This window comes from Marinagarivorans cellulosilyticus (genome assembly GCF_021655555.1).
GTDB lineage: Bacteria > Pseudomonadota > Gammaproteobacteria > Pseudomonadales > Cellvibrionaceae > Marinagarivorans > Marinagarivorans cellulosilyticus.
In genome coordinates this window covers 2,183,187-2,298,529 of sequence record NZ_AP023086.1, presented here as the reverse complement: position 1 = coordinate 2,298,529, position 115,343 = coordinate 2,183,187, and the positions used below count along the sequence as shown (strand labels likewise).

Annotated in this window: 92 protein-coding genes (2 of these 92 cut by a window edge); 37 read left to right on the top strand and 55 right to left on the bottom strand. The window is 46.1% G+C overall.

The window, feature by feature from the left end; genetic code table 11:
• From MARGE09_RS09005 to MARGE09_RS08980, 6 genes are all read right to left on the bottom strand, one after another.
• A protein-coding gene (locus MARGE09_RS09005; protein WP_236987001.1) for a glycosyltransferase family 2 protein crosses the window boundary here: on the bottom strand, nucleotides 1-370 show its 5' end (the start). The gene continues 692 nt to the left of window position 1, outside the view; only the first 370 of its 1,062 coding nucleotides appear in the window; the start codon lies at nucleotides 368-370; its stop codon lies beyond the left edge, outside the window.
• A 17-nt stretch (nucleotides 371-387) separates the two neighbouring features.
• A complete protein-coding gene (locus MARGE09_RS09000) occupies nucleotides 388-1,116 on the bottom strand; it encodes a DUF4197 domain-containing protein (RefSeq protein WP_236987000.1) in 729 nt (242 codons plus the stop codon).
• A 32-nt stretch (nucleotides 1,117-1,148) separates the two neighbouring features.
• The gene (locus MARGE09_RS08995; RefSeq protein ID WP_236986999.1) at nucleotides 1,149-2,312 is read right to left on the bottom strand and encodes a TRAP transporter substrate-binding protein; all 1,164 of its coding nucleotides are present in this window, start codon (nucleotides 2,310-2,312) and stop codon (nucleotides 1,149-1,151) included.
• A 97-nt stretch (nucleotides 2,313-2,409) separates the two neighbouring features.
• The gene (gene uvrD, locus MARGE09_RS08990; protein WP_236986998.1) at nucleotides 2,410-4,608 is read right to left on the bottom strand and encodes a DNA helicase II; all 2,199 of its coding nucleotides are present in this window, start codon (nucleotides 4,606-4,608) and stop codon (nucleotides 2,410-2,412) included.
• A gap of 192 nt (nucleotides 4,609-4,800) precedes the next feature.
• On the bottom strand, nucleotides 4,801-5,337 hold the full coding sequence (locus MARGE09_RS08985) for a hypothetical protein (protein ID WP_236986997.1): 537 nt from the start codon (nucleotides 5,335-5,337) through the stop codon (nucleotides 4,801-4,803).
• Nucleotides 5,338-5,347: 10 nt separating this feature from the next.
• The gene (locus MARGE09_RS08980) at nucleotides 5,348-7,075 is read right to left on the bottom strand and encodes a hypothetical protein (RefSeq protein ID WP_236986996.1); all 1,728 of its coding nucleotides are present in this window, start codon (nucleotides 7,073-7,075) and stop codon (nucleotides 5,348-5,350) included.
• A 675-nt stretch (nucleotides 7,076-7,750) separates the two neighbouring features.
• On the opposite strand from MARGE09_RS08980, the gene MARGE09_RS08975 reads away from it, so the two are divergent.
• Nucleotides 7,751-12,688: a thrombospondin type 3 repeat-containing protein gene (locus MARGE09_RS08975; RefSeq protein WP_236986995.1), complete on the top strand. Its 4,938-nt coding sequence runs from the start codon at nucleotides 7,751-7,753 to the stop codon at nucleotides 12,686-12,688.
• 144 nt (nucleotides 12,689-12,832) lie between these two features.
• Here the strand turns inward: MARGE09_RS08975 and MARGE09_RS08970 are convergent, their stop codons facing one another.
• On the bottom strand, nucleotides 12,833-13,720 hold the full coding sequence (locus MARGE09_RS08970; RefSeq protein ID WP_236986994.1) for a LysR family transcriptional regulator: 888 nt from the start codon (nucleotides 13,718-13,720) through the stop codon (nucleotides 12,833-12,835).
• Between the two features lie 130 nt (nucleotides 13,721-13,850).
• On the opposite strand from MARGE09_RS08970, the gene atpE reads away from it, so the two are divergent.
• Nucleotides 13,851-14,102 carry a F0F1 ATP synthase subunit C gene (atpE, locus tag MARGE09_RS08965; RefSeq protein WP_236986993.1) on the top strand — a complete coding sequence of 84 codons (252 nt, stop codon included), beginning with the start codon at nucleotides 13,851-13,853 and terminating at the stop codon, nucleotides 14,100-14,102.
• 327 nt (nucleotides 14,103-14,429) lie between these two features.
• Here atpE and MARGE09_RS08960 read toward each other — a convergent pair whose 3' ends face one another.
• The 3 genes from MARGE09_RS08960 to mpl all read right to left on the bottom strand — a co-directional run bounded on the left by MARGE09_RS08960 (nucleotide 14,430) and on the right by mpl (nucleotide 17,050).
• The gene (locus MARGE09_RS08960; protein WP_236986992.1) at nucleotides 14,430-14,831 is read right to left on the bottom strand and encodes a hypothetical protein; all 402 of its coding nucleotides are present in this window, start codon (nucleotides 14,829-14,831) and stop codon (nucleotides 14,430-14,432) included.
• Between the two features lie 215 nt (nucleotides 14,832-15,046).
• Nucleotides 15,047-15,664: a flavin prenyltransferase UbiX gene (locus MARGE09_RS08955; protein ID WP_236986991.1), complete on the bottom strand. Its 618-nt coding sequence runs from the start codon at nucleotides 15,662-15,664 to the stop codon at nucleotides 15,047-15,049.
• A 30-nt stretch (nucleotides 15,665-15,694) separates the two neighbouring features.
• The gene (mpl, locus tag MARGE09_RS08950) at nucleotides 15,695-17,050 is read right to left on the bottom strand and encodes a UDP-N-acetylmuramate:L-alanyl-gamma-D-glutamyl-meso-diaminopimelate ligase (protein WP_236986990.1); all 1,356 of its coding nucleotides are present in this window, start codon (nucleotides 17,048-17,050) and stop codon (nucleotides 15,695-15,697) included.
• Between the two features lie 163 nt (nucleotides 17,051-17,213).
• Here mpl and map point away from each other — a divergent pair, with 163 nt between their 5' ends.
• From map to MARGE09_RS08920, 6 genes are all read left to right on the top strand, one after another.
• Nucleotides 17,214-17,984, top strand: coding sequence for a type I methionyl aminopeptidase (map, locus tag MARGE09_RS08945; RefSeq protein ID WP_236986989.1), 771 nt, complete (start codon nucleotides 17,214-17,216; stop codon nucleotides 17,982-17,984).
• 1 nt (nucleotide 17,985) lies between these two features.
• Complete coding sequence (locus MARGE09_RS08940; protein ID WP_236986988.1) at nucleotides 17,986-20,679, top strand: [protein-PII] uridylyltransferase; 2,694 nt, start codon at nucleotides 17,986-17,988, stop codon at nucleotides 20,677-20,679.
• A 61-nt stretch (nucleotides 20,680-20,740) separates the two neighbouring features.
• Nucleotides 20,741-21,940 (top strand): succinyldiaminopimelate transaminase, encoded by a 1,200-nt coding sequence (dapC, locus tag MARGE09_RS08935; RefSeq protein ID WP_236986987.1) that lies wholly within the window; start codon nucleotides 20,741-20,743, stop codon nucleotides 21,938-21,940.
• 315 nt (nucleotides 21,941-22,255) lie between these two features.
• A complete protein-coding gene (nth, locus tag MARGE09_RS08930) occupies nucleotides 22,256-22,942 on the top strand; it encodes an endonuclease III (protein ID WP_236986986.1) in 687 nt (228 codons plus the stop codon).
• Between the two features lie 372 nt (nucleotides 22,943-23,314).
• Nucleotides 23,315-24,523 carry an RtcB family protein gene (locus MARGE09_RS08925; RefSeq protein ID WP_236986985.1) on the top strand — a complete coding sequence of 403 codons (1,209 nt, stop codon included), beginning with the start codon at nucleotides 23,315-23,317 and terminating at the stop codon, nucleotides 24,521-24,523.
• Nucleotides 24,524-24,525: 2 nt separating this feature from the next.
• A complete protein-coding gene (locus MARGE09_RS08920; protein ID WP_236986984.1) occupies nucleotides 24,526-24,723 on the top strand; it encodes a hypothetical protein in 198 nt (65 codons plus the stop codon).
• Between the two features lie 96 nt (nucleotides 24,724-24,819).
• Here the strand turns inward: MARGE09_RS08920 and MARGE09_RS08915 are convergent, their stop codons facing one another.
• The 4 genes from MARGE09_RS08915 to MARGE09_RS08900 form a co-directional block, all read right to left on the bottom strand.
• Nucleotides 24,820-25,524: an energy transducer TonB gene (locus tag MARGE09_RS08915; RefSeq protein WP_236986983.1), complete on the bottom strand. Its 705-nt coding sequence runs from the start codon at nucleotides 25,522-25,524 to the stop codon at nucleotides 24,820-24,822.
• Nucleotides 25,525-25,574: 50 nt separating this feature from the next.
• On the bottom strand, nucleotides 25,575-27,161 hold the full coding sequence (locus MARGE09_RS08910) for a M56 family metallopeptidase (protein WP_236986982.1): 1,587 nt from the start codon (nucleotides 27,159-27,161) through the stop codon (nucleotides 25,575-25,577).
• Nucleotides 27,162-27,189: 28 nt separating this feature from the next.
• Complete coding sequence (locus MARGE09_RS08905; protein WP_236986981.1) at nucleotides 27,190-27,582, bottom strand: BlaI/MecI/CopY family transcriptional regulator; 393 nt, start codon at nucleotides 27,580-27,582, stop codon at nucleotides 27,190-27,192.
• A 156-nt stretch (nucleotides 27,583-27,738) separates the two neighbouring features.
• Complete coding sequence (locus tag MARGE09_RS08900) at nucleotides 27,739-28,494, bottom strand: TlyA family RNA methyltransferase (RefSeq protein ID WP_236986980.1); 756 nt, start codon at nucleotides 28,492-28,494, stop codon at nucleotides 27,739-27,741.
• A gap of 104 nt (nucleotides 28,495-28,598) precedes the next feature.
• Here MARGE09_RS08900 and hrpB point away from each other — a divergent pair, with 104 nt between their 5' ends.
• Nucleotides 28,599-31,145, top strand: coding sequence for an ATP-dependent helicase HrpB (gene hrpB / locus MARGE09_RS08895; protein ID WP_236986979.1), 2,547 nt, complete (start codon nucleotides 28,599-28,601; stop codon nucleotides 31,143-31,145).
• On the opposite strand, the gene MARGE09_RS08890 is transcribed toward hrpB, so the two are convergent.
• Nucleotides 31,146-31,964: an ion transporter gene (locus MARGE09_RS08890; RefSeq protein ID WP_236986978.1), complete on the bottom strand. Its 819-nt coding sequence runs from the start codon at nucleotides 31,962-31,964 to the stop codon at nucleotides 31,146-31,148.
• A 107-nt stretch (nucleotides 31,965-32,071) separates the two neighbouring features.
• On the opposite strand from MARGE09_RS08890, the gene yciH reads away from it, so the two are divergent.
• The 3 genes from yciH (at nucleotide 32,072) to MARGE09_RS08875 (ending at nucleotide 33,871) form a co-directional block, all read left to right on the top strand.
• The gene (gene yciH / locus MARGE09_RS08885) at nucleotides 32,072-32,434 is read left to right on the top strand and encodes a stress response translation initiation inhibitor YciH (protein WP_236986977.1); all 363 of its coding nucleotides are present in this window, start codon (nucleotides 32,072-32,074) and stop codon (nucleotides 32,432-32,434) included.
• 56 nt (nucleotides 32,435-32,490) lie between these two features.
• A complete protein-coding gene (locus tag MARGE09_RS08880; RefSeq protein ID WP_236986976.1) occupies nucleotides 32,491-33,234 on the top strand; it encodes a class I SAM-dependent methyltransferase in 744 nt (247 codons plus the stop codon).
• Between the two features lie 106 nt (nucleotides 33,235-33,340).
• Nucleotides 33,341-33,871 (top strand): energy transducer TonB, encoded by a 531-nt coding sequence (locus MARGE09_RS08875; RefSeq protein ID WP_236986975.1) that lies wholly within the window; start codon nucleotides 33,341-33,343, stop codon nucleotides 33,869-33,871.
• Nucleotides 33,872-33,922: 51 nt separating this feature from the next.
• Here MARGE09_RS08875 and MARGE09_RS08870 read toward each other — a convergent pair whose 3' ends face one another.
• From MARGE09_RS08870 to rpsB, 16 genes are all read right to left on the bottom strand, one after another.
• Nucleotides 33,923-34,447 carry a hypothetical protein gene (locus tag MARGE09_RS08870; protein ID WP_236986974.1) on the bottom strand — a complete coding sequence of 175 codons (525 nt, stop codon included), beginning with the start codon at nucleotides 34,445-34,447 and terminating at the stop codon, nucleotides 33,923-33,925.
• Between the two features lie 135 nt (nucleotides 34,448-34,582).
• Nucleotides 34,583-35,158 carry a ribonuclease HII gene (gene rnhB / locus MARGE09_RS08865; protein WP_236986973.1) on the bottom strand — a complete coding sequence of 192 codons (576 nt, stop codon included), beginning with the start codon at nucleotides 35,156-35,158 and terminating at the stop codon, nucleotides 34,583-34,585.
• A gap of 2 nt (nucleotides 35,159-35,160) precedes the next feature.
• Entirely contained in the window at nucleotides 35,161-36,381 is a 1,221-nt protein-coding gene (lpxB, locus tag MARGE09_RS08860; RefSeq protein WP_236986972.1) for a lipid-A-disaccharide synthase, read from the bottom strand.
• Nucleotides 36,382-37,164: an acyl-ACP--UDP-N-acetylglucosamine O-acyltransferase gene (gene lpxA / locus MARGE09_RS08855; RefSeq protein WP_236986971.1), complete on the bottom strand. Its 783-nt coding sequence runs from the start codon at nucleotides 37,162-37,164 to the stop codon at nucleotides 36,382-36,384. It lies immediately after the preceding gene.
• 89 nt (nucleotides 37,165-37,253) lie between these two features.
• Nucleotides 37,254-37,694: a 3-hydroxyacyl-ACP dehydratase FabZ gene (gene fabZ / locus MARGE09_RS08850; protein WP_236986970.1), complete on the bottom strand. Its 441-nt coding sequence runs from the start codon at nucleotides 37,692-37,694 to the stop codon at nucleotides 37,254-37,256.
• Between the two features lie 69 nt (nucleotides 37,695-37,763).
• Nucleotides 37,764-38,783: a UDP-3-O-(3-hydroxymyristoyl)glucosamine N-acyltransferase gene (lpxD, locus tag MARGE09_RS08845; RefSeq protein WP_236986969.1), complete on the bottom strand. Its 1,020-nt coding sequence runs from the start codon at nucleotides 38,781-38,783 to the stop codon at nucleotides 37,764-37,766.
• A gap of 29 nt (nucleotides 38,784-38,812) precedes the next feature.
• Nucleotides 38,813-39,319: an OmpH/Skp family outer membrane protein gene (locus MARGE09_RS08840; RefSeq protein ID WP_236986968.1), complete on the bottom strand. Its 507-nt coding sequence runs from the start codon at nucleotides 39,317-39,319 to the stop codon at nucleotides 38,813-38,815.
• A gap of 63 nt (nucleotides 39,320-39,382) precedes the next feature.
• The gene (bamA, locus tag MARGE09_RS08835; RefSeq protein ID WP_236986967.1) at nucleotides 39,383-42,085 is read right to left on the bottom strand and encodes an outer membrane protein assembly factor BamA; all 2,703 of its coding nucleotides are present in this window, start codon (nucleotides 42,083-42,085) and stop codon (nucleotides 39,383-39,385) included.
• Between the two features lie 108 nt (nucleotides 42,086-42,193).
• The gene (gene rseP / locus MARGE09_RS08830) at nucleotides 42,194-43,552 is read right to left on the bottom strand and encodes an RIP metalloprotease RseP (protein WP_236986966.1); all 1,359 of its coding nucleotides are present in this window, start codon (nucleotides 43,550-43,552) and stop codon (nucleotides 42,194-42,196) included.
• A gap of 20 nt (nucleotides 43,553-43,572) precedes the next feature.
• Nucleotides 43,573-44,763, bottom strand: coding sequence for a 1-deoxy-D-xylulose-5-phosphate reductoisomerase (gene ispC, locus MARGE09_RS08825; protein WP_236986965.1), 1,191 nt, complete (start codon nucleotides 44,761-44,763; stop codon nucleotides 43,573-43,575).
• A complete protein-coding gene (locus MARGE09_RS08820; protein WP_236986964.1) occupies nucleotides 44,760-45,572 on the bottom strand; it encodes a phosphatidate cytidylyltransferase in 813 nt (270 codons plus the stop codon). Before MARGE09_RS08820 ends, ispC begins: the two co-directional genes overlap by 4 nt.
• Nucleotides 45,565-46,299, bottom strand: a complete 735-nt coding sequence (uppS, locus tag MARGE09_RS08815) for a polyprenyl diphosphate synthase (protein ID WP_255711929.1) — start codon at nucleotides 46,297-46,299, stop codon at nucleotides 45,565-45,567. Before uppS ends, MARGE09_RS08820 begins: the two co-directional genes overlap by 8 nt.
• 14 nt (nucleotides 46,300-46,313) lie before the next feature.
• The gene (gene frr, locus MARGE09_RS08810; RefSeq protein WP_236986963.1) at nucleotides 46,314-46,871 is read right to left on the bottom strand and encodes a ribosome recycling factor; all 558 of its coding nucleotides are present in this window, start codon (nucleotides 46,869-46,871) and stop codon (nucleotides 46,314-46,316) included.
• A 61-nt stretch (nucleotides 46,872-46,932) separates the two neighbouring features.
• Nucleotides 46,933-47,667: a UMP kinase gene (pyrH, locus tag MARGE09_RS08805; RefSeq protein WP_236986962.1), complete on the bottom strand. Its 735-nt coding sequence runs from the start codon at nucleotides 47,665-47,667 to the stop codon at nucleotides 46,933-46,935.
• 142 nt (nucleotides 47,668-47,809) lie between these two features.
• Nucleotides 47,810-48,679 carry a translation elongation factor Ts gene (gene tsf, locus MARGE09_RS08800; protein ID WP_236986961.1) on the bottom strand — a complete coding sequence of 290 codons (870 nt, stop codon included), beginning with the start codon at nucleotides 48,677-48,679 and terminating at the stop codon, nucleotides 47,810-47,812.
• A gap of 125 nt (nucleotides 48,680-48,804) precedes the next feature.
• A complete protein-coding gene (gene rpsB / locus MARGE09_RS08795; RefSeq protein ID WP_236986960.1) occupies nucleotides 48,805-49,545 on the bottom strand; it encodes a 30S ribosomal protein S2 in 741 nt (246 codons plus the stop codon).
• Nucleotides 49,546-49,781: 236 nt separating this feature from the next.
• On the opposite strand from rpsB, the gene MARGE09_RS08790 reads away from it, so the two are divergent.
• Entirely contained in the window at nucleotides 49,782-50,456 is a 675-nt protein-coding gene (locus tag MARGE09_RS08790) for an HAD family hydrolase (RefSeq protein ID WP_236986959.1), read from the top strand.
• Nucleotides 50,457-50,527: 71 nt separating this feature from the next.
• The gene (locus tag MARGE09_RS08785; protein WP_236986958.1) at nucleotides 50,528-51,490 is read left to right on the top strand and encodes a UDP-2,3-diacylglucosamine diphosphatase; all 963 of its coding nucleotides are present in this window, start codon (nucleotides 50,528-50,530) and stop codon (nucleotides 51,488-51,490) included.
• Nucleotides 51,491-51,614: 124 nt separating this feature from the next.
• Here the strand turns inward: MARGE09_RS08785 and MARGE09_RS08780 are convergent, their stop codons facing one another.
• The 4 genes from MARGE09_RS08780 to MARGE09_RS08765 form a co-directional block, all read right to left on the bottom strand.
• On the bottom strand, nucleotides 51,615-53,606 hold the full coding sequence (locus MARGE09_RS08780; protein ID WP_236986957.1) for a hypothetical protein: 1,992 nt from the start codon (nucleotides 53,604-53,606) through the stop codon (nucleotides 51,615-51,617).
• 431 nt (nucleotides 53,607-54,037) lie between these two features.
• Nucleotides 54,038-54,988, bottom strand: coding sequence for a CAP domain-containing protein (locus MARGE09_RS08775; RefSeq protein ID WP_236986956.1), 951 nt, complete (start codon nucleotides 54,986-54,988; stop codon nucleotides 54,038-54,040).
• A 411-nt stretch (nucleotides 54,989-55,399) separates the two neighbouring features.
• Nucleotides 55,400-56,080, bottom strand: coding sequence for a Fe2+-dependent dioxygenase (locus tag MARGE09_RS08770; RefSeq protein WP_236986955.1), 681 nt, complete (start codon nucleotides 56,078-56,080; stop codon nucleotides 55,400-55,402).
• Nucleotides 56,081-56,171: 91 nt separating this feature from the next.
• Nucleotides 56,172-58,406 carry a TonB-dependent receptor gene (locus MARGE09_RS08765; protein WP_236986954.1) on the bottom strand — a complete coding sequence of 745 codons (2,235 nt, stop codon included), beginning with the start codon at nucleotides 58,404-58,406 and terminating at the stop codon, nucleotides 56,172-56,174.
• A gap of 168 nt (nucleotides 58,407-58,574) precedes the next feature.
• Here MARGE09_RS08765 and MARGE09_RS08760 point away from each other — a divergent pair, with 168 nt between their 5' ends.
• Genes MARGE09_RS08760 through MARGE09_RS08715 form a run of 10 tightly spaced genes read left to right on the top strand, consistent with a single transcriptional unit; the run spans nucleotide 58,575 to nucleotide 69,363 of the window.
• Nucleotides 58,575-59,351, top strand: a complete 777-nt coding sequence (locus tag MARGE09_RS08760) for a DUF3450 family protein (RefSeq protein WP_236986953.1) — start codon at nucleotides 58,575-58,577, stop codon at nucleotides 59,349-59,351.
• Nucleotides 59,348-60,727 carry a MotA/TolQ/ExbB proton channel family protein gene (locus MARGE09_RS08755; protein ID WP_236986952.1) on the top strand — a complete coding sequence of 460 codons (1,380 nt, stop codon included), beginning with the start codon at nucleotides 59,348-59,350 and terminating at the stop codon, nucleotides 60,725-60,727. The genes MARGE09_RS08760 and MARGE09_RS08755 overlap by 4 nt, the downstream gene beginning before the upstream one ends.
• The gene (locus MARGE09_RS08750) at nucleotides 60,724-61,116 is read left to right on the top strand and encodes a MotA/TolQ/ExbB proton channel family protein (RefSeq protein WP_236986951.1); all 393 of its coding nucleotides are present in this window, start codon (nucleotides 60,724-60,726) and stop codon (nucleotides 61,114-61,116) included. Before MARGE09_RS08755 ends, MARGE09_RS08750 begins: the two co-directional genes overlap by 4 nt.
• The gene (locus tag MARGE09_RS08745) at nucleotides 61,100-61,504 is read left to right on the top strand and encodes an ExbD/TolR family protein (RefSeq protein WP_236986950.1); all 405 of its coding nucleotides are present in this window, start codon (nucleotides 61,100-61,102) and stop codon (nucleotides 61,502-61,504) included. The genes MARGE09_RS08750 and MARGE09_RS08745 overlap by 17 nt, the downstream gene beginning before the upstream one ends.
• A gap of 11 nt (nucleotides 61,505-61,515) precedes the next feature.
• Nucleotides 61,516-62,181 (top strand): energy transducer TonB, encoded by a 666-nt coding sequence (locus tag MARGE09_RS08740; RefSeq protein WP_236986949.1) that lies wholly within the window; start codon nucleotides 61,516-61,518, stop codon nucleotides 62,179-62,181.
• Nucleotides 62,182-62,183: 2 nt separating this feature from the next.
• Nucleotides 62,184-63,560, top strand: a complete 1,377-nt coding sequence (locus MARGE09_RS08735) for a tetratricopeptide repeat protein (RefSeq protein WP_236986948.1) — start codon at nucleotides 62,184-62,186, stop codon at nucleotides 63,558-63,560.
• A 5-nt stretch (nucleotides 63,561-63,565) separates the two neighbouring features.
• Nucleotides 63,566-64,792, top strand: coding sequence for a PepSY-associated TM helix domain-containing protein (locus MARGE09_RS08730; RefSeq protein WP_236986947.1), 1,227 nt, complete (start codon nucleotides 63,566-63,568; stop codon nucleotides 64,790-64,792).
• Nucleotides 64,789-65,961, top strand: a complete 1,173-nt coding sequence (locus tag MARGE09_RS08725) for an efflux RND transporter periplasmic adaptor subunit (RefSeq protein WP_236986946.1) — start codon at nucleotides 64,789-64,791, stop codon at nucleotides 65,959-65,961. Before MARGE09_RS08730 ends, MARGE09_RS08725 begins: the two co-directional genes overlap by 4 nt.
• 1 nt (nucleotide 65,962) lies before the next feature.
• On the top strand, nucleotides 65,963-67,948 hold the full coding sequence (locus MARGE09_RS08720; RefSeq protein ID WP_236986945.1) for a MacB family efflux pump subunit: 1,986 nt from the start codon (nucleotides 65,963-65,965) through the stop codon (nucleotides 67,946-67,948).
• Complete coding sequence (locus tag MARGE09_RS08715) at nucleotides 67,948-69,363, top strand: TolC family protein (protein WP_236986944.1); 1,416 nt, start codon at nucleotides 67,948-67,950, stop codon at nucleotides 69,361-69,363. The genes MARGE09_RS08720 and MARGE09_RS08715 overlap by 1 nt, the downstream gene beginning before the upstream one ends.
• Before the next feature lie 3 nt (nucleotides 69,364-69,366).
• On the opposite strand, the gene MARGE09_RS08710 is transcribed toward MARGE09_RS08715, so the two are convergent.
• Nucleotides 69,367-70,152 (bottom strand): hypothetical protein, encoded by a 786-nt coding sequence (locus MARGE09_RS08710; RefSeq protein ID WP_236986943.1) that lies wholly within the window; start codon nucleotides 70,150-70,152, stop codon nucleotides 69,367-69,369.
• A gap of 326 nt (nucleotides 70,153-70,478) precedes the next feature.
• On the opposite strand from MARGE09_RS08710, the gene MARGE09_RS08705 reads away from it, so the two are divergent.
• The gene (locus MARGE09_RS08705; RefSeq protein ID WP_236986942.1) at nucleotides 70,479-71,474 is read left to right on the top strand and encodes an AraC family transcriptional regulator; all 996 of its coding nucleotides are present in this window, start codon (nucleotides 70,479-70,481) and stop codon (nucleotides 71,472-71,474) included.
• 224 nt (nucleotides 71,475-71,698) lie between these two features.
• On the opposite strand, the gene MARGE09_RS08700 is transcribed toward MARGE09_RS08705, so the two are convergent.
• Nucleotides 71,699-73,627 carry a hypothetical protein gene (locus MARGE09_RS08700; protein ID WP_236986941.1) on the bottom strand — a complete coding sequence of 643 codons (1,929 nt, stop codon included), beginning with the start codon at nucleotides 73,625-73,627 and terminating at the stop codon, nucleotides 71,699-71,701.
• A gap of 464 nt (nucleotides 73,628-74,091) precedes the next feature.
• Here MARGE09_RS08700 and MARGE09_RS08695 point away from each other — a divergent pair, with 464 nt between their 5' ends.
• Nucleotides 74,092-74,574: a molybdenum cofactor biosynthesis protein MoaE gene (locus MARGE09_RS08695; RefSeq protein ID WP_236987345.1), complete on the top strand. Its 483-nt coding sequence runs from the start codon at nucleotides 74,092-74,094 to the stop codon at nucleotides 74,572-74,574.
• Complete coding sequence (locus tag MARGE09_RS08690; protein WP_236986940.1) at nucleotides 74,567-74,863, top strand: hypothetical protein; 297 nt, start codon at nucleotides 74,567-74,569, stop codon at nucleotides 74,861-74,863. The genes MARGE09_RS08695 and MARGE09_RS08690 overlap by 8 nt, the downstream gene beginning before the upstream one ends.
• Nucleotides 74,864-75,022: 159 nt before the next feature.
• Here the strand turns inward: MARGE09_RS08690 and MARGE09_RS08685 are convergent, their stop codons facing one another.
• The 4 genes from MARGE09_RS08685 to MARGE09_RS08670 all read right to left on the bottom strand — a co-directional run bounded on the left by MARGE09_RS08685 (nucleotide 75,023) and on the right by MARGE09_RS08670 (nucleotide 81,595).
• Nucleotides 75,023-76,036, bottom strand: a complete 1,014-nt coding sequence (locus MARGE09_RS08685) for a hypothetical protein (RefSeq protein WP_236986939.1) — start codon at nucleotides 76,034-76,036, stop codon at nucleotides 75,023-75,025.
• Nucleotides 76,029-76,610 carry a (2Fe-2S)-binding protein gene (locus MARGE09_RS08680; RefSeq protein ID WP_236986938.1) on the bottom strand — a complete coding sequence of 194 codons (582 nt, stop codon included), beginning with the start codon at nucleotides 76,608-76,610 and terminating at the stop codon, nucleotides 76,029-76,031. Before MARGE09_RS08680 ends, MARGE09_RS08685 begins: the two co-directional genes overlap by 8 nt.
• The gene (locus MARGE09_RS08675) at nucleotides 76,607-79,312 is read right to left on the bottom strand and encodes a xanthine dehydrogenase family protein molybdopterin-binding subunit (RefSeq protein WP_236986937.1); all 2,706 of its coding nucleotides are present in this window, start codon (nucleotides 79,310-79,312) and stop codon (nucleotides 76,607-76,609) included. The genes MARGE09_RS08680 and MARGE09_RS08675 overlap by 4 nt, the downstream gene beginning before the upstream one ends.
• A 468-nt stretch (nucleotides 79,313-79,780) precedes the next feature.
• A complete protein-coding gene (locus MARGE09_RS08670) occupies nucleotides 79,781-81,595 on the bottom strand; it encodes a glycoside hydrolase family 6 protein (RefSeq protein ID WP_236986936.1) in 1,815 nt (604 codons plus the stop codon).
• A 581-nt stretch (nucleotides 81,596-82,176) separates the two neighbouring features.
• Between MARGE09_RS08670 and MARGE09_RS08665 the strand changes: the two genes are divergently transcribed.
• A complete protein-coding gene (locus MARGE09_RS08665) occupies nucleotides 82,177-84,957 on the top strand; it encodes a methyl-accepting chemotaxis protein (RefSeq protein WP_236986935.1) in 2,781 nt (926 codons plus the stop codon).
• Between the two features lie 3 nt (nucleotides 84,958-84,960).
• On the opposite strand, the gene MARGE09_RS08660 is transcribed toward MARGE09_RS08665, so the two are convergent.
• Together MARGE09_RS08660 and MARGE09_RS08655 are read right to left on the bottom strand one after the other, a co-directional pair.
• A complete protein-coding gene (locus tag MARGE09_RS08660) occupies nucleotides 84,961-86,349 on the bottom strand; it encodes a serine hydrolase domain-containing protein (RefSeq protein WP_236986934.1) in 1,389 nt (462 codons plus the stop codon).
• 38 nt (nucleotides 86,350-86,387) lie between these two features.
• Nucleotides 86,388-86,777 carry a DUF2750 domain-containing protein gene (locus MARGE09_RS08655; RefSeq protein ID WP_236986933.1) on the bottom strand — a complete coding sequence of 130 codons (390 nt, stop codon included), beginning with the start codon at nucleotides 86,775-86,777 and terminating at the stop codon, nucleotides 86,388-86,390.
• A gap of 897 nt (nucleotides 86,778-87,674) precedes the next feature.
• On the opposite strand from MARGE09_RS08655, the gene MARGE09_RS08650 reads away from it, so the two are divergent.
• The 3 genes from MARGE09_RS08650 (at nucleotide 87,675) to MARGE09_RS08640 (ending at nucleotide 89,971) form a co-directional block, all read left to right on the top strand.
• Nucleotides 87,675-87,845: a hypothetical protein gene (locus tag MARGE09_RS08650; protein ID WP_236986932.1), complete on the top strand. Its 171-nt coding sequence runs from the start codon at nucleotides 87,675-87,677 to the stop codon at nucleotides 87,843-87,845.
• A 247-nt stretch (nucleotides 87,846-88,092) separates the two neighbouring features.
• Nucleotides 88,093-89,160, top strand: coding sequence for a type IV toxin-antitoxin system AbiEi family antitoxin (locus tag MARGE09_RS08645; protein WP_236986931.1), 1,068 nt, complete (start codon nucleotides 88,093-88,095; stop codon nucleotides 89,158-89,160).
• Nucleotides 89,123-89,971 (top strand): nucleotidyl transferase AbiEii/AbiGii toxin family protein, encoded by an 849-nt coding sequence (locus MARGE09_RS08640; RefSeq protein WP_236986930.1) that lies wholly within the window; start codon nucleotides 89,123-89,125, stop codon nucleotides 89,969-89,971. Before MARGE09_RS08645 ends, MARGE09_RS08640 begins: the two co-directional genes overlap by 38 nt.
• A 307-nt stretch (nucleotides 89,972-90,278) precedes the next feature.
• Here MARGE09_RS08640 and MARGE09_RS08635 read toward each other — a convergent pair whose 3' ends face one another.
• Complete coding sequence (locus MARGE09_RS08635) at nucleotides 90,279-91,139, bottom strand: YicC/YloC family endoribonuclease (RefSeq protein WP_236986929.1); 861 nt, start codon at nucleotides 91,137-91,139, stop codon at nucleotides 90,279-90,281.
• A gap of 175 nt (nucleotides 91,140-91,314) precedes the next feature.
• Here MARGE09_RS08635 and rph point away from each other — a divergent pair, with 175 nt between their 5' ends.
• The gene (gene rph, locus MARGE09_RS08630; protein ID WP_236987344.1) at nucleotides 91,315-92,034 is read left to right on the top strand and encodes a ribonuclease PH; all 720 of its coding nucleotides are present in this window, start codon (nucleotides 91,315-91,317) and stop codon (nucleotides 92,032-92,034) included.
• A gap of 44 nt (nucleotides 92,035-92,078) precedes the next feature.
• Here rph and MARGE09_RS08625 read toward each other — a convergent pair whose 3' ends face one another.
• The 5 genes from MARGE09_RS08625 to MARGE09_RS08605 all read right to left on the bottom strand — a co-directional run bounded on the left by MARGE09_RS08625 (nucleotide 92,079) and on the right by MARGE09_RS08605 (nucleotide 99,138).
• The gene (locus MARGE09_RS08625; RefSeq protein WP_236986928.1) at nucleotides 92,079-93,179 is read right to left on the bottom strand and encodes an alpha/beta hydrolase; all 1,101 of its coding nucleotides are present in this window, start codon (nucleotides 93,177-93,179) and stop codon (nucleotides 92,079-92,081) included.
• Nucleotides 93,180-93,220: 41 nt separating this feature from the next.
• Complete coding sequence (locus MARGE09_RS08620) at nucleotides 93,221-95,566, bottom strand: fatty acid cis/trans isomerase (RefSeq protein ID WP_236986927.1); 2,346 nt, start codon at nucleotides 95,564-95,566, stop codon at nucleotides 93,221-93,223.
• An 11-nt stretch (nucleotides 95,567-95,577) separates the two neighbouring features.
• On the bottom strand, nucleotides 95,578-96,678 hold the full coding sequence (locus MARGE09_RS08615) for a BamA/TamA family outer membrane protein (protein ID WP_236986926.1): 1,101 nt from the start codon (nucleotides 96,676-96,678) through the stop codon (nucleotides 95,578-95,580).
• 214 nt (nucleotides 96,679-96,892) lie between these two features.
• A complete protein-coding gene (gene ilvN, locus MARGE09_RS08610; RefSeq protein ID WP_236986925.1) occupies nucleotides 96,893-97,384 on the bottom strand; it encodes an acetolactate synthase small subunit in 492 nt (163 codons plus the stop codon).
• Complete coding sequence (locus tag MARGE09_RS08605; RefSeq protein WP_236986924.1) at nucleotides 97,384-99,138, bottom strand: acetolactate synthase 3 large subunit; 1,755 nt, start codon at nucleotides 99,136-99,138, stop codon at nucleotides 97,384-97,386. The genes ilvN and MARGE09_RS08605 overlap by 1 nt, the downstream gene beginning before the upstream one ends.
• A 419-nt stretch (nucleotides 99,139-99,557) precedes the next feature.
• Between MARGE09_RS08605 and MARGE09_RS08600 the strand changes: the two genes are divergently transcribed.
• Nucleotides 99,558-100,532 (top strand): NAD-dependent epimerase/dehydratase family protein, encoded by a 975-nt coding sequence (locus tag MARGE09_RS08600; protein WP_236986923.1) that lies wholly within the window; start codon nucleotides 99,558-99,560, stop codon nucleotides 100,530-100,532.
• A gap of 95 nt (nucleotides 100,533-100,627) precedes the next feature.
• Here the strand turns inward: MARGE09_RS08600 and MARGE09_RS08595 are convergent, their stop codons facing one another.
• Nucleotides 100,628-103,237, bottom strand: a complete 2,610-nt coding sequence (locus tag MARGE09_RS08595; RefSeq protein ID WP_236986922.1) for an AMP-binding protein — start codon at nucleotides 103,235-103,237, stop codon at nucleotides 100,628-100,630.
• Between the two features lie 290 nt (nucleotides 103,238-103,527).
• Between MARGE09_RS08595 and MARGE09_RS08590 the strand changes: the two genes are divergently transcribed.
• Entirely contained in the window at nucleotides 103,528-104,913 is a 1,386-nt protein-coding gene (locus MARGE09_RS08590) for a hypothetical protein (RefSeq protein ID WP_236986921.1), read from the top strand.
• On the opposite strand, the gene cobD is transcribed toward MARGE09_RS08590, so the two are convergent.
• Both cobD and cbiB read right to left on the bottom strand, forming a co-directional pair.
• On the bottom strand, nucleotides 104,910-105,923 hold the full coding sequence (cobD, locus tag MARGE09_RS08585) for a threonine-phosphate decarboxylase CobD (protein ID WP_236986920.1): 1,014 nt from the start codon (nucleotides 105,921-105,923) through the stop codon (nucleotides 104,910-104,912). The two genes, MARGE09_RS08590 and cobD, sit on opposite strands and share 4 nt — an antisense overlap.
• A 1-nt stretch (nucleotide 105,924) precedes the next feature.
• Entirely contained in the window at nucleotides 105,925-106,911 is a 987-nt protein-coding gene (gene cbiB / locus MARGE09_RS08580) for an adenosylcobinamide-phosphate synthase CbiB (RefSeq protein ID WP_236986919.1), read from the bottom strand.
• Nucleotides 106,912-107,081: 170 nt separating this feature from the next.
• Here cbiB and MARGE09_RS08575 point away from each other — a divergent pair, with 170 nt between their 5' ends.
• Nucleotides 107,082-107,954, top strand: coding sequence for a bifunctional transcriptional activator/DNA repair enzyme AdaA (locus MARGE09_RS08575; protein ID WP_236986918.1), 873 nt, complete (start codon nucleotides 107,082-107,084; stop codon nucleotides 107,952-107,954).
• Between the two features lie 818 nt (nucleotides 107,955-108,772).
• Nucleotides 108,773-110,752 carry a cellulase N-terminal Ig-like domain-containing protein gene (locus tag MARGE09_RS08570; RefSeq protein ID WP_236986917.1) on the top strand — a complete coding sequence of 660 codons (1,980 nt, stop codon included), beginning with the start codon at nucleotides 108,773-108,775 and terminating at the stop codon, nucleotides 110,750-110,752.
• Nucleotides 110,753-110,846: 94 nt separating this feature from the next.
• Here MARGE09_RS08570 and MARGE09_RS08565 read toward each other — a convergent pair whose 3' ends face one another.
• Both MARGE09_RS08565 and MARGE09_RS08560 read right to left on the bottom strand, forming a co-directional pair.
• Nucleotides 110,847-111,440, bottom strand: coding sequence for a hypothetical protein (locus tag MARGE09_RS08565; RefSeq protein ID WP_236986916.1), 594 nt, complete (start codon nucleotides 111,438-111,440; stop codon nucleotides 110,847-110,849).
• Between the two features lie 166 nt (nucleotides 111,441-111,606).
• Nucleotides 111,607-112,059 carry a hypothetical protein gene (locus MARGE09_RS08560; RefSeq protein WP_236986915.1) on the bottom strand — a complete coding sequence of 151 codons (453 nt, stop codon included), beginning with the start codon at nucleotides 112,057-112,059 and terminating at the stop codon, nucleotides 111,607-111,609.
• Between the two features lie 377 nt (nucleotides 112,060-112,436).
• Here MARGE09_RS08560 and MARGE09_RS08555 point away from each other — a divergent pair, with 377 nt between their 5' ends.
• Nucleotides 112,437-113,783 carry an alanine/glycine:cation symporter family protein gene (locus MARGE09_RS08555; protein ID WP_236986914.1) on the top strand — a complete coding sequence of 449 codons (1,347 nt, stop codon included), beginning with the start codon at nucleotides 112,437-112,439 and terminating at the stop codon, nucleotides 113,781-113,783.
• A 38-nt stretch (nucleotides 113,784-113,821) separates the two neighbouring features.
• Here the strand turns inward: MARGE09_RS08555 and feoB are convergent, their stop codons facing one another.
• On the bottom strand, nucleotides 113,822-115,343 hold the 3' portion of the coding sequence (gene feoB / locus MARGE09_RS08550; protein WP_236986913.1) for a ferrous iron transport protein B. 530 nt of this gene lie beyond the right edge of the window; only the last 1,522 of its 2,052 coding nucleotides appear in the window; its start codon lies beyond the right edge, outside the window — the gene reads right to left on this strand; the stop codon is at nucleotides 113,822-113,824.

Below are 115,343 nucleotides of genomic sequence, written 5' to 3'. Positions count from 1 at the left end.
AATCAGCATCGCAGTATGCTAATAGCGCATCTTTTTCATGAAGAAATGCAAGGGTTTTAGTTATTTTATCGGTATACCACTCATCATCCTGATCGCATAAAGCGATATATTCACCTCGGCACCGTTTAATTACATGCTCAAAGTTTTTAATATAGCCCAGATTTTTTGCATTTTTATACCACCGAAAATTCTCATGGCATTCGTACTCTACAAGAATAGCTCTAGTATTATCGGTGGAGCAATCATCGGCCACCACAATTTCTAAGCTTGGATAATCTTGCGCTAGCAGACTATCGAGTTGCTGCCTTAAATACCTAGCGCCGTTATACGTCGTAACAGCAATAGAAACCAATGGATATTGATGATTCATGTGACACCTAAAAACAGTTAACGCCCAAACACTGAACCCAGCAAAACACTCCCCTGCTCTACAGGGTTTTCTCGTATTTTTTTCTCTTCTTCCGCGATTTGGGTGAATAATGCGTCCAAGCCCAAATTGATAACGCGAGACTCCAAGTCTAAGTCTGGTTTATTAGGGATAGGAGCCAGTTTGTAAGCGTTTAATAGCTGTTTATAATCACCATAGAAGCCCAATTGCGCAAGCTGCTCTTTCGCGATTTCTTGGTAACGCTTGCGGATACCATCTTCTGTTTGTGATCGAAAAAACTGAGTAGCTGCGCTATCGCCGCCGCGCACAATCCCAATAGCATCGGTGACATCCATGCTTTTAATTGCATCAATTAAAAAAGGCTTAGCTTGTGCGGCTGCTTTTTCAGCGCCACGGTTCATTAAAGCCTCAACATTATCAATATACCCACCAAGACCAAAGCTACGCAGGGTGTTAGCTATATTTTGAATATCTTCCGGCATTACTATTTTAAACTGCGTATTATTAGCGTAACCGCCACTTTCACTTAAAGCGTCAGTTGCGCGCACGGCGCTCAATTCCAACGCCTCTTTTACAGCAGACGATAGCTGTGCAGGGTTATAGCCCAAAGCTTGGGATAATTGCGCGCCAGAATCAGCGACCTGCCCCAAGTTAGCACAGCCTCCTGTTGCAGCCAGCGCAACAATAAACGTCGATTTAACCATGCCTCGTCGTAGTTTCATCACCATTTATAGGCTCCACCAATAGATTTATTAAGTATTTAGTGCTGCAAAGAAAGCGGCAAAGCGGCTTCCCTTGCATCCAAATAAGCTTGCTCACTCAGCATATGATAGCCACGCACTTTATAAAGATAATCACTGTAGTGTTCATAAACCCTTTTAAATAACGGGTCATTGGCGGCATATTCCCCATAAAGCTGCTCGCTCATTTTCGCAAAACTCTTTAGTACATCATCTGGAAATGGTTTTACCGCAACATTATGCTCATTGACCAACTCCACCAAAGCATCATTGTTACGCGCGGTATATTCATCTAGCATATCTTGATTCACTGTTCGCGCAGCGGCTTCTATCATGCTTTGTAAATCACCTGGTAGGCCTTGGTAAGCCTCTTTATTAACGATAATTTCCAATGTTGGGCCAGGTTCATGCCAGCCAGGATAATAGTAGTATTTAGCAATTTGATGAAAACCGAATGCTAGATCGTTATAAGGCCCAACCCACTCTGTAGCATCGATAACACCAGACTGTAAGGCGGTATAAAGCTCACCACCAGGGATATTAACAGCCGTACCGCCAGCGCGAGAGAAAACGTCGCCACCTATTCCTGGTATACGCATTTTTAAGCCCTGAATATCATCAAGACTATTGATTTCTTTGTTAAACCAGCCGCCCATTTGCACACCCGTATTGCCCGCAGCAAAAGGGACTAAATTGTGCTCTGCATAGATTTCACGCCACAGGGCCAAACCGCCACCATAATGAAGCCAACCGTTTAACTCTTGCGCCGTCATGCCGAAGGGGACTGATGTAAAAAACACTGTTGCCGGAATTTTACCGCGCCAATAATACGCCGCGCTGTGCCCCATTTGCGCACTTCCGGATGATACCGCCCCAAACACCCCCATGGCAGGCACTAACTGGTTGGCACCATAAACTTTGACTTTTAGCCTGCCATTACTCATTTTATCCAGCAACTTGGCAAAGTTTTCTGGCGCCGCGCCTAAACCAGGAAAGTTCTTAGGCCAAGTCGTCATCAATGACCACTCATAAACAGTTTGCTCACTAGGGGATGAATGACCGGTCTCGCTATGCTTAGGCAGCTGCTTGCCCTTAAAAACCAAACCACCCGTCAAGCCGACCACCACTAGCATTAAGACAGCAATAATTGAAGGATAAATTAGCGTTTTATTTGTAGATTGCATAAATTATTCTTATTAAGTTTTTATATTGGCACGCACTTAAAAACACTAAAAGCATCGCCAAAATACACAAGCCCGTTTTACTCTGTCGCTATATCGCTTAACGCTCGACGGCTTGAAGCTTTGCGTATTGCATCATCAGCCATTTACTACCAGCGTCGGTAAAAGCCACATTTACCCTAGCGCCAGGCCCGCGCCCTTCAAATTGCAAAATTACCCCCTCGCCAAATTTAGCATGGGCTACACGCTGCCCCAGCTTAAACTCACCATCACCTTCATCACTGTATGCAGCTTTTAATGCGTTATCTTTGCGCACATTAGCGACATTCGCAGGGCGAGTAACGACGGCTTTTAAGCGAACTTCTTGAATACATTTTTCGGGTATTTCACGAATAAATCGCGACAACGGATTATACGTTTCCGAACCGTATAAACGGCGGCTTTCTGCATGCGTTAATACGAGCTTTTTCATTGCGCGTGTAATGCCGACATAACACAACCGACGCTCTTCTTCTAAGCCCTCGGCACTATCGGCCGACATTTTATGTGGAAATAAATTCTCTTCCACACCAGCAATAAATACCAGCGGGAACTCAAGCCCCTTTGCACTGTGCAATGTCATCATTTGCACAGCATCCTGATACTCGTCTGCCTGCTGCTCTCCAGAACCTAAGGCTGCGTTATCAACGAACTCGGCAATGGGAGCTCGATCTGCATCTTCGGCGTTAAACGCACGACACGCGTTTACAAGTTCTTGCAAGTTTTCAATCCTGGCCTGCCCGCGCTCGCCTTTTTCCTTTTGATGGAACTCATATAAACCACTGGCGTTGATTACATACTCAACTTGCTCAGCCAATCCTAAACTATCAATACCACCTTGCAATTCATCAAGCAACGCCAAGAATGCTTTTATGCAGTTAGCCGCACGAGCGGGCAATACATTATTAGCGAGCAAAGCGGCGGCTGCATCAAATAGGCTGCAGCCTTGCTCTCTTGCGGTCAAACGCAAGGCCTCTAGTGATTTTTCACCAATGCCTCGTGTGGGGGTATTAATTACGCGCTCAAATGCGGGGTCGTCATGGCGATTTAATACGAGGCGTACATAAGCTAAGGCATTTTTAATTTCCATGCGCTCATAAAAGCGCTGCCCGCCATAAATCCGGTAAGCGATGCCCTCGCGCAAGAAGGTTTCTTCCAGTACGCGTGATTGAGCATTAGAGCGGTACAAAACCGCAGAAGAAGCTAAAGAGTTACCCTCTTTTTGCCACTGTTCAATACATTCGGCAATATAACGCGCTTCGTCCTGCTCATTAAAAGCGCTATACAAATCTATCGGGTCGCCATCACCATCTTCGGTCCAAAGTTGTTTGCCCAACCGACTATTATTATTTTGAATAACCGCGTTGGCAGCACTTAATATGGTATTGGTCGAACGGTAGTTTTGCTCTAGCTTGGTTACCGCCGTATTGGAAAAATCTTTTTCGAACTGCTGAATGTTTTCGATTTTTGCGCCACGCCAACCATAAATAGACTGATCGTCATCCCCCACACCCGTTACCCAGCAGGCATTACCCGCTAACACCCGCAACCATGCATACTGCACACTGTTGGTATCTTGAAACTCGTCCACCAACAAATGTACAAAACGGTCTTGGTAGTGTTTTAGCAATTCTGGGGACGACAGCCACAACTCGTGTGAGCGCAACAGCAGCTCGGCAAAGTCGACTAAACCACTATTTTGGCAAGCCTCCTCATACGCGCTGTAAATCATTTTCATTGTGGTCGTATAGGGATCGTGACTATCTTGAATGTGCTGCGCCCGCAGGCCTTCATCTTTGCTGCCGTTAATAAAATATTGTGCTTGACGATGCGGCCAGCGCTTTTCATCAATTTGCAAAGCTTGGTAAACGCGCTTAATCACCCGAAGCTGATCATCGCTGTCGAGAATCTGAAAATTTTCTGGTAACTTGGCTTCACGCCAGTGCATCTTTAATAGTCTGTGTGCAATACCGTGAAAAGTGCCCACCCACAAACCACTGAAACGATTTGGGCCACCCACATCTCCTAGCAACTGCTGTAAACGCTCGCGCATTTCACGCGCGGCCTTGTTGGTAAATGTTACCGCCATTATTTGGTTTGGTGCTACGCCTTGCACCTGTATAAGGTATGCAATGCGATGCACTAGAACGCGCGTTTTTCCGCTACCAGCTCCAGCCAAAATCAATTGATGGCATGGGCTAGCGCATACTGCTTCGCGCTGAGGAGTGTTGAGTGAGTCTGTAAGGTGTGTAATATCCATGGCGGCATTCTATAGGCTTTTTGGTTCGCCTACCAAAGCATCACGGCTATTTCATGAATTTAGATAGCTGGCTAGGGTAAAAGCCAGCTCTAGGCCCCTCAAACCGGCTAGATATGACAGGGGAGGATATAAAGACGCCCAGCAAGCAACAACGCTAAAACGGCAAAGTATGCCGCTTGCTCAACATAACAACTAACGAATAACCTCTGTTGCTTGCATCTCCACATAAGGTTTTGCCACCTTTGCCTTGTATTGTAGAGGCAATAGTTTGGGCCGGCTATCAAGGGCAATAGCTAGCGCACGCGTCGTTTTTTGACCACTAACACCGGTATGCTCCACCCAAATATGAACGTAGCCCAGCGCCGCAGCCTCAGCTGTAACTGATAAAGGCATAACAATGCGCGACTTGCCTTGCGAGGAATACTGCGTTTGCCCAGCCAGCAACAAGCCACTTTGTGAGCTTAGCTTCACTACGGTTTCCCCTAACGGCTGCGTACTCAGTTCGACCTCAAGGGGAAGAGCATCGCCCTCTTCTAAGGTGAATTCGGCAGGGCTCATCAAGCGAACCGGCGCACCAGGCTTAACATAAGCAGCCTTAGCTTGTACCTGGGCAGCCACTTTGTGGCCGTTAACCACTTCTGCCGCATGGCTTTGTGCACACATAACGCTAGCAGCAAAAAAACATGCAACCTGCAGTTTAAAGTAGAACCTAGTTGTTATTTTCGACATAACCGGCACCTTAGTTAAGAGTCACATTAAAGCAGACGAGTCCGCCGGTACTATCATCTTCATCGGTATTAAAGGCATCATAAACGTTCAACGCATAAACCCCTTGCTCCAACCGTTTTGTCCAGTTCTCTATATTTGCCGAAGGCCCTTCGCTTGCACCCGCCCAAGTCCCTTCACGGTGCATTTGAAAATCTGGATCGCTGGGCTGAATGCCGCTTTTGCGCTGAGCACTAATGGTATACGTCCCGGTCGATGGCACCTCCAATAAAACGTAGCGTCGCACCTCTAGCCCGTTATATTCCTGTAAATTATTATTGCTACAAGCTTCGATTGTTTCCCCAAGTGCCAAACGCTGATAAATAGGCAAGCTGAACGATACCGTGCCAGTCGCCGTTTCTCCCTCACCATACATACCTGTACCCACTATATTCTGATCCATTAACAGCTCGTTAATTTGGGACTCGTTTTCGGGCACGATGCTTTTTAAAACGCTGGAGAAAGCATAAATCGAGGTATAACCATCAAAGGTAATGTAATCGTCGTGGCGTAAAGCTGCCAGAATGGGCGTAAAACCTAAACTAATGTTATCCCCACTCTCGTTACCGCTATCAAACAAATCGTATAGCAAGCTGTGAATAGCGCCTTCACTGTAATAGCCACCACCAAAACGATTGGTTTCTATGTTAAAACCAAACCCCGATTGCTGCCCAGCACCAGAAGTATCCAGATATAAGGGCTCTCCGCTACTCATCGCGGCAAACGCATTACCAAAGCCCTCACCAAAGGCCACCCGCATATCGACCGGTGCCCCTAAGTAATGTACCCCTCCAATGCTCTCACTGCGCGACAATTTGTCTTCTATATAATGACCAAATTCATGCTGCACAACAGTGTTGTCAAATTCATCGGTGTCGTTATTGGCATGCCCCAAAATATAAATAGCTGAAGCGCCCGTGCTATATAAAGAACTGCCAATATTGCCCTCGCTAAAACTTCCGTTTACCGCCACATTATTAACACTCCAAAAAACATCTAAAGGCGGTAAATTAACCGTCACATCGGCTGCTAGCACCATATTTAGGCTGTCGTACAAAGAATCTAAAATGGCAAAGGGTGCAGACTGGCGCTCAGACGAATAGGCTTGGCTTACAATATTCCACCCCAAATTAGCGTGCAAATTTCGCGTTTGCTCTGCAGCACTACCCGAGCCTGCCAAGCTACCATCAAGCACATATAATGCGTTATTTTGGGTATTATCTTTTACAGCGATAGAATAATTAGAGGCATCCAGCTGTGCTTTTACACGTACTTTTACCGCCCGGTTTGGCGCCACAACAAAAGCGTATTCACCATTATTATCTGTAGACGTAGAGGCAATAGCGTTATTTAAGCTATCCAATAACTCAACAGTAACGCCCCGCGCCGGCGCAATTTGAGCATTAGCATAATCCAAATAAATTTGACCATTATTGTTGGCTGTAGGCTTAACCAAATCGTAAGTCACCATCCCCTGCAAACTCACATTAGCTGCGGCTGTACTGCTCACACTACTAGCGTTAGAGTCGACACTGGAGTTCGAGCTACTGGCGCTTAACGAAGCTGTGCTGCTTGCAATAATAGTAGGCTGAGCAGGGCTGCCACCACCACCGCCACAAGCGGTTAACCCCGCTAGAATAATTGACGACCAAAACGCACCAAGTGGTTTAAATCCATACTGCAAATAATATTTTTTAATCATGAAATAACCACATCGTTAATGAATTCCAGCCAGCCCAAGCAGTAATATTTAAGCCTTCTCTGTAGCGCTATACGCAATAGTTTCAGCAACAGCCGACTTTACCGACTATAAAACCCACTGTTTACTTGCTAAGTAAGTAAATCATGCCTACAGCACCAAACCAAACCCAATGCCACTTAGTGCCAAACACCCCGCATTTTTAGCCCGTTTGTGGCTTTACACCTTTAAGGTTAGCTCAATTTTCGACCAATTAGAGGCGCTCAATAACCACAAGGTATTCAAATTATGATTAGATCTCGAACCATTCAATGAATACTCAAAAAAAAGCTTAGCCACAAAGGCCTGCAATTGGACCAAAGGCTCGCCCTGCAAGGCATTTAAACATCCCTCCCTAAAAGACTTAAAAACAGCACAATTAACAAAGTAGAAGATAAGAATATAAGCTCTCATTTTTATCTTCTATTTGTTATGAGGAAAACTTACCAATGGGGCTAAAGAGTGATTAACGGCTTTTTAGTATTGGCCCTCAAAATCTTTACATGTAAACATTTTCTGTTAACATGACAATACGTGGAAACTCATACTTGCGCATTAACCTAACTACTAATAATTAAGTGCAACATGAGCCCTACGCTGAACAAAAACTTGGACCGCCCTCATAAGAAGGACTCACTTATGAATATTACTCGCCTTATCAAGCCCTTGCTGTCTGCAAGCTTAACCGCCATAACTACCACAGTATTACTCCCGCAAGCATATGCAGGAGAATTACTTTATAGCCTAAAGTCAGATAGGAGCGAAGCGGAGCCCATTGCGACGATGACTTTTAGCAATACCGCGCAGCTCTATATTTTTTTAGACGAACCAAATATTGCAGCTGTCGATAAAATTTTGTTTTATTTGGACGACCCCACCTTTAATGGCAGGCATTACCGTCGAGAAAATTATGCCCCTTATGATTTAAGGGGGGGCGCCCCGTTTAGCACAGCAGGGATAGCGGCAGGCAATCATAACATCGTAACCATTACGTACTTTAAAGACGGCAGTTCAGAAATTAATGAAGCCAGTTTTGTTGTTGACCCAGAACAAGAGAATATCGACCGCGACGGCGATGGCATACTAAACGCCGACGATTTATTCCCAGACGACCCAAATGAAGCTTACGATCTTGACTTAGACGGAATAGGCGATAACAGCGATAAGGACCTCGATGGCGACGGCACTAACAATAATGAAGACAGCTTCCCTCGCGACCCAACACGCAGCGCAGCGCAGGCTATTATTGCATTTAGCCACCTCCCTGATCGTACATTAGGAAATAAACTAAACAATGCAGACTTCTCACCTGAAGATGAGCTGTATATTTTTATAGATGTAACCGGACAAAATAATATCTCTCAAGTGTTATTTTATTTAGACGACCCTAATTTCGAGCAAAGGTACCTACGTAGAGAAGGCTACTACCCTTTCGACTTTCGCGGCGGGAGTCCATATTCACTCGCGCAATTGACACCAGGGCAGCACACTGTTTCCAGTCAAACGACATACAACACCGGTGAGACAGAAATTAGCCACGCGCACTTTTGGATCAATAGCCCACTTATAGACACAGACGGTGATAGCATTGAAGACAACCTAGACCAATGCCCCAACACCCTACCACTGTCCATTACTGATGCCATAGGCTGTAGCTATGAGCAGCTCGACGACGATGGCGATGGTATTTTGAATGGCGCGGACCAATGCTCTAACACGCCAGTAAGTACTCAACCCAACGCAGAAGGCTGCGCTGATAGTCAAATAGATTTTGATGGTGACGGTATTCCCTCAGGTGAAGACGCTTGTCCACAAACACCAGCTAATGAAACCGCCGATATTGCAGGTTGCAGCATTCAGCAACTCGATGACGACAACGACGGCGTTGTTAACCGTATCGATATCTGTGCGAATACTCCGCTAACATCAATAGCCAACCCCAACGGGTGCAGTAATGAGCAAATCGATTTCGACGGTGACGGCATTCCATCTGGTGAAGATTTTTGCCCCGGCACTGCTGAAGGCCGCATAACTAACAACAATGGCTGCGCAGAAGAGCAATTAGACGAAGACCAAGACGGTATTCAAGACTCTCTCGATCTTTGTTCTGGCACGCCTATTAACCGTGTCGTTACTCATTTTGGCTGCGCTATAGGCGAAGACAATGACGGAGACCGAATCCCCAACGACTTTGATCTGTGCCCAAACAGCATGGGCCTAGTAGAGTTAAAAGGCTGTAAACCACAATTTGGCGACTTTGATGCCGACGACATTCCAGACATACAGGACGACTGCCCATACTCTATTCACCCTAATGCAGCTAAACCAGTTGGCGCTGAATTTTACGCTGATGAAGATTTTGTCGTGAATGAATCCGGCTGCTCGACTTACGATGAACAAGCGAGCGGTGACGGAATCGAAAACGGCTCTAGCCTTTGCTCTAGCAGCTTCCCTAACCCAGAATTGTATTGGCAGAATTCAGACGGAATAGGGATGTGGACTCAACATGGGTGTACAGCACTGCAGCTTAAAGACAACGACAAAGACGGCATTATTAACGGTTTAGATGTATGCCCAGAAGAGTTCGGCATTAAGTTATTTAACGGCTGCTTAGACGACAACTTCACTGGTGACTTCTTTGATTACGACGGTGATCACATCCCTAACGAACAAGATCATTGCCCTCTTACTCCACAGGATATCGCAAGCTGGATAAACGACCTTCTGGGGCCAAACGGCTGCCTAACTACCGTTAATGACAAGCCTCACTTTCAATACGAAGACATTGATCAAGATGGCATACCCGGCATGGATGACCAATGCCCCGCCACACCACTCGGCCACGTTATTGATGAGAATGGTTGTACAGCAACACAACAATACAACCAACGCGATGACGACCAAGATGGGGTACTGAACCAATGGGGCCAATGCGACGGCACCTTTTTACACAACGGTTCCGAAAAGGAGTTACTGACAGCTTTTGGTTGTAATGCTGTGGATGAAGATTATCACACGGCACTGTTTGACACTGAGTTCTCAAACGGTCCATTTATCGACGGTATTCCACGCCATCTGGACGCCTGCCCAGAAGAAGCGGGCTTACTGATCCACAACGGCTGCCCCACAAAATTCACAACACGACGAACCGATTCCAACACTCGGTCTTTAGACGGTATATGGGAAGATAAAGATAACGATCAGGTTCACGATTTTGACGACAAATGCGCCTACACCCGCCGCCCTATGGATGGCAACTACGGCATTGAAACTGAAGAACGCGGTTGCTTCATATCTGACCTAAAAGATGACGATAGCGACGGTATCATTAACGGTAAAGATCGCTGCCCCATGAGCAACGGTTCTGCCTTTTTAGATGGCGAAGGCTGTAACGATTGGGATAGGCTCGATAGCGATGGCGACAAAGTGATAAACGGGGAAGACCTTTGCCCGCAAGCCTTTGGCTTTTGGCAATCCAATGGCTGCGCCGATCATGATTTTGATGCGGATATGGATGGCGTGCAGAACGAGCTAGATCGCTGCCCCCATTCAGCGGGTAACAATTTCGGTCCGTTTGCCAATATAGATCACCAAGAGTTTGATGAAAACGGCAAACGTAACTCTAATTTGGGCTGCGCACTTGAAAAAGAAATGCGCGATGATGATGTCGACAACGTCCCAAATATTGATGACCGCTGCCCTAATACACCTTTTGGCGAGTTCGTGTGGCCAGTAAACGGGCCTAACGACGCTGAGTGGGGCTGCAGTGTTTCGCAATTAGACTCTTTTCCCCCTAGCGAACAATGTTTCGAAACACCCGACATGATGAATCCTATTGAGTGCCTTGATCCATGGGGCGACGACGATAGCGACAACGTTCCCAATGAGCACGACCAATGTGCCAATACACCACATGCTGTGCCGATGGAACAAGGGGACCCCGAACGTGAAGGCTGCCCAGTCAGCTCAGCGCAAGTGGTTAACAGTCCTATTCGCTTACGTCACATTGCGGAGCCCTCGCCTGAATTCCCACCCGAGCAACAAGAACACGAAATTGATTTAAGCGCGCTTTTGCCAATCCCTGAAAGCAGCAGCCTATTTCCGCACCAAGAAAGACAAGCTGAAATCGGCGAATTTTCAGATCAAGAGAAGGTTGATATTTTTAATAATTTCAATCGATTAATCATTCACATCCGCCCAGAAGAGCGCCTGCGTACTTTCCGTATTCCTGTACGTATCCACTTCATGGACAGCGATATTTCCAGCAACTGGTTCGAAATAGTAATCAGCCCACAAGGCAGTGCCAGTGCAGTAGGTTTTGACAATGTCATTATCAACGACCCCGCTGTATTAGCCCAAACCGGCATTACCTTACACAGCGCCTTTATGCGCTTAGCCGAAGTTGCACCGCAACCCTTTGCCCCAGATCCAGCGGTGCAATTGTTCCGCCAGCTATGGGATTCGCAACGTTCTAACTCGGTATTTGGCTTACCGTTTTTCTGCACCGGCGAAATTAATGGCTTCCCCATTGTGTGCGACAGGCCAGAAACGGATATCGCTTTTTTCGACGACTTTGCCACCCAAGTCGAAATGGACCGCTACCGCTTAACCGCCATCGTTAATCGCTTCGATTTACGCAAAGAAAACTGGCAAGACTGCGGCGAACACCGCTTAGTATTCGCCCTGCAAGATAATATGGAAACGCGTAAATTTCTAAATTTAGAAGCGCGCGTACCCAACCCAACACCTGGGGATATTCATGGCTGCGCACCGTCGGTTCAATTTTGGCAAGATGTGGCGCAACTGCCGGAACAAGAAAAAGCACATCGCATTGTCGAATTTGTTATGGGTAGCGAATTCGACCCTTACGCTATTTTATCACCGGAGCACTTCTTTGAAGAAAGCGGCCAAATTCGCACCAACCAGTTTGTTGGCGGCGAATGGTTACTAAAAGAACATAAACTGGTAGATACCTGTGCGGCTAATGGTTGTGCAATTTATGCCGAGACCGTAAGCGTTAAAGAAAACCCCTTCGGCGAACTCTTTAACCCTAACCTGCCCTTTAGCGGATCACCTTTGGCTTTTGCCGCTATGGATTTTCAAAATACATTCTGGCAAGCAATTGATGATTTAACCTCCGAAAGCTTTGGCGAGCTAAAGCTCACTACAGCCGAGCAATTTAACCACGGGCAAAGTCATGCCGGTGGGCCAGAACTGCAAGAAAATGACTACCGTATGCACTTCGGTGGTCAATTAGGTTCACCCTTCGGTAACGAGATGATGTTCGCTATAGAAGGCCGCCGAAACGCCGATGGTTCACCACTGGAAGTAGAGCAAGTACTCGCGCGCGCGAGCGGTTTAACCTGTGGCGGCTGCCATAACCCCGAGCAACTCGGTTTAACCGAGCCCGGCAGTATTGGCCGCTTAAAGTTACCTGACGGCTCAATAATCGACAGCTGGCCACGCTCGCACGACTTTGTGCACATTAATGAACTTGGCGAGCTTTCGCCCGGTATGCTTGAAGTGTACTTACCCGTTAGGCAAGCAGGGTTTGAAGAACTAATGATGGAATATTAATAGCCATTTTTTTATGGCTGAATAGTTTCTATATTTTTTATATAAAAAGGGCCTGCAAATGCAGGCCCTTTTTTGTTTCAGGAAATACACGCCACTCAGTCACAACCCTTTCACCGAGCCAAACAAATTAAGCCGGTGCTGCTCTCAACCAAAATAGCCCTTCAGAAATTCGGTAAATAATTTTATTTTGGTCGATACATTTTCTTTGTGCTGGTAAATCGCCACTATGTGCCGAATCAGCGTTGTCCACTCGGGTATTAGTACAACGAGTTGACCAGATTCAACATCATCAACCAAGTAATAGTCTGGCAAATACGCTAGCCCCAAGCCTTGCTTCGCCGCCGCTCGCAAAGCATGGCCACTATTACTTCGCCAGTGGCTTTTAACCCTTAGTGATTCGTCACGTTGATTAGTAGGGTTAATTAATTTCCACGGTTTGCTAAAGCCTCTATCTTCAAACAATAGCGTTTGATGCAAGTGAATATCCTGAGGAGATTTAATTGCGGGCCTATTTTGTAAATAATCAGGGCTAGCCACCACAAAAAAGCGTGTAGCCGCCAATTTTTGATTCACCACATTTACATCATTCCGCACACCTACCTGAATAGCTACATCAAAATCACCGTCGATAAGATCAACCTTACGACTGCTAATTTCCAATCGCACTTCCAACTCGGGGTGTATACGCATAAATTCCGCAATGGCAGGAATCAACAGCACTTCGCCCAACCAATGCGGCGAACATATTTTAAGCTGTCCCTTAACCAACTGCTGCGCTTGACTAACTGAGCGCTCTGCAGCTTCTAGATCTTCCATTACCTGCTGGCATTGGCGATAAAAAATAAGCCCTGTTTCAGTAAGGCTTGTTTTGCGAGTCGTGCGGTGCAATAAGCGGCTACCTAAACGCCCCTCTAACCGACTAACCTGCTGGCTAATATGGCTTTTGGATACACCCAAGGCACGCGCCGCCGCCGAGAAAGTACCGTAATCCACCACCGCCACAAACTCTTCAATCCCTTCCCAACGACTCATAAAACCCACCATTGTTCACATTTAAGAACAGTATTATCAATAATTGGGCAATTATCAAACATTGGAAAACACAATAAGCTAAGCCCTACTTTACTCGCACAGCAATTCACACAACACAGAGGGATAGAATATGAGTCTTGAATTAATCGGTGCCGCTAGCACCTTAGGCGCAGCCATTTTAATCGCCGGCGCCGCTATAGGATCTGGTTTAGGCGTGGGTCAAGTGGGCGCGAAATTTTTAGAAGGCGCCGCAAGGCAGCCACACATAGCGAACGAGCTACAAGTGCGTGCACTATTAATGTCTGGCTTACTGGATGCAGTACCAATGCTAGCGGTAGCAACAGGCATGCTATTACTGTTTGCCAACCCGCTAGCCGGCTAGTTGTTTACCAGTACAATTGTAAATACGCAACATGGCATCAGATTGGTATGCCCAATCGCTGTAAATCGACTGATAACATGACGCGGCTATTATTTAGCCGCGTCGTTTACACTCCGACTAAATAGGCTCTCAAACAGGTGCCTATTCTTTATCGCTAAACAACTATTGATCGTCACTATTTAGCATGAAGCAATATTCTGGCTGTGATTTCGCTAAGGACTCCCAAAAGTTCGGAAGGCAGCAAATACGCCAAGCCATCTAACCCAATTGAGCGAGCGGCAAGCTTATAGGCAACCTCAAACCTGCTCGGTAAATCTATCACACTCACTAAATAGCACTGGGAGCCAAATAGAAGTCCACAACCGTTTGCTCGCCTTCCAATACGCATAAATAATCTGTAGGTTTGGGGGAATTTTCGAGAGTTTGAGCCTCGAAACCTGGAGCCGTTACTGTGATATTGGAAACAAAAGAATGCTCGCCATCCTCGAAACCATATTCACAAGCCCCTTCGTATGACCAAGCTTTATCGCCAAAATATTCCGGCGATCGGTATTCAGTCCAACACACTTTTTCGCCTGTGATTGCATTGTACGCTGTGATTTCGTAATTTGGGACTGGCTCACCATTGAAGTAACAATCTTCAAAGCGATCCTGACCATCACATCCACACAGACCAAAGCTCAATAGCAGCAGTAAAGCACTGTAGTTTAGAAGAACATGGGTATTCATTTATGCACCCGCGCGATATATAACGTTTATATTCACTCACAAAGCGTAATTGAACTGAATATACAATTACAGCCGTAATTAGCCCGTTAATTAAAACACAGCAGCTATTCGGCAATTGAGACCTAGCGCCCACTAAAAGCAGGCGATTCACCAGAAGTCAGCCCCAAAAAAATGCAGCATCGCACGAGCAGGTAATAAACTGTTACGCAATCACCTCAATAAAGCTTTATAACCTCGCCCCACTTAGGCACCAACTTCTGATCTAACCCCAGCTGGTCCAAAATACGCGCTACAACAAAATCAATTAAATCCTCAATGCTTTTAGGTTTTTGATAAAAGCCAGGGCTAGCAGGAATTATCACCGCGCCCATTTGAGTAAGCTTCAGCATGTTTTCTAGATGCACTTGCGAATAAGGGGCCTCGCGGGGGACTAAAATAAGCTGCCTGCGCTCTTTTAAAGCGACGTCGCCAGCGCGTTCAATTAAATTATTACTGGCGCCATTGGCAATCGCCGAGAGCGTGCCGCCGCTAGCGGGGCAAACCACCATTTTACGCGCAGAACTAGAACCGCTGGCAGCAGGGCAAAACCAATCTTCGCGGCTGAATAAGCGTACAACACCATTGGAAAACCCAAAGCGCCGCTTTACCCAAGCCTCTTGCTGTGTAAAGTCCGAGGGAATGTGGTGCTCTGTTTCAGTATTAATCACCACTTCGGCCGCTTTGGATATTAACAAATCCACATCGCAGCCTTGCGCTAATACGCACTCCAATAAGCGTAAACCGTATTGCGCGCCAGAGGCACCAGTAATTGCTAATGTAATTTTATCCGTCATTGTTTTTCCTTTTCCTTTTCCTTAAGTATTTTAATGGTCAAGTTGTTGAATTAAACGTTGGTGTATTCCACCAAAGCCGCCGTTACTCATAATCACGATATGTTCATTCGGCTTAGCCTTTTTAACAAGGTTTTCAAGTAGGGCAGCCATTGAATCAAAGCATGCATGCTGCGGATGCCTATCGTCAATAAGGGCTTGCAGTGACCAACCTTGCTCTGCTGGCTGAAACCAACAAACACGGCTGGCATCATCACAAGCATCAATTAATGTTTGCTGATGAATGCCCTGCTTCATCGTATTAGATCGAGGCTCTATCACCGCAGTAATTGCTGCATCGCCCACTTGCGCGCGCAAGCCTTCCAATGTTGTTTTAATGGCTGTCGGGTGATGAGCAAAGTCATCGTAAACCGTTACACCCTTTACGCAGGCTAAACGCTCCATACGGCGTTTCACACTACTAAAGCTGCACAGCGCTTCGCAGGCAATATTAGGCTCGACCCCGACATGTCGCGCTGCCGCCATTGCAGCCAACGCGTTATTTACATTATGTGCGCCGGTTAAACCCCAGCACACACGGCCAACCATAGCGCCGTCAAAGCAAACATCAAATGCACTGCCATCGGCAGCGACATTGCGCGCCTGCCACAAGCCGCCCTCGCCAGTAGTGTGCTCTGGTGTCCACTGCCCCATGGCTAATACGCGCTTGAGCGCTTCGTCTTTTGCTGGGTAAACCAACAAGCCATGTTGTGGCACGGTACGCACCACATGGTGAAATTGACGTTCAATGGCGGCCAAGTCTGGGAAAATATCCGCGTGATCATATTCTAAGTTGTTCATCACTAGCGTGTGCGGGCGGTAATGTACAAACTTAGAACGCTTATCGAAAAAGGCACTGTCGTACTCGTCGGCTTCTATCACAAAAAAGTCAGAATCACCCAAGCGCGCAGAGACATCAAAATTCAAAGGAACGCCACCAATTAAAAAGCCTGGTGCCATATCAGCATTTTCTAACATACACGCAAGCATACTTGCGGTGGTTGTTTTTCCGTGTGTACCGGCAACCGCCATAACCCAGCGCCCTTGTAACACATGCTCAGCCAGCCATTGCGGGCCAGAAGTATAAGGCAACATTTGATTAAGAATCGCCTCCATTACTGGGTTTCCGCGGCTGATGACATTACCCACCACAACCATATCTGGCGCAGGCTTTAATTGCTCCAAGCCCCAACCTTCAAATATTTCAATACCCGCAGCGCGCAACTGCGTACTCATCGGGGGGTAAACATTCACATCAGAGCCTGTCACACGGTACCCCAATGCTTTAGCCAGTTGCGCAAGGCTACCCATGAAGGTGCCGCAAATACCTAGAATATGTATGTGTTTCATTACGTGATTATGGCCTGTAAAAGTAGGCCGCGAGCTTATCACAAACGACCTAGTCGAGCGAAAAACCCTATAAAGAACAAGGGCTATACCGCCAAACGAAAGGTGCGGTACGCCGCCACATCGTTTAAAATGCAGCCTATTTGCTTGTCAACCAAGGTTCGTCATGACTGTTACCATCAAAACACCTGAAGAAATTCAAAAAATGCGCGTGGCTGGTCGTATGGCCGCTGAGGTCCTCGAGATGATTGGCGACTACGTCAAACCAGGGGTAACAACAGCGGAGCTAGACCGCATTTGCCACGATTACATCACGCAAGAACAAAAAGCGATTCCCGCGCCGCTTAACTACAAAGGGTTTCCCAAATCTATTTGCACGTCGGTTAACCAAGTTGTGTGTCACGGTATTCCATCAGACAAAAAAACGTTAAAAGAAGGCGATATCATTAATATTGATATCACCGTTATTTTTGATGGCTACCACGGCGACACCAGCAAAATGTTTTACGTCGGTAAAGTAGCGCCCCATGCAGACCGTCTGTGCAAAATCACTCAAGAGTGCCTATACAAAGGTATTGAGTTAGTTAAACCGGGCGCACGCTTAGGCGATATCGGCCACGTAATTCAAACGCACGCCGAAAAGAATTTTTACTCAGTCGTACGCGAATACTGCGGCCACGGCATTGGCAAAGTTTTCCACGAAGAACCGCAAGTTGTTCACTACGGAAAACCCAACACAGGCTTTACCGTTAAAGAAGGTATGACCTTCACCATCGAACCTATGATTAACGCAGGCAAAGCCGCTACAAAATTGAAAAAGGATGGCTGGACAGTAGAAACCAAAGACAGTCGCCTATCTGCACAGTGGGAACACACCTTAGCCGTAACAGCCGATGGCGTAGAGGTGTTAACCGCTCGCAAGGAAGAGTCATTCTAAAATGACTGCACACGTGCCCATTTATGCCTGCCAACCCCTGTGTTTTAACCAACAACGTTTTCGTAAAGACTTAGAAACAAAGCCTTCAGTTAAAGTTTTCAAAGACGCCATCGCTGGCGTAAATGAGCATTTTCAAAATCGCTTTTTAGAAAGCGAAGATGTGCGCTACCTTGTTTCCGAGCGCGCAGTGTTTATTGATGTTTTATTGCATTACGCTTGGTATCAAAATAGTTTTGATGATGACATTGCCCTACTCGCTGTTGGCGGTTATGGCCGCGGCGAGCTACACCCCAAATCTGATGTCGACATTTTAATATTATTGGACGAATCTGCCGACGGAAAATACGCCGAAGAACTGCAACAGTTTATTACCCTTTGCTGGGACATGGGGCTGGATATCGGCAGTAGCGTGCGCACAATTTCTCAATGCGTGGAACTTGCGCGCAACGACATCACCGTTGCCACCAACCTGCAAGACTCTCGCCGCATTTGTGGTAACGATTTACTTCGCGATCAATTACAGACATTAACATCCAGCACTCACATGTGGTCTGCCAGCGAGTTCTATCACGCTAAATTCGACGAGCAAATTGAGCGCCACGCAAAACACAACGATAGCGAGTACAACTTAGAGCCCAACATTAAAAACTCCCCTGGTGGTTTGCGCGACATTCAAACTATTCACTGGGTCGCCAAGCGCTACTACGGCGTAAAAACGCTAGGGCAACTACAAAACAAAGGCTTTTTTACAGAATACGAATTTGGCGTATTACACAGCTGCGAAACAACCCTGTGGCGCATTCGCTATGCGTTGCACTGTGTTGCAGGCCGCCCCGACGACCGCTTACTTTTTGAATATCAGCGCGAACTTGCCCAAATTTTTGGCTACGAAGATAACGACAAAGGTTTAGCCGTAGAGCAGTTCATGCGCACTTACTACCGCGCTGTTTTAGCCCTGCGCGAGCTTAACGACGTGTTATTGCAAAACCTCAATGAAAAAATTCATGAGCGTGATCACGAACCAAACATCCAGCAAATTAATGCTAATTTTCAGCTGCATGACAACTACATAGAAGTAACCCACAAGAAAGTCTTTGCTCAAAACCCGTCAGCATTACTTGAGATCTTCGTTATTCTAGGCACTACCCCCAGCATAAGAGGGGTGCGCACAAATACGATTCGCCTAATTAATGAGCACCGTTTTTTAGTTGATGACAACTTTCGTAACGACCCAACCAACAAACAGCTTTTTTTGCAGCTATTTAAGAGCGGGCAAGGCTTAATCACTCAGCTAAAGCGAATGAAGCGCTACAACATTCTTGGGCGCTACCTGCCGGCATTTGGCAAAATCATTGGTCAAATGCAGCACGACTTATTCCACCGCTATACCGTGGACGATCACACATTGCTGGTCATCCAAAAGATGTGTAACTTTAGCGCACCAGATGCCGAGCAAGAATTCCCTATTGCGGCGCATATTCTTAAACGCATGGATAAACCCGAAATACTGTATTTAGCCGGTTTATTTCACGATATTGGCAAAGGCCGCGGGGGCGACCACTCAACGCTTGGTGCGGAAGATGCCATTACCTTCGGTCAAAGTCACGGGTTATCCAGCGGCGATATCAAACTGCTTGCTTGGTTAGTGCAAAGCCATTTATTAATGTCTTACGTTTCGCAAAAGCAAGATATTAGCGACTCCGATGTTATTCATGAATTCGCCTTAAAAGTGGGCAACCAGCGCTACTTAGATTACCTGTACGCACTTACCGTGGCCGATATGAACGGCACCAACCCCGACATTTGGAATAGCTGGCGCGCCAGCCTTATGCGCCAACTTTACGCCGAAACAAAACGCGCGTTACGCCGCGGCTTAGAAAATACCATAGACCAAGCCGACCAAATAGAAGACACCAAGCAACAAGCCCTTAACAAGCTTAAAGATAAGCATGTCTCTACCGATAAAGCCATAGCGCTATGGCAAGATATGGGCGACGAATATTTTCTACGCGAAGGCCACAATGATATCGCTTGGCAAACAGAAGCCATTATCGAACACAATAGCGACACGCCTTTAATCTTAGTAAAAGACGATACAAGCCAACAATGGGGCGGTGCCACGCAAGTTTTTATTCGCGTCCCCGACCAAGGCAATATCTTTTTAGCTGCCGCCACTGTCTTTGCGCAACTTGGCCTAAACATTCACGATGCGCGCATTTACAACACCAATAGCCGCTACACTATCGATACCTTTTACGTGCTCGACGAAAATGATCAACCGGTAGAAGATGGCAGCTCAAAACAGCAAAAAATTATAGATGCCTTAATTCAAGAGCTAAGCTTTGTCACCAAAGGCGAATATTCTGACGTTATTAAAAAGCGCACACCACGCCTGCTAAAACAGTTCCCTATTCCCACCCGCACCAAAATGCAAACACCGGAAGGCGCTAGCTTCACAACACTAGAAGTAATTAGCCCAGACCGGCACAGTTTATTAGCCACCATTGGCCGTATTTTTATGGAGTACGACATTCAACTGTGTAATGCAAAAATTTCTACTTTAGGCGAGCGGGTCGAAGACGTATTTTTTATCACCGATCAAAATGGCGACCCATTAAGTGATGACAAGTTGTGTGAAGACTTACAGCGAGCTATCTGCCAAGAGCTGGATCAGCAAGTTGAACAATCACAATAACGCCTAATTAAATGGCGGTGAACATCACCGCTTTACAATCATTTTTATAGCTCTCATTACTATGAACGACGCATTATCGGCCTTACAGCCCTACCCTTTTGAAAAACTCGCAGCATTAAAAGATGGCATAACGCCACCGGCATCACTAGAGCACATCCCCCTATCCATCGGCGAGCCCAAACATACGCCACCAACATTCGCATTAGAGGCGCTCAGCAACAACCTAAATACACTCACGCAATACCCGCTAACCAAAGGCCTACCCGAACTTAGGCAAGCCATTAGTACTTGGGCCAATACGCGCTTTAAACTCAATAGCGCCCTCGATTTTGAAAGCCAAGCATTACCTGTTGCAGGCACTCGCGAGGCCTTATTTGCTTTTACCCAAGCAATTATCGATAGAACACAAAAGGCGCCTAAAGTCTTAATGCCAAACCCGTTTTATCAAATTTACGAAGGCGCGGCCATTTTAGCCGGCGCAGAGCCTGTATTTTTAAACTGCACCGAAGACAACGGTTTTTTACCCGAGCTTGATAGTGTTAGCGAAAAAACATGGCAAGAATGCCAGCTTTTATTTTTGTGCAGCCCAGGCAACCCCACTGGGGCGGTTATGGATCAAGCGTACTTAATCAAAGCGCTCGAACTTGCCGAAAAATACAACTTTATTATTGCCAGCGATGAATGCTATAGCGAACTCTATTTTGATGAGAGCAAACCGCCAGTAGGATTATTAGAAGCCTGTGTTAACAGCGGCCGCTCCGACTTTAAAAACGCCGTTGTTTTCCATAGCCTTTCAAAGCGTTCCAATTTACCAGGCTTGCGCTCAGGCTTTGTGGCGGGCGACGCGAGCGTGTTACAAGCCTTTTTAAAGTACCGTACTTATCATGGCTGCGCATTACCCGTACCCACTCAACTCGCCAGCATTGCCGCATGGCAAGACGAGACGCACGTAAAAGCAAACCGCGATTTATACCGACAAAAATTCACACAAGTCACCGAAATACTTAACCCTGTATTACCGGTCAATATTCCACAGGCCAGCTTTTACCTGTGGCCAAAAACACCCATTTTGGATACTGACTTTGCCCAAGGGCTTTATGCGCAACAAAATATTACCGTTTTACCGGGGCAATACTTGGCCCGCCATACCCCCAACGGAAACCCAGGCGAAAATTACATTCGCATGGCTTTAGTCGCCCCGGTTGCACAGTGCATTGAAGCAGCACAACGAATCAAAGCCTTTGTGCAGACGCTTGGCTAACCTTTAAATCCTAATGCGCGCAAGGCCTCTGCGGTAAGCTTTCGCGCTACACACCACTCTAGGGCACCGCTAAAAATAGTAATTTTTTTGTGAGAGCAAGGAAGAACCGCTCGGAGAGCCGCAGTTTACTTGGTGTAAATGAGGACTCGAGAACGGAGCTAATGTCCATGGATGGGCTGAATACAGGTTTAGCATCGGTGCAGGAAACACCTTATTAGACATTGCAGGAGCCGAATGTCGAGGAGCAAAAACCTGTAAGCAGCTATCGCGGAAAAAGTGCATTTTTAGAGATGCCCTCTAGCTAATGGCGTTTTCATGAGCGAACAAGCATTACACGATCCAATAAAAAACCTTACCAAAGCCGAGCGTGTTGACTTAGTGTTCAATACGCTCAATGCACACTACCCAGAAACGCCTATCCCGCTAGACCATAAAGGCCCTTACACGCTTTTAGTTGCTGTATTATTGTCAGCACAGTGCACTGATGCTCGCGTCAACTTAATCACCCCACTGTTATGGCAATTAGCCGATAACCCGTTCGATATGCAACATGTTCCAGTAGCCGATATTCAAGCGGTTATTCGCCCATGCGGTCTATCGCCTCGAAAATCTAAAGCGATAAGTGAACTTTCAAAAATATTGGTCGCAAAATATAACGGCGAAGTACCGCAAAGCTTTGAAGCATTAGAGGCACTGCCCGGCGTAGGCCACAAAACCGCTAGCGTTGTTATGGCGCAAGCGTTTGGTGTGCCGGCATTTCCTGTGGATACTCACATCCATCGCCTCGCACAGCGCTGGGGCTTAACAACAGGCAAAAATGTAGAACAAACCGAAAAAGACCTCAAACGCCTATACCCCGCCGAATTTTGGAACAAACTGCATTTACAATTTATTTTTTATGGCCGTGAATTTTGTACAGCAAGGGGCTGTGATGGCACCGTTTGCCCACTGTGCAAAGCATGTTACCCCAAACGCAAAAAACCAAAGATTACACGCAAATAAAAAATAAGTAGCAGTGGCATACACCACCGTTTCGCTGTAAAAGCGTTAATGGAGCCACAACATACAAACCAAACCTTCAAAAATAATTTGATATTTGTTGACATTTTTATTTTAGCCGTTAAAGTGCGCGGCATTCGTTTTACCCAAACCACACCTTACTAGAGGAGCACACACATGACTTTATCGAGAACTAAACCATAGTCTTTTTGTGCTTAGGCCTGAAAGACACCACGCTTTCAGGCCGGACCTTACCGTATTCTTATACGACCAAAATCCCCGGCAATGCTGGGGATTTTTGTATCTAGGGTTTACAAAACCCACCAGCCTGAAAGCACTATTGACTATTATTCGCATAATCGCGAAGGATAAATAATGCCTGTTTTCATAGAATTTAATAAAGCCAATAGCAAAGGCGATGTACCCATTAAGGTATATACCCACGCTATTGACCCTAAAGCAATTACACAACTAAAAAATACCGCGACATTACCCATTGTGGGCCCTCATGTAGCCGCTATGCCCGATGTGCATCTGGGTGTAGGCGCAACGGTGGGTTCGGTTATTCCAACACGCAACGCAATTATTCCGGCTGCCGTTGGCGTGGATATTGGTTGCGGTATGAATGCTATTCAGCTATCGCTACGTAGCACGCAATTGCCAGATAACCTAGCCCTTATGCGCAGCGCTATTGAGCGTGCAATACCTGTAGGCTTATCAGCACATAAACGCATTAGTGCACGCGATGCAGCCTGTAATCCACTCGCCGCATCGCTAGAGAAAATAACCAAAGCGCATCCAGACATCAAAAAACGCCTTAAAAAAGCCGATACGCTATGGGTTACGCAAATGGCAACACTCGGCAGTGGCAACCATTTTATTGAGGTGTGTATTGATGAGGCCGGTTACGTTTGGTTAATGCTACATTCTGGCAGCCGCGGCATGGGTAACGCCATTGGTAGTTATTTTATCGAGCGCGCCCGAAAGCAAATTGAAAATCGAGCGCGTAAACTTATCGATAAAAACCTCGCATGGTTTGATGAGGCGCAAACCGATTTTCACGACTATATGGCTGCCGTTAATTGGGCGCAAGAATATGCGCGCATTAACCGACAAGAAATGATGAAGCTTACACTGCGCGCAATAGAACCTTTTTTGCCTAAGTTCACCATTACGCATGAGGCGATTAACTGCCATCATAATTATGTTGAACAAGAGCAACACTTTGGCGAAACACTCTACATTACTCGCAAAGGCGCTATTAATGCTAAGCGAGGGCAGCTAGGGATTATTCCCGGTAGCATGGGCGATAAATCATTTATTGTGCGCGGCTTAGGCAACGCTGATTCTTTTTGCTCCTGCTCCCACGGGGCAGGCCGCGTAATGAGCCGAAGCGCTGCACGGCAGCGCTTTACCCGCGAGGATTTAGCGACACAAACACGCGGCGTAGAGTGCCGAAAAGACAGCCGTGTGATCGACGAAATTCCAGCGGCTTATAAAAACATTGACGATGTCATGAATAACCAAAGCGACTTGGTAGACATTGTTCATACACTTAAACAAGTAATTTGCATTAAGGGGTAACCATGAGCAAACGAAAAAAGAGTACTAAAAAGGTAAAACCTACGACGGTTAAAGTACTGAAAAAATACCGCAATACCGTGTCGCAAAACCCTTTGCTACGCAAAGGTGGCGTACACGAGAAAAGCCATAAAGCACTGCGTACCAGTGCCAAACGCGAGTTGCGTGCGAAAGCGCGCGACTCACTTCTTCGCTGCGCATAAACGGGCAAAAAATATAAAAAAGGCGCCTTACGACGCCAAGGGTGCAACGGGTATCAGGAGCATCCGCTGAAAATTCGAAAGTATTATTTTTCGTAACTAGTTTTCTAAGCTAAAGACCACACGGCGGCTCATACCGTAAAAGGCTACCACCTCGCCATCGCGCTCATAGGGCGTGAACTTCCAACGCTTAATGGCATTGACAGCCGACTTATTAAATATCTTTTCTGGCTGCGCCGATATTACTTCTATATTGCTGGTAGCACCTGTTTTTGTAACATCAAAGCGAACATCCACAAAACCCTCTATACCTTTGTTCGCCGCTCGCGCTGGGTAATCTGGCGCCACCATCATACGAGCAACGGGAAAACTACTGGGTAAAATGGCTAGTTTATCGCCACCAGTAGGCTTAGGCGGAGCAACTGGGGTATAACCACCTTCATCACCTGTAATTTGCTGAGCCACTAAAGGCGGCAATGCTGGCTCCGGCTCTGCGGCAACAGGCTTGGGGGGTAAAGGCGCAATATTTTGATCTTCAATAATCGGTTCTTTTAACACAATATTCGGCATTGGACGATCTACAATAATAGGTGCCTCCAACTTGGGAGCCACTATCAAAATATGCATAAGCGCTACCAAAGCAATCGTCGTGACACCAGCCGTAACGGCGGCAAAAAACCACTTGCTGATTGAAGACAAAAATAACGTGGCATAAGCACTTTCACTAAACACTTTGTTACTGAATAATTTTTCACTAAACACTTCTTCATTAAACACCTCTTCATTAAACATGGCTTGATTCATAAATTTCTCCGAATACGTAGGTACAAAGCAGCGCATAATTACGCACTACCTTAAGGCGCAGCATGAGTACTTTGCTCGGCTGTCTGTATTGGTGTACCAAACGTGGGGTTAAAGTTTTTTGTTTTTGCACCCTCAGATAATCTAAATGTAAATGTTTGCGTTGCATGCTGGGTTTTTATCGGGCGGCCATTATCGGTCGCCGGTTTGAATATTGACTTTGCCATAGCCTCCAATACAGCATCATCAAAAATGTGTTTAGGGCTTGCCATTGCAATACGAATAGCATCCGCCTTACCGCTAGGCAGTACATCAAACTGTACGATTACCTGCCCTTCAATATTTTTTCGCTGCGCGCGCTTTGGGTACTCTGGAATTACAGCACGTAAAGCAACATAGCCTTGCACAGACACATTTGGCACAACGGGCAAATTATCAGCATCCACAGCGGCAAGGTGGTTCATTGCCGTTTTTGCCTCACTTAACAGCGCCTCTTTTGTTAAGTACGGCTCCCTTTCAATAATCACAACCGACTCTTTATAACTGCGAGGTTGCGTGTGCGGCGTCAATTTTACGGGTACCGCTAAAGCACTATTTGCCCCATCCTTATTAGGCTCAGGAAAGCTATAAAATGTTAGAGTTTTTCCACCAGTATCACCTTCATGCCACAAAGAAACAGCCGCTGCTTCGAGTGTTATTGTCGATAAGCTAAGCCATGCCAAAACCGCAACTAGCCAAACCCAAAATGGCGTTTGCTTGAAGGGTGTATGGCTGCGTAACCTTGAGCCATCCAATATGGCTGCTATGCGCTCGTAACAATACGAACCATCAATTAAAGCCGCTGCACTGCGAGGTGCTCGTGGATATCGGGCAGCAATATTTAACAAATCATCGGCATAATCCGAGCGACCGCTACCACCGGCCAATACAGCATCATCGGCATTAAGCTCGCTTAACCAAGAAAACTGCTTACCTAAACGCCATGCAGAAGGTAAAAACCAAACAAACGCTATTAAACACTGCAATACGTTTTGCCAAAACCAATCCTTACGTACCACATGCGCTAACTCGTGCGTAAGCACACGCATTAAGGTCGAACGGCTCCACTGACTATAATCTTCGGGTAAAACAATGATGGGGCGTAAAACACCGAGTGTGAACGGGCCTTGACTAACAACATTACTCCCACCTACCTTCGATTGCCCAACCTTTAGCGCCACCCTTTCCAAAAGGTTATTCTGCTTTTTAATGCTAACGAATACCTCATCCACGTCTTCTGGAGCAGACTCTAGTTGGCTGGCATAATTTAAAGCCTCCAGCAAATGCCAAAAGCGATAAATCAACACACTAAAAACACCCGCCAAATAAATCCCAATAACAACTTTGAGTATTACCGGTAACGTCAAATACACATTGATATTAAATAGCGCCCAAAAGTTAACAGGGATTACCTCCAGTGCCACAGCTGGCAATATTGCACTACCTAAGGGCAACAAAATCACACCTAAAAAAGCAATGCATACCAACCTGGCCAATCTACCCGAGTGCGTATCACGCGAGCGGTAAAGCCACCAGCGAACACAAGAAAACACTAAAATAATTTTTAAAAGCAAAGCAATAACAACAAAAAGGTTAAACATAAAATCACCTCTTAAACGGCTCTATTTATTATTTAGACTGCTTTTTTAAACGCGCTATTTTCCGCTCCAACTCCTCTATCTCATGGGCATCCATTTCAGCGCCGTCAGCATCGAGCAAGGCTGTTACGGCTTTAATTTTGGAGCCTTTAAAAAACGTTTTTAATAACCTAGATATTGCTGAAGCTTGCACGCTATTTTGTGCCTGCACTGGTCGATACATGTATTTTGTGCCTTCGCGCGAAAACGCTACAACGCCCTTATCGACCATTCGAGTAATTAATGCTCGTACGGCGGAATAACTCGGTGGGTCCGGCATTTTCAACTGAATATCTTTAGCTGATATGGGGTTTTCCTCGTGCAGGACATCCATAATTTGCCGCTCACGCCGGCTAAGAGATGCATAAACTGTATTACTGGACATATGTATTCACCATCATCACAACTGCTAATTTTGTAGCACGTGCTACAAAATTAGCACACCAAAGGCGGGAGTCAACCCCTTTTTTGCGACAATGCTTAAATTGAGATTCAGCCCTCAGGTAAATTGGGGCCGATATAGAAACTAAGAGGGGAATTGCTAAGTCACTAAACGAGCCACCATTAAAAACTCGCGGTTACCGTCACCGCCTTTTATGGGGCTTTCACTGTAGTGTAATACCTCAAAACCCAGCGCCTTAACAAAGCGAGTAAAATCCTGCTCTAAGGTGTACATATCAACATCAGGCTTAACGAGGCCACCTTTACCCAACCCTTGCGGCCCTACCTCGAATTGCGGCTTAATCAAAGTTACCAGTAGGGCTTGCTGCTTGAGCAAAACGGGTAAGCGCGGCAGAATGAGTTTTTGAGAAATAAAAGACACATCCATTACCGCGATATCAAATTTATTTGGGGCGTATTTCAGAATATCGGGATCTAGGTGGCGAGCATTAACCCCTTCCAAACACACTACATCACCATGTACCCGCAGCGGTTCCACCAGCTGATCGTGGCCAACTTCCACGCCAACAACTTTGCTGGCACCGTGTTTTAACAAACAATCGGTAAAGCCACCCGTAGATTGCCCCACATCAAGGGCGACCAACCCTTTTACATCCAACCCGTTATTGCGCAAAGCAGCTTCAAGCTTTAGCCCGGCACGCGACACATAGCGCATATCTGGGTGATCACCGGCACGTAGCTCGCTGTTTTCGGGCAGTTTAATCGATGGCTTTTTTTGTACCAGCCACTGACCCGAAACCTTTGCCTCGACAAGCCCGTCTTCAATTAATTTTTGAGCTTGTGTTCTCGTGGCTGCTAGGCCATGTTCTACCAGTAATTTATCGAGTCGCTGCACCGCTTTACTCTCTTGCGATTAATTCGGATGCACAGCTTACTCAAAAGCCCGCGTCCGGTAAAATGTTGAAACACTTACCCTGACCACACAACTGATCACTGTATATGAGCCTGCCGATACACGAATGCATACCCACACTACTCTATGCACTAAACAATGCCCCGCATTGTGTTCTGCAAGCCCCGCCCGGCGCCGGTAAAACCACACAAGTTCCGCTGAGTTTACTAAATGTACCTTGGCTCAAAGAACAAAAAATAATAATGCTTGAGCCGCGCCGAGTTGCAGCCTTAAATGCGGCCAACCGCATGGCCAATATGCTGGGCGAAAAAGTAGGTGAAACCGTGGGCTATCGTATGCGACAAGCCACCAAAGTCGGCGCGAACACACGCATAGAGGTGATTACTGAAGGCTTATTAACCCGCTGGCTACAAGACGACCCCGAGCTTACTGGTGTAGGGATTGTTATTTTTGATGAATTTCACGAGCGCAGTTTAAATACAGATGTGGGGCTAGCGCTAAGCCTACAAGCCCGCGAATTATTTCGCGAAAGCGACAACCCACTAAAAATATTGGTAATGTCGGCAACCCTCGATAGCGAAAACGTCGCAAGCTTATTAGAGCAAAGCACATCACAGCCTTCACATTGCCCCGTCGTTACAAGCCAAGGCCGCAGCTACCCCGTCGATATACGCTATCAACCTGTGCAAGCCACACGCAAAACCAATACATTTAAAAATGATGATTTTTTGCCGCCATTAGTACGCACTATTGAACAAGCACTAGCGCAAGACAGCGGCAGCATTTTAGTTTTTTTACCCGGTATGCGTGAAATTAATCGCGCACATCAGGCATTAACACCGTTACCTAATCATACTATTTGCCTGCCTCTGCACGGCAGCTTGCCACTTGAGCAACAACAATTAGCCATCGCCCCAACAGATAATAATTATCGCAAAATTGTATTGGCTACCGACATTGCCGAAACCAGCTTAACCATTGAAGGGGTGCGCGTAGTTATCGATAGCGGCCTTACCCGCAACCCAAGCTTCGACCCAAACACCGGCCTTACGCGTTTGCACACCCAAGGGGTTTCGCAAGCGTCGGCCGAACAGCGCGCCGGCCGCGCCGGACGAATGGAGCCAGGCATTTGTTACAGACTCTGGTCGCAAGCACAACACAACCAAAGGTTGCGCCATACCACGCCAGAAATTATTAACGCCGACTTAATGCCCTTGGCAATTACCTTATTACACTGGGGTGTTAGCCACCCTAACGAACTACAATGGCTAAACCCTCCAGCCGAAGCCAACTGGCAACAAGCCCTAGATGCATTAACTAATATCGGCGCATTAACACAAAAAAATACACTTACGCTTTTAGGTCAGCGTTTGGCATTATTCCCCTGCCATCCGCGCTTGGCCGCATTGCTAATACACTCAGAGGAAATTGGCGCAACAGACCTAGGCGGTATGGTTGCTGCACTGCTTAGCGAGCGCCCACCTAAAAACTTAGGCAGTGATATTTATGATCACATCGTAGCAATAGAACAAAGCCGCCAGCCACAACATAAAGCTTGGCAACAACGCGTAAAACAACTCGCTAAAACTCTATGCGCACCATTAAAAAGAAACAACGCATCAGCGCAAGATAAGGGCGAGCTTGCAGGCCTACTCATAGCCAACGCCTTTCCAGAGCGCATCGCCAAACGCAAAGCAAGTAATAACGGTACAGCGGTTTACCAGCTTGCCAACGGGCGCGCTGCCCAACTTGATGAAAGCGATGCATTAGCTCAACAACCTTGGCTAAGCGTTGCCGAGGTTGGCGGGCTAGTTGGACAATCGCAGGACCGCATATTTATAGCTTGCGCGCTTAACGCGCACTTTTTAAAAGATGGACTCACTCACCACATAAAAGAAGTCACCATTGCACAGTGGCAAGACGATAAGGGGCGTTTTATTGCCGAACAAAGACAACTACTGGGCAAAATAGTTATTCAACAAAAAGCACTCAGCAATATCCCTAAAGACATTAAGACCCAAGCTTTAACAGCATTGCTACGCGACAAAGGTCTAGATTATTTAGATTGGGACGACAATAGCCTACAGTTGATTGCTCGCGTTCAATTGCTACGGCAGCACAGTGGTGACGACTGGCCCGATATGAGCCAAAATGCCTTGCTTAGCACACTGGATAACTGGCTAACACCACACCTAGCCAATATTAATACCTTAGCCGACTTCAAGAAAATACCTGTTTTTTCGCTACTAAAAACCTTATTGCCTTGGCCGCAACCACAGCAACTGGACGAATTAGCACCGGCAAAAATAGCGATACCTAGCGGGCGAATGGCCAGTATTGACTACCAACAGTCGCCACCCGTCCTGGCTGTAAAACTTCAAGAAATGTTTGGCTGCCACAGCACGCCTACTGTATTAAATGGACAACAAAAAATTACCGTGCATCTTTTGTCGCCAGCCAAGCAGCCTTTGCAAGTAACACAAGATTTAGCCGCTTTTTGGGCAACAGGCTATACCGAGGTAAAAAAAGAAATGAAAGGCCGCTACCCCCGCCATCCCTGGCCGGATGATCCACTTAGCATGGAGGCAACGGCCAAGACTAAACGCGCACTGGCTAGAGAGGATAAGCAGTAATTAGTGGTGCGGGTTATTTACCGCGCCGCCACAGCGATTACAAAAACTGGCTCGCTTATCGTGACCATGCTTACCGCAATTTGGGCACGAGACTAAATTGCGCTCACGTTGAATTTCCTGTGAAAACTCCGCCGTTAAAATACCCGTGGGCACAACAATTATCGAATAACCTGTGAGCATTGCGGCCGAAGCGACGATTTGTCCTAGCGTCGTTTGCGGCGTGATATCGCCATAGCCTACAGTCGTAATCGTAACAATCGTCCAATACACGCTGCGCGGTATGCTGGTAAAGCCATTTTCAGGCCCTTCAACAATATACATAATCGAGCCAAATATAGTGGCAAATACCAATACCACCATAAAGAACACCAGTATTTTATGCCGGGCCTGCAACATTGAACGCAGCAAAAAATTGCCTTCGTTAATGTAGCGCATTAACTTTAAAACACGAAAAACGCGCAAAACCCTAAATAGCCGCAACATTAATAAATAGTTAGTGCCGGGCACAAACAAGCTAATGTACGCAGGGATAATCGACAGTAAATCAATAATTCCGTAAAAACTGCGAATATACAGCCAGCGGCTTGGAGAGCAGTAAATGCGAACACCGTACTCGATGGTAAATAACAACGTAAAAAACCATTCGAAATAACGAAAGGCTAAACCCCAGCGCTCGTTAACTGAAACCACCGAATCCATCATTAAGGCTACAACGCTTAATACAATCGCGTAGATCAATATCAAATCAAAGCGCTTACCGGCAGGCGATTCCGTGCCAAATATAATGTTATAAAGTCGTTCTCGCAGTGGCGACATCATAGCTAATCATTTCTAGTCAATTAGGGGAGCTGTAACTGTAAAACCCTGTGATACAGATACAGGAATTTATCACACTGTACATTTTAGACCAGCTTCAAGGTTGTATAATGCCAGCTTTTTGGGAGTGGACAATGGCTAAAGGCGCATCATCCAAGAACTCGCGCTTGGTATATTCTACAGAGCAAGGTCGCATCAAAGAGGAAAAGCCCTCTGAGGTGATTGCCCAATCCGACGGTATTGTCCGCCTTCACCGTGAGAGTAAAGGCCGAGGCGGTAAAGGCGTAACACTGGTTAAAGGTATTGCGCTGCCAGAAGCAGAACTAAAGACGCTAGCAAAAGCCCTAAAGCAGGTGTGTGGCACCGGCGGCACGGTAAAAGATGGCGTCATCGAGATTCAAGGTGAGCAGCGCGAAAAACTTAAGGCCACATTAGAGGCCAAAGGCTATACCGTGAAGATTTCTGGTGGCTAATGCATTGTATTGAGAATCATTATCATTTAGAATCATAGCAACGGAGGAGATTCCAGATGCTTAGCCCTCAATTCAGCAGTGACTTAATCAACCCGCTTTCCCTTAGGGCCCGCGGCAACCGTTCGTCCCAGTTTTTTGATCGGGCCGCTTCGCTACTGGCGAGTCAACTTGAGCTTGATACCCTGCAGGCGCTTAATAGTAGCGAAAAAGCCGCTCTGCAGCGCAGCGAATGGATCGACCAAAAAGTTCTGAGCTTCCTCCAAAAACATCCAAACGCTCTGGGCGTAGAGCTTAACGCGGGCGTGAGTACTCGCTTCCATCGTCTATCCAGTACTCTCGATTGGCCGCAGTTCCGCTGGGCCGATATCAACACACCAGAAACGCACGCATTTAGCCAAAGCTTACTGCCAATTACCGACAACTATCGCTCCATTGGTTGCGATATGTATCAGGACGACTGGCTCTTTCGCGCCGGCTGGCAACCAGGCCTACCCTTAATCATCATTACCGAATCACACACGGAATATAGCGACCTAGCCCAACTAATTACCGAACTAAGCCAACGCGCGGCGGCATCAGGCGCCCCCGTGATGGTAGTCACCACCCACCAAGGTAACTTTGCCGGCCTTGTGCAACAACTTACATTTTTTGAATTGGTAGAACAGTGTGAGTTTCAAAGCGTATCTTTACTGGCCTACCTTGCTCGTATTGCCGCCAAAATTGGCCTCAACCTACCGGTTAACCAATGGCACGCGATGCATTTAGAACTCAGCGCTAACGATAAGACAGCGCAAGATTGATACGTTGGTTTGATCCTTGCTCAAGTCTCTGTAATGCCCCCTGTCACCGGCAAAATGCCGTTTTTTTGACAAGGCGACTTTAATGACTTGATGAGGTTAGACCACCATGCCAGCAGATACCTTTTGGCCACTAATTTTAAGCGCGCTACAAATTACGCTTGGCGGTGCCATCGCACTGATTACCGCATGGTGCATCCATCGCTTTAAACACAAAAATGAAAACGCCTCTCCTGGCGAACGCAGGCTGCTAATACTCGAAGAAATTTCACGTGAGGTCGGTTACGTTAACCACTGCTTTGCGCGTTACTCTGCCCTAGTTATAGAATCTACTCGTTTTGGCAAAACTTGGCCCAATGCACGCAAACTTGAGCTTGAGAAAGTAAATGCCGAATTAGTGGAAGAATTTAGAAAACTGGCCGACGCTGAAGCCAAGCTATTAATGCTAGGCGAAAAAACAATGGAAAAAACGCTCCGCTTGTACGCGGCTAAAATAGCGCTGTTTCGCAAACAGGTGTATGTAGGCCGGCAAGATATTAGTGAACAAGAAATTGGAGATCTGAAAGCCACTATTTTGACACTTCGAGAGCAGTTCTACGACCTACTAAGCCGGCGCTATGACCGCCTACTAGCCGCTTAAAACTTAACCAAAGAGTGCTGCTCTTTGGTTTAACACTTTAATCAATTGAATTTAACGCGGAAAATACGCCGCAAAGCGCGCAATCCATTCTGCCGCCGCCTCGTCCTCTGTAAGCTCTCGCCCTGAAGTTTCACTTAATAGTTGCCGGTAGTGCTCAATGTGACAAGCCTGCTCGATCATACGCATCGCGTAATGTTCGTTATCTTCCTCAAACTGAACCCCTACATCGCAGCGTGACTCCCCCACAGAAATGCAATGCGTTATAACACCGTGTAGGTTTAGCGCTGTACCACGGAGGTTTACCGTTAAATGAATTTTTGCACCGATGGGCAACGAACGACGGGTCTCAAACACCATACCCCCATCGTGCACATTTAACATCTGGGCGGTGGCATAAGACGGAGAAGGTTCTATGGAAAAATCTAGAGGTATATCTGAGGGGTGCTTAATAAAGCCTTGAAAGTTACAAACTTCAGCCTCTACATCGTCAACCCAGCGGCAGCTGTAAGCCATCCAAGCCTGAAGCGTTTCTGTCGACTCGTCAACGCTGCCTTTTGGGCTTTTTAGCACCACCATAACGTTATTCCTTAAGCTCTATCGCTAAGAGTATCAGCATTTAACTTAGGTATAGCGCAAATATAGAAGAGCATATAGACGCCATAAAAAGGAGCGCCAAAACAATGCAATTAGCGCCAACAATATCAGCGCGCATTAAAATAAGTCAGGTTGACTACAAAGAGCCCGCACAGGGCCAAAAGAGCGGCGGTGTTCCGGTAGCGGCCCAAGTATATTGAGCTGCTCCATATGAACCTTAGTCGGATAACCTTTATGCTTTGCAAAGCCGTAATCTGGATGCAATGCATCGAGCGCGACCATTTCTTCGTCACGCGTAACCTTTGCCAAAATAGAGGCCGCACTAATGCACGCCTCTTTAGCATCCCCCTTAACAATCGCTTCTGCACTGTAATGCCAAACAGGCAAACGATTGCCATCTACCAAAACGTGCTCAGGCTGAATGGCTAATCCTTCGACAGCCCTCTTCATGGCCAACATACTTGCATGCAAAATATTAAGCTCATCAATTTCTGCTGGCGAAGCAAACGCAATATGGTAAGCCAAAGCATCACGCAGAATAAGCTCATAAAGCGCATTGCGTTTTTTTTCAGATAATTTTTTTGAATCGGCCAAGCCTTCTATGGGTTTTTCGGGGTTAAGAATAACCGCCGCCGCAACAACATTTCCAACCAGCGGCCCACGCCCGGCTTCATCAACGCCAGCAATTAACATAGTTAGCTCTTATTTTGGTGGCCAGCATCGAGCGCGACTTCTGGCAAGGCAATTTGAATAACCGCATCGGCAGCGCGCTTATTAGCACCACGCCTTAACAGTAAATGTAAACGTTCGTACTCTGCCGTCAGCTCAGCTCTCGCTTCGCTACGCAGCAAATTTAGCATTTGCGGTGCTATGTTTTCAGGCGTTGCCTCATTTTGAATAAACTCCTTAGCTAACTGCTTTCCTGCTAACAAATTTGGCAGTCCTATAAAAGGAACCTTAACCATACGGGAAAATATAAAGTAGGAAAACGCAGCAACTTTATAAGCAATAACCATAGGCTTTTTTAAGAGCATTGCTTCAAGGGTTGTAGTACCAGAGGCCATTACAACAGCATCGCTAGCCTGCATCACCTCGTGTGAACGCTTTAAAAATACCTTCACTGGTAAGTCGGGAAAATCAGCCAGAATTTCTTCAATTTGCTTAAGGCGCTTATCATTAGCTGCAGGAATCACAAAGCGCAAGTGCGGCTGCTGCTTTAAACACAAACGCGCAGCGGCTAAAAATACGGGCAGCATTCGCTCAACTTCACCACCACGGCTACCAGGTAACACCGCAAACAATTTTTCAGCTGGCGCAAGCTCTATGGCCAAATCTTGCCGCGCCTTTGCAGTATCTGGCTGCATGGGAATATTATCGGCTAAGGTATGGCCTACACATACAGAGGATATATCGCGTTCGAGGTAAAATGCTTGCTCAAAAGGGAATAGCGTTAAAACACTATCGACTGCACGCGCAATTTTTTTAACGCGCCCTTGCCGCCAAGCCCATACCGAGGGGCTAACGTAATGTACGGTTTTTATCCCCGCTTGTTTTAGAGCTAGCTCTAAGTCCAGATTAAAATCGGGCGAATCGATACCCACAAAAACATCAGGAGGGTTAGCTATAAAGTGCTGCTTAAGGAATTTTCGAATACGTAGAAGCTCAGGCAAGCGTTTAAGCGGCTCAACAAAGCCCATTACAGCTAAGCGGTCTTGGGGGAAAAAAGAATGGGCGCCTTGCTCTAACATCAAAGGCCCAGCAATACCTTCGAACTGGGCATTAGGGTATTGCTGTTTAATCGCTTGAATTAAGCCTGCGCCCAAGATATCGCCAGAGGCCTCGCCAACAACAATACCCACCCGCAATACATTTTCGCTCGAGGCGGATGATTGTTTTAATTCAGCTCGCGCCGACATTTAACGCACAATACCGCGCGATGACGACTCAAGTGAATCTATCAACGTTTGAACATGAGCACTTTCGACCAACAGCTCTTTTAACGCCTCAATAGCTTGCTCAAGTGTAAGCTTACGGCGGTAAATTAGCTTATATGCCTTCATTAAGGCAGAAATATCAGCATCACTAAAACCGCGCCTGCGCAGCCCTTCGGCATTAATAGTACGAGCTTCTGCTGGCGCACCAGCAACCATCATAAAGGCAGGAACATCTTTACCAATCGCGCTGCCCATACCGGTAAAGCAATGCGCCCCAATATGGCAGTATTGATGCACTAAGGTAAACCCGCTCAAAATAGCCCAGTCGCCGACAATCACATGCCCAGCCAGTGCTGCATTATTGACCAATATACAGTGGTTACCAATAACACTATCGTGACCTACATGAACGTAAGCCATTAGCAAGTTATCGTTGCCGATATAGGTATCACCACGATCTTGCACAGTTCCACGGTGCAAGGTTACACCTTCGCGAATAATATTATTATCACCAATGGTTAGCGTCGTTGGTTCGCCCGCATATTTAAGATCTGGTGTGGCTTCACCGATAGAAGAGTATTGGTAAATATGATTATTTTTACCAATCGTCGTGGGGCCTTTAACAATTACGTGTGGCTCTATACGGGTGCCAACACCAATTTCCACATCGGGCCCTACGATACTAAAGGGGCCAATAACGACGTCATCATGAATTACTGCACTGGGGTCTACAATCGCCCTAGCATCAATTTGAGGTGCCGCCATATTAGGCTCCACTACCTTTAGCTTGCTTAAATAAATAAAGCGTTAAAACACTAACGCCTCTACAAGTAACAACAAAGCGCAAACAATCACTAACCAACAGCGCGATCCGCGCACATAATTGTGGCTTCAGCTGCAATTTTACCGTCAACCTTTGCCGCACATTGGAATTTCCAAATACCGCGTTTTTCAGACACTACACTAGCTTCGATATACATTTGATCACCAGGCACAACTTGACGCTTAAAGCGAACTTTGTCCGCACCAGCATATAAGTAAATCGAGCCGTCATCCGGTGTTTTATCCATGGTTTTAAAACCCAACACACCACACGCCTGCGCCATGGCCTCTAAAATAAGTACGCCAGGAAATACGGGGTAATCAGGGAAGTGCCCCTCAAAAATACCTTCATTTATCGTAATATTTTTATAAGCAACAATAGACTCCCCGACATTTAGCTCAGTCACTCGGTCAATTAACAAGAAAGGATAACGGTGCGGCAAATATTTACGGATTTCATTCACGTCCATCATAGACGATACTCCCCAAGAGCAAGCTTTCAAGAAGCTTAGCGAACAGGTGGCGCTAAGCTCATAAGTAATTTACTGCTGATCTTCCAGCTTTTTAATGCGCCCAACCCACTCATCTAGTTGGCTTAAACGCACCATATTACGACGCCAAGAACGAACATCTTGCATCGGCGAACCCGATGCGTAATGCCCCGCTTCTGCGATAGATTTTGTCACGACAGTGCCGCCATTAAAGTGGACATTATCGGCAATTTTTAGGTGGCCATTAATGGCAACAAAGCCGCCCATTGTACAGCCTGCACCAACCTCTGTGCTACCAGCAATGCCTACGCAGCCGGCAATTGCTGTGCGCTTGCCAATAGTCACGTTGTGCGCGATATGTACAAGGTTGTCGATAATAACGCCATCGGCGATTATCGTATCTTTAATGGCTCCGCGATCGATAGCACAGTTAGCACCCACTTCAACATCATCCCCTATCACCACACGCCCAAGCTGATGAATTTTCACCCAGCCCTCGTCACGCGATGGCGCATAACCAAAACCATCAGAGCCAACGGTTGTGCCACTATGCACTTTTACGCGATTACCTAATACGCAGTGGTGCGCAATGGTCGCATTAGCATGCAATAAACAATGCTGGCCCAGCTTTGCATTCGGGCCAACAACCGCGCCAGCGCATAATTCAGTGTGATCACCAACCTCTGCACCCGCCTCAACAACACAACCCGCTGCAATGCGCACACCCTCGCCGAGCTTGGCACTAGGGTCCACAACTGCCGCAGGATGAATAAGGGCTGGTGTTTTAGGACGATTATCAAAAATGAGTGTTAATTTGGCATATGCCAAATAAGGGTCTGCAACAATTAACTGATTAACAACCGCGCAATTATCCAATGGCGCGGCTAACAACACAGCACTGGCAGCCGACGTATCAAGCTGCGGCAGATATTTTTTATTCGAGATAAAAGTAATCTGGCCAGCAGTCGCTGTTGCCGCATCACCAATCCCGGAAATAATACATTCACCATCACCAAGGAGCTGCGCATCGAGTAATGTGGTGAGATCTGTAAGGTTATAGCTCGACGGCATGCAACTCCCCTTTTGCTGGCGGTAAGTATTTATTTCGCTTTATTTAAACGATCAGTGATATCCATAGTGATATCTGCTACGGGCTTGGCGATTACCGCTGCCTGAGCATGTAAAATCAAATCAATATCTTTTTCTTCCATATAGGCCTTCAAAATAGGCTCCAGCTTAGCTTCAGCTTCCTGCATTAATTTCATAACTGCTGCATTTTGCTCGGCTTGAGCCTTCTTTTGCGCAAGCTGGAAGTCTTCGCTTAAATACGTCATTTTCTTTTTATGCTCAGCTTGCTGGTCTGCGCTCCACGTCATGCCATTTTTTTCAGCATCTTTTTGCAAAGACATCATTTCTGCACGCAAGTTTTCAATTTTAGCGACCAGCGCGGCAAAATCTTTATCGGCCTTAAGTTCAGCGTCGCGCGCTTTTGCTGCCTCGGTCCCCAATATGGCGGCCTGAGGGTTAAAAATAACAGTTTTTCCGGCAAACGCTAACGGTGCTGCCAACATCAAAAAAGCAGCGGCTAAAAGAGTTTTAAGCTTCATAAGGACACCCAAGTCATAGTTAAGGCTAGGTGAATCAATTGATTCACAGTGTTTATTATATATTTAGAAACCTGAACCAAAGGAAAACTGGAAAGTTTCTCGCTGTTGATATTCAAAATCATTGTACTGAAATGGCTTAGCAACACTAAAGGTAAGCGGCCCCATTGGCGATATCCAAGTCATACCTAAGCCATAAGACGCCGCTAAACGCTCAAAGCCAAAGCTAAAACAGTTAGCCTGATAACGGCCACACTCAGTATCAAAAACGTTACCCGCATCAATAAATGCCGCCATTTGCATAGAACGCTGATCATCAATAAAAGGAATCGGGAAAATCAGTTCTGATGACATTTCAACAATAAAGTTACCACCAATAGAACGAATGTTATATCCCAAGTCAGGCACGCTCAGACGGAGCTTACCTTCTTCACATTCTCGAGCAATAGGTCGCCCATTTCTAATAAGGTAATCTCGGCGATTTTCATCACAAAGAATAAGCGCTTCACCACGCGGGTCCGAGAAATCGGCAATACCATCGCCATTAGAATCCGTAGCAACATATTCCGTGGGCGTTGTGTCGTACTGAATCACAGGCGTTTGCCGCGGCCCTAAAGAGTTACTCTCAAAACCGCGCACCGACCCAAAGCCACCGCCATAAAAGTTTTCAAAAAACGGTAAGCGATCCATGTCTCCATAACCATCGCCATATCCGATATTGCCCTTCAAGCGTAATGTTAGGTTGCGAGTAACCGGCTGAAAGTACTGACCTTTCAGCTCGAACTTATAATATTCCAAGCCGCTAGCTGGGCTTGTTACCTCTAATGAAACCGACTGGAAATTACCACGCGTCGCCAAAATTCCTCGATTTAGAGTACTGCGTACCCAGCTTAAGTTGCCGCTAGCATAATTAAATTCATTGCCATGCTTATCTACAAAACCAGGCTCAACATAGTCGGTCAACATGGGTTCGGTAACATAATTAATGGGTAATGCAATATCTTCTAGAAGGCCATTGCCATCAGGGTCAAACGATGTCAGCAAATCGTCCTCGTTGACATACAAATAGGGGTAACGCGATAAATCCAACTGATTAAAGCTTGAACTGATTTCTTCCATCACATAATCGCCAGGAATAATTTCCAAGTGATTTAATCCAACACCAAAGTTAACACGCTGAACTTCAGTCATTGGATAGCCAAAACTTAAGTTCAAGCCATAACTGTTAGTAGCGTAAGAGGCCGTATTTTGAAGGCCATCTGTGTCACGCTTTCGGTAATACAAACTAATCCCGCGGCTAACGCCGTCCGGCGTAAAATAGGGGTCGGTATAAGAAAAGTTATAGCTGGTTTGATATTTATTGTAATTAATACCAATGCCTACCTTCTTGCCGGTACCGAGCCAGTTATTAACCTGCAAATTTGCGCCGACAGTAGCACCATAACCTTGCGAATACCCCAAGCTGGCACTGATTGAATCAGAATGCTGCTCCTCGACGCTATACTGCACATCGACTTGGTCTTCAGTGCCTGGCACCGGTATATTCTCGACATTGACTTCTTTAAAAAAGCCTAAGCGCTCAAGCCGAACTTTGCCCTGCTCTATACGCGAATTAGATGCAGAAGCCGCCTCCATTTGACGCATTTCTCGGCGAAGAACTTCATCAGAAGTACGCGAATTCCCTCTAAACATTACACGGCGAACATAAACACGCTTTTGCGGATCAATAAAAAAAGTAACTTTTACGGTTTTATCTTCTATGTTTTTATCGGGTATGCCCTCTACTTTCGCGTTGGTATAACCCGCATTTCCCAACAACGAAGTAATGTATTCGCTGGTGCTTGTCATTAAGTTTTGCGCGAAGGTTTCACCACTTCTTAATAACACTAAGCGTTTAACGGTTTCCTCGGGTAAAACGGGGTCACCTGCAATCTCAATATCGGTAACGGTATAAATTTCGCCTTCAGAAACGTTTAAAGTGATAAAAATGGACTTTTTATCTGGGCTCAAAGACACCTGAGTAGAAACAACATTGAAATCAAGGTAGCCGCGGTCGAGGTAAAAAGATTCAAGCTTTTCAATATCGCCGGTCAATCGTTCTTTGGCATAGCGGTTATCGCTGGTAATCCACGAAAGCCAACCGGCTTTTTTAGATTCAAACAAGCCGATAAGCTCATCATCACTAAATACTTTATTACCCACAATATTAATGTGTTGAATCCCGGCCACATCGCCTTCATCAATATTAATATTGACCTCTACTTGGTTATTGGGCTGGCTTACAATTTCGGGCTCTACAGCTGCAGAATAGCGCCCTTGCGAAACATATTGGCGCTCGAGTTCGCGCACTAAACCATCTAACACTTCGCGCTTTAAAATTTCACCTTGTTTAAGGCCATTATCGTGCATAACAGTTTCAAGCTGTTCGCTCTTAATAGCCTTGTTACCATCGAGGTTAACCGCACTGATCGCTGGTCGCTCGAATACGCGAACAATAAGTACATCGCCTTCATGCAACACTTTAATGTCTGTAAAAAAGCCTGTAGCAAATAATGCACGCATAATGGCCGCTACCGATTCACTATCAGCATAATCGCCAGCCACAACAGGCAATGCAGCAAACACCGGCGCAGGAGACACCCGCTGCAAGCCCTCTATTTGAATATCGCCAATGCGAAAGCCTTGGGCCCAAGTGCTAGAAGCTATAACTAAACTAGCCGTAACCAAAATGACGGGAAGAACCCGCCCAAAACGAAAAGTGTATTTCACCAGCTAATATGCTCTTACTAAATTGTTGTTATTGTCCGCGTTGACTAACAGCCTTTTGCGTAACATAAATGTGTTCTAGTCTAAATATTTAATGCGGCAACACCAAAATTAAAGGCGAAGAATATCGTTATAAAAAGCCATAATCATCAGTACCCCCATAAACATCAAACCTAACTGCAGGCCCGCCATTTTCACGCGCTCGGAAAGTGGAGAACCTTTGATGCCTTCTGCCAAACAAAAAACAATACGGCCGCCATCTAAAATGGGGATGGGCAGTAAATTAAACACGCCCAAATAAACACTTAAAACTGCCATAAAGTGCAAGTAGTACTGCAGGCCCGCCCTTGCTGAATCGCCGGCAACTTTAGCAATGCCTATCGGGCCGCTCAAGTTTTTAATCGATATCTGCCCTAGCAGCAGTTTTTTAATCGAAACCAGCACCATCACTGAATTGGACCAAGTGTCTTCAACCGCTTTATCTAAAGCCGCTGTAATACCTAACTTTCGGGTTACAAGCATATTTTCCGGCCAGGATACGGCTTTAACGCCAACACCCGCTTGGCCAACTTTACCGAACCCTTTAACTTCGACTAATGAAGGGGTCAAAGTCAGCTCTTTTACGCGCCCATTACGCTTAACACTGACCGCTAGCGGCTGATTAGGTCTTTGACGAACATATTCACTCCAGCTCTGCCAACCATCCACCTCAAGCTCATCGACTTTGATCACTTCGTCTCCGGCGAGGAATCCAGCATCCTCAGCCGCACTGCCTTCCAATACACTATCAATTAAGGCAGGAATATGCGGCCGATAAAACTTCACACCAATCCCAGCTAAAGGATCTGGCGCTTCACTACCTTTCATCCAATCGCGAATCACAACCTCCATGTCGTAGGTTAAATCGCTGCTGTCTGGGTATTTCACCGTCACAATAATGCTGCCAGATTCGCCTAAACGGTGGGTTAAACGCTCGTACACATCGCTTCGCCCAGGCGTAACGACGCCATCTATCGCGATAATGTGCTGCCCTTCCTCCAAGCCAGCATAAGCCGCTGGTGTATTAGGCTCGACCTCGCCGATAACGGGGCTTGGCAAGGTGGCCTCTTGCATAGCTAGCCACCAAAATAGCAATACCGCCAAAATAAAATTAGCAATCGGCCCTGCCGCTAAGATGGCAATCTGCTGCCATGTTTTACGGCTTTCAAACGTTTTGTTTTTATCCGCTGGCGCAACGTTTTCGTCTGTTTCGTCCAGCATTTTTACATACCCGCCAAGCGGGATAGGCGCTACCGCGAATTCGGTACCGTACTTGTCATAAAAGCGCCAAAAAGGCTTACCGAAGCCCACCGAAAAACGCAGTACTCTAACACCGCACTTGCGCGCAATAATAAAGTGCCCCCACTCATGGATAGATACCAAGATGAGGAGTACAAACAAAAAAACTGCAACGGTATGAATAAATTCCACAACCAACCCTAATAATTGCGCTATTTCAGCGTAGTGATGTAGCGCTGCGCTAAAGCTCTAGCTTCTTGATCGGCGGATATGACATCAGCTAATCCCGATGGTTCTCCGTGCGACCAGCCATTAGCTACTTGAGCAACAACACTTGGAATATCAAGAAACCCTATTTTACGCGCTAGAAAAGCTGCTACGGCTTCCTCGTTAGCAGCATTAATTGCGGCCGGTGTTGTTCCCCCTTGGTTAATAGCATCTATGGCGATGCGCAAACAGGGGAAGCGTTCAAAGTCAGGCGCGTGGAACTCAAGCTGACTCAGGCGGGTAAAATCTAAGCGCTCCACCCCCGCCTCTATGCGCTCGGGCCAACTTAAACAATTGGCGATGGGCGTTCGCATATCCGGCATGCCCATTTGGCACAGTACAGAGCCATCTGCGTATTCAACCATTGAATGAACAATACTTTGCGGATGAACAACAATTTCAATTTGGTCGCTGCGAGCGTTAAATAACCAACAAGCCTCAATAAACTCCAGCCCTTTATTCATCATGGTCGCAGAATCGACAGATATTTTTTGCCCCATGCTCCAATTCGGGTGCGCGCAAGCTTGCTCTGGCGTAACGTTAAGCAGCTCGGAACGACAGCGATCGCGAAACGGCCCGCCAGACCCCGTTAACAGCACTCTAGAAACACCGGCGTGCTCTAAAGACTCATAAGCCGCAGGCAAGCACTGAAAAATAGCATTGTGCTCGCTATCTACAGGTAATAGCGTTGCTCCACCGTGCTTAACCGCCGCCATAAAAAGGCCGCCTGCCATCACAAGGGATTCTTTATTCGCTAGCAATATTTTCTTGCCCTGTTTAGCTGCCGCGAGTGTCGGCACCAAACCTGCTGCACCCACAATTGCGGCCACTACAGTGTCTACATCCACATGCCCAGCTACATCGGCCAGCGCCTGCTCGCCGTAAAGCACCTGCGTTTTGTTACCTTGAAGCTTTAACATCCGCGTAAGCTGCGCGGCAGCATCGGCGTTAGCGACTACAGCATAACGCGGCGCATAAGCCACACATTGCTCAAATAGCTTATCTATCTGGCTGTATCCAGTAAGGGCAAAAACAGAAAATTTATCGTTATGGCGAGCAATAATATCCAAAGTGCTAACGCCAATAGAGCCGGTGGCACCAAGAATTGTGACTTGTTCAAGCTGGCTTGCAGTCACAGTAACCAACCACTTGCAATGAGCGCCAAGGCAAATATTGGGGCTGCGGCCGTAACGCCGTCTATTCGATCCAACACACCGCCATGACCAGGCAAAATAGTGCCAGAATCTTTTACCCCACGGTGCCGCTTGAGCATGCTTTCAAGTAAATCACCCAATACAGAAACTGCCGCAGCAGGTAACGCTAACACTAAGCCGATATACCAAGCTTGGCCACTTAATACACCGTAAGCCAGTGCAATTGAAGACACAAGAATTAGCCCCCCGATTACACCTTCCCAAGACTTCCCAGGGCTAACATTAGGTGCCAGCTTACGCTTTCCAAACGCTTTACCACTAAAATAGGCGCCAGTATCAGCGGCTGCCACTAACAACAACAAGGCCAACACCAGCCATTGCCCATTGGCAAAACCGTGAATAGTCAAAACGGCTACGCCCGCAGGAATGAGTGTTAATGCACCAATCAACGCACGTGCAACGCGACTTTGCCAAAAAATAGTACTTGCCGGATAACCTTGCACCCAAAGCAGCGCCACAGCCCACCAAACCGCTGCAACAACAAAAAAGGAGCGCAACCCATCCACTACCGGCAAATATAACCACCCAGTAATAACACCAGCAGTCAATGCCAAGGCGTAGCTCGCGCGCGCAAGCAGATGAGAAAGCCCTGCCAAATTAGAGCACTCCCAAGCGGCAACACCAAACATCAGCAAAACAAAAAGTTGAAAGCCAATCGGCGCCATCACAAAGAGCGTTATTAGGAAAACAGCCAGCAATATAACGGCTGTAATCACACGTTGTTTAAGCACTGGAATCTCCCATGCTCGCCTTTATTTGCTCGCTGGTTTTCCCAAAACGACGCTGGCGAGAGTGGAAGTCATCGGCTGCCACGTTCATTGCCTCGGCATTAAAGTCTGGCCACAATAGCGGACTAAAATACAGCTCAGCATAAGCGGCCTGCCACAATAGATAATTACTAATACGGTATTCACCACCAGTGCGAATTAACAAATCAAGAGGCGGCAAACCATCGGTAGACATGTAGGGTTCCATGGTTTGCTCTGTTACCTGCTCAGGTTTGATCTGGCCGGCAGCAACCTGTTCGGCTAATCTTCGCGCAGCATTGGCAATATCCCACTTGCCGCCATAATCTGCCGCAATCACCAGTGTACTCTCAACACCGCAAGCTATGGATTCAGCTTCGGTAATAGCATCCATTAAACGCGGACTAAAGCGATCTCGATTACCGATAACTTTTAAGCGAACGCCGTCGTCAGCGAGCTTCTTGGCTTCCTTTTTCAGATAGTTATAAAAAAGGCCCATTAAGGCCTCCACCTCTTTGGGTGGGCGCTTCCAGTTTTCACTGCTAAATGCAAATAGCGTTAACGCTTCTACATCGCGCTTTCGGCAAGCACCAAGTACATCACGAATGCGTTCCACACCCGCTTTATGACCAAAAATGCCGGACTTGCCCTGCAGCTTAGCCCAGCGGTTGTTGCCATCCATAATGATGGCAACATGACGAAGAGAATTCACTAATCAACCTTGCCTTATATAACCATGAGGTCTTTTTCTTTTGCTGCAAAAGCAGCATCAACTTCGGCAATATACTTGTTGGTTATTTTTTGCACGTCATCCTGCGCGCGACGCTCATCATCTTCACTGATTTCTTTATCTTTAACTAAGTCTTTCAATGCGCCATTGGCATCACGGCGCACATTACGCACCGAAATACGGGCATTTTCAGCTTCATTTTTTGCTTGTTTAATATAGTTTTTGCGGGTTTCTTCTGTAAGCGCAGGCATAGGCACGCGGATAAGCTCACCCATAGACGAAGGATTCAAACCCAAATCAGACTTCATAATCGCTTTTTCGATTTCAGGCACCATAGACTTTTCCCATGCGCTGATCGATAGCGTTCGGGCGTCTAAAACACTGATATTCGCTACCTGCGATAAAGGTGTATCAGAACCGTAATAAGAAACGTGTACGCTGTCCAGAATGCTAGGGTGCGCACGTCCTGTTCTAATTTTATTGAAGTTAGTACCTAAAGCCGTAATCGCTTTTTTCATGCGCTCTTCGGCGTCTTTTTTGATTTCGTTAATCATTTTCATCACCTAATTCTACGAGTACAATTTTTGTTTTAAAACGGTTAAGAACCTTATGGCTTTATTCGCCTTGCGCCTCAATTAAAGTCCCTTCGTTACCACCCACAACAATATTCAGTAATGCGCCAGGCTTATCCATTTGGAATACACGCACCGGCATATCATGCTCTTGGCACAAGCAAATCGCGGTTAAATCCATCACGCCAAGTTTATCGGCCAACACTGTGTCGTAGCTCAAACGCTCATAACGGGTTGCAGTTGGGTCTTTTACCGGGTCTGCGGTATACACGCCATCAACTTTAGTCGCCTTAAGCACAAGCTCGGCATCAACCTCAATACCGCGCAGGCAGGCAGCAGAGTCTGTAGTAAAGAAGGGATTACCTGTACCGGCAGAGAAAATAACCACTTCGCCATCTTCTAGCAAACGAATTGCGCGGCGGCGGTCATAATGTTCTACCACACCGCTCATAGGGATAGCAGACATAACCGAGGATGAAATATTAGATCGTTCCAAGGCATCGCGCATCGCAAGCGCGTTCATGACTGTGGCCAGCATGCCCATGTGATCACCCGTCACGCGATCTAAGCCGGCTTTACTCAGCGCGGCACCACGGAAAAGGTTACCACCACCAATGACTAAACCAACCTGAACACCTATACCGACCAGCTGGCCAATCTCTAACGCCATTTTATCGAGAACTTTCGGGTCGATCCCGAAGCCTTCGTCCCCCATAAGCTGCTCACCACTGAGCTTCAGTAGAATACGCTTATATTTACGATCACGTGTCGTCGGCATAACCATCTCCATAAAAATTTTGGCGGCAGTTTAACAGCAAAAAGGCGGGAGGTGTGACTCCCGCCTTTTCATAGAAAGGTTTTAGAACTCAACACTCTGCGAGCTCTTGGCCAGATAACCGGCCCCGCTTTACAACAGCGGATTAACCTTTTGCTGCTGCAACTTGCGCGGCAACTTCTGCTGCGAAGTCAGCTTCTTCTACTTCGATACCTTCACCCACTTCAAAACGCACAAAGCTAACAACTTCCGCACCGGCTTGTTTAGCCAAAGCACCCACTGTTAACTCAGGGTTTTTAACGAAAGGCTGCTCGATCAAGCTGCCCTCTTTAAGGAACTTGCTGATACGACCCATAACCATTTTTTCAACGATCTCGGCAGGTTTCCCAGCCATATCAGGTTGTGAAGCAATGATTTCTTTTTCTTTCTCAACCAAATCTTGTGGCATTTGATCAGGAGAAACAACTTGCGGATTAACAGCAGCAACATGCATAGCTATGTCACGCGCTAACTCAGCATCGCCACCTTTCAACTCAACCAATACCGCAATGCGGTTGTTTGAGTGCTTATAAGCACCAACAACGCCGTCAGAGCTAATAGCGCTAATGCGACGAACGCTTAGGTTCTCGCCAATTTTTTGAACCAATGCTTCACGCTCTTCACCCAAAGCACCCGTCATTACTGCCGCAACGTCTTCAGACTTTGCTTCGTGCGCAGCTGCCAATACTTTATCAGCAAAAGCCATAAAGCCTTCGTCACGCGCAACAAAGTCGGTTTCGCTGTTAACTTCAATAACAGTACCGTAAGAGCCATCGTCACTTACGATAACGCTAACAACACCGTCAGCAGCGGTACGGCCAGCTTTCTTAGCCGCTTTCAAACCACTTTGCTTACGCAAGTTTTCAATCGCTTGATCGATATCGCCATCAGTTTCCTGAAGCGCTCTTTTACACTCCATCATGCCAAGGCTAGTGCGCTCGCGCAGCTCTTTCACCATAGAAGCAGAAATTGCCATGATAATTATCCTCAAGAATAAAAATTCATTAAAAAAAAGGGGGGTTAGCCCCCCTTTTTAGTATTTATATATTACAGCCGTATAAACCTATACAGCATTACCAGCCTTAGCCGGCAATAACAGAATTAAGCTTCTGCTTGTTGCTCGCCGCCTTCAACTTCAACGAATTCATCTTTGCCATTAGATGCCGCAGCACCTTCTAAGCAAGCATCCGCCATCGCTGTGGTATAAAGCTTAATTGCACGAATAGCATCGTCGTTACCAGGAATTACGTAATCTACGCCTTCTGGGTTAGAGTTAGTATCAACGATTGCAATAACAGGAATGCCCAATTTGTTAGCTTCTTGAACAGCAATGCGCTCGTGCTCAACATCGATAACAAACAATGCATCAGGCAAGCCGCCCATGTCTTTAATACCACCGATAGAACGCTCAAGCTTTTCCATCATACGGGTACGCATAAGCGCTTCTTTTTTGGTCAACTTTTCGAAAGTACCGTCTTGGCTTTGCGCCTCAAGATCACGGTAACGACGAATAGAAGTACGAATAGTTTTGTAGTTGGTCAACATGCCACCCAACCAACGGTGACTTACATATGGCTGACCTGCGCGTGCAGCTTGCTCAATAATAGATTTTTGAGCGGCGCGCTTAGTACCAACAAAAAGAACTTTCTTCTTTTGGGCACCCATTTTACGAACAAGCTCTAATGCTTCGTTAAAAGCAGGAGTCGTTTGCTCAAGGTTGATAATGTGAATTTTGTTACGAGCGCCAAAAATGAACTTGCCCATTTTTGGGTTCCAGTAACGAGTCTGGTGACCAAAGTGAACACCGGCCTGGAGCATATCGCGCATGCTTACTGTAGGCATAAATATAATTCCTAATAATGTATTGGGTTAGGCCTCCATATACCCCGATTACCAACCTCATCAACAGATAAACTGCTTAGAAGCACCCAGGCAAACGTGTCGGTATATGTGTGACAATAGTAGTTATTTATGAACCTCGGCTTTTTGCCAAAGATTCCCCAGCAAAAGCTGGGCGCGCTTTATACCACAAAGGAACCAACGAATAAAGTCAAAGAGCCTCCAAGAGCCCCTTCGCCATGACAAACCCACCAATGCTTACCATCAAAGCCGTCATCTTTGATCACGACGGTACCCTTGTGGACTCAGAGGGCGTGCACTGCGCCTGCTGGAATAGCGTGTTGCACACTTACCAGCAGCAGCTTAGCTACACCAGCTACTGCGCCGACTACAACGGCTTGCCCACCCTAGAAACAGCACAACGCATACAGCAAAAGTTTGCACTCCCGATAAGTGCCAGCGCGCTGTACGAGCTAAAAATAGCAGCCTTGAATCAGCATCTGGCTTCGCAGCCATTCCCCTTACTGCCCGGTGCGCTCGAAGCGCTTATCCACCTTGCGCAGCAAAAGTTTCCACTCGCGATTGCCAGCGGCGCCAATCGCAAAGAAGTTCTTCACTCTGTAGCCGCGCATAAGCTCGCACCGTACTTCACCGCCATTAGCACCAAAAACGATGTGTCCAATAGCAAACCCTCGCCCGATGTGTACCTTCACGCAGCCGCGCAAATTGGAATAGAGCCACAATACTGCCTAGCAATAGAAGATAGCGACACAGGAGAACAATCCGCCATTGCAGCAGGCATGCCATGCATTCGCTTAACATCAACCCCCAACAACAAAGCGCAACCCTACCCACAGTTCAAAACACTAAAAGACGCTTTGCCCTGGCTACAACAACTCAAGCCAGCTAATTAACCCATAGCACCGTCATAAAGCTTTAAAGATTTAGTCATTTATTGTTCACACAGGCTATTGATACTAATCACATGAATAGCCATCTAATGAAACACCTTATCGACGCCGCTCACTCGCCACAACCCTCAAGTGGCGAGACTAACGGGGCATCTCAAAAACGCAGCGCGCCCGAATGGCGCAGCATTTTTATTTCCGACATTCACCTGGGTACCAAAGATTGCAAAGCGTCTGCGCTTAATCAGTTTTTGAAGTATCACTCGTGCGAGCACCTTTATCTCGTAGGCGATGTTTTAGATGGCTGGAAAATGAAAAAAGGGATTTATTGGAAACCCGCTTTCAGCCGAGTGATAAAACGCGTTTTTAAATTATCGAAAAGCGGCGTGAATATTACCTATATCACCGGCAACCACGACGAATTCTTGCGCAAATACGCCAACAATCGTTTTGAAAATATTCAACTGGTGAACAAAACAACCCACGTCACAGCCAACAACCAGCGCTTGCTCGTTATCCACGGGGATCAATACGAAGGGGTAACCCACTGTAGCGGGCTACTTCGTTATATTGGTGACAACGGCTATGAACTTCTCATGTTTTTAAATCGCCAATTCAACCGCCTGCGCGCTAGCTTAGGTCATGGGTATTGGTCTTTTTCTGGTTTTTTAAAAAAGCACATTCAGCGCGCACAACGCTACATTAACGATTACGAGAAAGCCGTAGCCTATGGTGCCAAAAAGCAGGGTTATGACGGTGTAATATGCGGGCACATCCACCACGCAAACCACAGAAAAATCGCCGGTATTGAATACTACAACACCGGCGACTGGGTGGAATCGTGCACGGCATTAATTGAGGATCACGAAGGCAATATTCACCTTATTAACTGGCTCGATGACCCGCGCTACATCGCCCACAAAAAAGCCAAAAAACAGCGCAGAAAATACAACCCAAAAAATGATACCCACCCCATTCCAGTACCTGTACCCGAATACGACTTTGCAGAAGAAAAGCTGCACACAAGCCAAACACAATAAACCCTATGTAATTTATCAATTACCCCCAGAATAGAAAAACCCAGCAAGCTGGGTTTTAAAACATTATTTAACAGTCGCCGCTACAGCTTAGAGAGCGCAATGCTGCTAAGGCATAACTCTCTAACTAGTGCGTAAACTGCAAAGGCAAATTAGCCTGAAGTATTGGCGAGCCCAAGAAAATACCTGCCTTGCAACTTCTTACCGCCAAATCTTGAACAATTTGCCCTCGGCGCTGTAAGTCATCAAATTCGCGCTCTATACCACCGAAAGCCACACCACCAAGTAATGGGTCATCCACAACAACTCCGGTCATAAAACCAGAAAAGTTGCGCGTTACAGGACTAATATGGGTAAAGGTCGTATTGGTTTCCCTTGCATGACAATCATCACAAGTGTTGACCGAAAATTTGTGTCGCGCTTCAGACTGAATTTGCGTGGGCAAAGTCACAAATGGCGATATCGAAGATATACTGCTTGAATGGCAGCTGGGGAAGCTCGCCGGTAAATTCGCCTGATTTACTGGGGGAGCCCAAAAAGAAGTATTTAAGTAATCAAGGCTAGCGGCCAAAAATGGCACAGTCAGCCCCCCAGAGGTGGTAAAGGTATCGGGCACCACATAGGTCTCGCACAATACGTTAGCGGCGTTGCCTTCAATATATTCCGCCGTAATAGGGCTGGCCCTTAAACTCGTAGGTGGCGTTTGTTTAGTCGTTGCAGGCTCAAGCAGACCACTGCCCCCCACATCAACAACAAACTCCCTTAAACTCCATGGTGAAGACAGCGCGCCAATGCCATCAAAAGCAAAATCATTAGTACGCAGTTGGTTAAGTGTTGCAGCCGCCGCAGGAGCTAAAGTCACATTGTCGGTTATCGTTTTTAATTTATTCATGTAAATCGGCGAGCCGACTGCAAAATCGTCCAACTCCAACCACTGCTGCGCCCGAGATTTAACACTACTGCAGCTACTCGCAGGATCAGCATATTCTAAGATGGCCGTCATCTGATCAATGCCCACAGCTGGGCCACAGGTGTTGGGATTTAACAAGCCAAATACAAAGCGCGTTTCACCTTGGCTGCTCACCCCGCTGTACCCCACCTTCGCTAAATCCAATCGATTCATAATCGACAGTAACCGAAATGGTAGATTATCAACATCCAACGTCACCGGGTTAATGCCATTCCATCCAGGGAAATAGTCGGTAATGGCCGGCCGCGCCGGTATGTTTTGGCCGTTTACCGAGGTGCTATTAATCCAGTTGCTCAGCCAATTATGTATAAACTCTTGATCGGTTAAACCTGTACCTTGATTTAAATTAGACATTAAAGTTTTAAACGACCAAGGTGCGTCAGGGTCAACATCATTGCCAGTTCCATCGGTATTACACGGATCATAAGTAAAACCAGGGTTAGCCACTACAGCCACATTATTAATACCTAAAACCTTATTTTCGTCTGCAGTAAAAGGGATGCTCGAAATAGTATTGAATATTGACGGAATACGCACAGCCACAACATTTTTGCCAAACTGGAGCTTTTCCGGTTTGATTGAATCTTTTTGGCGAATAGCATGCTCAACACTAAACTTTGATGTCGATGTAACAGCCCTGCCTGAAAAAACTTTCACGCTATCGACTTTCGATCTTGATAAGCGCTTCAGTAACGCTTGCTCGTCCCTTTCTATTTCATCAAAGTCAACACGACTAAACCCCGTAAAAACGCCGTCACCGGGTTTTATATCAGGGGCAAAGCCTTGGTCATTAAAATTAATAGTTTCTTTGCCATCAATTTTTACAGTAAATTTCCTGTCCTCAAAAATTTTCGACTTTTCTTCTCTTGAAAACTCAAACTGCGTAATGGCATTAAAGTTATCTACAGGCTCGAGCAATTTAAATAGCTTAATATCTTCCACAAACGGCAGAAGCTGCAAAGGTGTAGCGTCGTCACTATTTTTTTCGATCGCTACTTCTTTAGATGTCAAAACCGGTAGGCGTAAAGATTCCCGCTTTACGATAGAGCTTTGCGCCTGAGCGCTTGTTACAAACCCTGAAGATAAATATGCCGATGTAATACATATCAGCAATTGACGCATTTTGTTCTTATAACGGCCGCTATACATAATCATGCTCCACTGGTTACTATTGAGGTATTGAGTCACCCTATACACACGCTTTGCTAGGGCGCCAAGGAGTATAAAATTATTAGCCTGTTAAAAAATATGTACAATTTGGCAGTCACCATGTGATTTATTCACACTTAATTACGACAATACAGACGCTTAAGCGCCACCATAGAAGGGGATTGAAGCGCGGGAGCAAAGGGAGGAGGCTTGCAGGCTTGGTAAAAGTGAAAGACTAAGGCACTTAAGCTTTACAAAACTTAAGGGCATCTCTAAAAATGCACTTTTTCCGCGATAGCGGCATCAGCTCCGTCCTAGAGTCCTCATTTACACCACGTAAACTGCGGCTCTCCGGGCGGTGCTTCTTTGCTCTCACAAAAAAATTACTATTTTTAGAGGTGCCCTTAAGCGCGCATAAAAATCAGTTTATTTTATAACCCTGTTTGGTAATCAGGAGACTCTGTTAGGCCCTGCCTACAAACACTTTTACCATCATCGGCATCGGTGCAAACTTCACTTTCCAGTAAACTACTTTGATAAGGCGACCTGCCAATATAATTTCCAGCAGAAGCATAATTACAGACTAAGTAAGTCGCGGGATAACTCGACACAGTATTCGCCGCACAGAAATTAACTTCGCAGCCAACTTTATAAGTTGTCGCCCAAATTAGCTGGGTAAAATGGCCACATGGCGCTTGCGCGCAGTAGTCATTAACCTGAAAATCCCCGTAGGAATAGTAAGCACCTTCCTCCTCCCAAAGCCGATACCCCCTAGCAGCAAAGGAAAAGCTGGCAGCTGTCGCATTAGAGGACGACAAAAAAGCAAGGTTTTCACCAACCGATTCACGACCACTAATAGCATTGCCGTTAATATCTGTGGGGCTTAAAATATTGTATTCATCAGCACGGTCAGTATTGTGCGCCCACTCACAACGATTAGCCCAAGCCCCTGCCACTTGGGCAAGTTTATCGTCCCACTGCAAACGCTTCATATCTGTTGCAAAATCTAATGGCGTGTTTAGGCCATTAAACATACCTAACGCAACGTTGGAACGTGTTTGGTTGTGTAAACATAGCATGTGCGCTTTACCAGCAGCATTTAGGCGGCCAGCAGTAATACCTTGGGTTAAATCGCCGCAGGCAAGTACTTCGCTAGCATTTGCTGCACTGCTCGAACTACCGGCCTGCGAGCTTTGCATCATTTGGCTCGATGCCACGCTGGATATAGCTCCCATACTCGATATTGAAGAGCTGTTTGGTACGCTTGAGCTTACATCACTACCACTTTCAACAGGGGCATCGCCACCACAACCTTGCACCAGCAAACATACACCCAACATCAAACTCAAAAACTGCAGCGCATTATTCTTGATTATCAGCATCGTTTTATTCACCTTTTTGTAACGCTTATTATGTAACGCTAATTTGTGTAACGCCCCATTGTGCGCATTTATGACAGAATAACCATTACCACTAGCGACAACGGCCTAAAACAGATGCTAACTTTAGGTGACTACAACCGAAATAACACAGACGGCGCTCGCATTTTTAGGTATTGCGCGCTAACAGTCGCATGTCGACAGGCACAGCATTGTAATTCTACCCTAACGTTGCATTAAATATTGAGTTCAGGAGCTTTTAGAGTGGTATTTATAGCGTTGAACGGAGATTTTTTTGGATTGATACTAGTCATTCTAGGTGAGATCCAGAAAAATTGAGTACTACGTTAGAAATACTGCTATAGAAGCAGCGAAGCGATCCTGGGCCAAAAATTAATGCAACGTTCGGGTCTACTAAGTCTGCGCCCATTGCCGTAACAAATTATGGTAAACACCCGTTAGCTGGACAATTTCCGGGCTGTCTTCAACCTTGTTACGCAAAGCTTGAATGGCCATATCCATATCGAACAATAAAGCGCGGCGCTCATCGCTACTCACCATGCTTTGCAACCAAAAAAACGACGCTAAGCGGCGCCCTTTAGTAACGGGCGTTACCCGGTGCAAGCTGGTTGCGGGGTATAACACCATGTGACCGGCAGGCAATTTGATTTTATGCGAACCGTAAGTGTCCTCCATAATCAATTCGCCGCCTTCGTATTCATCGGGATCCGATAAAAACAACGTCATCGACACATCGGTGCGCACTTTTACGGGTAAGCCCGGCACCTGCCGAATGGCATTATCCACATGCACGCCAAACGACTGCCCACCTTGATAACAATTAAAAAGCGGTGGGAATATTTTTAGCGGCAACGCTGCTGACATAAAAATATTACAGTTGGCTAAAGCCGATAAAATTGTATCCCCTAGCTGTTGCGCTACTGGCGATGATTCTGGCAGCTGCAGGTTGTTTTTAGCTTGCGAGGACTGGTAACCGGCAGTGATATTGCCATCAACCCAGTCGGCAGCCTGCAGCAACTCACGCGCTTGCTGCACCTGCTCCGCCGATAAAACATCAGGTATTTTTAATAACATAATTTTTGACCCATAAAAAAGCGCTACACAAGTGTAGCGCTTAATATAAAACATCAATACGGGTTAAAGTACCCAATATTTATGGCAATCGTTAAAAGGAATAGCTTCCACCTAAACGAATGTAGCGCCCTTGGCCTGGAATAAAGTGGCCGCCACCTAGTGAATCCACATATTCTTCGTCGGTTAAATTCGTACCATTTAACTGTAAACGGAATTGATCGGTAAGTTGATAAGCCAGCATTAGCTCTAGGGTTGTATAGCTATCTGCTTTTTCACGGCTGCCCGGTGCACTACTGTTATAACGCTCGTCCATAAACTCTGCACCAACACCCGCGCTCCACTGGGTATTAAAGTCATAGGTTGACCACAAGCTAAAGCTGTTTTTTGGGCTTCGCGCTAAGGCCTCACCTTCTGTCAATGCGTCATCATTCAGCGCCTTGGTGACCTTGCCATCTTGGAAAGTATATGAAGCCATTACCGCCCACTGATCCGACAACTGGCCTGCAGCGCTTAGCTCTAAACCAGAAACCTCCTGCTCCCCTTCTAGCGCATCAATGGATCCATCACCTTCGGCATCGGTACGGGCATTCGTTTTAATTGTTTGAAATAAAGCCGCATTAAGATTTAAGCGATTATTTAATAGCGCCCACTTTGTACCCAATTCGTAACTGGTATTTTCTTCTGGGTCTAAATCCGCCCAGTTATTACGGGTAGATACGGTTAGGCCCTCTGCTGAAGGGTTAAATGAATTGCCCACGCCGAAATAAATGCTGCCGTTAGCAACCGGCTTGTATACCGCCGCTACACTCCAGCTCAACATAGATTGATCCGTAGCGATTGGCTCTGCATCATCAATGCGATAATCAGATTCGAATTTATCAGAGCGTAAACCCGCCGTTAGCTCCCATTGCTCATTTAGAGTAATGGTATCAAAAACATAAATTGCCACATTATCACCGGTAGCATCTTGATAACTATCATCACGCTGATACGTACCAGTATAAGCCGCATAAGGGTCGGGGTTATACTGGCTTACCAATACCGGCGTTGTATCTAAATTATCGCTGCCGTTATCCTCAAGCCCCCAACGCTCAAAACGCTCCTGGGAGAATTCCACACCCGCAACAACATTGTGCGTAACACTACCGGTTTGGTATTCACCGACTAAATCGAATTGAATCACTTTTAAAGAATCATCGGTATCACGCGTTTTTTCGCCCCCTAAAGAAATCTGCGCACCGTCGCCATAAATGCGCACACCATCCACTTCGGTATAGGTAAAGCGCGGCGCATTAATAATTGATTCACGCGCAACCGAACCTATACGGGCTTGGGCACGTAACAACGTAGATGGGCTAACATCGTACTCGTATTTAGCCGTTATCGAATTGGCGTTAATTTCTTCGTAATCACGGTGCACACTGCCATAAAAATTACTGAACGGTACGCTAGGAGCCCCACCTTCATCGGCAGCTAACTCTGGGGCAATAATACGATCTTCACGATCACTGTAATTAGACACCCAAGGCAAGCCATAATCCGGCAAGTTATCTTGGCTATTAATATCGGCATTTAATACAAAACGCGATTTAGTACCCAGCCCAGTAGCCAACGATAGCGCCAAACCATAAGCGCTATTATTCACTTCATCACGGCCAGCTTTATCGGTGTCGTCCAGTAAGGCATTTACTCGCAATGCGGTAGTTTCACCGACTTTAAAATTGCTATCGACAGTAGCGCGATAGTCGCCTTCTGAACCCACACGGAGGTAGACGTCATTGGCATTTTCTAGTGTCGCCGTTTTAGTATCGAGGTTAATACTGCCACCGGTTGAGCCTCGCCCATTCACAGCAGAGCCAGGCCCTTTAGCCACTTCTACCGCCTCGGTGTTGTACATATCGCGGGTATAACCAGCAATATCGCGAATACCATCTACAAACATGTCGGTACGAGCGCTAAAGCCTCGAATTGTCATGCTATCGCCGGTTGGTTGGCCGCCTTCGCCAGCCGCAAAAGAAATACCCGACACATTGCGCAAAGCATCTCGCAAGCTTTCAACACCACGGTCTTTCATTACAGACTGAGGAATAACCGTAATTGTTTTTGCTGTATCCAATAGCGGCTGGGTGTATTTAAAAGAAGAAGACTCGTCAACTTTATAACTTTTTTCTGTTTCCGCAGTAGCCTCAGCAACAGGCAATTGACGTAACTCTTCCGCGTACGCAAAGGACGACAAAGCTGCCGTAACCGCAACAGCCAATGCACTTGAAGCGGGCTTTGTAAGGGAAGATTTGTGGGTTGAGGGCTTGCAAACTTGTTGTGTCATGGGTACTCCGGAACACCTGTTTTCGACAATTAATGAGAATGATTCTCGCTACCTAGCGGGAATGATAACCCCTTGGGTCGACCATGTAAATGCGAATTATTTGTATTTACATTAACCTCTAAAATGTGGATAATGGCGCCATTAATAACATTACCAGAGGCGCCAGCCGTGTTTCGACCCCCACTACTCCCCCTATTGCTCAGCGGCTGCCTAGGCTTACACGCGCAGGTATCCCTTGCAGCCAACGTGAGCAATACCGACAAACTCGTACAGCAATGGCTTTCACTCGAACAACAGAGCGCGGCTTTAGAGCAAGAATGGCAACAAACCGAACCGCTACTGCAACAGCGCCTGCAGCTATTGCGTGCCGAGAAAAAACAACTGCAATCACTACTTGCGCACAAACAACAAGATGCCGGCTCCGTTGAAGAAAAGCGCGCGCAGCTACTCGAAACGCAAAACCAATTAGAGCAAGACCAAGCCAAAACACAAAAGCAACTCGCCGTACTGACGCAAGCGCTGGCAGCCCTACAACCACAATTGCCACCACCGCTGGCTCAACAGTGGCAAAAAGAACAAAGCGCGCTTAATAAAACGGAATCGTCGAGCCAATTGCAGGTAGCTTTAGCGCAGCTTTCGCAACTGCTAGAGTTTGACCAAAGAATCAGCGTTAACGAAGACACCCTTAAAGCGCCAGAAGGCCAGCAGGTTGTCGTCAAACAATTATTTTTAGGTGCAAGCTATGCTTGGTTTGCCAGCCAGGATGGCAGCTTCAGCGGCACGGGGCGCAGTATTGATGGACGCTGGCAGTGGTCGTTTAACAATACCTTGCCAAGCCAAGCCATTCTAGACGCTATTGCGATGTTCGAAAAACGTCGCGCGGCAGATTTTATTCAGCTGCCCATTGTACTTTCGGCAACTGAACCCGAAGGTGCAGCGCAATGAAAAAAGTACTTCTCTTACTTTTAATACTCTGCAGCGCATTTGCAGGCTTTGCACACGCTCAAAATCAAACTAGCAAAATAGAAAACTCGCTATTAACCGATATAAAAAAAGCACAACAAAAGCTTAATAACACACAGCGGCATATTTCGCGCGCGCGCGAAAACCTTGCTAAGGAATTATCAAAACTAGAGCAAGCAGTTGTCGCATTGCGAGAAGAAACCGCCGTCGCGCGCAGGCAAGCCGATGAAAAAACGCTTAGTTTGACACAATTAGAAAGCCGGTTAGAAAAATGGCAACAACAGCAAGCCTACCAACTTAATTTAATTCAGCGCTTTAATCGCCAGTTTAATCAACCGTTACCAACACTGGCGCTTGGGCAACAAAAATCCACGCTTAGCCAACAATTACAGGGGATTAACAATACTCGTGCCGCCCTAGCGCAACGCCTAAGCCCACAATGGCAAAATCGCGAACTGGTATTACCCTCTGGCGAACTCGAAAACATGCAAGTTTTGGCTATTGGACCCACGACATGGTTTTGGTCCAACCGTTTGCAGCAAGGCGGTTTAACTCAGCAAGACAACACCCTAAATGGCCTAAGCAAAATAGGCATAACATTCGACGGCCACGCCGCCGAACAATTGCAAGCATTAGTTAAAAATGGCGCAGGCGATCTAACCTTTGATCCAAGCCTAAATCGCGCAATGGCCATGGCACAAACACAAGAATCCCCCATCGAGCACATCGCTAAAGGCGGCTTGTGGGCCATACCCATTCTCGCCTTTGCCTTGTTTGCTATGGCTATAGCCATTTTTAAAACAGTACAACTTTGGCGCCTACCTAAACTATTAACACTCAGCAACGCACAACTACAACGCGCCACCCAAAAAGGGGACAAACACGTTCAGCACAGTGTGAAAGGTATGCAAAAAGTATTGCTGGATATCGCAGCCACCGAAAACAAAAGCCAAGCTCGCGACGATCAATTATTTAATCAATTACAACATCAGCAATATCAGCTAAATCGCTGGTTGGGCGCGATTGCCATTACCGCGGCGGTATCACCGTTGCTCGGCTTGCTCGGCACGGTGAGCGGCATGATAGAAACCTTCAAAATGATGACACTGTTTGGGTCTGGCGACCCTGAAGTGGTATCGGGCGGAATTGCGCAAGCGTTAATCACTACCGAGCTAGGCCTTGTCGTTGCGATTCCTGCATTAATTTTTAATGCCGTGTTATCGCGTAAAGCTAAAAACTATTACGGCCAGCTCGAAAACTTTGCCCTGCAAATGAGCCAGCTCGACAACACCCCTGCCAGCATGCAGCCCGCTCACCCAACCACCCGCAATAACACACAAGAGGAAGCCCTAGCATGATTGATCAATTATTAGGAAACTGGGTTTGCTGGGTTATTTTGTTAACATCGCTAGTATGTTACCAACAACTAATGCTGCAGTTTTTTCAATACAAACACACCAATGAAACAACCGACCAGCAATTATGCTCTGTATTGATTAGCGCGCTGCCGTTACTTGGTTTATTAGGTACCATTATTGGTTTATTGCAGTGCTTCGCCGAGATGGCTACAGGCAATATCGTTGGCGATACATTAAGTGGTGGCATTGCCAATGCGTTATTGACCACACAATTAGGTCTGGTATGTGCAATTCCTGCATGGCTATTACAAGCTTATTTACACAGCGCACAAGCGATACAAAAAGCACATAGCAACAAGCAAGGTGAGCACTATGCCAGCGCGCCTTAAACAACGCCTTGAACAGCAGCACCAGCAAGCAATAGATATGTCCCCACTGCTCGATGTGGTTTTTATTTTATTAATATTTTTTATTGTTACCACTGTATTTGTGCGCGAAACCGGCGTTGAGGTCGATAAGCCGCAAGCCATTTCCGCACAGCGCCTACAACAAACAGTCATTTTATTGGCCATTACAGCCGATGGCGAAGTTGTTTTTGATGGCAGCCATATTGGCGTAGCCGGTGTGCGTGGCACGTTAGAACAATTACTGCAACACAATGAACGCCCCGTTGTAATTCAAGCCGATAAAACTGTTGCCACCGAATTACTAGTTCAAGTTTTAGACGAGGCCAAATTAGCCGGCGCTAAACATGTCAATTTAGCAACGCAAAACTAATGGCATAGCAAATGTATTCTTCAAATCATACTCAAAGCTTTGCCACAAAAAAAACCACCGCTTTCGCCAGCCAAGCTCGCGCGCTGCTGCTTAGTGTTGCAATACTGGGATTAGCTTTAGCCATATTATGGCTGGGCAACTCGCTTAAAAATGCTCCGAAGGACACGTTAATTGTTAGGGCAATCACTTTAGCGGTGCCGCCTCCACCACCACCGCCAGCACTTGAGCAACCTGTAGTAGACACACCAATTACATTGCAAGTGCAAGGTGCCGGCCCAGCGCTACAGGTCTTAAATATTCAACAACAAGACATTAAGATTCAAAAGCCTGATGCCCCTAGCCTGCAAAGCGAACAACCACAATGGGAGGCGCTAGAGGTGAATTGGGACGCATTCAGCTTAGACGATCTCGATAATATGCCGACCTTGCTAACGCCCTTGCGAATCACCCTGCCCAAGAGCATTACCCGGCAAGGTATCACTGAAGTGATGGTCGCCGCGGACATTATCGTGCACGAAAACGGGCGCGTGGAGCTTATTCAAGTAACACAAAACCCCTACCCCGAATTAAAACCTGAATTAGATAAATTAATACGCAGCAGCCGCTTTAGCCCCCCAAAAAAGGGGGGCGATAACGTGCGCGTGAAATTTAATTGGCCCATTAGAATCCGAAGTTAATTATGAAAATTCGTTGTTTACTATTAAATGCAGTAGTCGGTACCGGCTTTTGGTTTTATAGCAGCCTTAGCAATGCCAATATTCAAGTGAAATTACAAGATCCAAACTGGATTTTTAGCCTTCCTAGCGCGCACTACGAAGAAGCTAATATGCAACCTCGGGACAATGAGCACGCCTTTGTAAAAGCTATGCAACCACTGTTGGCCCAGCAAAAATATAGCGATGTTTTGGCTGCGTTTAAACAGCGGCCACTTGAAAATGACAGCCTAGCGCTACAGCTGCTACGCGGCCAAATATTGCTAACACTAAAAAAATTACCTGAAGCCGAAACCGCCTTGCAAGCCGCTTTGCAGCAAGGGCCTAATGTAGCTTCTGCGCACCGTAGTTTAAGCATGGCTTTTATGCTACAAAAAAAATACGATGCCGCTCAAAAACACCTAGTACGCACTATTGAATTAGGCGCAGCAGATGCTCAAAGCTATGGCCAATTAGCGTTTGTTAACTTACAACAGCAACACCCTTACAGTGCCGTAGCAGGCTACCAACAAGCACTATTGCTACAGCCCGACAACAGCCAATGGCAACAAGGTTTAATTTACGCACTAACGCAAGCACAGGCATACCAGCAAGCTCAGGCACTTATCGAACAAATGCTCGAAAGAACACCTAACGATACAAGTCTTTGGTTATTGCGCAGCCAAGTCGCGCTACAGCAACAACGCAATAGCGATGCACTTAGCAGCCTAGAAGTTGCTTTACGCCTAGGCGACGCGCAGGTCAATAATTACACCATCGCGGCACAACTGCATTTACAACACGGCAGTACAGAACGCGCCGTCATATTACTAAGCCAAAGTACTCAACAATTAAATAAAAGCAACCGCGATGCACTACTGCCTAATATAGAACAAACAGCTGCGTGGTTAGCAAATCAGCAACGCTGGAGTGAATTAAACACACTACTTAAAGCACTTGAATACCACACCCAAACAATACCCGCAGCAACAGCCTCGCGCCTAGCCGTTTACCACGCACAATATGCACTACACCACCAACAACAATCGCAAGCACTCAAGTGGCTTAACGGTGCGATTGCACAAGATCCGAGTAATGGCGAAGCCCTAATCGGTTTGGCGCAGCTGCATAGCGATAATAAAAGCTACGAGAAAGCCACGCTCTATTTTGTGCGCGCAGCTACTTTCGAAGAGGTGCGTGAGCGCGCATTACTTGGCCATGCGCAACTGGAAATAGACCGAGAGCAATACCCTCAAGCTTTAAGCTTGTTGCGAAAAGCCTTTAAACACAATCCAGAACGCCGAGACATTGCCGGCAATATTCGTGCACTTGAAAAGTTAGTACGCCACAGTGATGCGGGGTAATCATCATGCAAAAATTAACAACAATGTTTGTACTCAAAAAAATACACCGCTGGCTGGGATTCCCCATAGGGCTAATTTTTTTAATTACCTTTGGCACAGGATTTTTAACCAGTATTGATGAGCTGCTAAGTCGTACAGCTAAACTTCCCCAGCATAGCGAGCCATACCAAGCGCCCTCCCTAGTACAGCAAGCCGAGGCTATTAGCTATTTTGAAAATCAGCACAAAGATATTCGCCAAATAATACTGCCGACACCGAGTAAACCGTATTATCAGGTTGCCAAAAGAGGAGAATCCTACTTTTATCACCTAAGTTCACTAGAAGAAATTGGTCATGTAACTAAATCGCGCGAAGGTTTCTTCCAAACAGTTTTACAGCTACACCGCAATTTATTATTGGGAAAAGAAGGCTTTTTAGGCATTAAAGGCGCGCATTACGTCGCTTGGGTTTCACTTATCGCACTAGCAATTAGCTTGCTGGGCATTTACATTTGGTGGCCACTAAGGCGCACCTTTGCTTGGCGTGATGTGCTACCGCAAGGCACCAAGCGTAAAAATTGGTATTACTCGCATATGACCGCGGGCATTATGAGTGTGGCCGTTATTCTAATGTTGGCACTCACCGGTGCCGCCATTACCTACCGCGATGTGGCTAAAAGTGTTTTAGGCGTTAACAACAACGAAAAATCGCCCACTCAACACGCCACTACACTGGATAACAATTGGCATAGCTGGCTGAGCCATGCACAACAAAACTGGCCAGACGCAAAAATTGCTTATATACAATTTCCGCGTAGCACGCCGGCTAAAGGAGCGGCCAACAACAATAGAAAGGCCGATGCAGCCCAGGTTAAAAACAATAAAAACCTTAAACAAACCCAAACAACCTCCCGTACAAAAAATAACAGCGAAGCCATTATCACACTCAGGTTATTAACCCCGCAGGATTGGTTTGGTCTACCCAGTAGCAAAGTTTACATTAACCGTAAAAAATCACAGGTAACCGGTAGCGACTTTTTTTCTGAATCAAGTTTTGGTGAAAAGCTATATAGCATTATTGTACCGCTGCATACCGGCCGAAATTTAAGTGCTATATACGTCGCTGTATTAATGTTACTGAGTATTATTGGCACCGTGATGGTGTTATCTGGCGTTGTGAGCTTTGTTCAAAAGAAAAGAAAGTGGAAAATACAAAAATCAAACCTTCGATTTAACAAAACTGTACAGTCATGAAAACGACTCGTTTATTATTGTGGCCATATCGCTGGTTATTGCTAGTTACAACTATATGCTTAACAACCTTTTTAGGCTGGCGATGGCTAGATGACCAGCAATCAGAAAAGCTCCTTACCGAAACCATTCAGCGCGGTAATATTGAAAACTTCATCAGTGCCACCGGTAAACTAGAGCCCAAACATTACGTAGAAGTTGGCGCTCAGGTTTCTGGCCAAGTTAAAGCTTTACATGTTGAAGAAGGAGCAATAGTAAAAGCAGGAGATTTAGTGGCAGAAATTGATGCTACCGTCTTTGAAACGCGAGTACAAAATGCACAAGCAAGCCTAGAGGGTAAAAAAGCACAGCTTATTCAACTACAAGCAGAGCTCGAACTCGCCAATTTACGCGCTAAACGCAACCTTAGCTTGCATCAACAAAATGCAGTAAGCGATGACGAGCTTTTTGCCAGCACCACCAATGAAAAAATTCTGCGTGCGCAAATAACTGCCATGAAAGCACAAATCAAAGCCGATGCCGCCTCCCTAGCCGGAGACAAAGCAACGCTAGGCTATGCCAATATTTATGCGCCTATCGACGGCACTGTTGTTAATGTGCAAGTGCGTCAAGGCCAAACGCTCAACGCCAACCAAAATGCGCCGACTTTATTAAAAATAGCGGATTTAACCGTGTTGACACTGCGCGCCGAAGTCTCTGAAGCTGACATTCCACATCTATACGCTGGCATGCCTGTGTACTTTAAGACCTTTGGCGGCGGCGAACGCCGTTGGCAATCCACGATAAGACAAGTATTACCCACCCCCTCGGTAATTAATGATGTTGTGCTGTATCAAGCATTAATTGATATCGATAATAACGACGGCCGCCTGATGGATGCCATGACCACGCAAGCATTCTTTTTACTGGATCATGCAAAAGATGTCATTCTCGTACCATTGGGGGCAATCCAAACCAATACTCCGGCTAAAAAAAATCAACGGTCATATGTACAACAACATACGGCGAACGGCTTAATCGATACCCCCGTACGCTTAGGTTTACGTAATCGCACGCACGCGCAAGTGATTAAAGGCCTAAAAGCAGGAGACAGTGTTGTAGTTGGCAGCCAGGCGCGCGATAGCAAAAATGGCCGCACAGATAACATGAAAAGACCACCACGTGGTTTTTAACATGGCCAGCACTGATTCCAATATTTTATTATCACTTGCGGGCGTATGCCGCGATTACTTAAGTGGCGAAACGCAAGTGCGCGCATTGAATAATATCAATTTAACCATTAAACGCGGCGAATTTTTAGCCATTATGGGGCAGTCAGGTTCTGGAAAGACCACGCTGATGAATATTTTAGGCTGCCTAGACACCCCAAGCAGTGGCAGTTATAGCGTGGACGGCCATCAAGTCAATGCTCTCAATGTAAAAGAGTTATCAAGCTTACGCCTAAAAACCTTTGGCTTTGTTTTTCAGCGTTATCAATTGCTGGCCAATTACAGCGCACAAGAAAACGTCGCCATGCCGGCTATTTATGGCGGTATGGAAAAAAGCCAACGCTTAGCATTAGCTAAAAAGCGACTCGCTCAACTAGGCCTTACCGAACGCAGTGGACACAGACCTTCACAATTATCTGGCGGCCAACAACAACGTGTTTCGATTGCCCGCGCCTTAATTAATGGCGCCCAAGTAATATTAGCTGACGAACCAACCGGCGCACTAGACTCTGCTAGTGGCCAGCAAGTACTGGCATTACTTAAACAATTGAATCGCGATACCGGTACGACCGTTGTATTAATTACCCACGATGCATTAGTGGCCCAACAAGCAAATCGCATTATCCAAATGAAAGACGGCCACATCATTAGCGATTCTAGTCAGCATCAATTACCTAGTGACACCCCCGCCCCTTTAGGCAATTGCACACCAGCTGCGCCGCTCCAAACCAACACAAAGCAACACATCAAATGCTACCCGCGCATTAGTTTGTGGGAATCTTTGTGTTTAGCTTTAGGGTCGTTACAAGCCAATTTATTTCGTACCCTACTAACATTACTGGGCATTATTATTGGCGTTGCTTCGGTGGTAACCATGATGGCAATTGGTGACGGGGGCAAACAACAAGTACTTCAGCGCATTGAAGCAATGGGGACCAACTTATTACAAATACGCCCAGGTGGTCGAAATATTCGGGCCAGTGGCGAAATAGCGACACTCACAATGGAGGATGCGCAATTCTTAACCCAATTACCGGGAATAGCCGATGTTTCGCCAGAACGTGAAGCCCGCACTACAGTACGTTTTGGCAGTAATGATTACAGTGGCCGTGCACGCGGTATAACGCCAGCCTATTTTTCTATGCGCAATTGGGAGATCGCCCAAGGTGTGTTTATTAATAACGATGATGTCGAGCGTTACAGCTCTGTCATCGTCATCGGCGCCACCGTTGCAGAGCAATTATTTCCCAATACCCAAAACCCTATTGGCGAATACGTGCTGATGAACAATAGCTTTTACCAAGTTATAGGTACCCTTAAAGCAAAGGGCGCCAGCGCAGGTGGGCGAGATATTGATGATGAGGTGTACATCCCTATTACCACAGCACAATTAAAACTTTTTGGCCGGCCTTATTTATCTAGCATTATAGTGAAAGTGAGTAGCACCGACCTACTGCCTACAATTGAAGCAACCGTAACGCAAGAACTTAAACGCCGCCACGGCCGCGAAGACTTTATGGTACGTAATACGGCCACACTGGTTGAAGCTATTAGCGATACACAAGATACCTTGACATGGATGCTAGGCTCTGTGGCCGCTATATCACTATTTGTAGGTGGTATTGGCGTTATGAATATTATGCTGGTGAATGTCTCTGAGCGCCGCCGAGAAATCGGCTTACGCATTGCCACCGGAGCTAAACCTTCAGATATTTTACGGCAGTTCAATATTGAAGCCTTAATGGTTTGCTTACTAGGCGGGCTTATTGGCGTAGGTTTAGGCTTATTAATATCTCTCGTTTTACAACAGGCCGCTATTGCCGTCGCATTTTCATTAGCGCCACCCTTATTAGCCTTTACAACATCACTGTTAGTGGGTGTCATTTTTGGCTATGCCCCCGCGCATAAGGCGGCCTCCGTTAACCCTATTCAAGCGCTAGCAGAAGAATAATGTCGCGTTACTTTGATCAGCTTTTCCGTTTACCCACATTACGCCTTGCCATAATAGGCCTAATATTAGCTGCAAGCGGCTGCAACCATTACACACCGCAAGCGCTACCAGCCACACAAATACCCGAGGCCTTTAACAACATTACCGACACCCAGGCAGGGAAAGAAACGCAATGGCAATTAGTGCCTTTAACGCAATGGTGGCAAGTATTCGGCTCGCCAGAGCTGAACCAGCTGTTTACAGAATTAGAGCTAAATAACTTTGACCTAAAAACCGCTGCCATTTCGTTACGCCAAGCTAGCGCCATGTACGCTCAACAACGCAGTAACAACTGGCCCACGCTGGATACCAGTATAAACAACCGCAATGGGATTAGTTTTGATAACGGCAGCCATAACCACAGCAACACAGCTAGCATTAATGCAGGTTACAACGTCGACTTATGGGGCCAGCGCGATGCCGAAAACAGCAGCGCGGCAATGGCCTTGGTTGCGCAGCAAGAAAGTTATCGCAGCACCGTATTACAAATGCGCGCGCAACTTGCTCAAACCTATTTAAATACCCTCGCCTTACGCGAACGAGAAGAGATAGCCCAACAAAATTTAAACGCCGGCACCAACCTATTCAAACTCATTGAGCTGCGTTTTGAAGCTGGTATTGCGTCGCGCATAGAGCTAGACCAACAACGCAATGTTCTACTCAATAGCCAAGCCCAATTACATACCCTGCAGCGCAACCGTGTAACCAGCGAGCGGGCATTGGCCATATTACTCGGAAGGGCCAGCATCGTCGCATCGGATATACAAGGTATGTTTACCCAGATTAAAACACCCAATATCTCACCACTACAACCTGCAGCGCTCCTGGAAACACGCCCCGATATTGCCATAGCAGAAGCTTACCTACGCGAACAGGAAGCCAATGTTTATGTACAGCGTAAAAAGCGGTGGCCACGATTAAACCTTAGCGCGAACGTGAACCTAAGCAACTTGGCGGACATAAACCAAGGCTGGAGTGGGAATTTAGTTGAAGGGCTAACAATGCCTATTTTTAATGCTGGTAATATTAAGCAACAAATCGCCTATGCCGAAGGAGGCTTAGAAAAAGCACAATTAGGCTATCAACTCACTGTATTAAAAGCATTCTCAGACACCCTAGAAACACTAAGCGAATGGCAGCATCAAGCTCGATTGCAACCAATACGGGAGCAAGAATTAGCAAACAATCGGCAGTTATATTCCTTAGCACGGCTGCGCTACGAAGCAGGTGATACAGACTTTTTAACGCTACTGGCGGCGCAGCGTAGTTGGTTTAACGCAAGGGACAGCCACATTCAAGCACGACATCAACACCTTCAAGCCGCTGTAAATGTTTATCGCGCCATGGGCGGGAAATTAAACTATATGGGAGAATAGACCTCAATTAAACAAAATAATATCATCATCCAATAAGGGCGTTGCATAGTACCTTTTTTCAGCTGGGGTCAAAGCCTCTACCGCACTTTCCATTAGTGATCGTAACTCAATATTTTGTTTTATCTGTGACCCAAGTAGCTGATTTTCTCTTTCTATTGCAGCATTAACAATATCGAGAATTGTATTTTCCTGATCGGCATCTAGCCCCATAACAGGAAAAGCAGTAATTAATTGCGATAGCAAATCCTCACGAACATGGCGCTGTGTTTCCAGTAAGTGGTCATTAATACGATATAAGCAGCGCGTGAAATTATTCAGATTATTAACGACGCTAAGTTTTTCGGCCGCAGAAGTGACCCGCTCGCGATGTAATTTTGAGTGATGATCCAGCCAAGAGCTCATGGAATCTGCAAAAATAGCCACATTATCTTTCAATATATCGCTATCACGGGGGTTACAAAATTCGATATCAATAATTAATAGGATTTGCTCGCCATGATACGTAAATTGGCTATCATCTCGCCCATCTACATACGCTTCAGCGCCATGCAGCGCAGCCCGCTGGTGAAGCCTGACTGTATCACCAAATTTAATATGACGAGATTCCTCATTAAATTGAAACTGCGCAAAGCCAGAACACCCTAGGTCTTGTAGGGTTTTATGAGCACAACATAAAAAAGATTCCAGATTATGACACTCAATTAACCTACGAGATGCACGCGCGACAATGCCCGCCTGATAAGCACTTTGCATTGCGCTCATGGTGGTATCTTCATCAGAGACTTTCATATATTAATCCTTTGACTTTACAACCAATACAACGGCAAACGGCCAATAAATAGGCTACACAACAATTAACTAAAGGCGATTAAACTCAACTAAAAGTCATTTTCGCTACATTGACCTTAGGCTTAGTTTCAAAAATCGGCGAGAAATTAAATGAACTGTTCGCTAATGGCCCATTTTTTTCATGGCGCGTAACTCATTATTGCTTATAATCAGTTTTCGTTAATTTGATATAACCAAGTTGTTGCGTTGGTTTCAAGGATGAGCATCACGGAGAGCTGTGCCGAACACTATTCGGCCTACGCAATCATTGCAGGCTGTTGTCCTCTATGCTCGATATAAGTACCCCATTAAAAAGAGATATTAAATCACCCGCGAATGCCTTAAAACGCTCCAAGCGGCTTGTTATTCCAACACTAGGATTATCATTAAAAAGATTTTCAGTATTTCCACGCTATTGCCATATACAACATACTCAACTTTCACCGGGTAAATTTTGTGGCGACAGAACACTGCTTGCAGCCAATGGTGTTAGCGGGCTAAAGAGTACGGCCAACCTCAGCTACATGCTGCAAGTATCCATACTGTGCCCTCAAAAATTTATTTTTGGTTTTGTAGCACCGCAAGGAACGCTATTCTTAAATGGTCGCAAAATCACCGAGCATGATATTTTTGTGCTTAAAGCTGACGCCCTATACGATATGGTGGTTGCCCCAAACACCACACTTTTTGCATTTTCAATTGAAGATATTGACAACACAAATCACGAAGACCAAAAAACAAAGAATTCATTAATAAATACATTAAAGCAGCGCCTAATTTCCCCTAGCTCTGATAGCCAGCAACCTTTTTTAACACTCACCCGAAATGATCTTCGCGATACATTAATCAAACAATTTGATAGTTCGACAACCGCCCAGCCCCTATCGGTATTTGAGCTATCAGCGCAGCTATTAAATTCGAGCAACGCAAGCTTGTACCGCCCCAATAGCCGCAATAACCTGCTACTGAGAACACTGCGCTTAATGCAGGCGCAACCTTTTGCTTTTCGTAAAATTTCGGACGTAGCCCAAGCCTGCCATGTTTCGCAACGCGGGTTAGAGAAAGCCTTTGATGATGTACTAAACGGCAGCCCAGGCGAGTATTTAAAAGCTATTCAACTTAATCGTTACCGGTCAGCAATTATCCAAAACGCCGATAATTTAAAGCTCAGCTTGGCCGATATCGCCGGGCAGCTAGGCGCAGTAAACTATTCACGCCTGAGTAAAGACTACAAATCATTCTTTGAGCAACTGCCTAGCAATACCCGTAGGCGCCTTGAATAAGGCCTGCTTGCACTTAAACCCGGTAACATTCCCTCCCACCGAGGCCGCCCTTACTAAAAAGGCATTAAAAAAGCCCATAAAGCGGGTGCTCTATGGGCTATAGGATGTTGCATAAAGAGACTTCCATAAACAAGCTCCTTGCCAGTGATCATTCAGCCAATGGACGGGAGCTCTAAGGAATTACGTGTTCAAAAACAGCACGCTAAAATCTAATAACATACTTATTAGTTACATCCTACGCGGCCTTCTGTGGAAACAGCGATATCGTCAAACCAAACATTTTCGACGCCCTTATTATCTCCAAATGATCTCCAACCAAATGAAACATGATTGTCTATCTTAGAATCTGCAGAAACTGTGCTGAAGAATTGGCCTGGGTCGCGCGCCCATGCAGATGGAGACACCGCCTCAAGTATTACCTGCCCATCAACCCAAGCGTAAACCTGATCAAACATACTATTTTTAACAACGGCAAACTCTAAACACACCCACTGATTAGCAGGAATGGTTGCGGTTGGAACGATGTTCTCTGTGCCTGCATCAATACCTTTAGGTAAGAATGCACCTAAAATTGCATCTTGTAGCGTACCAAAACGAAGCTCTTGCTTATTAGAACCGCTCATTTCAGTAGAGTAAGCCATAAAGTGCACGTGATTCCCATCACCACCTTTAACCCCACCGCCTAGCGCCACCGGAATATTCATCCAAAAGCGAGAATAAAAAGCATCCTGCCCACTGGGTAAATCTTGAAAAATAAATGATGGCTGAATTGAAGTACCTCCCGTTTTAATCCTTACAGAATTAGAACCAGAGTGAGCTTTGCTGGAGTCAATCAAGGCAAAAGTACTGGCACCAGCGCTATTGCCTTGCGGGTCTATCTGATACTGCAAGAATGTTTTCCAGCCAGAAGGAGCCGTATTATTCGATTGACCTTCAAAATCATCATTAATAATTAAATTACCGTTGCCAGGGTTCGACGCACTGCTTGTAGTAGCTTGACTAGAAGAGCTCACAGCAGGCGCACTAGAACTTGTAACCGCCGAAGATGAACTACCCTCAACCACGCCACCACAGCTACCGCCTTGATAAACAGCGATGTTATCGAGCTGAACATCCCCAGCTTCGGCCGCCAGATTGAAGTACAAGCGGGCATCGGCGGCTGTTGCATCAGCCGTCACTACTGGTGAGAAGTTTTGGTACTGAGCCGTTAGTATCTCGTCGATATGGCCACCGCTGATATTCGCATAACCACCCGTGGCATTATTATCAAAACCCACCGTTAAGCTACGCATTCCTGCGCTAGCAGTCGTTTTCGCATCAAAGCAAATTACATATTGCTCACCAGCAGTCACACTCAACTCGTGCGTCATCTGCACAGCCCAAGGCTCCGCTGTATTCGCTGAAGGTATAGAAAAACTAACTTCACCACCAAAGCTCGCCGAAGGAATTACATTAAAACCTTCCCCTCCATTAGCGAAAGTGCCAGGGCTACTCAATAAGCTCATACCTACTGGTGCTGCACTGCTGGAAGACGCCTCAATCGAGCTTGATTGCTCCGCCTCAGAACTCGAGCTTTCACAAACTTGCGCGACAGCAATAAGGCCAGTGGCTACGTTTAAGTAGTAGGCAACGTCTGCAGCACAGCTCGCATCTGAAGCGTCACACATATTAAAATGCTGAGACATAGCAGATTCGATATAACCCGCTAATGTCGGCGAATTCGTTTTACCATACAAATCACCACCAACATCAGCCACATCAATGGGGCCTCCGAGACCACCAGCTGTTTTCCCATCTGCTGTTGGCACACCATGACAAGCTATGCAGCCCTCAAAAAGAGTCTCCCCCGATGCAAACTGGCCGCCATTAGGTTCTTCACAGGCCTCTTCCGAGCTAGAAACAGCAGCAGAACTGCTTGAAACAACCACAGCCTGGCTTGAAGAGCTTTCGACTGAGCTCGATGAAGGCGCAACCGAACTGCTGGGAACAACCACTTCAGAGCTACTAGAAACAGCAGCCTCAGAGCTAACTTCCACCGCACTACTAGAGCTATTATCAGTAGCAACACACGCAGAAAGCATCACAGACGCACTAGCTAGTAAGGCCGAGCGCCAATGCTGTGCAACCAATTGTTGAAGGGGAGTATCAAGCATAATTATTCTCGTTTGGGTTAAAAAACACTTTCTCGTTACGAGCGGGTCCTAGCTAAGCCGTCACTACCGTGTAAAAGTAATATTCCTAAACGCTTCAAATAACGCTAAAAGTATAATTATTGATTATTTATCCACCAATTGTATGGCGGCAGATGTGAAGAAACAAGAAGACTCACTAGTAGAACTGTTTTGAACCAAAGATCTAATAACCACATCACAAAAATCCACGCATTGCGTGACAGTCCCCCTGCAGTAGCCCCAACAGTTATAGGCGCTATTTCACCCAACTCCACTTAATTACTGGACGCAACCGCGCTATTGGCTAACACTAAGCAAAGTAATACCTTAGTATCACCGTGCCTGTGAAACAGGCTAGGCTAACACGACTAAGCGCACCACTAGCGCTCGACCAGTAAGCGCGGAAAATGGCAATTAATTCCAACACAGCAGACAAAATGGCACCAATGGAAAAGCAACAACCCCAAATACGTATTAGCGTGCAAAGTGAAGACTTTGATCAAAACCTGCAATATCAACAATTGCGGGTTTCCTCAGCAATAGGCGCTGTAGTTACATTCACAGGGTTGGTACGCGAATTCGCGCCCACCACAGCCAATACAGCCCACGGCAAAACAAACTTTGAGTTAGAGCATTACCCAGGGATGACAGAGCAAGTACTTGAGCAAATAGCCAATAATGCCTGCAAACAATGGCCACTTGATGCAGTTACGGTGATCCACCGTGTAGGCAAGCTAAGCTCTTGCGCGCAAATTGTATTTGTTGGCGTCGCTAGCGCTCATCGGCAGGCCGCTTTTGAAGCCTGCCATTGCATTATCGATTTATTAAAAACACAGGCACCTTTTTGGAAAAAAGAAGGCGATAAATGGGTCGAAGCCAAAGAAAGCGATCAACATGCCGCCACCCGCTGGCTAAGCAATAATGCTTAAATATTTTGTGGCACTACGCAACAGCCGCTATTGGCAGGCGCTTATTGTGCACTACAGCGCCGACCCCAAACTAATTTTCAAACAGTTTCGCTTAGGTGTTATTGGTTTTGCGATAGGCTTAGGCCTTATTATTGTGGCCAATAACAATATGCCTGCCTCCATCGAGCAAGAGCTTTGCGTTTTGGCCGGCCTCATTATTGGCGGCGTAGGCTTTATAGTGGCCATGCTCGCCCAAATGCGATTAATGATCGGCCGCTTTGTTCGTTTTTACAGCCAAGACAACAAATAGCACAACTTAATAAACGCCCCTATAAAAGTAAAAAAACTGTTATCCAAATTACTATTACTGAACAGAGTTATCGGCGCTGAAGCGGTGACTAGTGCATTACAGCCATGCGCCCTTATCATTAATATTAACCTAACACCGCACAACCTATCGCCACAGTGCCTAAAAGTCCCGCCCCGTTATCGGCGTCAACTTGCAGCCTGTTTGATTTGGGTCTGCGCAACACGATAATAATGCATCGACGGAATTGCTATAAACCGTATTCCAAAAAACTTCTGAGTGAAAATTATCCGCAGGCATCCAATGATTTAAAGGATATGTATTGCCGCGTTCATTCGCACCTTTAATTGGCATGCGCCCAGCGGCAGATGCAATTATGCCCATGTCGCAACTGTTTAAATTGCCAATGCGATGGCAACCGTTGCAGGTATTATCGCGCGTTGTTATTGCCTGGGGCTCTGGCCATGAATTAAAAGCTGAACCAATATAATTATTGTAATACCCCCAAGGGTCGGTCGGTACTTTATGCCAAACTTGGCCAATATAAGGGCTATACATAAAAGGGTCGGCATCGTGGCAACTACCACATTCTTTCGTGGCAGTAGCTTGCGGTGTCCACCAAAATTGCTCAGCGCTTACGCGGCCTGCCGGCGGTATTTTTTCGTTCGGGGGCGGTACACGGCTGGCATCAAAACCAGCGCTATCACCTTCTGGCGATTCCGCATGAAACCAACAAGTATCACCAGTGGCCACGCTATGCAAAATAATATCAACTTCGTCGTACAGCGGGCTTTGTGGTTCTCGTAAATACTCTCTGCGGCAAAAAGCCGATATCTGTACCTCCCCACGGGACAAATCCAACACTTTAGAATATGGCGTACACTGGCCAAAGGTATCGTCAGCATAAGGCAACATGGCAGGTTTATCACACGTTGTTACCTTGCTGTAATCTTTTGGAATTTCACCGTTAACCGTAATGGGTACAACTTCGCCATCATTACAATTAAAGGCAGGAATTTCACCAATTAAATCGGTACACATTTGGCCATATTGCAAAAGTGTTTCTGGCTCGCTAGCCGCCTTTTGCGTTTCAATTTTACTGCAACCGCCCAGCCCCAATAATGCCATGCATGCCATTAGTAATATGCGCTTTAAATGCAAACAATCGTTACCCATTGATAGCGCCTCCGGCCAATTTCACACTCACTGGGGTAGCCGCCAACGCAGCTGTATGCCTAACGACAGGTAAAGCAACCTCCCGAATTGCTGCTATATAACGAATATAACCGGTGCACCGACAAATATTGCCACCAATCCATTTCTCGATCATATTATCTAATTCACGCTCTTCGATTTTGGTAACAGCCAAATGCTCCAATAAAGCAGTAGCCGCCATTAAAAAACCCGAGGTGCAGTAACCACATTGAAAAGAAAAATGCTTTAAAAAAGCGTCCTGTAATGGCGCTAATTGGTCCTGATTACCGAGCGATTCCACCGTGTACACATGCATACCGTTAATCGCACTGAGTGGGGTTGAGCACGACAAGGCTTTTTCCAACGGCGCATCTTTCTGATTTCGCACAGCTACCGTACAGGCACGGCATACACCCACACCGCAACAAAATTTTGTGCCCGTTAAGTTTTCTCGCTCGTGCAAATAATCTACCAACGCCATATCGGCATCGTCTGCTTTTGCTGTAGCGACTTTACCATTTACGTAAAACTGTACCCCTGTATTATTTACACTCATGCTAAAGCCTCCAGAATATGGCTATTTTTAACTGGCAACTGCGTAAAGCGATGACCATCTATCGCCATGGCTAAAGCATTTAAAATAGCCGGCGCAATCGGGCACATAACGGCCTCGGCAATACCGCGTGCTGTAGTTTCGCCTTTACCCGGCGGTAATACGATTAGCTGCTGGTTTTTAGGAACATCGGCCATTTTGGCTAAGTGGTAACGATTTAAATTCCACAAGCCGTTACCAGGCCCGTCGGCGCTAATAGGGCAGTCTTCCAGCAAGGCATAACCTATTGCCATTGCAACCCCCCCTTGCGATTGGCCGCTAATTAACTCGGGGCAATGCTGTACACCAGCACTTAATACACTAACGCAATCACGCACTCTTACATCACCCGTATTTGGGTTTACCATGACAGCAACCAATGCCCCACAAGGCGCATAAGTGCTGCGGCCATAGTTAAAGGCTTCTGGCGGCGGGTTAACCACCTTTAAGCGCTTAACAGGTTGCAGATTAAATTCATCGGTACCGACTGCAATGTAATCTAGTGGCAAAGTTAAACTTGGGTTTATTTTTGTTAACGCCGAAAACCGAAAATTACCGAGTGAAAACTGCCCGACAAAAGAAGCATGCACAGCAGCATAAGTGGGTAAACGCTGATCGAAGATAACAGCAACAATAGAGCTCCAATCAATAGGCGATTGCCCCTCAACAATACAATAGCCATCCTGCCAACGTAAATCGTCATGGGATAACGTGCGCCCCAGCAAGTGAATAACAGCCGGCAATACTGCCTCGAGTAAAAAAGCTAACCCTGCCTGCTCAACCACATGATATTGGTAAAAAGCGCCCAAACAAGCGCTCGCCGACCCCGACGCTTTAATAACGTAATTATCCGCTGATGACTGGCTACTTGAAGTTGTTAGCCCTAAAGCATCAAAATACGCGGCATCTCCCATTTTTATATGGCTGGCATTCAAACCTAAATACCTTGCTGGCGCTAACCCCAGTGCCGTGGCTGCGCCATTGCCCATATCTATATAAGGGGTGCGTACGGTAAGTGTGCCATCACGGTTTAGTTGCACACCACCAAACATGCCGTCGCCACTGGTACCATAAGCTTCGTTCGATAATGCTAACCCCACGCCATAGCGCAAACCTTCGCGGCGGTATTCACGCTGCACTTTTTTACGATCGCGCCATAAAGAGTGAACCTCTAGTTGGTCTAAAATTTCTGTGAGTTGTAAATCTTGTGTTATTGGCGCACCTGTAATGGTTTGGCTATTAGATGTTAATAAATTCTTCCTGCGCAGGTTAAAAGGGCTCTTTTTAAAGTAATAGGCCGCTTCATCAATTAGGGTTTCTATTGCTAAAAATGCTTGCGGGCCGCCAAAGCCGCGCTGTGAACCGCCTAAAATATCTTTAGTATTGGTAGCCTTGGCTGTCGCCACAGCTTTGGGGATATCGTAAGCACAAAAACTACTCAACGCTGCCAGCTGAGCAACATAAGGGCTCAGGTTTTCTCGGCCACCGCCATTCATAACAAAGTCGCATTCCAGCGCTTGCATGCGTCCGCTTTTATCAAAAGCCAAAGTTTCCCAAAAATCGGTTTTATGCCGTTTAAGGCCAACTTGAAATTGTTCGAAGCGGGTATGCGACCAACGCAAAACTGCACCTTTAGCATAAGGCGCAGCCATAGCTAAATACATTGTGAAATATGATTTATCTCGGCCGCCAAAGCCTCCACCGGGGTAACACGAAATAAGTTCGACAGCATCGTCTTTATATAACGGGTATGCACAATTATCAGCGCTAAAAATTTCTGCAGCACCCGCTATATCGCCTACGGGGGATTGCGTACCCAGAAGTAAATGTAACTTATTTTTTTGACTATCGTACCATGCCAGCCCCGCCTCAGGCTCCATAAACATGGGGTCCATCACTTGGGTTTTAAATTTTTGATGGAAACACTGCCAACCCAAGTCATCCGCCGAGGCAATGTCATCACGAATACTATTCGCTATAGCAGGGTAACGGGTGGCGTAATCATCACTGGCAACCTTGCTAAAGCCTTGTGCGGCATCACGCACATAATTACTATTCGGGCTGTAATCACTGACCGGTTGGCTAGCGGAAGAAAACTGGTACGCGATGCACTGTTTATTAAATTGTAGAATTTTTAATGCCTTGCGATAAACATCAAAGCTACTAAAAATTAACAAGGCCACCGGCTGGCCATAATAATCAGGCATTTTATTAATAGCGGTAAAAAAAGGCTTACTCATGCCGCCGCCAAGGCTCATGTTATCTGCAGCTAGTTTAGCCGCATCAACAACGGCAATGGGCTGCAGTGCCTTGGGTAACATGCTATAGCTATAGCCCGTTACAACACTATCTATTCGGTCACAACGCAATGGATGCACGATGTATTCTTTATTGGGCCAAGCAGGAATGTCTTTTGCGCGAAAATCCCTAGCATACAATTTTTGCCCCAAGACCTTTGGCAAACCATCAATACGCTGCACCGCCTTGCCAGGCTCCGGAGCCCAAGATGGCTGGTAAGCAGGGCTAGCCCCCGTACGCTCAAGTTCACGAGCGTTGGCCGCTAGGCTTGCCGGCAAACTCGAAACCGTTAACCCCACGGCAGAGCCACCAGCCAATGTTCTTATAAAGCGCCTTTTATGTTGGTCTACCCCATCATCAGCTAACAAAGTACTGCCCTCTCATGCCATTGTAATTATTTTGGAGGGAGTCTAATTGATGCCACCAAACAATGGTATGCCAGCCTGCAAAGCTGCGCAGCCTAACGTGAACAAAAGATTGTTTTCACGTCATAAGTCAAAAAAACCAGCAACACCAGTCACTAGGCTTTAAAAACTAGCGCCTAACGAAAGCGCCAACACCACGAGCGGCACCATTAGCCTTTTAAACGCGTTAGACGTTTTAAACATTACCTTACTCCAAGGCAAAAAAAACAGTGCCTTAAAACACAGAATAGCTTTTCTCTATTTTTGAATCATCAATATTTAGCAGGATATTAGATGTTGAACTGAAAGACCAATACCGACTTTTAATTCACATTTGAAATAAGGGGCATATAACAGGCATAAAAAAACGGCGCTTGAAAGCGCCGTTTTTAAAGCCAGAAAAATCTGGTTTTGATGAAGCTAAGTTATCACTTAGTAGTCAGAGGTGCCCAATGGCGGGTAAGCATTGTTAATCAATTCAATAAACTGCTTATGAAACCAACCGCCCGCATGAGGAGAAAGGAAAGGCATAGGCTCAGTTGCTTTATCGCCATCACGAATAGATCCAGGAATACACATAGTATCTAAAGCTTTACCTTCGTAAATGGGGTTAGCGGCAGAATCCACAACTTCTTTATCAACTGCATCAAGCGCATTGTATGCAGCTCCCCCTTTAGGGTAATCCTTAACATCAAACGAAATACCGTCAGCTTCACCCGGTGGCTTCATCCAAAAGAACGCATCCAAGTGGGGACGTGAGCTATCAGGTGATGCTTTTGAAGTTTCACCAACACCCGCTTTATCAACATTACACCAGTGGCCTCGGTGCGCACGCAGATCAACTTTGTCACTCAAATTAGTGCCGCGACTACCGCTACCTGGTGTTGGGCGACCAGGGCGACCCCAGCCATTACGCGCAGTATCGATAATAAACCCTGGATTAAAGCCCGGTTGCTCAGATTTCACAGCAGCGTTAAAGCGGTCGATATAGGTCATCTCATCAACCGCAGAGTTCCACTCATAGAAATCAGCCAAATCCATTTTATCGCCGTCAGCGTTGGAGATAGCAGGCTCTTCAAGTGGTGTGTAGCCAGACGTATTTGATGCAAAACCACGTACTTTACTGAAGCCACTAATGCCGTCGGTGTTAGCACCTGCAATTAATTTAATAAAGCCTTCTACGCCACGCTCTAGATTGCCATCCCAACCTAACCAGCCAGCATGTGCAATATCAAGATAGGTATAGGTGTTATCGATTTTTGCGAGCTCTTCAATAGCAATTTGCAAACCATGACCATAAACACCCAAACCAGACTCTAGACCTGGCGAAGAGTATTTCGTCAGCAAGCTATCACAGTAAGTTTCGCCGCTTGCAGAAGTTAACGCGGGCCACGTCAAAGCTGGGCCGTCAGGGTTTAGATCGGTATTGGTAATCATATTGGGGTATGAGTCTGGCTCTAACATGGCAACAAGGCGCAAGTTTGCAAATTCAGGCTTAGCTTGGAACGCATCCAGAATTTGGCCTAGATACTCATCGCGGTAGCGGGCCATGCCATCATTAGGCATAGGATCTTGTGGCTTGCCCACTTCGTAAAGCTTGCCGTTAGAAGCAAAAGCCGCACAATCACGATCGGGCAAGTTATAAACAATTACTACAACAGTCATTGGAGAGATTTGACCATCTTGTTCAGCATAGTAATTTTGTTGTGCTACAGCGGCATCAAGATGCTGAACTAACGATCGACGACCAGCTTCAATGTCCCCGCCAATCGTTGCTGTAGAGTCCATCCAAATAGCGCTTGGCTGGTGCTGAACGTACTTGATTTTATCGGTCATGGCGCCGCCATCACCTGCGATCTCAAGCGAGTAATCCATCATTGTTTTGATATCTGGACTCAAGTAAAAGTACGAATCTTGAAATGGGTTACCGTCAGTTTGCAAAGGCGCGCCAGGCCGGCCTTTAGCTGCTAGCAATGGAATATTGCCATCGTAATTGGCGACAATAGCCACATCATCATCCGCTAGACTAGGAGTGGAAGATGCCGTAGCCATGCTACTAGAAGTAACAACTGGCGCACTGCTTACATTATTAGCCGAAGAGGTAATAACCGGTGCAGAGCTTTGCGTTTGCTGCTCGGAGGAACTAGAGGTGGTGCCACCAGTACATGCAGCCATGGCCATGGCGAGCGCACTAACCCCCATGCCCTTAGCTAGAGTGGTAGACCACTGAGTAAGACCTTGTTTCATGAAAATCCTCTTTGAATTAGATGCCCAAAAACAGCATTCGTTGTTGTTAAAACCTACAATCACGGTTTTGTAAATTTCAGGATTAGGCCTCAAGCTAAAATCAATATCACGTGATACTGAACCACAGGCAATCCACTAGAGCGGTGTATCCTAAGCAAAAATGCAATAAAAAGGGATGATGAAAAATCAGTATTTGCGAGCAGCATCACATGTTCTCGGCAATTTGCTTCGCATTTTTTAGCTTTGCCCGCGACATGCCAACTTAGGAAGAGCCGGCGCGTAAGCACTTACGCGAAAGACTGGAAAATTGCCTTCAAAAAAAACTGCGTATAAAAAATAATGAATAAAATCGCCATCAAATATCATAGGCAGATAAATCACCATATATTATAAATATATGGCTATCCTCTTCGCATGTTGGCGCACATATCCTCAACAAAACCCTGTTATTTATTTTATAACCATAGCTTTACCGTTCATATTTCCTATAAGTATAAACATACGATTACACAGCCTACATTTATGGCCTGCAGGCCTATACTCTAAGAACACCGTCTTGCCTGTTTATCCAAGGAAGCCAAATGCTCAGCCTATTTTTAAAATCAAAGCCTACTGCACAAGGAATAGAAAATAGCCCCAACCGGGATACAACCGCCAAGATGATAGCGATCGACAAATCGCTCGCAACAATAGAATTCACCCCAGACGGTAAAATTATTACTGCCAACGCTATTTTTTTAAACGCAGTAGGCTATCAGCTCCAAGATATTCAGGGGCAGCACCACTCTATTTTTGTCGATGAAAAAACAAAAAAAAGCGATGCTTATCGGCAATTTTGGGCTCGCTTAAATAATGGCGAATTTATTCAGAACGAATTCAAGCGTGTCGGTAAGCAAGGTAACGACATATGGATTCAAGCGACTTACAATCCACTGCTTGATGAACACAACCGTGTTTATAAAATCATAAAATTTGCAACCGATATAACTGCACAAAAATTAATACAAGCCGATTACAGCGGCCAAATCTCAGCCATTCATAAATCACTTGCTGTCATTGAGTTCGACACCCGAGGCAATATTCTGACTGCAAACAATAACTTTTTGAGCGCCATGGGTTATCGCCTTGATGAAATAAAAGGTAAACACCACCGCCTATTTGTAAGCGATGACTACGCAAAAAGCACTGAGTACAGCGCATTTTGGCAAAGCCTAAGTGAGGGTAACTTTGAATCTGGCGAATTTATGCGGCTCAATAAAGGTGGGGACGAGGTTTGGATTCAAGCCTCCTACAACCCCATCATGGACCTTAACGGCAAACCCATTAAAGTTGTTAAGTATGCATCAGACATTACCCAGCAAGTTATAGAGCGCAGTGATTTTTCTGGGCAGATAAACGCCATCAGTAAGTCCCAAGCGGTTATTGAATTTAATTTAGACGGCACAATTATCAAAGCCAACGATAACTTTTTAAAGACCGTAGGTTATAACCTGTCAGAAATTCAAGGCCAGCACCACTCCATGTTTGTAACACCGGAGCAACGCAACAGCACACAATACCAAAGCTTCTGGGAGCAATTACGCCAAGGAAAGCACCAATCGGCCGAGTACAAACGGATAGGCAAAAACGGAAAAGAAGTTTGGATAATGGCATCTTATAACCCCATTCTGGACCCTAAAGGGAAACCCTTTAAGGTTATAAAATACGCCACGGATGTCACGCAAGAAAAGCTGCAGCAAGCTGATTTTTCCGGTCAAATATCGGCGATCAGCAAATCGCAAGCCGTTATCGAATTCGACATGGATGGCACTATTCGCAACGCCAACACCAATTTCTTAGCCGTCACCAATTACAAGCTTGAAGAAATCAAAGGCCAACATCATTCGATGTTTGTAGATGCCCTACTTAAGCAAAGCGTCGAATACCGTAACTTTTGGCAGAAGCTACAGCGCGGGGAGTTTGTATCTGGCGAATTTAAACGCATCGATAAGAATGGTGAAGAAATTTGGATTCAAGCATCTTACAATCCCATTATGGATCTTAACGGAAAGCCCTTTAAAGTCGTTAAGTACGCTACCGACATCACTGAAGAAAAAGTTAGAAATGCCGACTATTCGGGCCAACTAGAAGCCATATCAAAAGCACAAGCCGTTATTGAATTTAACCTTGACGGAACAATTATAAAGGCTAACGAAAACTTTTTGACAACCTTGGGGTACCGCTTAGAGGATATCAAAGCCAAGCATCATTCCATGTTTGTTGAAAAAGAATACCGAGATAGCGAAGATTACAAAAACTTTTGGCAAACTTTGCGCCAAGGTAAGTTTATCTCCGGCGAATTTAAGCGTATTGGTAACAACAATAAAACGGTTTGGATTCAAGCATCATATAACCCTATTTACAATACTAATGGCGAGCCCATTAAGGTTGTAAAATATGCCACCGATATTACCGCACAAAAAACAGCCATAAGCCTTATTAGCGATACCTTATTTTCCCTATCTGAAGGGGATTTAACCAAAACAATTGATCAGACCTTAGACGGTGAGTTTGATTTACTGCGCCAAGCCATGAATTCAACACTCGAGCGCTTAAACAATATGTTTAAAGAAATCGCTCAGCGCGCAAGCCATGTTAATTCTTCAGCACAAGAAGTACAAAGCGGCTCGTTTGATTTAAGCCAACGCACCGAAGAACAAGCAGCCAGCTTAGAAGAAAGTGCCGCCAGTGTAGAAGAATTAACATCCACCGTGACACAAAATGCTCGCAATGCTCAGCACGCCAATGAACTATCGACAAAGGCCACTCAAAAAGCCCAGTACGGCGGCGAAGTAATTAATAACACTATTGGTGCGATGTCTGAAATAGAATCTGCCAGCAAAAAAATATCGGATATTATCAGTGTTATCGACGAGATAGCTTTTCAAACTAACTTGCTAGCCCTAAATGCTGCAGTAGAAGCCGCACGTGCCGGTGAGCAAGGTAGAGGCTTTGCCGTAGTTGCCGGTGAAGTACGCAATTTGGCGCAACGCAGCGCCACGGCAGCAAAAGAAATTAAAGGCCTAATTAACGATAGCGTATCTAAAGTGGCAGACGGTACAGGCCTAGCCAATAAATCTGGCCAAACTCTTACCGAAATTGTGGAGGCAATAAAAGCTGTTTCGGATTTAATTACAGATATAAACGATGCATCACAAGAGCAAGCCGAGGGCATTCAGCAAGTTAACACAACAGTAATGCAAATGGACGCCATGACCCAACAAAATGCGGCTATGGTTGAAGAAGCCTCGGCCGCCAGCAAAAGTATGACAGATCAAGCCGAAGAGCTAATAAAGCTTATTAGCTTTTTTCGTACAACCTAACACTTAAGGTAAGTGGGCTAATATCTTCGCCACAGCAGCATCCTCTGGGTATTTGGGCTTGCCCCACCCCAAGCGCACAATAACCAACTGATATTCCGGCACCACCATTATTAACTGCCCACGGTTGCCCCTTGCCGCAAAACTATTGGCCGGTAACGATGGCCAACGCAAAGGCTGATGGTCATCGCCTTGATTAAGCCAAAGCTGGAAGCCATAACGTGAATCATTCTTTGAACGATTAGGGGACTGCGCTTGCTGCACCCATTCGGCATTTAACATTTGGTAATCGTTAAACGTGCCGCCATTCAAAAATAAGGCCCCTAAATTAGCCCACTCTTGCGCCGTGGCAAACATAAACGAGCTACCCACAAAAACGCCTTCACGATCTAATTCTAAAACTGCCTTTTTCATACCCAGCGGGTGCAATAAGTATTCTTGAATATAACGCTGCGAATTTTCAACGCTATTCCCCAACGCCCGATGGGCATACAACGATAATAAATTTGCCGTGCCCGACGAATACAACCAATGCTCCCCAGCGGGGAAAGCCATAGAACTGCCCAATGGTCGCAGGCTGCTACTTTTATCTTCAAATAGCATTTTGGTCGCATCGCTTCCGGGTTCATACAGTTCGCTAAATGCTAGGCCGGAAGTCATGGTTAATAAATCGATTAACGAAATCGTCTTGCGCGCATCCTTTTGCCATTCAATAAATAATGGCGCTGTTGAACTGGTTTCTTCTTTTTCGAAAGGTGCAATGACGTTGCGATACTGCAAGCTGCCTATCAGCGCTGCAGTAAAGGTTTTGGACATAGACCAACCCAAAAACAGCGATTGTGCATGGTAATCCTCTGCGTAAGCTTGACCGATAACATCACCATTACCGCGCATCACCAATAGTGCACGGGTATCGTGCTGCTGGGCATTATCTGCTGCCAACAAATCACCGAGCTTTTTATCAAAGTCGGAGGCTTCGGCTTGCGGCGATATTGGGTCATCAGGATAAAGCGGCATAGTCGTTATTGCCGGTAGGGTCTCGTGGTTATCTACCAAGGTACACCCAGCCCCCTGCCTGTACTGCGCCTGTTGCTCACGCCCTAAAAACGATGCACTCACACGCTGGCGAGCATCATCATAAACCACGGTAGGAAAGCCGAATAACGATGAGTAAGACACTATATCTTGATGGACTTGTGCTTTAGATTGCTGACTGACGTAATATAAAGAACACGACATTTTTGCACTAAAGCCTACCAACATCGCTGGCGCCGCTGCAATGTAACGCGGCGTGTAGCCCGCGCGATACGCTAGCGCGGCAGAAACTAACAACAATACCAGTAACAATGCCATTACGGTGAATAACGTATTGCGAAGCGGTTTGGCTTTAAACATGGTGATTCCAGAGAATAGTTTTAGCAAAAACGGCCACCTTAAAAAGCACTAGAAATGGCATCCTGTAAATCGCTTTTTAACTCCGCAGGCGTCATCACCCACACATCGTCTTCGGGACCTGGGAATACACCAACGCTCAAATTATCGCCCTCTAACCCGGCGACCCATTTCATAAAAAAGTCGGGCAAAGAAATGCTCTTAGCCACTAAAGGTTGCACTGAAGCCTTACTATAATCCAGCGCCAATGCCTCATGCGGCCAAACGGGCAAAACCTCATCACCAGAATCATCTGACGCTATTTTAAGAAACTCTTGCTGGTCATTCACCAAAATCCAAATTTCCCGCTCTTGCGCAACCACATCCAGGAAGAAGTCATAGCGCTCTTCTTCTTTGAGTGTTTTGGCATAGTCTAAATCATTAGTATTCATTCTTTGTTTAAGCCTTTTTTTATTTGAATTGTTCAATTTGGAATTTATTCGATGTTTTGGACTTGCTTATAGAGCAATAGCATTATTACCATAAATATCAATAACTTAATAAATTTATCGATAACGAACCTAACATTCTGCCACCAATAAGCAAGCCAACCAAAGCCATTGCCGCTTTTTTGCTTAAATGAGCGCTAATCCCCTACTACAGCGTCGACCTTTTTCCGCTGTTCACGATTCGTGAACAATGTTTTTAGTGAACGCGGCGTACCTCGCGCTATCGCTTAGCCGCATGCGGGCAGCGCAGAGTAATCCCACTTAAATAATACTCGAACAAAGCTCGTTCGACGAAGATCGTGACGCGAGAGCTATTCTCTTCATGCTGAGCACATCGAATCCGCATTTTAGGGCCGCTCAAGCCACCGGCAATGTGCTCCCTGCATAACCTATCCCTTGCTGTCCCTGCAAGGCCCGGCGCTTCAATGCCCCAAAATACAGATCCGATGAGCTTTGTGGTGATTTAATACGCGTTTTTAATTGGGATGGACCTGGCGAGCAGCGGCTAGTTTAAATATAGGGTTATGCTCATACCCTCGGTATAAAAACGGCATCAAAAATAAACGGGCGGTCAGCCATGCGCTGCCTGGCTCGCTTTTGCTGCAGTAGTAATAAATAGAACAATCGCAGCCGTACACTGCAATCCAACCGAGCGTTTCTATTCTTCAGCAACTACCACCCTGGTCACCAGTGGGCTAAACGCGCTGATGAGCACAGGCAAGCGTTAAGCGGTTGCAGGCGCCACTTTGAGCTGTACATAATCACAGAGCCAGAATCACTCTCCCAAGATGGCCACTAACGCTAAATCCACCACCACTTGGTCAGTTTAAAGCGCTACTCGTGGGTGAATTTACCAGCACTAATGTCGATTGGTGGATAAGCTTCGACTTCCCCCTGTTCCGCGCCTATTGGAGCGGCGAAGTCGGCGCGGCAATACTCTACTTGCCTAAAACATCTGGCAACAAATTGTTTGCCGCCGCCAAACTCAAAAAAGCCGTCCGTTCAGTATAAAACCCCGTTCACGTTTCATGAACACCGAATTATATTGAACGAAAATCATTAGAAGGTATCGCTAAGGGCACAACATTTGATCGTATTAGCCACACGCCAGCCAATGTAGGCCTCTCAGGGCGCCTGAAAGTCTGTTTTCACAAGTCATTCCGTCTAAGAAATGAGCCTTACGTTCAACAAAAACCTATGTTCACGTAACATGAACATGCTACTATCATGAACAACTGATCGTTAGGAGGCGTACATAGTGCTCAATCCAGAAGAAACAGCTATCTTAGACCAAGCCTTGCTAGCCTTGAAAAAAGAAACAGGCTTAGATTTTACAGCGGACGCAAACTTAATAAGTAATTATCCAGAAAGTCGCCGCGCCGATACCTATTTGATTGCAACTGAACATATTATGGCAGTTGAAGTAAAGCGTAACATCCGGCCACCTAATCTTGGGGGTATTATCAACCAAGTCAAATCACTAACACCACAAGGGATACTCATAGCCGATTATATCAATCCGAATATCGCCGAGAAATTGAAAGAAAGCGACGTTCAGTATATTGATAGCTGTGGTAACGCCTATATCAACTTACCGCCAATATTTGTGAGCATTAAAGGCCAAAAAGCTAAACTAGAAAATAGCCAAAAAAAGAATAAGGCTTTTAATCTCAGCGGGCTCAAGCTGGTTTATGGATTATTATGCGATGACACCTTAATTAACTCGAGTTATCGAGAAATATCAGAAACAACAGGCGTGGCATTAGGAGCTATAGGAACACTACTAAATGATTTGAGAGATTCTGGCTACCTGCTAAACAGCGATGACTTGAGATGGCATGGGCTGATTAACCGAAAAAAGCTCTTAGATCGCTGGGTAGAGGCTTATCCTGAAAAACTAAAACCAAAATTGGTAGTTGGTGAATTTGTAAGCCAAGATCCCAATTGGTGGAAAAAAGTAAACATCGAAAATTACGATGCTTACTGGGGCGAAGAAATTGCAGCCGCAAAATATACAGATTGCCTACGACCACAAGTAGCGACCATCTATCTGCCTGAAGAATCAGGGAATGAGCTTTTTATCAACGGAAGATTACGCAAAGCCTTAAGCTCCGAAGATAAGAGTGAGGGGTTAGTGAAAATCTACAGACCATTTTGGCCCACCAAACACAAAAATAAAAATCTGCATATACTGAATAATGAAAAGCATACCGTCAATCCAATACTAATTTATGCTGACTTAATAGCCTCACAGGATAGTCGCAATTTAGAAACCGCAAGGATAATATATGACACAGCCATTGCTGAACTTATCGGGGAAAATTGAGCCGAGCCTAGTTGATATTATCGAAAAAGTAGACAACTGTGCGACGAGATTTAAAATACCTTATCTTGTGGTTGGCGCATTCGCGCGTGACTTGGTTTTACACCATGGGTATGGCGCCCCAGCACAAAGAGCAACCAAAGATATCGATTTTGCACTTCAGGTTCCGACATGGGGCACGTTTGAAATATTGAAAAAAGAACTGATTACCTATGGTTTTACTGAAACCAAAACAGCTCACCGCTTAATTGCCTCCAATAATTGGCCAATTGACATAGTTCCTTTTGGAGGTATAGCGGACAAAAATACTAATATTCAGTGGCCACCCTCTGGGGATACCGAGATGAACGTGCTTGGCTTTCAAGAGGCTTTTGAAAATGCAAACAACGTTCGGTTAAGCGGCGAGCCGAGAGTTGAAGTACTAGTTGCCTCGCCCGTAGGGATGATGCTTTTAAAATTAATATCATGGACAGATAGAACGGCAGACAAACGAAAAAAAGACGCCATAGATATAGCCTACGTACTCACCACCTATGAAACGATCCCGGCCATATCCAGCCAGCTATACGACGATCAAGGCCTAATGGCACACTACGGCTGGGATAAAACCTTGGCAGGGGCGCATCAGTTGGGAATAACAACAAAAACAATTGCCGAATCAAACACCGCAAAAACCATTTTCAAGCTATTGAACAACCAAAATACCAAACTACAAGTAGAAACCTTAATTAGTGAAATGGGCGGCCGAAACACACATCAATATCCGCGCAACGAAGCGCTGATCAATGCTTTTAAAGCTGGAGTCGAGGGCTAGCTTTTTGACTCGAGATAGGCCGAATCTAACACGGGCAGTGCCATATAAAATCAAAGGCCACTCTATTAGTCCATTACTCCGTATTAGCCGGTATACGTTTTTATTTCACAAACTTAAATAAGGATCGAAATACTTCAAAACACCTTTAGGCCGCTTCGGAAAAACCAGTCCTGTCGCCACTGCTCTAGTCAACTAAAACAGCCTAAGAAAGTATCCAACTTTAGTTAATTAGAACAAAAAACTTATTTGAAAAAAAAATTACGATAATATGTGTACCCCTTATCAAGCATTGGTAACTGGATAAAAACTACTCAATATTCTGCACCTGCTCGCGCATTTGCTCCACCAACACTTTTAATTCCACCGCAATTTGCGTTACGCCGCTGGCTATGGCTTTACTGCTAAGTGTATTCGCTTCGCGATTAAATTCTTGCATTAGAAAGTCTAACCGCCGCCCTATTGGGCCTGTTTGTTTTAACGCGCGCTGAGTTTCAACGATATGAGTATCTAAGCGATCTAATTCTTCGGCCACATCGGATTTTTGTGCAATAATCACAAGCTCTTGCGCTAGCCGGTCTTGGTCTACATCCACTTGTAGGGCTTCGATTTTTTGGCTGAGTTTATCTTGTTGGGCAGCCGTTAACGCTGGGAGTTCTGAGCGTAGCGTTGCTACGTGTTGGCTAATTGCGCTTAACCTATCTTGAATGTGTTGCGCCAAACCTTCGCCTTCGCGAGCACGGCTTTTTTGCAAATCGGTTAAGGTTTTTTGTAGCATTGTATTAGCAGCCGCAACCAAAGTATCGGCATCTAACTCGTTGGCTTGCAACACCCCAGGCCAGCGCAAAGCTTCCAGCGGGTTAACCGGCGCAGGGTTTGGGACTTTAGCACTTACCGCGCTTAATAATTGCACCAAACCATTGAGGGCTTCAGGATTAATTTGCGCGCTGTCGTTATTTTCTTGTTTTAAAAAGAAAGATACTTCCACTTTGCCTCGGCTGAGCGATTTTTTTAGTTGCTCGCGAAAACTTCCTTCTGCAACACGTAAGCTATCGGGCATGCGAATTGAAGGCTCTAGATAACGGTGGTTTACGCTGCGAATTTCACAACTTAAGCGCCCCCACGAAAACTCTTCCTCGACACGTGCAAAACCCGTCATGCTGTGGGTCATATTCAATCTCCAAATATTGTGATGTGTACTAACACGCTAACGGTGCCAGCTAACGAACAAATTCTAGCCGCATTTTAGCATAGGCTTGGGCTATGCTCTTGCGGCTGGCATAATGCTGCACACCACCCAAAGCCGTCAGGCTACGGGCCAGTTATTACTACACGAGACAACCATCATGCAAAGACCTAGCGGCCGCAGCCCAGACCAACTTCGCCCCATAAAAATCACACGCAATTTCACTAAACACGCCGAAGGGTCTGTACTTGTCGAGTTTGGCGATACCCGCGTGCTATGCAATGCGAGCGTCACCGAAGGCGTGCCGCGTTTTTTAAAAGGTAGCGGGCAAGGCTGGTTAACAGCCGAATATGGCATGTTGCCACGTTCTACAGGCTCGCGCATGAACCGTGAAGCGGCACGCGGAAAGCAAGGCGGACGCACCGTTGAAATTCAACGCTTAATTGGCCGCTCTCTGCGTGCTGCGGTTGATTTAAACGCACTCGGCGAATTTACCATTGTGGTTGACTGTGATGTTATTCAAGCTGATGGCGGCACACGTACAGCGTCCATTACCGGTGCCTGCGTTGCCGTCGTCGATGCTCTCAACCACCTTCAACGCAGTGGTGCACTCAAAACTGACCCGTTAATTTCTATGCTTGCCTCTGTCAGCGTCGGCATTTATCAAGGCGAACCCGTTTTAGATTTAGACTACCCCGAAGATTCCGACGCCGATACAGATATGAACTTAGTGATGACCGCAAACGGCGGCATTATTGAAATTCAGGGTACAGCAGAAAAAGCGCCGTTCACCGAAGACGAATTCCAAGCGATGCTAGCGCTAGGTAAAAAAGGTATTAACGATCTAATCGCACTACAACGCGATGCTCTAGCGCAATAGCACCGCGGTTCCAATAGTCTAGCCGCCTAAGCATAATAGTTGGACTATTGGGCACCTATAGCAGGCTCTGCAAGTAAGTCCCAGTATTCACCCTGCTCATTAACAGCTTTTTTGAGGGTTTCTCGCTCGCTTGCCGGTAAGTTTTTATTCAGTAACAAATAAAGATCATGAGATACCTCATGACTTTTTCGATAATAAGCATGCCCCGATGCCATCGTAATCGCATGACTAACATCAATGGTTTCTATACCTTCAGCAATAGGAACCCCCGAACGTGCATCTCCCAAGCGAGGATAAGCATTAAAGCTACCCGATGCCATTAATGGGAAATCTTCTGCTGAAACATAAATTGTTAATTTAGAATTAAGCGCAGCTAATTTGGCAGCATAGTTTTCGATAAAAATACTGCGGTCAATATCGGGAGCCAACAACACAACCTGTGAAAAAGGCCAAATAGTTGCCAAAGGCTGTAATTCTTGAAACTCTAGTAAAGCATCGACTAATACCCGATTACCCATGCTGTGCGCCACTAAATCAATTTTGTAATAAGGAAATTTTTGGTGTAAAGCCAGGAGGGTTCTAGTTAAGTAGGGCGTAGACCATTCCGCATTCCCCCTATCAGCGGTATAACCAGAAATTGAATTTGTCGACGGCCACGAAAACACCACCGTTGGCCCGGGGTATGCTGTTTCGTAGGCCAGACGCGCACCGGATTCTACATTTTTACCAAAACTACGCTTGAATCCATGAATATAGACTAGCAACCGCTTTTCAGTTTGATGAACCATCGCTTGATTGATTTTTTCAAACAAACCCTCTTTCGTCAAAGGTGCTACCCACTCAAGCTTTTCGCTTTTAGGTAAATTTATTTTTGGAATTTTGTTTTTACTTAAAAACAGTGAATCGGCCCAGTTGTAATTAAACGTTTTTGCAAATGAATTAGGGTTATCATCTGGGGGTAATCTTACACTCACCGCCCCCACCTCAAGACTACCGCGCAAGGACCCGTAATACTCTTTATTATCAGGCTCTAAAGCCACAGCTCTTGTCGTCACATAATATACGACCTGCTCTACAGAACGAGATGACAGCCCACCAAATAACGCACAAGCACTGCAAGCAACGCCAACTAATGTAAATTGCATGCTGCGTAATAGCGTAGCAAATAAGCGCCTACCAAAAACCATTATCTATTTTCCAGTCGGTTAAAGTCTAATATTGCCGCATCAATCGGAGCGCGCGCCTTATAATTCGCGTGCAGCCTATCACTGTAAGCCCAAAAGCCTTTAGATGTTCGTCGTACGCCGAACTGATCTTTTAATATTTTATAATCAAGCTCACTTCTAACACGGCTTAACTGCAAAGAGAACTTATCCAATACGTCCACATCAACTCGATAGAACGCATTTGGGTAGCTACCAGCAATACCTTTTAAAACTGAAAGGCTATTTTCACTAGGGGATAAATTAGCTTCCTCGTTAAACATGGAAGAAACATTTTTATGGCCGCTATTTTTAAGTATTGAATAATATTCTGAACCACCGGAACTTTTAACTTCAACAATGCTGAATTCAGGCAATATGGCTATAGCTTCTCCACGCCATTCTTTAAGGCCCACAAGAGGCCCCGAATCGACATTGGTAACCAACAACGTGCTTCCACTATCAATAGCCGGTTTTACTCTAGCCTCGATTTGACGTAATAATTCAGCCTTAGGGTCTGTGGTTTGGTACGGTATAACCGAAGTATTTAACTCTTCAAGTGAAGGGAAGCGTAAGTACCTATGCGCGCGAGCCTCTGCCCCCTGATACCAATCCTCTCGCTCTTTAATTCTTGCTTCTTGAGGCAAAAAATAGAGGAAGTTGGTTTCGCCTTCCATCCTCAGGAAGTCCATATAAACACGCGATATAAATTGATGCCCCACATTGCCATAAACATCATAGCCTGCCGCTAATAGGTAATAGATACGTTCCAACAGACCATATCCAATAAGCCATGCTGTTTTGGGCTGTCCACCAAGCAAGCCATTCTCCACAGAAGCGTTATCAAAATGGCGATAAATAGTTAGCCCAGCATTTGGATTTTGGCCGTCACCATCCCAAATTAATTTCATATCCCGCTTTACAAGCTCAGGCGCTATTTCACTCAAGAATTGGTCACGCTTTTCTAGGTAAGCTAACTGTTTATCGGCGTACTTCCCCCAAGTTGTCATTGGCAAATAAACGTTACCTTCGGTATTAGGCATTTTAAAATCCTGATAGTTTTCAGCCAGAAAACTATCGTACCCCTTGATTTCACTAACATCAGGGTCAACAAAAACGACCCAAAAATGATCCCTAATAACATTTACAGCGACTTGCCCACGACACACAGGCCCCTTAATGAAGTTGCCTATGGTAAATTTCGCTTCATCCAATAAAAAACGGTATCTTGATTTGGATGGTATTGCAGCGAATGTTAAAAAAGGATTGCCAGCTTCCTCAGGTAAATAACTTGGCAGCTTATCAACTGAGTATTGCTCCTTTAGAAACCACGCTTTCCACTTTTCCATTCGACTATAGCTCAAAGCGTAAGGCATGTGCGTCTTTAACACTGGCGTTTCTAAAACCGGCATTAAACGATAGTAGAATTTTTCCACGCCAGGTGCATCATACGGTCGACGCGTTGCAATAATATCAATCGCCTCCCCTGGCGGCGTTCTAGAGCGCACAACATTGAAAAACTGCGCATTGCTATCAGCGTCATCTTCAAAATATAAACTCGCTAGAAATAAATGCTCATACAAATAACGACTCATCAATTGCGTTTTAAGTGAAGTTTGATTAAAAAAACGTTCCCACTTAAGAACTTTTCGTTCAATATTTTTTGATATTTCTGTTCTAGCTGTGTAAGTTGCGCCTTGCGCCAACCATGCCATTAACAGCTTGTTTTCACTAGGAGCTATTGCCGGCAACCCGTAGGGCATTCCCCAAAGTGGGTTATTGTCTGCATACTTTTCAAAGTCCTCTATTTTGGGGCAGTGATTTTTACGGGCGGTACCAAGGGTAAAAGAATCGGGGAGTTGCGTAGTCGCAGGCAATGGATTTTTTTGCTTTAAAGATAATGTTTGATACATAACCCCCGCATTCACATTAGCCATAACGGTTTGCTCATGCTCATTTAACACTGGGAAAAAATTTTTATTACGCCACTGCTCAACACTTTGTGCATCAATAAATAAGCGAGAAGGCTCGGCAGGGAAGGGACGACTCAAGTGATACACGCTGTCGTGACTTGCACCGCGCTCTATCCCTTCTATTGCAGTCAACTTTAATTGGCAAGGCGCGTCGTAGCACGCATGGCACACAACGCAGCGGTTATCCAGTATAGGCTTTATATCGCGCCAATAATCAACCTCGTCAGGCTTTGTTTGCGCCACAACCCTATTAACAGGCTTGGCAAGTCCATACATTTGAGCGTATTTAGAAACACCAAAACTAGCGCAACCACTCAGCAACAAAGTAACAACAAAAACTTTAACTCTCTTACTCATTACCGTTTTCATTAAAAGGCTGTTCCAAACTGTAAATATGCGCCGTACTTACCACCTTTTGCCCATGCCAAATCGGCCCTGACCAACATTTTTTCTTGTGGTTTAATTAAATAATTTATACCGCCACCAACAGCAGGATACCAGTTGCTAGCGCTACCCATATCGCTTACGTCATCATATAACGTGGCAGCGCCTAAAAAGAACGCAGCTCCCCACCGGCCCTTTAATGACATACGATCCTCTACTTCAAAAGTCATTGAGTGAGGGGCCAAGTATTCACCGCGTGTGTACCCTCTTAGGTCGACAGAAGAATACCCCGAAACAGGCGCGTTATGCGTTAAACGACTATCGTAACGATAAGCCAATACGTGGCGATCGGATAACTGTAAATACTGGCTAAACTTAATCTGATAGGTGTCGAAGCTCACATCACCACCAAGGCTTTTCCGGTAGGCCAAATTTTGCACACTAAACAACGAGCCTTTCGATGCTGAGTTTTGATTATCTCGAGTGTCTCGCTCGGCAATAAAACCAATGCCGTTGCTATCAAAACCCGTTAGCCCAATAAGCTCTAGAATACCTTCCGTTATTTTATCGCTACCGGTAACAGCGTAATTAGCCGAAACCCCTAGTGCACCAACAAACCAATTATCAGTTATGCGGTAACTGTACCTAGCAAAAATTCCGAGTAAATTATCCTGAGTTTGCAAAGGCCAGCCCGTACCTAAAAAATCATCGTATTCATTGTTTATTTCTCCGCCAAATACGCCTGCGATAATTCGATGATGATCTTCACCAAAATAAATCCGAGAAAATGCCCCATATATCATTGAATCGCTGTCGCTATACGTACCCATAGTCCCCACCATTGAGGTAGGAGATTTTTGGTCTACCTTAAATAAATAGCTCGCCATAGCCCCAACAGAAGCACCTAGCTTAGGATCTACCGAAATTAAGGGGGTGGCCAGCCAAGGGGATTCCTTATCCTTAGCATTAGCATTAGCATTAGCATTAGCATTAGCAGAATCTGCGTGCGCACCGGCAATACTGAGAAAACCAAGCCAACAAAAAATACAATGCAGAAAAAATTTAATGGGAAACGATATTGTCATTATGGCCCTCGCTAACGTAACCGACAGTAAAATAGTTTGAAACGCCACCTGCGTGAAAGTCTTTTTTAGCTGCAACACTAACATATCTTTATTACACTCAACTTTTCGAAACAGACCACCTCCAGCGCCATTAAACAAAGTGGCGGGTGAGCCCTACCGTACCCTAGATACAAAAAAACCGGCTAAAAAGCCGGCCCTTAGCTGCAATGCGTAGCTACAAGCTCAAAACCTTTTCGCCACGAGCAATACCGGTCACACCAGAGCGCACGACCTCTAAGATCGAAGCTTCACCGACCGCTTGAAAAAAGGCGTCTAGTTTTTCACTATTACCCACAATTTGAATGGTGTACACAGAAGCCGTAACGTCAACGATTTGACCGCGGAAAATATCAACGCAACGCTTCACTTCTGCACGCTGAGCACCGGTTGCACGCACCTTAATAAGCATTAATTCACGCTCGATATGCGCACCCTCTGTTAGATCAACAAGCTTAACCACGTCGACTAACTTATTGAGGTGCTTGGTGATCTGCTCAATAATATGATCATCACCAATTGTCGTTAGCGTTAAGCGCGATAAGGTCTCATCCTCTGTCGGTGCCACCGTTAAGGTTTCAATGTTGTAACCGCGCTGCGAAAACAACCCCACAACACGTGAAAGCGCGCCCGGTTCGTTTTCAACTAAAACTGAAATAATACGTTTCATTAGGTACGCTCCGTTTTGCTTAACAACATATCGCGCATAGAACCATTCGCACCGACTGAACCACCTGCCGGAATTAACATAGGATAAACATGCTCTTTTGGGTCGACCATAATATCGACAAACACTGTGCGATCTTTCATGGCGAAAACTTCAGCTAGCTTTTCTTTTAGCTCTTCGCGCTTGGTAATACGCACGCCCACATGGCCATAAGCCTCTGCCAACTTAATAAAATCGGGTAATGAATCTTCATATAAGCTTTCTGAATGGCGACCGCTGTATTGCATGTCCTGCCATTGCTTAACCATGCCTAACGACTGATTATTAATGCAGATTATCTTTACCGGTAAGTGGTACTGCGTGCATGCGCTTAGCTCTTGAATACACATCTGGATACTGCCCTCACCGGTAATGCAGGCAACTGCCGCATCAGGAAAGGCGTACTGCACACCCATTGCTGCTGGCAAACCAAAGCCCATAGTGCCCAAGCCACCAGAGGTAATCCAACGGCGCGGGTATTTGAAGGGATAGTATTGCGCAGCGAACATTTGATGCTGACCAACATCAGTGGTGACATAGGCCTCGCCTTCGGTTACCTCATAAAGCGCACTTACCACCTCTTGCGGCATAATGGCTTCGCCTGATGTGTCGTAACGTGGCTTGGTATTGATGCCATGCTTTTCACGCCAGTCATTAATGCTAGACCACCATGCCGCAAGCGCATCAGGGTCAATGGCTTCATCAAGCTCAGCAAGTACCTGCAGCATATCGTTTAGTACGCTATCTACAGGACCCACGATAGGCACATCGGCCTGAACGGTTTTAGAGATAGAGGCCGGGTCGATATCAACATGGACAATTTTGGCATCGGGGCAGAATTTGTCTGGTGAATTGGTAACGCGATCATCAAAGCGTGCACCAATGGCGAAAATAACATCCGCATTGTGCATAGCAAAGTTAGCCTCCACAGTGCCATGCATGCCAAGCATCCCAAGAAACTGCTTATCATTACCAGGGTAAGCACCTAAGCCCATCAAGGTATTTGTAACAGGAACATTTAACTCTTGCGCAAGCGAAGTAAGCTGCGCGCTACCATTACCTTGAACCACACCACCGCCGGCATAAATAATGGGGCGCTTAGCCGCTAGCATTAACTGCATAGCTTTTTTGATTTGACCCGCATGGCCGCGCGTTGCTGGGTTGTACGAACGCATTCGCACTTTTTCGGGGTAAGCGTAATCAAAGAGCTTGTCTGGTGCTGTCATATCTTTAGGGATATCTACAACCACAGGCCCCGGGCGCCCAGTAGACGCCAAATAAAACGCTTTTTTGATAATCTCTGGGATTTTAGCTGCATCTTTGACTAGGAAGCTGTGCTTAACAATTGGGCGGGAAATGCCGACCATATCGGTTTCTTGGAAAGCATCTTCACCAATTTTCTCGCTAACCACCTGGCCAGAAATCACAACCATTGGAATGGAGTCCATGTACGCAGTTGCAATACCAGTAATGGCATTGGTCGCACCAGGCCCAGAAGTGACCAGCGCCACACCGGTACGGCCAGTCGAGCGCGAATAGGCATCAGCTGCATGGGTAGCCGCTTGTTCGTGGCGTACCAAAACGTGACGCACTAACTGCTGCCTAAAAATTGCATCGTAAATATGCAGTGCGGCACCACCTGGGTAGCCAAAAATACACTCCACGCCTTCGTCAGCTAAAGCACGCAGCAGCATATCGCCGCCGGATAATTGTTCCACCTTAAAATTCCTCTCAATAAGAGAATACCCATAAAAGGTATTCACTAAAACGGTTATCATCGCCACGCAAAGCGAGCAAGTTAGTAGGCGCAAACGATGAGATGAAGTAGCACCCAGCACTAAGATAAACACCGACTGATAGCCGCTGCGAGCTGGGCGGAGCCTAAGGGATGGAAGGCTCCCGCACTTCGGATGGTTGGGGTACCCCGTTGGTACCCTTGGACAAAGTGATGCTGAGGTTGGCCAGCCTTTGCCCGCCATCTGGCGAATCCCCTATTTTCACAGTTGCGCCTTTAAAGTTCAAGCCTTGCACTTGCTATTAGGCGTCCAAATCTCTAGCCTGCCGCTATATTCCTGCAATGCTTACTCGGTCGCCCTTATCAAAATACCTAAAGCGACTACCACAGAGGGAAAAGTAGATGAAAATTCTGTTTATCGGCGGCACCGGCAACATCAGCTTAAGCTCTAGCCAACAGCTGGTTCGCCACGGTCACGACTTGTGGATATGCAACCGCAACACACCGCTTGCTGGCGCTCACCACATAGCTTGCGACATAAATAACGAATTCGATGCGCAACAAAAACTACAAAACCACCACTGGGATGTGGTTGTTAACTGGGTTGGCTTTACCGCAGAGCATGCTTTGCGTGACATTCGTTTATTCAGCGGTCATTGCAAACAATATGTTTTTATTAGCTCGGCGTCTTGCTACCAAAACCCAGGTCCAACCCTATTTATCACTGAAGAGCGAAAGCTAGAAAACCCGCACTGGCAATATTCGCGAGACAAAATTGCCGCTGAAGAAGCACTATTTTTCGCCTATCAAGAGTCCGGTTTCCCTATTACCATCGTGCGGCCTTCACATACCTACAGCACTGTAATCCCCCTCACCATCGGTGCTTGGACAAATTACAATACTATTGCACGGATGAAAAAAGGCCTACCTATCGTCGTACAAGGCGATGGCACCTCTTTGTGGACACTCACGCACGCCCGCGATTTTGCCAACGGTTTTATCGGCTTGCTGGGTAACGAGGCCGCCATCGGCGAAGCCGTACACATCACCTCTGACGAAGTACTGGACTGGAATACCATTTACCAACAAACCGCTGCAGCACTGGGCACCACAGCTAACATCATACATCTTGCCAGCGATACCATTTGCAAAATCACCCCAGAAGAAACAGGCTCGCTCTTAGGCGACAAAGCAGTGAGCACGCTGTTTGATAACAGCAAAATAAAGGGCTTGGTACCGGAGTTTAAAGCTGTTATCCCTTACGCAGAAGGTATCAAAGAAACGCTTGCATGGTTTGAAGCCGATGCCAGCCGGCAGGTAATTGATGCGAAGGAGGAAAAGCTGATAGAGCGGTTTGTAAAGGAAGCCAATCGATAACTTGAGAAATGTCAGGTTTTAGTTGACCAGAACAAAACGCCCTTCAATATGCCAGAAAGAAGTGCCTCACTCCTCTTTCTGGCATATTGACGAGATCATAGCGTGACGTTTCTCGACTTACCGTAGTAGACACTATAAAGCTTGACCAACACATAAGATGAAGCCAAGAAGAACAAGGACAATGTTATTGGCAATGCTGCAGGCATGCCTAAATTACTTAGCAAATATTTCAGAGGCAGTACTAGCTCATGAAATATATACAACGGAAAAGCCATAACCCCAATAATAGTCATAACATTTTTTACAAACTGACCAGTACCGCTAAAGTTACGAGTATGGACGTAACGATATGTCACCACTATACCCAACAGTACAATGCCGGCATAAAATAACCACATCCATAAAAAGCCCCGCGGGGTTGGCCATACCCACCACCTCTCAGCAACGCCTCCCTCTACAGTAATCAAAACTGCCAAGACTGACAGCGCCATGCCAACCGCCGCCAGCACCCGCATCGACAAACCTTTTACTACATAATCTCGCAATAAAAAACCAAATGCTGCCCCTAGCAGAACACCACTGGATAATTCAAAGTATTTATACTTAGCCGTTAACAAAAGAATAAATGGTTGTATATAAAATTTATCGGAAGGGGGGATATTCAAGGAAATAACAAATAGATTAATCGCATAGCAAAGACAAGAGGCTAATAGCGCGTTAGCGAAAAAACCGAGTTTTTTATGTGACAACAACTTTAACCATAAAGGTATCGACAAACAAGCAGCAAGATAATACACCAAAATAGACCAACCCGAAGTTGATATATCTAACGCGCTTAGCGCTTCCCCTTGACTTAATTTATTCAGCGTTCGAAGAGCACCAAGACAAAGAATACCAACTGACAAAATAGCCGCATTTCGCAACGCCAAGCTGACAACGGACTTAGGGCTATTCAGGTAACGAGGAAACATGAAATAGCCGATACCTGCACCAAAAACCACCGAAAAACCAGGGGTTCCTGATGAGTACAGCGGGGCCAAATACTGATTAAAAGTTGCAGCCCACGGCGGCAACCGAGCAATAACACCAGGCATCCAATGGGCCGCTATATTCAGCAATACCAGCACTCCGCGCACAATATTAATTGCCTGACTACCATTAGCTAGAGGTGTGTTATCAGTACTTTTGGGACCAGATTGCTCACCAGCATGATGTTCAACAATTTGCTCAATTGACAAACCTTGAAAAATCTTTCGACTAACATCACGGGATATGCCTGCTTTTTCCATCGCCATGCTGACGCGAATAGCCGACAAAGAGTCGCCACCCAGATCGAAGAAACTATCCGCTGGACTCACACAATCAAGCCCCAAAACCTGTTGCCATATCGCTATAATTTGAGCCTTCAAATCATCAGCATCGCCGCCAATAACGGCTGCCTTGCTTGATTGCTTGATTTGTTTTTTATATTCAGCAGAGATAACTTTACGCTTTATTTTACCCGTATCAGTTTTGGGCAACGCCTGCATTGAAAACATGCCCAGAGCGCCCCCCAAGTTAACATTGTGTTCTTTTAACACCTGTGTGAATAATGCCTCCAATTTATGCACCTGATCAGCGATAGACTCATCTACAGCCAATACAGGAACTTCCCCGCGCACATCATCCGTACCGCAGAATATAGCAAACCCCCCCTTAATCTCTGAAAGCGCCTTGATTTTAACCTCTAGACTTTCCGGGTCGATCTTAACCCCACCACAATTGATTAGGTCATCCTTTCGGCCATCAAAATAAAGGTAGCCATTATCAATGTGCCCTAGATCATTTGTCGTAAACCAACCATCATCATCGACAACCGGCGAAGCAGAACCTTCTTTTAAAATAGAACTGGACAGGTGAGGACCACGAATCTGAATACATAGGTCGGAGCTAATCTGGAATTCCACCCCGAACATAGCCTCCCCAACAGACTCAAGGTGCTCTTCTGGGCAGTCGGTGATATTAAGAAATGAACTACGCGAAGCCTCGGTTAAACCGTAGTGCTGAACAATAGTTGCCTCTGGAAAAATAGACTTTAATTGCAGCTTTTCTTGAGGACTCATGTACTGACTGCCGATTTCAATCCATCGAACCCGATCACCAACCTCACTAAAGAGATCAGCCGAAGACAGCAATAGCCGCCATAAAGAAGGAACAGCTGATATAGCATTTATCTGCTTACTAGTAAGCAGCTCAAGGATTTCCAGCGGATTAAAACCATTTTCTGGAATGAAAAACTGCCCGCCAACAGCGCTAATAGTCCGACAGCGCCCGAAACCAAAAGAATGGTACACAGGTATGCCTACGTACTCTCTAATCTCCGCGGTTAACCCCATCACTGAAATCAAACGATCTGTAGTGTTGGCTAACGCCCGGTGAGATATTTGAATCGCCTTAGGCCTCCCCTCGGTACCGGAACTAAACGCAACCTGCGCAATAGTATCCGACTGAATCTTTCGATAAGGCTCTCCTACATACCAACCATGCGTTTTTTCAGGCTTAATCCTCTGACAAACATTCAAACCATCAAGCATATCTGGGCTGGCACCATGCGGCACAGAGGCATACGCTCTTTCCTCATTAAGGCAGCGAAATACCTCAAGTACATATTCACAAGAATTAGTAGCCGATATGGCAACTACGCCACTGTCGTTTGGTGAGCTCATCCAATACTCCGAGGGTATAAGCTAGGTTCCGGAGATTATCTCTCCACGGAAAAAGGAGCAGTCTATGCATAACAGCTTTGCGATTCAAGCTTACAAGGAGTGAACAACATGGGATTAGAGCACCAAGCAAAGGAAGGCGGGCAGCCTGCGGTACAATTACAATATCATGTTGAAACTACGATATACTTCAATACTCCTAGCACAGATTATAACCTATACTAACATCACCCTTGGTACACCCTCTTCAGCCAGATCAAGATCAATGCAAACACTACTATTATGAGAGCCTCATGCCCAATTTTTTAGCTTACGCGATGATGGCCATGTGGCCTCTTTTTGCATTGATAATCTATAAAAAATTTGGCGCCGAGCGTGCTGCCATACTTGTATTTTTAGTGCCCTATCTCCTTCTGCCGGAGAAAACCGAGATAGACTTACCTCTACTACCCAGTATTGACAAAACCGCAATCATTGGACTAGCTGCATACTTCATATTAAAAAAGCACATAAATAAAAGCTTATTTTTCACCAATTCAAGCCCCATCAAATTTCTTTTAATACTAGGCTTTCTCACCCCTGCAATTACCGTAATGAATAATACAGAAAGCCTATCATTTATTGAGGTAGAAAAACCTGGGCTTACTTGGTGGGATGGTGTCACCTACTTTATACAATATTTCTCACTTATCTATGCTCCATTCATTGTCGGCTACTACCTTTTAAGCACACCCGCCAACCAGAGAAATATATTAATTTTTATTAGTACTGCTGGATTGATTTACCTAATCCCCATTGCTTGGGAAGTTAGAATGTCCCCTCAACTTCACTCTAATATCTATGGATTCTTTCCTCATGACTTTCGCCAACAGATTCGAAACGGAGGGTTTCGGCCTGTAGTATTTTTAGGGCATGGATTGACCGTTAGTGCGTTTATGGTATCTGCCTTTATAGCTGCATGCGTACTAATGCGCCAAACCCCAAACTTCAAATACAAATTCATTCCCGCAAAGTTCGCCTTTATTGCTTTATTAATCGGCGTTATTCTGTGCAAGTCTCTCGGAGGGCTATTCATAGCCACCTTTATTCTTGTCACATTGTTTTTTACAAGTAAAAACCGTCAAACTTCAATCGCTTTGTTCATTGGCCTGATACTATTCAGCTACCCACTTATAAGAGACTCAGCGACGCCAGCGTTAGATAAAATATCCGCATTAATCGAAGCCAAGAACCCCGACAGGGCCCAATCTTTTTCTTATCGGCTTAACATGGAAACCATGATACTAGACCACGCAAACTCCAAAGCACTTACAGGATGGGGCAGCTTCGGTCGTAATTTTGTCCGAGATATGAATGGGAACCCCATAAGCGTTCCTGATGGGCACTGGGTTCTTCTTCTTAGCACTTTTGGCTGGCTAGGCTATATCTCAATATATGGTTTGCTTACATTTACGGTACTTAAACTCCGGCAACACGTGAAAAAGCAAAAAGACAATAGCGAACACACTTACGCTATAGGGCTAGCTATGGTGCTCACGGCCACCATGATTGATGTCATACCCAACTCATCCTTCTCCAATATGACAATGTTACTGGCGGGATCATTAGCAGGGTCGATTCTGCAAGGTTCAGGTAAAAGCGGAAGAAACTTAACGCCTCAAAATCAAAACGTTAGCTAAATGTTTTGTAGGGCCTTTTTCAAGCGTGAGAAATTATTTTCAGCGGGAATACCAAAACGCAACGCCTTCTCATCATCGGTCAAGCGAACATATACGGCCTGGCGGCAAAGCTTGTCGTATATGTTTTCTGCGTTTGCTAAACGAATAGTCTGAAAAAGTGCCGTACCTTTACTTTGAACATTGAATACGCTCTTTAATAGCTGTGAAAGCCTTAGCGATAACGAGCGTAAGCGCAAACGTTGTTGTTGCTGCCAAGCGGAATCGCTCAATGCTTTGTGCCCAACATATTGCGCTGGGCCACTGACAGGCCACGGGCCTTGGTCGGCCGCAATTGCCGCCAACCATTCATCGCATGCAGCGGCAAAACCCAAACGAAGCCCAGCCAAACCAAAAAACTTCCCCACCGAACGCAATACGATTAGATTCTCACACTGAGCATCAGCAATCACACTTTGATCAGTTTGAACCGTATCCATAAATGCTTCATCAACAATTAATAGACCTTGGCGCCTCTTAACCGCCTGCAACAAAGCCAATACTTGCACCTTAGATATAAGCTTACCTGCTGGATTATTCGGGTTTATCAGCACCACAACGCACTGGCCATTAAGCTGCTGCATACTGGGAATATCGTGATAATAAATAATATTTACCCCAGTTTTACGCCATGCCTTTTCGTGCTCTTTATACCCCTGCACCGGCAAATAAACCGATATACGCTCTGACTGCGCTGCTAGCCAAGGATTGTTATACAAATAAAGCTGAGGCAAACGCTGAATAACAGATTGACTACCACTAACGGGCAGTAAAGCAGGACATTTATAGTACTTTTCCGCTGACGCCAACAATGTAGCGTGCGTTTGTGGTAACTGAGCCCAAACGCTCGAGGGAATTGAAGGTATAGGGTAGTGATAGGGGGCAATCCCAGTGGACAAGTCTAGCCATTGCTCCGCGGGAATATTGTACTGCTTAGCAACAGATAGTAACTGGCCACCATGGCGCAAAAACATCCTACACACCATCCAAAAATCGGCTAAAGCACAAAGTAATAATACCACCCAAAAAAACAACACCTACAAACAAAAAACTGGCACGCTGAACCCACAGTAAACTGCGTGGGATATCTTCATAACTAACCCACCTACCGCACCCTAATGCAGGCGACAAAACCAATTCACCATGGTACACAGCGGGCCCGCCCAGCTTTATCTTCATGGATGTCGCGCCCGCAGCCATAACCCAGCCACCATTATGGCTTTTATAAATACCGCCCTGCCGAAAAGCATTTTTTATGGCTTTAAAAAAGCCCCCTTGGCAGGCATACAATAAGGTACAGACCTTAGCCGGCAAAAAACCCAACACGTCATCGCTGCGAGCAGCAAGCCAACCAAAAGCATGGAGGCGCGTATTTTTATAGCCCCACATTGCATCAAGCGTATTAACCAAACGATGCAAAATAACCGCAGGAGCGCCACCGACAACAAACCAAAACAATGTCGCTATGACTGCATCATGGCCATTTTCCAACATCGATTCTACCGTTGCACGCGACATATCTTGTGCCGATAATTTAGAAGTCTCACGGCTCACCAAGTACCCAGTAAAATGCCGCGCCGAATCCAAGTCGCCGCGATTGAGTGGTTTATAGACCTGAAGGCCATGTAACTTTAAACTTTGCAAGCCTAACGCAAAATACACGACTAAAACATCCAACCCTAAACGCAATAATGTCGGCCATTGCAAAACCCATACGCCATTAGCAAAGTACGACACTAAAGGCACAGGCAAAACCATCAAGCCCCAAGCAAGAGCCCCCCTAGTATAAGAACCCCTCTTAGGGTTACCGCCGGTCGAAATGTTTAGCCAGCGCTCAAGTCTGTTCGCCACACGACCAAAGCCTACCAACGGGTGATAACACTTCACCTCGCCCACAACTCGATCAAGCAGTAATGCAAACAGCAAAACACAAGCACAGTACACAAAATAAGTATCGCTCACGCTAACCACATACTGAATTCACCACCACCAAAAGGCGCGCAATATAACATAAGGCCCAACACCGATAGCGCCCAGCACCACGCCACTAACCCGCAAGATTCGGGTCGCTTTTTGCCGCAAGCGTACTTATATTGGGTAATTCAACACTTTAATTTATAAAGATGACCGGAATGCGCACCACAATCAAAACGCCGAAAACCGCAGGCCACTACACCACCATAGCCGCAGCTATTAGCTATATTCAGCAACACTGCACTCGCCAGCCCTCACTGGCCGATATTGCAGCCGCCGTTCATCTAAGCCCGCACCATTTACAGCGCGTATTTTCTGAGTGGGCTGGGGTAAGCCCAAAAAAATTCACTCAATACCTCAGCATCGAATACGCAAAGCAAATACTGCGTGAAAGACCCGTATCCTTGCAAGAAGCATCGCATCAAGTGGGCTTATCTGGCAGCAGTCGCCTGCATGATCTTTTTATTAATATTGAAGGCATGACCCCCAGCGAATATCAACACGGTGGCCGCTCACTCACCATTAACTTTCAATTAGCACCTACACTATTCGGCCAAGTGGTTGTGGCATCAACAACAAAGGGGGTTTGCTACATGGCCTTTGAGGACGAAAAAAACACTGCGTTTCAACGTCTAGCTAACACATTCCCCAACGCTCAACTCTTCGAGAAAGCAGATGCTTTTCAAGCATCTGCTTTAACTATATTTAAGCAAGATTGGAATACGCACGAAGCGATCAAATTACATTTGCGCGGAACCGAATTTCAACTAAAGGTGTGGCAAAGCCTGCTCAAAATACCGGCAGGTCAATTAGCAAGCTACGGCGATGTTGCACAAGATATACAAAAACCCAAGGCCGCACGCGCAGTGGGTACAGCTATTGGCAGCAACCCCATTGCGCTTTTAATACCCTGCCATCGCGTGATTCAAAGCAGCGGTAAGCTTGGGGGCTACATGTGGGGAACAACAAGAAAATCTGCCGTTATAGCTTGGGAAGCCGCACAAAAAAAAGCCCACCCCACGGATTGTTAGGCTGGGCCAAACTCACATCCCTTTTGAAATCAACTGGAAATATGCCCGATAAATTCAAATCACCTCGGCGCAGTAAACTTTAGCGCTCCACCCTAACGTTGCATTAGATATTGAGTTCAGGAGCTTTTAGAGTGGTATTTATAGCGTTGAACGGAGATTTTTTTGGATTGATACTAGTCACTCTAGGTGAGATCCAGAAAAATTGAGTACGACGTTAGAAATACTGCTATAGAAGCAGCGAAGCGATCCTGGGCCAAAAGTTAATGCAACGTTAGGGTCCACAATGCGCTCGCCATAAACCCGTTCAATCAGTACATTATCCTAGAAGCCGTAATTGTGAACCCAAAAGATGCGCACCCCCTTGGTGTGCGTGGCGTGCGGTAAAAATGCGTAGCCACCTTACTGCTGATGAATCATTTTTATCGTGCATCAGGTGTCCGGTTCTATTAGACCAGTACAGTATGCGGGGGTTCGTAGACTTGGATGCTTCAACTGCGGTTTCTAGGATTATTATGAGCCCCCAACACTAACGGCTATATACGTAAAACTACGTAAACATCAGCAGAAGTGCCCCCCCCTAAGCGCCGCAAAATAAAAATACGCCCCTATTAGCATTCAATAATCAGCAAGTAAGCCTAAGCAACGCATTGAGGCGCAAACTTCAGCCGATCCAACAACTTAACTAGACATAATCTTTAAACGAATAGCAGTATTCTTTCATCGCAACTACACTTGACTACTGAACCAAAGGCCTCTTAAGAGGTGCTACAATCCCCACCAATAAATACAACTCAATACTAAGAATAGCTAGGTTCCCCATGATCCCACGACTATCCCCGCTGGCCGGAGCAGTGGCTTGCGCCACAGCCCTAACACTCTCGATATCAGCCCATGCCGCAGACGACGGCAGCCAATTAAAGGACCGCTTTCGGGTCAACTATGCAGGCTATTTACCTCAGGCTAAAAAGACAGCCATTTACCTAAGCGATAACAAAGGTGCTATTGAGTGGCAAGTCGCTGGTACAAATTGCAAGGGCACCGAAGACACTTATATCAGCAATGATTTTGCTTCTGGTGATAGCTTTTACCGCATCGACTTTTCGGCCTGTACTGAAGAAGGCAAGCAATTAACCCTGAAAGTAGGCAAAGACACATCAGCGCCCTTTAGCATTTCGGCTGACCCTTACGGTAAAATTAAGTATGAGTTTTTTGATTATTTCCGTGATCACGAAGCTAAAGCCACGTTTACCCAAGGGAAAAACGATTGGAACAAAGAGCTCAATATTACATTTTCTTATGTGATAGACGCTGGCGATAATGGCGTATACCCCGTTAATACCGCAGAGGCTTCTTGGGCGCTAATCAATATGCTCGAGACCTACCCAAACATTAACACCTACTACAGCAGCAATATTAAGGGTGGCCGTACCGTTTACGAACAGCTAAAGGTACTTACAGAGCAGTTTTATCACGTCTTTGATTATGGCGGCAAACTGGCTATCCCTAAATTTCACACTAATGTGAATGACAGCTATGCCGCTTGCGCCCCGCACTTCGACGGCACTTGTGTTTCTGAGCCAGAAACAAAAGCGACATTTTCTACCGCCCGCACCCTCGGTGCGATGGCAAGGCTACACCATAAATATGGCACTGCCGAGCAAGCACAAGAAACTTATAAATTAGCCGTTACTGCACTTAAAAATGCTCAAACAGAACCATTAACCTGCCGCCAGATAGACTCCTTTGGTGGTGAAGGCGGCATGTACCCAGACAACGACAATTACAGCGGTTACCGCAACCCAGAAAAACCCCGCGATAATTGCCACCCAGGTAAAGACAACACCCAAGACGACGAATATGCCGCTCTCGTTGAAACCTACCTAGCCGCTATAGTATTGAAGCAAACCAACGATATTAAAACATTCAAAACTGCCGTCACCACACACCCACGTTTTAACGAGGTCTCTTCCTACTGGTGGGGCGCAGTCGCAATGGAAGGCAGCTTGTCGCTTCTAAGCAATGAAACGCTGCACGATATCGACTTAAGCCAGTTCAAACTTAAGCTACTGAAAAAAGCAGACGAGATAGCGGCATATCAACAAGTCGGCTACCCTGGCGTCACTTGGGATGCGCAATCGGATCAGTGGGATAGTGGCGACCAAGACGATGTGGATAATAACTTCCGCTGGGGTTCACACCGCATGGCTTTAAACGACGCACGCATTTTAATGGCTGCCGCCGAAGTAGCAAAAGCGCAAAAAGCCAATGACCGCGCAGCAAACTTTGCACGTAGCGCCGTTGCCGTGCTAGACCACATTAGCGGCGTTAACGCGATGAACCTTGCCATGTTTACCGCTCAAGGTTACCCCGAAATAGAAAATGCCGTAATGCGTACACACGATGGTGTTAACAATGATGATAGCTGGCCAGGAAAAATGGTGTTAGGCCCCAACAACTGGACCAACGCTAATGACGGCGCCATGCCTAAATTTGGCTCGCAGCCTGGCTTAAAAATGTTTGCGGTTACCGGCACAGGCTGGAGCTCACGTGAGATCTCAATTGACGCTAACGCTTCTTTAGTACCGGTGTCTTATTTCACCACCGAAGTTGCGCCGAGCCTTTTTGCACTGTCACCAATCAAAGCTAAAGCGAACCCCAAAAAGGCTGCACAAGAAGAACCTCAAGCGCCTAGCAGCAGCGATAAAAAAGCAGGGATATTTAGCCTTAACCAACTATGGCTACTTCTCTCTTTTGGAGCGTTAGCAGCTATGGCTCGACGCGCTAAAGTAGCGCTCTAATCGTTTAATGCTCTCGCGGCCATGGTAATCACCATGGCCGCCCTCGTCTTTAACAACACACTTCAATTTTAACAGCACACTTGAATTACGCGCTTTAACTACACGCTAAAGCATCAGGCTCTTTACTAGATCTAAAGGCTTTCTCAAAAAGCCCCTGCACATAAATATTACGCACTGCAGTTACAGGGAAAGGCCTTGCGGAATCTAACGCTGCACGCTGCCAATTTTGAGCTCGAATAGATTCATTAAATGTTATCCAATCAGCTAAATCAGACGCCCCCATCCCGAAAATAATATCGAATAAGGCAAGCTTTGCATCAGAAGGGAAGGCATCAAACTGCTCGTACATCTGAGTAAGGTCAGTGTAAAACTGCGCCAATGACTGATTAGTCAGCCGGTTTATTTCACTTGAAGGTAATGTCAGTTTTAAATGGCGCTTATAAAAAGAAGCTATTCGGTTGGGCGCTAGCTGGCGAACGGCATCGTAATCAGCACGAATTTCTTCACCCGAAGCTTTAAGTCCGTTTTTGTTAGTAAAAGATAAATCAAGCGCTTCCTCTGGCGAGCCCAACACATGGGCAATCCCTACGCACACCTGGCCCTGCGCATTTAAAAACAAGTGTTCAACCTTGCCGTTATAGTCTTGTAGTTTTTTTCTTAGGATTCTTTCTTCGGTTGGTGTCAACATAATCACATCAAGCTTTACAAATAAATAGCCAGCAAGGGTAGCAAATGCAATGCACGATTAATGCGAAGCCTGCACAAAATCAGCCGGCCAACAGGGCAAACTGTGCGCTAATAAACAATGCTTAACCTATTTATAACACCCTATAACACCCTGTAACACTGCAACATTAATGTAGCGCTATGGGCCGCTCTGGCAGTAAGGCATCAGCCCGGCCAAGCATTTGCAGTAGCGCTCGGGCTCGCTGAGTAAATTCAAGCAACAATGATTTAACAGACATCACACCATTGGCCTCTACCGCAGCCAATACTTGCTGAGTATCCAATAAACACTGCTCAACCTCGTCCAGCAAGCCAAGCTGTGTTAGCACCCGCACACGCAAACGGCTCGCTTCCGCCAAACGCTCTGCATACTGACTTACCCCTGTGCGGTCCTGCGCCAGCGATAAACGCAAATGTGCGATTTCAAAAGCGGTCCCCACAAATACTCGCGCTGTCGTAAAATCGCGAGCGGCGAAGGCCTGCTCTGCCAAGGCAATTGTTTTAAGCCACCAATTATAAGCCCCGCAAGGATTCGCACTCACCGTGGATTGATGCTTTGTGCATAAGTATTGGTAACTCATGATTCCTCCTCAATAACGTCACTTGTTAATGGCCGCAATAGAAGCCGCCGCGTTGTGTACTGTAAATTTAGCAACAACACAAATCAAATGCAAACAATTATCATTTACAAAAGAGAATTGATATCGTATATTGAGAACTCAGCAACATGCAGGCGCCATACTGCACGCTGCTGAAAACACAGCGCCTAGCGTTTGTGTTCTTCCACGGTTGCTTGCCCCTAATTGCCGCGTTTACGCATACGCAAGGCTGGGGCTTTTTTCCCTCCCCCAAAAGCCTGCCTTTACCCTGCGTTATTTTTGTCGCATGCTGCGTTTTTATTTCGACACGCAATACAAACAGCGCTTTTCTCCAGTGCGATGCTCAGCAGGAAAAGAACATGCAATTTTTTGATAGCACCTTAGGTTTTATCAACGGCCTCGTTTGGGGGCCCTACATGATGATATTAATTTTAGGCACCGGCCTATTTTTGATGATTCGCTTAGGCGCCCAACCCTTGCGAAAAATTGGCTACGGTTTTAAACAGCTGGCTGCCGGCAGGCAAAGCCAAGGCGATGGTGAAATCAGCCCATTTAAAGCTTTAATGACATCACTATCGGCCACTATAGGCACGGGCAATATCGTCGGCGTTGCAACAGCAATCGGGTTAGGCGGCCCTGGTGCATTGTTTTGGATGTGGTGCACCGCACTGCTTGGCATGGCTACAAAATACGCGGAGGCCGTTTTAGCGGTGCACTACCGCGAGGTCAGCAAAGAGGGTAAACACGTTGGCGGCCCCATGTATTACATTAAAAATGGCCTAGGTACGCGCTGGAAATGGCTGGGCGTTGCCTTCGCCTTTTTTGGCATACTGGCAGGCTTTGGCATAGGTAATACCGTACAAGCACATTCGGTTGCCGATGCGCTCGCGGGCTCTTTTAATATACCCACATGGTTAACCGGTATTGCCTTAGCCTTGCTCGTTGGCGCCGTTCTGCTCGGCGGCATTAAACGTATTTCTAGCGTTGCCGGCAAGCTGATTCCTCTAATGGCCATTGGCTACATCACCTGCGGCCTATGGGTATTACTTAGCCACATCAGCAGCCTTCCAGCGGCGTTAGCATTAATTATTGAAAGCGCCTTTACCCCCGTCGCCGCACAAGGTGGGTTTGCTGGCGCAGCAGTAATGGCCGCCATTCGGTTTGGCGTGGCGCGCGGTATTTTTTCAAACGAAGCCGGCCTAGGCAGTGCCCCTATTGCGCACGCGGCGGCACAAACCAACAGCCCTGTTCGCCAAGGCGTTATCGCCATGCTCGGCACATTTTTAGACACCCTTGTAGTGTGCAGTGTCACAGGGCTTGCCATTGTAGTGTCTGGTGCTTGGTTAGCTGACGGCGCCAAGGGCGCACAGATGACACAGTTCGCTTTTAACAGTGCACTCCCTTTTGGCGATTTAATTATTTCTATCGCCATTGCCATATTTGCATTCACTACCCTACTGGGCTGGAGCTACTACGGCGAACGCTGCGCGGAATTTTTGTTCGGCCCTAAAGCTATTATTCCGTTTCGGATATTCTGGGTCGCCGTGGTACCGCTTGGCGCGATTGCAGAGCTATCACGAATATGGATATTAGCCGATACACTTAATGGCCTTATGGCACTGCCGAATTTAATTGCTTTATGCTTACTCAGCCCTGTTGTTGTTAAGCTCAGCAAAGAGTATTTCAAAAAGTTAAACGCAAAGTAATACACCCATAAAAAAACAGCGCCTAAGCGCTGTTTTTTTTATACATTTATTGCTGGGATATGGTCTCGAATCCCTCGCCGCATTTGCGACATAATTAGCCGGTAACACAAATAAAGCACCAGTGAGGAGCCAACAATCCATCCCCCTGCAGCTATAGGGCTAACCAATAACAAACTTAAATGCCACAAGTTCGATGCCAGCCAATACGACAGCAATAAACTCCATACAACTGAAAAGCCTAACCAAACTTGACCGGCTTCTTTTTGCATAACACCGATGGTGGCCACGCAAGGCGCGTATAAAAGAATAAACACTAAGTAACAAAAAGCGCCCCATGCCGATGGAAATAAACTTTGCATCGCCTTGTAACTACCTGGGGCTTGGCCGGCAATATCATCTTGCGCAGAACCAATTCCTAGCGGGTCAAGTAAGGCCCCTGCTAAGCCGCCGAAGTTGTCCCAAACACTCGTAAAAGCAGCCAATGTATCAGCCACTACATCCGGCGCACTAATAGCATCACCCTCTTCACTAACCACTGGTGGGGTATAAAGGGTATCAAGCGTGCCCACAACAACTTCTTTAGCAAACAGCCCAGTAAATAGGCCTACAGTAGCCGGCCAATTATCTTCACCTACCCCCATAGGGGTAAACATGGGTGTAAGCACTTTACCCGTTGCCGACAACATAGAGTTTTCGCTATCTTGGTTCCCCCAACTGCCGTCGGTTCCCCAAGAAGAAAAAACATTAAGCAAAATAACTACAACTAAAATTCGCTTACCTGCACGCCAAATAAATGAGTACAGGCGGTGCCATGTTTGCGTCAATACATTACGCAATAAAGGGCGGTGGTAAGCAGGCATTTCAGCAATATTTGCCCCAACTACACCACCAAACAACTTGCGGCGCAGCAACCATGCAGAAATAACTGCTACGCCAATACCGAGTAAGTACAAAGCAAAAATCGCATTCTGCGCCTGACTTGGGAAAAACGCCGTGCCCACAAAAACATACACCGATAAACGTGCGCCGCAAGACATAAAAGGCGCAATAAAGATCGTCGTCAGCCGCGCACTCGCTTGCCCAAGGGCACGAGAGGCCATCACCGCCGGCACATTACAACCAAAGCCAATAATTAACGGTATGAACGCTTGGCCTGGTAAACCAATTTTGGCCATTAAGCGATCAATAACAAAAGCAGCGCGCGAGAGGTAACCCGAATCTTCCAGAGCCGACATGCACAAATACAAACAACCAATAACCGGAATAAAGGTCCCGACGAGCTGAACACCACCACCAACGCCATCAGCCAAAACGGCCTGTAACCACTGAGGGGCGCCTAATGTCGCAGTAACCCAGCGGGTGCCATCAACAAAGATGCTCCCCAATAAAATATCAAAGAAATCAATAAATACCGCACCCAAATTTACCGAAATGGTAAACAACAAATACATCGTGGCCAAAAAAATAGGCAACGCATAAATGGGGTGAAGCAGCCATTTATCAATTTTTTCGGTACGACTTTGCTTGCCTGTGTTGCGATAGACTTTTTTAGCCAACTCG

Bases quoted from the DNA above. Each gene is read 5' to 3' on its own strand.
- MARGE09_RS09000 (WP_236987000.1), bottom strand. From the start codon at position 1,116: ATGGTGATGAAACTACGACGAGGCATGGTTAAATCGACGTTTATTGTT.
- MARGE09_RS08995 (WP_236986999.1), bottom strand. From the start codon at position 2,312: ATGCAATCTACAAATAAAACGCTAATTTATCCTTCAATTATTGCTGTC.
- uvrD (WP_236986998.1), bottom strand. From the start codon at position 4,608: ATGGATATTACACACCTTACAGACTCACTCAACACTCCTCAGCGCGAA.
- MARGE09_RS08985 (WP_236986997.1), bottom strand. From the start codon at position 5,337: ATGTCGAAAATAACAACTAGGTTCTACTTTAAACTGCAGGTTGCATGT.
- MARGE09_RS08980 (WP_236986996.1), bottom strand. From the start codon at position 7,075: ATGATTAAAAAATATTATTTGCAGTATGGATTTAAACCACTTGGTGCG.
- MARGE09_RS08975 (WP_236986995.1), top strand. From the start codon at position 7,751: ATGAATATTACTCGCCTTATCAAGCCCTTGCTGTCTGCAAGCTTAACC.
- MARGE09_RS08970 (WP_236986994.1), bottom strand. From the start codon at position 13,720: ATGAGTCGTTGGGAAGGGATTGAAGAGTTTGTGGCGGTGGTGGATTAC.
- atpE (WP_236986993.1), top strand. From the start codon at position 13,851: ATGAGTCTTGAATTAATCGGTGCCGCTAGCACCTTAGGCGCAGCCATT.
- MARGE09_RS08960 (WP_236986992.1), bottom strand. From the start codon at position 14,831: ATGAATACCCATGTTCTTCTAAACTACAGTGCTTTACTGCTGCTATTG.
- MARGE09_RS08955 (WP_236986991.1), bottom strand. From the start codon at position 15,664: ATGACGGATAAAATTACATTAGCAATTACTGGTGCCTCTGGCGCGCAA.
- mpl (WP_236986990.1), bottom strand. From the start codon at position 17,050: ATGAAACACATACATATTCTAGGTATTTGCGGCACCTTCATGGGTAGC.
- map (WP_236986989.1), top strand. From the start codon at position 17,214: ATGACTGTTACCATCAAAACACCTGAAGAAATTCAAAAAATGCGCGTG.
- MARGE09_RS08940 (WP_236986988.1), top strand. From the start codon at position 17,986: ATGACTGCACACGTGCCCATTTATGCCTGCCAACCCCTGTGTTTTAAC.
- dapC (WP_236986987.1), top strand. From the start codon at position 20,741: ATGAACGACGCATTATCGGCCTTACAGCCCTACCCTTTTGAAAAACTC.
- nth (WP_236986986.1), top strand. From the start codon at position 22,256: ATGAGCGAACAAGCATTACACGATCCAATAAAAAACCTTACCAAAGCC.
- MARGE09_RS08925 (WP_236986985.1), top strand. From the start codon at position 23,315: ATGCCTGTTTTCATAGAATTTAATAAAGCCAATAGCAAAGGCGATGTA.
- MARGE09_RS08920 (WP_236986984.1), top strand. From the start codon at position 24,526: ATGAGCAAACGAAAAAAGAGTACTAAAAAGGTAAAACCTACGACGGTT.
- MARGE09_RS08915 (WP_236986983.1), bottom strand. From the start codon at position 25,524: ATGAATCAAGCCATGTTTAATGAAGAGGTGTTTAATGAAGAAGTGTTT.
- MARGE09_RS08910 (WP_236986982.1), bottom strand. From the start codon at position 27,161: ATGTTTAACCTTTTTGTTGTTATTGCTTTGCTTTTAAAAATTATTTTA.
- MARGE09_RS08905 (WP_236986981.1), bottom strand. From the start codon at position 27,582: ATGTCCAGTAATACAGTTTATGCATCTCTTAGCCGGCGTGAGCGGCAA.
- hrpB (WP_236986979.1), top strand. From the start codon at position 28,599: ATGAGCCTGCCGATACACGAATGCATACCCACACTACTCTATGCACTA.
- MARGE09_RS08890 (WP_236986978.1), bottom strand. From the start codon at position 31,964: ATGATGTCGCCACTGCGAGAACGACTTTATAACATTATATTTGGCACG.
- yciH (WP_236986977.1), top strand. From the start codon at position 32,072: ATGCCAGCTTTTTGGGAGTGGACAATGGCTAAAGGCGCATCATCCAAG.
- MARGE09_RS08880 (WP_236986976.1), top strand. From the start codon at position 32,491: ATGCTTAGCCCTCAATTCAGCAGTGACTTAATCAACCCGCTTTCCCTT.
- MARGE09_RS08875 (WP_236986975.1), top strand. From the start codon at position 33,341: ATGCCAGCAGATACCTTTTGGCCACTAATTTTAAGCGCGCTACAAATT.
- MARGE09_RS08870 (WP_236986974.1), bottom strand. From the start codon at position 34,447: ATGGTGGTGCTAAAAAGCCCAAAAGGCAGCGTTGACGAGTCGACAGAA.
- rnhB (WP_236986973.1), bottom strand. From the start codon at position 35,158: ATGTTAATTGCTGGCGTTGATGAAGCCGGGCGTGGGCCGCTGGTTGGA.
- lpxB (WP_236986972.1), bottom strand. From the start codon at position 36,381: ATGTCGGCGCGAGCTGAATTAAAACAATCATCCGCCTCGAGCGAAAAT.
- lpxA (WP_236986971.1), bottom strand. From the start codon at position 37,164: ATGGCGGCACCTCAAATTGATGCTAGGGCGATTGTAGACCCCAGTGCA.
- fabZ (WP_236986970.1), bottom strand. From the start codon at position 37,694: ATGATGGACGTGAATGAAATCCGTAAATATTTGCCGCACCGTTATCCT.
- lpxD (WP_236986969.1), bottom strand. From the start codon at position 38,783: ATGCCGTCGAGCTATAACCTTACAGATCTCACCACATTACTCGATGCG.
- MARGE09_RS08840 (WP_236986968.1), bottom strand. From the start codon at position 39,319: ATGAAGCTTAAAACTCTTTTAGCCGCTGCTTTTTTGATGTTGGCAGCA.
- frr (WP_236986963.1), bottom strand. From the start codon at position 46,871: ATGATTAACGAAATCAAAAAAGACGCCGAAGAGCGCATGAAAAAAGCG.
- pyrH (WP_236986962.1), bottom strand. From the start codon at position 47,667: ATGCCGACGACACGTGATCGTAAATATAAGCGTATTCTACTGAAGCTC.
- tsf (WP_236986961.1), bottom strand. From the start codon at position 48,679: ATGGCAATTTCTGCTTCTATGGTGAAAGAGCTGCGCGAGCGCACTAGC.
- rpsB (WP_236986960.1), bottom strand. From the start codon at position 49,545: ATGCCTACAGTAAGCATGCGCGATATGCTCCAGGCCGGTGTTCACTTT.
- MARGE09_RS08790 (WP_236986959.1), top strand. From the start codon at position 49,782: ATGACAAACCCACCAATGCTTACCATCAAAGCCGTCATCTTTGATCAC.
- MARGE09_RS08785 (WP_236986958.1), top strand. From the start codon at position 50,528: ATGAATAGCCATCTAATGAAACACCTTATCGACGCCGCTCACTCGCCA.
- MARGE09_RS08780 (WP_236986957.1), bottom strand. From the start codon at position 53,606: ATGTATAGCGGCCGTTATAAGAACAAAATGCGTCAATTGCTGATATGT.
- MARGE09_RS08775 (WP_236986956.1), bottom strand. From the start codon at position 54,988: ATGCTGATAATCAAGAATAATGCGCTGCAGTTTTTGAGTTTGATGTTG.
- MARGE09_RS08770 (WP_236986955.1), bottom strand. From the start codon at position 56,080: ATGTTATTAAAAATACCTGATGTTTTATCGGCGGAGCAGGTGCAGCAA.
- MARGE09_RS08765 (WP_236986954.1), bottom strand. From the start codon at position 58,406: ATGACACAACAAGTTTGCAAGCCCTCAACCCACAAATCTTCCCTTACA.
- MARGE09_RS08755 (WP_236986952.1), top strand. From the start codon at position 59,348: ATGAAAAAAGTACTTCTCTTACTTTTAATACTCTGCAGCGCATTTGCA.
- MARGE09_RS08750 (WP_236986951.1), top strand. From the start codon at position 60,724: ATGATTGATCAATTATTAGGAAACTGGGTTTGCTGGGTTATTTTGTTA.
- MARGE09_RS08745 (WP_236986950.1), top strand. From the start codon at position 61,100: ATGCCAGCGCGCCTTAAACAACGCCTTGAACAGCAGCACCAGCAAGCA.
- MARGE09_RS08740 (WP_236986949.1), top strand. From the start codon at position 61,516: ATGTATTCTTCAAATCATACTCAAAGCTTTGCCACAAAAAAAACCACC.
- MARGE09_RS08735 (WP_236986948.1), top strand. From the start codon at position 62,184: ATGAAAATTCGTTGTTTACTATTAAATGCAGTAGTCGGTACCGGCTTT.
- MARGE09_RS08730 (WP_236986947.1), top strand. From the start codon at position 63,566: ATGCAAAAATTAACAACAATGTTTGTACTCAAAAAAATACACCGCTGG.
- MARGE09_RS08725 (WP_236986946.1), top strand. From the start codon at position 64,789: ATGAAAACGACTCGTTTATTATTGTGGCCATATCGCTGGTTATTGCTA.
- MARGE09_RS08720 (WP_236986945.1), top strand. From the start codon at position 65,963: ATGGCCAGCACTGATTCCAATATTTTATTATCACTTGCGGGCGTATGC.
- MARGE09_RS08715 (WP_236986944.1), top strand. From the start codon at position 67,948: ATGTCGCGTTACTTTGATCAGCTTTTCCGTTTACCCACATTACGCCTT.
- MARGE09_RS08710 (WP_236986943.1), bottom strand. From the start codon at position 70,152: ATGAAAGTCTCTGATGAAGATACCACCATGAGCGCAATGCAAAGTGCT.
- MARGE09_RS08705 (WP_236986942.1), top strand. From the start codon at position 70,479: ATGCTCGATATAAGTACCCCATTAAAAAGAGATATTAAATCACCCGCG.
- MARGE09_RS08700 (WP_236986941.1), bottom strand. From the start codon at position 73,627: ATGCTTGATACTCCCCTTCAACAATTGGTTGCACAGCATTGGCGCTCG.
- MARGE09_RS08695 (WP_236987345.1), top strand. From the start codon at position 74,092: ATGGAAAAGCAACAACCCCAAATACGTATTAGCGTGCAAAGTGAAGAC.
- MARGE09_RS08690 (WP_236986940.1), top strand. From the start codon at position 74,567: ATGCTTAAATATTTTGTGGCACTACGCAACAGCCGCTATTGGCAGGCG.
- MARGE09_RS08685 (WP_236986939.1), bottom strand. From the start codon at position 76,036: ATGGGTAACGATTGTTTGCATTTAAAGCGCATATTACTAATGGCATGC.
- MARGE09_RS08680 (WP_236986938.1), bottom strand. From the start codon at position 76,610: ATGAGTGTAAATAATACAGGGGTACAGTTTTACGTAAATGGTAAAGTC.
- MARGE09_RS08670 (WP_236986936.1), bottom strand. From the start codon at position 81,595: ATGAAACAAGGTCTTACTCAGTGGTCTACCACTCTAGCTAAGGGCATG.
- MARGE09_RS08665 (WP_236986935.1), top strand. From the start codon at position 82,177: ATGCTCAGCCTATTTTTAAAATCAAAGCCTACTGCACAAGGAATAGAA.
- MARGE09_RS08660 (WP_236986934.1), bottom strand. From the start codon at position 86,349: ATGTTTAAAGCCAAACCGCTTCGCAATACGTTATTCACCGTAATGGCA.
- MARGE09_RS08655 (WP_236986933.1), bottom strand. From the start codon at position 86,777: ATGAATACTAATGATTTAGACTATGCCAAAACACTCAAAGAAGAAGAG.
- MARGE09_RS08640 (WP_236986930.1), top strand. From the start codon at position 89,123: ATGACACAGCCATTGCTGAACTTATCGGGGAAAATTGAGCCGAGCCTA.
- MARGE09_RS08635 (WP_236986929.1), bottom strand. From the start codon at position 91,139: ATGACCCACAGCATGACGGGTTTTGCACGTGTCGAGGAAGAGTTTTCG.
- rph (WP_236987344.1), top strand. From the start codon at position 91,315: ATGCAAAGACCTAGCGGCCGCAGCCCAGACCAACTTCGCCCCATAAAA.
- MARGE09_RS08625 (WP_236986928.1), bottom strand. From the start codon at position 93,179: ATGCAATTTACATTAGTTGGCGTTGCTTGCAGTGCTTGTGCGTTATTT.
- MARGE09_RS08620 (WP_236986927.1), bottom strand. From the start codon at position 95,566: ATGAGTAAGAGAGTTAAAGTTTTTGTTGTTACTTTGTTGCTGAGTGGT.
- MARGE09_RS08615 (WP_236986926.1), bottom strand. From the start codon at position 96,678: ATGACAATATCGTTTCCCATTAAATTTTTTCTGCATTGTATTTTTTGT.
- ilvN (WP_236986925.1), bottom strand. From the start codon at position 97,384: ATGAAACGTATTATTTCAGTTTTAGTTGAAAACGAACCGGGCGCGCTT.
- MARGE09_RS08600 (WP_236986923.1), top strand. From the start codon at position 99,558: ATGAAAATTCTGTTTATCGGCGGCACCGGCAACATCAGCTTAAGCTCT.
- MARGE09_RS08595 (WP_236986922.1), bottom strand. From the start codon at position 103,237: ATGAGCTCACCAAACGACAGTGGCGTAGTTGCCATATCGGCTACTAAT.
- MARGE09_RS08590 (WP_236986921.1), top strand. From the start codon at position 103,528: ATGCCCAATTTTTTAGCTTACGCGATGATGGCCATGTGGCCTCTTTTT.
- cobD (WP_236986920.1), bottom strand. From the start codon at position 105,923: ATGTTTTTGCGCCATGGTGGCCAGTTACTATCTGTTGCTAAGCAGTAC.
- MARGE09_RS08575 (WP_236986918.1), top strand. From the start codon at position 107,082: ATGCGCACCACAATCAAAACGCCGAAAACCGCAGGCCACTACACCACC.
- MARGE09_RS08570 (WP_236986917.1), top strand. From the start codon at position 108,773: ATGATCCCACGACTATCCCCGCTGGCCGGAGCAGTGGCTTGCGCCACA.
- MARGE09_RS08565 (WP_236986916.1), bottom strand. From the start codon at position 111,440: ATGTTGACACCAACCGAAGAAAGAATCCTAAGAAAAAAACTACAAGAC.
- MARGE09_RS08560 (WP_236986915.1), bottom strand. From the start codon at position 112,059: ATGAGTTACCAATACTTATGCACAAAGCATCAATCCACGGTGAGTGCG.
- MARGE09_RS08555 (WP_236986914.1), top strand. From the start codon at position 112,437: ATGCAATTTTTTGATAGCACCTTAGGTTTTATCAACGGCCTCGTTTGG.